This window comes from Aequorivita sp. CIP111184 (assembly GCF_900489465.1).
In the GTDB taxonomy this organism is placed as follows: domain Bacteria; phylum Bacteroidota; class Bacteroidia; order Flavobacteriales; family Flavobacteriaceae; genus Aequorivita.
Window position 1 is genome coordinate 1 of record NZ_UEFQ01000016.1, and the last position, 115,343, is coordinate 115,343.

Genomic DNA, 115,343 nt, shown 5'->3' on the forward strand with positions numbered 1-115,343 from the left:
GTGTGCATCGATTGCCCCATAAGGAGCAGTTGTTTGGGCAAAAGCGCACAGGAAAAGAAGTTCAGCGTTACCTATTACCGTGCAGAATATCAGCGCAACGTTGCTCGGGTTAACAGCCCACAGGGCAAGTATATGAAGGGCAAACGGCAGAGCACGGTGGAACCGGTATTCGGGACACTTACCCAGTTTATGGGGCTTGGCAAGGTAAACACCCTGGGGCTGGCACAGGCAAACAAATGTATGCATCTCTCGGCAATGGCCTACAACCTCAAAAAATACCTAAAGTTTATCCAAAAGCGCACAAAGAGCGGGGCGGAATACCTTATTTTGTTTTTTTCGTCCAAAACGTTGCTCCAGAATGTAGCATGGCTTTTTTTAAAAGCTCCAAATTTGACACATTTTCAAGCCTGATCAAAAAAACAAAGCTGCTTAAAGAGGCTTATATGGGTTGGGTTTTTATAAATTATGGGGTTGTGCAACGGTTACCATTGTTGGCTGCAGTTTTTGTTATTTTTTATTGTTTTCATCTTCATACATTTTGTCAATTTTTTCAATTAAATCATATGACAAATTATATGAAGGTTTGAAAATGCTCAGAAATTTTTTATGAGAAACCCCAAAATACATATTTTCATATGGGTCATAGAAATATTTATGAATTATTTCATTTCTTAGAGAGTTTAGTGAATTTAGCGTATCATATTCTTTTTTAGAAATTAAATGAATTACAAATAAAACATTACTTAAGTTTCTAAAGTCTAATCTTTCGTTAATATCCCAAATATTACTTAATTCAGATTTTTGGTTTATAGAACTAAAAGCTAATAGTAGATTTCGCAATTGAGATTCGATAAAACCGTGTAAAACTCCCACAGCTTCATAATAATATTCGTTTTTGAATGCGTCAAATGCATGGTCAGGAGGAAAGTCCTTAAACCGCTTTATATATTTTTCCCATTCATTTGATTTTTGTTTTTCCACTTTTTTTTTAATTGCAGCCAACATGTGTATAAACACCATATAGTGTTTATTCCCATTATATGTTTATGTTATTTACTTTCAAATATACCACAAACCATCTATTTCCCCACCACCGCCATCAGTGTTTCCACCTTGGCGTGCAGCAGTTTATTTTCTTCTTCCAAAGCTAAAATGCGCTCCTTCAAGGGCAGTGTGGGATCTGGGGCGTTGGTGGTAAAAGTGGGCGGTAGCTGGGCGGCGAGGTCTTGTAAAAAATTGTGCTTCATCGCTATGGAGAGCTCCCAAATAACGCTTAGCTGCAAGCTTTGGTGGCTAAGCCATCTGTGAAGGTTCTGTGGGCTTACATTTGCATTGCGGGCAAGGGCAGCTTTAGATATCCTGCGGGCTTTTATCCTGTCGCGCACTAATTGCCCTATGTGTGGGCAGGTAGTGGCTGGGTTTTCTTCGTTTTTCATTTTTCAAAAAATATTAAGTGCTGCTTACCATCAAAAATGAGTATTGAATTAACTGAAACAGTTATAATTATAAATACAATAGTTATTTATATACTCAATACTGTGATTTTAATCCACTGAAATGAAGATGATTATACTCATTAGTAATAGTATTCATCATTAAAATAGGTATGATTATAAATGAAATAGTTATTTCTACTATCAAAACAGTGATTGGTATAAACAAGACGGTGATTATTATACTCATTTTTGATGATAATCACCCATCCGTTGGGTTCGAAAAAAACGGCTAACGAGAGCCGTTTTCTTTTTTTAGGCGTACTGCCTAAACCCCAGCATCACTGGAGTCTTCCGGTCTGCCAACGCTTGGCCTGTTAAACCGTTCGCGCATCAGCTCATAACCTGGTCGGGCTGCTTCTGCGCCTGCCTTACTCATGGCCTCATACATTGTATAAATGGCCAGCGAATAGGTATAGGCTTCGTGCGCCGCAATACGGGAAAGATCGTCCAGCTTGCGCTGTAGCGCGGCGGTACGTTCGGTTACCATCTTTAACTGTTCAAACAACTGATAGTCATTTTGAAGTGTAGCAAGATCAAAACTTGCGGGTAAAACGCTGGCACCGCTGCCACCCATTACATCTAGCACTGTTTCTACAAACACACGGTTGTCCACATCCATACTGGTGTAACGGCGGCGCTGGTCATCATTCAGGACACCTGCCGGCAGGCTTGCCATAAAATCATTTACTGCCGCGAGAACAGTGTTTAGTACTTCTGGTTCCAAGACTTCATTGAGTCTATTTTCTGATAAATTGGCCATAATACATTTGTTTTAAAGGTTAATACCTTCAAATATAAGTGGTGTAATTCAGAGTTTTTTACGGTTTTCCGTAAAGGAGGAAATTTTTTTAGTAGTTGGAAAAGTGGGTTAGCCGGGAATGCTATAAAGTTTTATTGCTTGTTTTAAAGCTGTAGATTCCTGTAGTTCAAAAAAATAATCAAGCTGCCACTGCTGCGTTTTTTCAGCTTGTTTGCTGGTTGGGGTATCCCAAACAGGGTAAACGCGGAAACCTCTTTTGCCGTCCTTTTTTTGGGTGGAAACAATTCCTTTAGCTATTAAAATTGATTTTGGGAAAACAAATTGCCCCTGGCGGTTTTCCTTCTTTACGTTAATAGTGTAAAAATAAAAGTTGTCTGCTTCAGAAAATGGCTCTGTGATTCCTTGTGTGTTTCGTTTCCAAAAGGTGACGAACTGCCCCATTTTCTTTGGGGTTATTTTTGCAGTTCTGCTTATAGCAAGACGCCCATCAATGTTAAATTGACAGGCGTTGTATTCTTTGCTTTCGGGTTCGGTTATGAAGTTAGAAATGTTTAGGCCGCAGTTGCGGTACATTTCTGTATTGATTTCATTCATTACCTTAAAGTGACTGTTTTATATTTCACTATTACTATTAAATTGGCTTATTCACCTCAAACTTCAACCCACTTTCACTGTCGGTGAAAAAGATTTTATCGCCGCTTTTGGAAATTTTAAACGTCATTTTGGTACGGGTAGTGTTGATGGTTTGGGTGCTAGCGTTAAAGCTCCACGTTGCGTTTTTATTTGATGTGGTGTTGTAAACATAAGCGGTGCCATTTTCCTGTTTTTCTTTTACTTCAAAACTATTGTCAGCATACAAATTAATAACAGCATTGGTCATTGCCGCTGCCATTTTCGGGTTGCTGTTACTATTTTCAACATTTACAACAAGCCATGTGCCGGTAACATCTTTTTGTGTTAGCGATTGGCTTTGTGCTGTTGCTGCAATAATAACGAAGGCGAAGAGAGCGATTAAATTTTTCATCGGTATATTTATTAAGTAATTGATTTATTGTTTTTAAACTTTTGTGAAAGATAGCAAATTTTATGCTTTTTTGAATCACGATGAAGTTTAAGAACAAAAGTTATTGACGATAAGAGAATAGCTACTTAGGAAAAGCGAAGAGGGAATAAAAAGCGATGCGGTTTATTTTTTGTATTCGAAATAAAAAAATCTCCTTTTTACAGGAGGTTTTTTAGGTGACTATTTGAAAACATAAAAATTACAGTTTCATTATTTTTAGAGTTGCTTGTTTTCCTTCGAGGGTTTTTACGTTTGCTAGATATATTCCAGCTGCACCGTTTATTTCTACATTAATGGTTTGGAAGTTTTTGTAGTTTGAAGTAGAAACAGCTTGCCCTAGCATATTGAAAATGGTAACACTGGTTTCTGAAAAACTTTCACCTAAATCTATAGTGAACGCACCATTTGTAGGGTTGGGAAATGCACTGAGGCTAGATTCGAAAGTATTTTGTGAAACTCCAAGAATTGCTGGAGTGGTTTTAAACATCCAATAATCATCCAGACCTCTATTGTTTTCGGCTTTATCACCAGAGATATTTGAGTCTGATGAACAGAATATAATAAAATTGCCATCAGCCGTTGGTAGGAGGTATGGACCACTTTCATCTGCGGAACCTCCTATTGAATTTTGGGAAATTATACTTCCCGAAGTATTCAGTTTTACCAACCAATAATCATAACCGCCGTTGCTGTTTTCGGTCTTATCGCCAGAAATATTGCTATTGCTGTATCCCGAAATCATATAGGTATTATCTGCAAGTTGTTTCAAGTCTCGCAAATAATCTATACCACTACCGCCAATGGTGTTTTGCCAAACCAAGTTGCCGCTGCCGTCCAATTTCAATATCCAGTAATCATAATCGCCTTGGGAGTTTTCTGTCTTTTCACCAGAAATGTTGGACTTTGAATAACCGCCCACTAGGTAGCCTCCATCTGTTGTTTGAATCATATTTCTGAAGGAGTCATTGTCATTTCCTCCAATTGTGTTTTGCCATTGAATGGTGCCATCGGGATTCAGTTTAACTATCCAGTAATCGCTTCCTCCTTGATTTGCTTCGGTTTTATCACCAGAAATACCAGAAGTAGAAAAACCGCCAATTATAAATCCGCTGTCAGAAGTTTGGAAAGCCGCCTGAGGCCGATCAATTAAACTACCGCCAATTGCGTTTTGCCAAATGATGGCACCGTTGCTGTCCAATTTTAAAGCCCAATAATCGCGCTGGCCGTTGCTAGGTTCGGTTTTGTCGCCAGAAATGTCAGAATCAGAATAGCCGCCCACAAAGTAACCACCATCTGCAGTTTCAACCACATAAGTGTCAAATTCGGGTTGGGCGCCGCCGTAAGTTTTTTGCCAAACGATAGCTCCTGAACTATTTAATTTTATAATCCAGTAATCCAAACCACCGCGGGAATTCTCTGTTTTGTCTCCAGAAATATTCGAGTCCGAACCAGCGCCTAAAATATAACCGCCGTCTGAAGTTTGTTTTAATGAGATGAGAAAATCATCGCCACTTCCGCCAATTGTATTTTGCCACATAATGGTTCCAGAGCCGTCAGTCTTTACAATCCAGATGTCAGTTCCTCCGTTGCTGTTTTCGGTTTTTTCTCCTGAAATATTACTAGTGGAATAGCCTCCCATTATAAAACCTCCATCGGAAGTTGTTTCAAAAGCAGTTGAAAAATCAGTACCGCTACCACCGATGGTTTTTTGCCAAATAATGGCTGGATCTTGTGAAAAGGCATTAAAAATGCCCAATATTAATACGAATAGGGTAATTGGTGTTTTCATAATATGGTTGTTTAAGGATTATATAAGTACATCGTGATGGATTGTGGAATGTCATCACTTTTTTTTGTGAAAAGTGAAAAGCTAAAAAGGATTTGTTTTTTATAAAAAAAAATGCCTCCATATTTCAGGAGGCATTCCGGTTGTTGTTCAACCTCACAAGCTATTGAATGATCATTGTTTTATAATCCTTAAAGTGTTTGATCCTTCTTTAGCAGTACTCACTTTCACAAAATAAATTCCCGCGGAAGCATTTATTTCCTTTTCAATAATTTTTGCCGAAGCGTATTTTTCCGAAGAGATAATTTGTCCCAGCATATTATAAATCTGTAGCGTTACATCATTATATTCCCTGCCCAAATCAATCGTGAATTGACCGTTTGATGGGTTTGGATAAATTGAAAGATTGCTCAAGGTATTTTCTTCTGTTCCCAAAACGATGTTGCTTACTTTAAGGGTGACGTTATCAGGATTGCAGATTACATCAAACGTATATCTGGTGCCATCATTATTAGCAGAAACCGTTGCGGGTAGGTTGCAACTGGTTATACTGTTTGCGGTAACTACTACAAATTCATCGTCCAAATTAATTTCGTTGTATACAGCTACCACTATATTACCATCCATAATTGCGTTGCCCTGTACGGCCAGCAGATCATACTCAGATCCTTGGGTAGTGCCATAAATTTCTATTTGAAGTTCGGAAGTTGAAGATGATTTAAAATCACTTATTACCGTAAGAGTTCCGGGATAACCGCCTGGAGAGAAAATACCGTTGTTGGTAAAGTTGGCTGCGGCAGGTACATCTATTGTTGCGGTACCCATAACCTTTCCGCCAGTCATATTTGTAAAGTTCCTTCCATCCATAAACTCCAATTCTCCAGACATAACATCAATAATTCCCGAATTATTCGTATTCACGTTTATATAAGCAACACCCGTTCCGCTGGTTTTTTCGATAAGCCCCGCATTGTTTATGACTCCATTTTGGTCAGACCCAATAGAGGCTTCTATTTGAAAATCAATGACGCCAGAGACCTTGTTGTAAAGGACTGAATCATTAGAAACAAACAAAGTAAATCCAGTGGTAATATTGATAGTGCCCTGATTTGCCAATGATGTAGTTCCTTCCATATATCTATTGGCATTTGAGGAAAAATTAAAAATACCATTGTTTGTTAGCACGCCGTTCCCTACTAAATGTCCGTTATCCCAACTAAAACCATTGCCATTAAAATTCAATGTTGCCGCATCTGCTACGGTAATATAATTACCGTAACTTCCGCATTTCATTTCACCATCCAGTTGACCTGTTAGAGTGCCGCTCATATTAATATTGCCTGCAGAAACCCTCAATTCACTTCCAGAATTCACATTATATATTCCGCCATCCAATGTTTTTTCCTGATAGCTAAGATCCAACATTCCGGTTTCCACACTTATAGTTCCAGTATTTATCATTGCAGCAGATATGGATGATATAGTTCCCACGGTTTTTTTAATCAGCCCGGCATTGTTGAAAATATGAGTACCACTACCTCCATAGTCAATAATAGCATCCGATTGAAAATCTATAACTCCTGAAGGAGCGTTGTAAAAGATGGAATTATCTTGAGTGCGCACATCGCAACCAACTACAAAATTGATAATCCCCAGATTATTCAATGTAGTAGCTCCGTCAATATATCTATTGGCATTTGATGAAAAATTAAAAATACCATTGTTCGTTAGAACTCCGTCCCCTACCAAATGACCAGTATCCCATTTAAAACCACTTCCGCTAAAATCCACAGTCGCCGCATTAGTTACTGTAATATTACCACCATAACTTCCGCATTTCAATTCGCCATCTAGTTGTCCTGTAAGGGTGCCACTCATATTAATATTGCCTGCTGAAATACTCAATAAATTGCCAGAGGTCACATTATATATTCCTCCGTCCAATGTTTTCTGCTCTATGCCCAGGTTTAGCGTACCACTTTCTGCACTTATGGTACCTGTATTTATCATTTTTATGTCTATGGTTGAGTAAGTTCCGCCAGTTTTTTTAATTAGTCCTGCATTGTTTAACATACGGCTCGCTGAGCCGCCTGCAATTATATTGGCGTCCGATTGAAAATCGATAATACCAGAAACTGTATTATTAATAACAGCATCTTCCGTAAGCCACAAATAGAATCCATCTGGGAAATTTATAGTTCCGGCATTTGTAAATATAAAAGACTCTTGCATATATTTATTTGAATTGCCTTGAACAGTAAAGCTTCCATTATTGTTCAAGATTCCCATGCCCTGTAAGTAGCCACCCGACCAAGTAAACGAGGAATTTGCCGCAATGGATGAGGCATTTGTAAAATATACTGTATTTGTCATGTTAACCTGGGAATTGCCCTGAATGTCAAAGGATTTTACGTTCGCGCCATCCATATATAGATTACTTCCCGTTGGAATGATAACGTCATTACCTGATCCAGGAACTCCAGCAGGGTTCCAGTTAGCGGCAGTGCTAAAATAGCCACCCGACGGCCCAATCCAAGTTTTGGTCTGTGCTGAAATGGTTAAGCAAAAAATGCTTAAAATCGAAAAAAATAAAAATCGTTTCATAATAGTTAGTTTTAGGATTATTGATAATTTGTTTATACTGGCTTAACGGCGTAATTGAAAAAGGTCATCACTGTTTTTAGAGAAAAGATGAAAGAATAAAGAAAAAAGAGGAATGCTGAATGCTAGAACTTTGAAAATGAATATTATAAAATAAATGTAGAAAGCTAGTAGCTCCAGAATAGGCCGAAGAATTTTGAAAACTAAAATAGAATGTTGGCTTTTATATCTTTTTGATTTTCTTTCTTTTAAGAAGAAAAATTACGAGAACCGTTATCAGAAGAAGACCTCCAATCCACCACCAAAATGTATTCGAGCTGTGTTGTAATTGAATGGGAGCGGTATCGCCAATCAATACCAAACCTGCCCAATATTGTGGCGATGCAGCACGACCATCAGCAGTGGATAGATATTTTAATTTAGCTTTTTTAAGAGCTTCATCCTTTGGGAGCCCTTCGGAAAGAAAATCATAAAAATAGCCAACTATCTGTGAGCTTGAGATTTCATCGATTGCCCAGAGGCTTGTCAAGATGCTTTCGCTACCTGCATAATTGAAGGCGTGCGCAAGGGAAATCATTCCTTCGCCAGGTTGATAGGTAGGTTTTCCAGTTTCACAAGCCGTTAGAATGGCGAGGTTAGAGGAAAGGTCTGTATTGTAAATTTCATAACTATACAAGGAGTTTTCATCATAATCCTCTGGTCCATCCAGGGTCTTTGCGAAAATTAGCCGGGAAAATTCAGGACTTATATTGTTGCTTTCGCCATGGGTGCCAATGTGGATTATTTTGTGCTCCCCGGCCTTATTCTGAAAAACGGTTTTGGAAGCGTTTTCATTTAAAAAAGAAGTGCCATCAAAAATCTTGGAATATTTCTGGGCAAGTTTCACACTGCTGGGTTGCGATAAAAGGGTAAGGTAGGTGGCATCCTTGTTTAGGGAATCTGTGATACTGATTTTATATTCTGTCTTCATCTCTCTACTAAAACCCGGGGCGAAGGCTACAAAATTCTTTGAGAACATTTTGGGCTTTTCAGCTGCATTTAAAAGCAAAAGGCTAAAGTTGTACGAAATGGTATATCGCGCCAAAAGGCTGTTGGTGGCAAGCTCCTTATAATTTTTTATTTTAATAGGTGTTAGGGTCTCAAAGCTTAAATTGAAAAGCGCGCCATCTGGCACAATGATTATCTTTTTTGTATGGATTAAGTTTTCCAAAGGTTTCCAAAGATTTCCATATAACTCGTAAAGCAGATCCGATTCTTCTTCCAAAGAAGGCTGTGGTTTATTTAGGTATTCAATGTGGTTTTTGACTGGCTCGAAATCCAATTTTATGAGGTTGCGATTTTCCTTGTCCAAAACCATGACGTACAAAATTTCGTCAATGAAGAAATAGCGGATAACCGTAGTATTTTCGGGAATGTATTTTTGAAGATTTTGGAGTGAAACGTCTAAAGTGGCAAACTTCATTTTATAATATTTTGGATATGCGGTTTTTAAAGAATCCAAAAAGGAGTTATAAATATCGTTCGCCCCAAGATAGCTTTGAAATGAGGGAGTGGAATCTTCAATGCTGGCTGCAATGCTCACAGCATCTTTTTTTAGTTTGCTTTCTCTTTTTACAATTCTTTCGGGTACATCTGCAAAGTTGATTTCGTCCTGTACCATCAATTTTGATCGAATGCTGTAATAGACACTATTTTCCTGGGTTTCTATAAGTTTGGTAAGATATTTTTTGTTTTTAGTTTGAATGTACAAGTCTGAATAAAGCTGCTTTGTGAAACCATACAGACCTAAAAAATTAGAATACAATACATTAACATTATCATCTTTTGAAATTAAGGCTTTTTGGTCTTCAAGAATTTTAAAAGCATGCTCCATATTCTTCAATAACTCTTTTAAAAATACGGAGTCCTTAACGGTTTGTTGTTTATAGCTAGCTTTTGAATGTTCCAGAATTAAAAGCGGTTTTAGGTAAGTGAGCTTTACAGCATTAAGGCTCGTGGTCTTGTTTTGGGCCAGTTTGTCAATAAAAGAAATTCCCTTTTTACTCCACTCCAAGGATTTTGGATAATCGCTTACGGTGTAATAAACTTTAGCTAAATTCAGCATATGCGAAATTAGGTCGTTATTGTTCTCACCTCCGTTCTTTTTTAAGTAATTATACGCATTTAAAGCAGTGCTAATTGCAGCTTCCGGCTTATTGTTTTTTGCTAGAAACATTGCTTTATCGATGGCAAAATCCAAATAGGTATCATCTAAGTTTTCGCCCAAGGCACTTTTGTATAATTTATCGGCTTCATTATAGGTTTTTTCTGCTAGCGCTATTTCCCCTTTTTTTTCATAGCAAGTTGCAAGGCTTCCTGTGGCGATTGCCTGCCAGAAGATATCTTGGCCAGCATCTGTCTCGTATATTTTTAACACCTTTTGGAAGGACGCAATGGCCTTATCAAATTCCTTTAAAGACATTTGGGTCTGTCCCAACAAAACAATGGAGTGCGATTTTTCAGGATCACTATCTTGATACAATTGATCTCTTTTATGATAGATATAATTTACAAGTTCATAAGCGCGATTTACGTTGCCGATGTTATTGTAAAGTGTTGATAGGTTTGAAATACCTATCCATAGAAGGCGTTTGCTATCCTCAACCGTAGCATCATCCTTAGACTCCTTGATTACAAAAGAACAGTCCTTTATTATTTTTTCGAGCGTTTGTTTCGCTTCGGAAATATTTCCCCGGGCTTCCATTATCTGTGAAATGTTCAACTGAATACCCGCTGCTGAATATATTTTGTACACGGAATCCTTATCTGCTTTTTGAAGACTGCTAATTGATTTTTCAAAATAGTATTGTGCACTGTCCAATTTTTGGGAGCGCCACATCAAAACACCAAAAAAATTATTTACATCCGATAATCTGTTATAGTCTTTTTCGTTTGATTTCAGGAAGTGATTTTGTGATTTTTTGCACTGACGGGTGGCGTCTACATATTTTCCCGAGAAATAATAACTACGCGTTAAGACGTAATATGCCTCACCAATTTCATTTTGTGTTGCATCGTTTACGGAAAGAATAGTTTGCAATGATTCTTGAGATGCCTCAAATGCTTTTTGAGTCTCACCTAAATCTTGATATAGGTAGGATAGATCATGCAAAGCTTTATATTGGGCACGTTTGCTGGCGCCAAGTTTTTTTAAATTTTCTATAAATAGTACTGATTCTTTAAGCGCATTGTCTTTATCACTTTTTAAAAGTGAAATCTGACCTATATACTCTATATATTGGGCGAGGGAATCTATTTCCGCTGCATTTTTAAAAGTTTCTATTTGGGATTGAAGTGCGGAATCGGCCTGCTTAACCTGATTTTTTAAAAGATAAGAGTCTATTATTGCTGTTCCTGTAATTGATTTTTCTTGAGCAATTAAATTTGTTGGGGAGAGCAAAACGAAAAAAGCCAGGAAAAAGCAAATTTTGAATTGTTGCCCCATATTGGATTTTTTCTTAAATATAGAAATAAAATTTTATTCATTAACATTTCATTAAGAATAATAGCATTTTCTTTCCGCTAAAAGATTTATAGTTTAAGAATATCTATAGTAGAATTTTTTTTAAGAATGAAAAACGGTTAGCGACACTATGCAAACTGGAATCGCGTAAACTAATTTTCTAAAGCGGCATTTATTCTTCTTGAAGTAATTTTAGGAGCTTGGTATTTCGATCTGAAGGGTATTTATTCAACAATATTTTGGCTTCCTCGAATTCCCCTTTCTTTATTTTTGCCAATCCGGTATAATAAGCAGCATCTTCTTTAAAGATACCTTGTTGGAAACGTGTTTCATTTTGAAGAAATTTTAATGATTTGTCCGCATTGCCCAATGCCAAATTTGCTACTCCCAAAAAGTAATTTACAGTGTCGTTTTCTGGGTTATCCTTTATTAAAACTTCCCATTTCGCAATGGCTTCATTGTAATTTTCTTGTTTATAATCCAGCATTCCTTCATAAAATTCTAAGTTGTTTGTAGCACCCATTTTTAGGGGCAAACCAATATCTGGCTTAAAGTTTTCAGCAAAGATTTTTTCTGAGGTGGAGTTGCTTTGCATCATCCAAAAAATACCTATTAATGCAACCATTACGGCGGCAATAGAATACCACAAAATCTTGGAATTTGAGTTGTGGGCAGGGAGCGTTCTTACATCCGTACCTCTTTCTGCAACTCGCACTTGACTGTGAAATTCTTTAATTTTTGATTGCCGAATGCTGTCCTCAATTTCTTCCTTTACTTTTTTAATGTGTTCTATTTTTTTCTTTACGTCTGGGATTTGAGTAAGTTTTTCATTCCACATTGTTGCATTATCTGAAGCCTCGTTTTGGTTCAGATAAGTTTCAATTATATCCCATTCTAATGGGTTTATGTCAATTTGGTATTTCATTCTTTAAGTTTACTTTTTTACTAACTACTTTTTTCTAAAGCCAACTCCTTTAATTTTTGAATGCATCTATATTTTTTGTTCTTTGCTGAAGCTTCTTCAATATTCAGTTTTTGGGCGATCTCTCTTACGGACATTTTATGAAAATAAAATTCTGTCAACAGTTCTTTGCACGCTGGGCCCAAGTTTTCAAAAGCGGTTAATGTTATGTTTAATTGTTGTTCCTTTTCGTTACTTTCATGGTTTAAGGCTGTTTCATCTGCTTCCAACTGATACAATCTTTCATCTATTGTTGTTGTTTTTCTTTTTCCAACAGCCCTTGTTTGATCTATCCATTTATTTTTTGCAGTTGTAAACAGATACGCTTCAATTTCAGTTCTGTTATTTGGACAAAAATTACCCGAGCTCAGTTTTTTCCAGCAGGCAAAATAGGCTTCTTGAAAAACATCATTAGCATTGTCTATAGTCCCCCCGTTTTTAAGGATATAATATTTGGTTTTCGGATATTCGGCAATATAAAATTCTTTTACAGGCACTTCTTTATTGTTTAAAAAAGCATCTAGCAATTCAAAAGTTTGTAATGTGGTATTTCCCATAAAAATAAAGGAAATATACAAATTTTAACTTTAAACAAATTTTCATTTTTGGGAAAAAAAGTAAAAATTATAATGAGTTTCCACACTCTTTTAACGGCTGTTTTGAAAAAGGTCATCAACGTTCTAGAAAAAAGATGAATGAAAAAAGAAAAAAGACGGATGACTGATTTTAACTTCACTTTGCTCACAATAAAAAATGCCCCATATTTCAGGGGCATTCTGGTTGGTGTCCAACCTCACAAGCTATTGAAAGATCATTGTTTTATAATCCTTAACGTGTTTGATCCTTCTTTAGCAGTACTAACTTTCACAAAATAGATTCCCGCGGAAGCATTTATTTCCTTTTCAATAATTTTTGCCGAAGCGTATTTTTCCGAAGATATTTGCTGCCCCAACATATTATAAACCTGTACGTTTACATCAGTGTATTCCCTGCCCAAATCTATAGTAAATTGACCGTTTGATGGATTTGGATAGAGAACAAGATTGCTCAATGAATTTTCATCAGTACCCAGCAGAATATTGTTCACTTTAAGGGTGACGTTATCAGGATTGCAGATTACATCAAAAGTATATCTGGTGCCATCATTATTAGCAGAAACCGTTGCGGGTAGGTTGCAACTGGTTATACTGTTTGCGGTAACTACTACAAATTCATCGTCCAAATTAATTTCGTTGTATACAGCTACCACTATATTACCATCCATAATTGCGTTGCCTTGCACGGCAAAAACATCGTATTCCGTTCCAGCGGTTGGTCCATATATTTCACTCAACATAATTGTATTTGAAGAAGAGGTGTAATTGCCAATATAGGTTAACGTTCCGGGGAAACCACCTGGAGAAATAGTGCCATTAAAACTTGTATTACCTACAAGTTGAATATTTCCATTTCCGGTAATTGTACCATCGCCAATAAACGTACCTGTAAGATTTAACAATCCGGTCTCGGCGATAATTTTTCCTGGACTGTTGTTGGTCATATTGCTAGCAATGCTGTAGTTGCCAGTATTTGTTACTTTTTTAATAATACCTGTGTTTACAATATTTCCATTTCCGCTAGCAGCTTGTATGGAACCATCTGAGGTTATATTTAAAATTCCGGAATCTGTATTTAAAAAGGTAGGTGTGCCATAAGCAATAAAGAGTACTCCTGAAGTATTGATGTTAAAATCGCCTTCATTTCTAAAAATTGACTGTCCTCCAATTGCCACGGCACTTGCACTCTCCATATTTATTACTCCTGTATTAGTAAGTGTGCCATCACCATTAAACCCTCCAGAAAGCCATTTTACTCCAGCTGGGCCATGAAAGGCCAATGTTGCATTTGTGCCTTGGGCAACGGTTAGGGTCCCAGTCCATTCTAAGGATCCGTCAATTTGCCCTGTTAAAGTACCTAAACATGTAAAGGTAGCGTTCCAATCTAGCGTGCTTCCCAAGGTTACATTATAGGTTCCATCTGTAAATTCAGTAAGTGTGTTTTGAATTTGTAGTGTTCCGCTTTCTACTGATATGGTTCCGTCATGGTTTTCCAATGGGATGTTTATGCCATAAATACCTGTGCCCTGTTTTCTCTTAATAATCCCTGTGTTAATAATTGTGCCCTGTCCACTTGCCGCTTGAATTGAACCACTACTTGCATTTAAGTTTATAATTCCCGAGGAAGTATTATTTATAGTCGGGCTTCCATAGCCCACAAACTGAATTCCGGTTGAATTAATATTAATAATGCCTTCATTCATAAGTGTTGAAAGACCGCCAATGGCTTTAGATGTGTTGGTTTCATAATTCAATACTCCCATATTTTTAAGCGTCCCGTCACCAGAGAATCCACCAGAGGTCCAATTTATTCCTTGTGGTGTATCAAAATCTAAAATAGCTTGGGTACTTGGGGCTACACTAAGGGTTCCTGTCCAATTTAAATTTCCGTCTAGTTGTCCTGAAAGCGTTCCTGTGCAGGTAAAAGTTGAGTTCCATTCCATTAATTTACCAGAACTTACATTATAGGTTCCTCCATTAAATTGTGTAAGTGTATTTTGAATTTGCAGTGTTCCACTTTCTACAGAAATAGTTCCGTTATTATTAATAAGCGGAATGTTTATGCCGTAAATACCTGCGCCTTGGGCCCGTCTAATAAGACCGGTATTTATTATAGTGCCTTGTCCGCTTGCAGCCTGTATAGAACCACTAGGGGCATTAAGATTTATAACTCCCGATGCAGTATTGTTAAAAGTTGGACTGCCATACCCAATTAAGTGAATACCTTCAAAGTTTATATTGTAAGTTCCATTATTTATAAGAGTTACCTAATTTGCAATTACAGTTCCCCCATCATTTAAATTCATCGTGCCATTGTTCGTTAATGTTCCAGAACCGGAAAAAGTTCCAAATGTCCAATTAATTGTAGCATTTGTAGCTATACTGGAGGCATTGGTAAAAGTGAGATGGTTGGTCATTGTTGCCACTGAATTACCCTGTAATGCTATAGATTTAATGGATGGAGCACCATTAATAATCAAATTACTTTCTGAGGGAATAATAACATCATTAGTTGTTCCTGGAATTCCAGCTGGATTCCAATTGGCAGCCACATTAAAACTACCACCCACTGGCCCAACCCAAGTTTTGGTCTGTGCTGAAATTGTTAAGCAAAAAATGCTCAGTACGGAGAAAAATAATAATCGTTTCATAATATTTGGTTTTAGGATTACAACTCTACATCGAATCGTTTTCAGAATGTCATCACTTAAACCGAAAAGAATTTTACTTTTGTAATACTATTATTAAGATATGCCTGAACATCGTTTTATTGTCTGTAACTATTCCCACAATTTATCTGCTGGAACTATTTCTTGGCAATCTCCCAGCAATATCGCTTTAGTAAAATACTGGGGGAAATACGGTGAGCAACTGCCAATGAATGCATCAGTAAGTTTTACCTTGAGCAACTGTCATACAAATACCAAGTTGTCTTTTGAAAAATCTTCTTCTCAGCAATTTAATTTTGAAGTATATCTCGACGGAAAAAGAGAAGAAAGCTTTGAACCGAAAATTCAGAAATTCTTTGAAAGAGTGGAAATGTATTTGCCTTTTCTTAAAGACTTCAGATTTAAGATTGAAACATCCAATAGTTTTCCGCACAGCAGTGGTATAGCTTCCTCAGCCAGTGGCATGAGTGCTTTGGCGCTTTGTTTAATGGATATGGAGCGGCAAATGCAACCTAATATTACCCAAGAATATTTTAATGAAAAAGCATCTTTTCTTGCTCGTTTGGGTTCTGGTAGTGCCTGTAGAAGTATAGAAGGTCCGTTAATTGTTTGGGGCGAACACCCAGAAATTGAAGGTAGCACCAATTGCTTTGGAACAAAATATCCATTTGAGGTTCACAAGAATTTTGAAAACTATCAAGATATCATTTTGCTTGTTGATAAAGGAGAAAAACAAGTGAGCAGTACGGTAGGTCACGATTTAATGATAGATCATGCTTTTGCTGAACAGCGCTTTCGGCAGGCAAAGGATAATCTTTCAAAGTTGATACCTGTTTTTAAAAATGGGGATCTCTCCGAGTTTATAAAAATAGTGGAAAGCGAAGCATTATCACTGCACGCCATGATGATGACCTCGATGCCCTATTTCATACTGATGAAACCAAACACCTTGGAAATAATTAACCACATTTGGAGATTCAGAGAAGAAACAGGGAGTAACATCTGTTTTACGCTAGATGCGGGTGCCAATGTTCACGTGCTTTACCCAACAAGTGAAAAGGAAATAGTATTGCAATTTATAAAAAACAAGCTTTCACAGTTTTGTAAAAACGGGGAGTTTATTATTGATGAGGTAGGTTTAGGTGCAAAAAAGCTTTAAACGCTTACTTGCTCTTTATTTTTAAGAATTGTTATTATGAGTAAAACAGTAACAATTCCTGCCAGCAAATACCACCACCAAGCCACACCAGTATTTAAATCTATGGGAGTAATATCGCCAATTAAGACCAATCCAGCCCAATATTGTGGAGCAGCTGTTCTTCCTTCTGCATTGGCAATGTAGCTTATTTTCGCTTTACGCAAGGCTTCGTCTTTAGGCATGCCTTCGGAAAGGTTGTCATAAAAAAGCTTAACAATTTTTGCGCTAGATTCTTCGTCAATTTCCCAAAGACTGGTCAAAATGCTTTCGCTACCTGCATAATTAAAAGCGTGTGCCAAAGAAATCATTCCTTCCCCAGCTTGGTAGGTGGGCTTTCCAGTTTCGCAAGCGGTGAGAATGGCGAGATTGGAAGATAGGTCTATATTATAGATTTCATAGGAATACAATGAGTTTTCATCATAATTCTCTTTATTGTCAGTTTTTTTTGCAAAAATAAGTCGGCTCAATTCAGGACTTATATTGTTGCTTTCAGCATGTGTCCCTATGTGAATTATTTTATGCTCCTTTGCCTTATTTATGAATAGATTCTTGTTGGCGTTTTCATTTATAAAATAATCGCCATCAAAAGTTTTGGCGTATTGCTTCACCAAATCTTCGCTAAATGGCTGTGGCAAGAGTGTTAAATATGTTTTGTCCAATTTCACGGAATCTTTGATAGTTAACTTGTATTCTTCCTTCATTTCCTTGTTGAAACCAGGTGCAAAAGCAATAAATTCAGAAGAATAATCTGCAACTTTGCCTTTGTCTTTATAAAGCAAAAGGCTGAAATTATAGGAAATGTCATAATTTGCCAACAAACTATTGGTCGCCATTTCCTGAAAAGAGCGCATCGGTTTTGGGGTAAGCGTTTCAAAACTGAGGTTGAAAAGTTCGCGATCAGGAACGATCACAACTTTTTGGGTGTGAATATATTTTTCCAACGGAAACCATAAGGCGCTGTAAAGTTCATAGAGCAACGGACGCATTTTTTCGACTGAAAACTCATCGTTTTCCAGTTTTGGGATATGGTTTTTTACAGACGTATAGTTCAGCTTTATCAATTTTTTTAAGGATGCTGAAACTACAAAAGCGTGAAGCTCCTCTTCAATAAAAATGTAGCGTACAATCGTGGTGTTTTCAGGTATTTTTTTCTGAAGATCGTTTAGAGGTTCTTCTAAAGTAGCATATCGCATTTTGTAATATGTAGGGAAATTTTGTTTCAAGGAATCCAAAAAATCGTCCCAGTTTTGGGAAGCTTTAAAATAGGGCTGTATGCTACTGTTTTCTGAATCGTTTAATGAAGAAACCATCTTGGCTTTCAGCTGGTTTTCTCTTGCAACAACTTCTTTTGGAATATGTTTAAAATTCACATTATCGCGAAGGTTTAGCCGCGAGCGAATACGGCTATAGATGCTAGATTCGTGTAGGGCGATCAGTTTATCAAGATATATTTCGTTCTTGGTCATTGTATAAAGCTCCAGTCTAATTTTTTCTGCAAAATTTAAAAGCTCCTCATTTTCGGAAATAAGTAAGGTAACGTCTTCGTGATTGTTTACTACCTTTTTCCGTTGATCCAAAATGGAAATGCCTTCTTCCACTTGCTGCAACAGTTGCTTCAATAGAAAAGGACTTCTGTTTTCCGTAGAATAGTATTTTGATTGGGCATTGATGAGCAACGCCTGTGGTTTTCTGTATTGGCTTAAAATGGAATCTGTGGCGCTAATTTTTTCACCCTTTAAAACGTTGAACTTTAAAGCTTCACTACTATATTTTTCTGCTTCACTGTAATTTTTTAGCAAATAATGAACCTGCGCTAAATTGATGGTGTGATAAAATTCCTGAAGGGTGTTCTTGAAATCGCCGGTATGCGTAAACGCATATGTTTCTTTTGCTAATGCAATTGCTTTTTCCTTTTTTTCGTTTTTTGCTGAAAAGAGCGAATATTCTAAAATGTTGTCCAGAAAATCTTTGGTGTAGGTTCTTCCCATGGATTTTCGATATACAGTTTCAGCTTTTTCATAGAATTTGGCTGCATTTTCAACATCGTCCATAAATTCATAGATGGTGGCGCGAGTTGATAGGGCTGCGGCCTCCCAATATAAATCTGCTCCCGGACTTGTATCTAAAAGTTTTAAGGCTTGATCTGCATTTTTTGAAGCTCCTTCAAAATCACGGCTTGCCGTTTTGGCTTCAGCAAGAATGATGTTTGAAATGATGATGTTAATGTCGTTCATTTCAAAGAGTTTCTTTTTCTGCTCAAAGGAATATTCAATGAGTTCCTGAGATCTGGAATACTCGCCCAATGTGTTATAAAAGGTAGCCATATTATCTATAATTACACATTGGTGGTTTTTCGCTTTTAAAGTCCTTGCTTCATCCGTAGAGCGGTTTATATATTGTTGAAACCCAGAAAGTGCTTCTTCCGAAATAGCAATGGCTTCCTGATTTTTGCCGAGAGCGTTCCATAAAACTGCAAGGTTCATTTTAACTAATGAAGGACGGTAAAAACGGTTCATAATATCGGTTTCATCTGTTTTCTCCAAGACCTTTACTGCTTCCTGAAAGTAGAATTTTGCGCTGTCAAGTTTAGCTTCCTGCCACATCATACCGCCAAGGGCATTATACACTTGGTTGTAGAAAACATAATCCTCTTTTCCAGTTTTTATTAATAAGCGCAATGACTTCTGGTAATGTTTATTTGCTAGAAGAAAATCGCCCATTTTTGAGGCGTAATAACCACGACGATATTCCAAGCCTGCAGTATCGGTATTGTTTTTTTCTTTGTTGCGAAATGCAAAAGGAATGGCAGTTTCCAGTATGGCGTAGGCTTTTTGTTGTTGTCCAGCATCATCATAGATCCAGCCAAGTTCAGTAATAGCTTCTACAACAAAATGAGGGGAGGCTTTACTCGTTATCTCTTGGGTAAGTATTTCTGCTTTTTTTAGAGCCAGCTTTTTGTCGCCGTTGTTTAATTTAGAACTTCCTTCAAACTGGATGTAATTGTAAAGACTGTCGTATATTTTTTCGGCACGATAGAAAGTGAGATTTTTTGACACTTCAGTACGCGCTTTTGCAAGGGAATCTTGCTCAATCAAAGTTTGGATTTCTATAACGGAAGTAATTTTATGCTGGGCATAACCAGCAAAAATTGAAAATATAAAAAAGAACGGGAAGACAAAAAAGAATCTCCGGATTTTAGATACCATAATAGTAACAACTATAAATTAAATTATTTCCCGGGGATAGTGTTAAGAAAGATACAAATTATTTTTGTTCAACCTGTTTCCGTTTCGAAAAGTTGGTTAAGATGTCATCAATAAAGATTATAAAGCTTAAATACAGTTTATTAAAAGCTTTGAGAATAGATTTATTCACAAATCTTTCTGAAAATATCATTGTTAAAATGGTTATCTTTGTGGCAGATTTCAGTTTTAAGAATTTAAATCTGTATTTTTATAGTTACAATAACACAACCTATGCGTGGCCCCCTCTTTTACTCAAAAATTTTACTTTTCGGCGAATATGGAATTATAAAAGATTCCAAAGGACTTTCCATTCCGTATAATTTTTATAATGGTGCGTTGAAAATTGATGTTCACCATACAATTTCCACTCACAAATCAAATGCAAGTCTTAAAAGATTTGCAGAATATTTAGAGACTATTCAAACCGAAAACCCAAAATTGGTTTCTTTTGATATGGATGCCCTTAAAAAAGATGTGGAAAACGGACTTTATTTTGATAGCAGTATTCCACAGGGTTACGGTGTAGGAAGCAGCGGTGCTTTGGTGGCTGCTATTTATGATAAATATGCAAAAGATAAAATTACCGTTCTTGAAAATCTTACCCGTGAAAAATTACTTTCATTAAAGGCTATTTTTGCTGAAATGGAATCTTTTTTCCACGGAAAATCTTCAGGTTTAGATCCTTTGAATAGTTATTTAAGTCTTCCAATTTTAATCAATTCCAAAGACAATATTGAGCCTGCTGGAATCCCTTCCCAAACCGAAAATGGAAAAGGCGCTGTCTTTTTGTTGGACAGTGGTAGCACGGGTGAAACCGCACCAATGGTTCAGATATTTATGGAAAGCATGAAGCAAGAGGGTTTCAGAAATATGCTGAAAGACCAATTCGTAAAACATACCGATGCCTGTGTTGATGATTTTTTAAAGGGAGATGTAAAATCACTTTTTGGAAATATCAAACAACTCTCTAAAGTAGTGCTGGATAATTTTAAACCTATGATTCCCGCACAGTTCCACAAACTTTGGAAGAACGGAATTGATAGTAATGCCTATTATCTAAAACTCTGTGGTTCCGGTGGTGGTGGCTATATGCTTGGCTTCACCGAAGACATTGACAAGGCTCGCACAGCTTTGAAAGACTATAAACTTGAAGTAGTTTACAGTTTTTAGGAATGAATTTTTCTGAAATTTCTTTCAGATTTTTCCAACTTTAAAATTTATGTTGACGCGAAAACAAAAACTCTTCCTTCTAAAGTTTTTTAGCTTGTTTTCTGTGGTTCGCGGCTATAACATACTCATTATTGTAATTGCACAATATCTTACCAGCATTTATATTTTAGCGCCAAACTTGCCGGTACGGCAGGTTTTGTTTGATGTGAATTTGCTTATGTTGGTGCTCGCATCATCTTCAGCAATTGCCAGTGGTTACATTATAAATAGTTTTTACGATAGTGAAAAGGATTTAATAAATAGACCTCGGAAAACAATGCTCGACAAACTTGTGAGTCAGCGCACCAAACTTTCCGCTTATTTTGTACTCAACTTTTTGTCTGTCATTTTTGCGAGCTATGTTTCATTTAGAGCGGTGCTATTTTTCTCTATTTATATTTTTTTCCTTTGGTTCTATTCTCACAAGCTCAAGAAATATCCTTTTATAGGAAACATCACCGCAGCAGTTCTTGCAGTAATACCATTCTTTGCGATTTTTGTGCATTACGGCAACTTTGATGTTGTGATTTTCGTGCACGCTACTTTTCTGTTTTTGCTAATCTCCATGCGCGAGTTGGTGAAAGATCTCGAAAATATAAAGGGCGATTTAACCCATGGTTATAAAACCATTCCCGTGGTTTATGGCGAAAAAACTTCAAAAAGAATGCTTACAGTTTTAAGTATTTTAACGCTTGTCCCAATCTTTCTGCTAATTACAAAATTTAAGGAAGAGATAGGGTATATGGATTACTATTTTTATGCAAGTATCGTTGGCTTAGCTGTGTTTCTTGCGGTTTTATGGTATTCAAAAAATAAAATACATTACATTATTCTACACAATATTCTAAAATTTGCCATAGTTCTCGGCGTGTTCAGTATTGTGCTAATTCATGTAAATTTATTGCTTCACCGCTTTTTTTAAAGTGATTATTCTTTTAAGTTTTTCAACTTCACAAAAAGATCCCAAATTACAACCCCAACGCTTACCGAAATATTTAACGAATGCTTGGTTCCAAACTGTGGAATTTCAATCACAGCATCACTCGCAGTAACAACTTTTTGCTGCACGCCTTTCACTTCGTTTCCAAAAATTACTGCATAGGTCAATTCTTTTTGAACTGAAAAATCATCGAGATTTATAGCAAGTTCGGCTTGCTCAATGGAAGCTACAAAAACACCTTCTTTTTGTAGTTTCGAAACTACGTCCATAACATTTTCGGCATATTCCCATTCCACACTATCTGTCGCGCCCAAAGCGGTTTTTTGAATGTCCTTGTGCGGCGGCTGCGCGGTAATGCCACAGAGGTAAATTTTCTTCACCAAAAAAGCATCAGCCGTCCGAAACACGGAGCCAATATTGTTCAAACTTCTAATGTTGTCAAGAATAATTATCAAAGGCGTTTTTTCAGCAGCTTTGTACTCTTCGGCATTGATGCGATCCAGTTCGCTGTTTTTTAGCTTGCGGTTTTTCATAGACGGCAAAGTTAATAGTTAGCGGGCTAAAATTGAAGCCAATTGTTGATAAAACAGCATAATTCATAACCACTTCATTTTAAATAAAAGAGCATTTTCGTTACATTTATCGATTAAAGATTTTTGAATTATGGCGACGAAGGAAACCCCATTGATGAAACAGTACAATACTATCAAAGCAAAGTATCCCGATGCTTTGCTGTTGTTTCGTGTGGGTGATTTTTACGAGACTTTTGGGGGAGATGCAGTGCGAGCCGCAGGAATTTTAAATATAACGCTTACAGCAAGGAATAACGGCGGTGATAATGTGGAGCTCGCTGGTTTTCCACATCATTCCTTAAATACGTATTTGCCAAAACTGGTAATGGCTGGCTGCCGTGTTGCAATCTGCGACCAATTGGAAGATCCAAAAATGACCAAAACCATAGTAAAGCGCGGCGTTACTGAATTGGTTACACCAGGTGTGGCATTTAATGACGATATTCTACAATCAAAGTCTAACAATTTCTTGGCAGCCGTTCACTTCGGTTCAAAGAATTTGGGCGTTTCTTTTTTAGATGTTTCCACAGGTGAGTTTTTGGTTTCCGAAGGTTCTGCGGAATACATTGATAAACTGCTTCAGAATTTCAGTCCTTCGGAAGTACTTTTTTCAAAGCAGAAACGAAAGCTTTTCTCCGAAACGTTTGGCAGTCAATATCACGTATTTCATTTGGAAGATTGGATTTTTCAAACCGATTATTCTTTTGAAACACTCACGAAGCATTTCAACACAAAAAATCTGAAAGGTTTTGGCGTGGATCATTTGGAAGACGGAATTATCGCTGCCGGTGCGGCACTTCATTATTTAAGTGAAACTAGACATACAAAACTCCAGCATATTTCCCGTTTGTCGCGAATTGCGGAAGACGAATACGTTTGGATGGACCGTTTTACCATTCGTAATTTGGAGCTGTACCATTCCAATCAGCAGAATGCGGTTACGCTTATGGATGTGATTGATAAAACCATTTCGCCTATGGGCGGAAGGCTTTTAAAACGCTGGATGGCGCTCCCGCTTAAAAATGCTGAAAAGATAAATAGACGTCACGAAGTAGTCAGTTTTTTGCTCGACAATATAGTTACTTTGGAAAAAATACAGCAATACACCAAACGCATCGGTGATTTGGAGCGATTGATTTCAAAAGTTGCAACCGGAAAAGTGAATCCACGCGAGGTTATTCAGCTTAAAAATTCATTGGAAGCCGTAGTTCCTATAAAAGCACTGGCATTGAATTCTAAGAATGAATCACTGAAAATTATTGGCGAACAATTACACGATTGTGAATTGCTTCGGAGCAAAATAAAGGAAACACTTTTTGAGGAAGCTCCAGTAAACATCTTGAAAGGAAGCACAATAGCTGAAGGTTTTTCGGAAACCCTTGATGAGCTCCGTAATATTTCAGCAAACGGTAAAGAATATTTGGATGAAATGCTGGAACGCGAAACCAAACGCACGGGCATTTCTTCACTTAAGATTGCTTCCAACAACGTTTTCGGATATTACATTGAAGTACGAAACACCCACAAAGACAAGGTTCCGCCAGAATGGATTCGCAAACAAACCCTTGTAAGCGCTGAACGATATATAACTGAAGAACTAAAAGAATACGAAACAAAAATTCTTGGTGCCGAAGAAAAGATACTCGCTTTAGAGCAGGAGATCTTTGCAAAACTAGTGGATTGGATGCTTCAATTTATTGGTTCGGTTCAGCAAAACGCAGCTTTGATTGCACAAATGGACTGTTTGTGTTCTTTTGCAACGCAGGCCAAAGAAGCAAATTACACACGTCCGCTTTTAGATGAAACTTTCGATTTGGATATAAAGGAAGGTCGCCATCCGGTTATTGAAAAACAACTTCCTCCAGATGCACCTTATATTGCAAACGATGTTTTTCTAGATCGAGAAAACCAGCAAATTATTATGATTACTGGGCCAAACATGAGTGGTAAATCGGCTATTCTTCGTCAGACTGCTTTGATTGTTTTGTTAGCACAGATGGGTAGTTTTGTTCCCGCTTCTGCTGTGCGAATGGGTTGTGTGGATAAAATTTTCACTAGGGTAGGTGCCAGCGATAATATTTCGATGGGTGAATCTACTTTTATGGTTGAAATGAACGAAACGGCGAACATTCTGAACAACCTTTCAGAGCGGAGTTTGATTCTTTTGGATGAAATAGGTCGTGGAACCAGCACCTATGACGGAATTTCAATTGCTTGGGCAATTAGCGAATATTTGCATGAACATCCTTCGCGTGGTAAAACACTTTTTGCGACTCATTATCACGAATTGAATGAGATGACCGAAACTTTTCCGCGAGTAAAAAACTATAATGTTTCCGTGAAGGAATTGAAGGATAATGTTCTTTTCCTTCGGAAATTGGTTCCCGGTGGAAGTCACCACAGTTTTGGAATTCACGTTGCAAAAATGGCCGGAATGCCACAAGCTGTTCTTCAAAGAGCAAATAAAATTCTGAAAAGGCTTGAAAAAAGTCACGCTTCCGAAGAATTGACCGAAGAAATGAAGGCAGTTTCAAAAGAGGAGATGCAATTGAGCTTTTTTAAACTAGACGATCCGCTGCTGGAAGAACTGCGCGAAGAGATATTAGATATTGATATTGATACACTTACGCCTGTTGAGGCTTTAATGAAGCTGAATGAGATTCGGCGTATGTTACAGCGAAACGCATCGGTTAAATTGAAAAAGTAAAATTCGATAATAATTTATCGAAAAACACTTTGCGTTTGAAGTAAAATTTTTAAATTTGCTCCCGCTTTGATAAGCAAGCAACGTTCATATAATATTCTGCGAAAATAGCTCAGTTGGTAGAGCGCCACCTTGCCAAGGTGGAGGTCGCGGGTTCGAATCCCGTTTTTCGCTCAGATTGCGAGAACCTCTTTAGGTCGCGGGTTCCCCCGAAGCGTCGGGGCCGTTTTTCGCTCAGATTGCGAGAACCTTTTAGGTCGCGGGTTCCCCCGAAACGTCGGGGACGTTTTTCGCTCAATCCTGATGCCGATAAAGTTCGGCATTTTTTGTAAAGTCCCGGTTGCAACTGGCAACCGAATTAAGCTGATGTGGTGGAATTGGTAGACACGCCGGACTTAAAATCCTGTGACCATTAGGTCGTGCGGGTTCAAGTCCCGCCATCAGTACGTAAATGCCTCGTAATTATATAATTACGAGGCATTTTTTTTACTTCAACTATTTCCTGAAATGTATATTAGTATAAAGTCTAGATATAAAAAAAGCCCTTTCATATTTGAAAGAGCTTTTTGTTTTTTAGCAAAAGAATTGCTTATTGACCGTCAGTAGCGTCTTTTACAGCGTCTTTAGTGTCGTCAGCAGCGTTCTCAACAGCATCGCCTGCATCTTCCATAGCATCTTCAGTAGCGTCAGCAGCGTTGTCAATTGCATCGCCAGCTTCGTCCATTGCGTTTTCGGTTTGCATTTCAGCAGACTCTTCCATTTTTTCTTCTTTAGTATCTCTGCAAGAGTAAACTGAAGCAACTAAAGCAAGAGCGGCAAGTGATAAAAATACTTTTTTCATTGTTGAATATATTAGTGATTAATAGTGCGCAAAAGTAATTAAATTTTTGATTCAACAATTTTTTTCCGATAAATATTTCCAGTACCTTTTTGGAATGTGCTTTACGTGTAATTCCATATTTTTTCGAGAGACTATATTGCTGCTTTTAAAGTAATTGCCCCACAGTTGTTGAAATTGTATCTCTTCTATTGTAAAGTATTGTGAAGCTTGCGATTTTTGATTAATAGTGGAAGAAATTTCCAAAGTAACCATTTCTACATTTTCTAGGTTGTAATAAATGCCATATTTCCTTTTTAAGTCATAGATAATCCATTTTTGGTCTGCGTATCTTTTTTTGAAATGATCTGCATTTAGAGGCAAAACATTAAAATCTGGTTCAACTGTAGCAAAATAAATTCCATCCTGTGTAAGTCGAAACCGAACAAAAGCGTCCATTCTATGTTTTTCGCGACTTACTTTTTTTGCAATCTTATCAATTGTAAGCACATTATAATCGGTAAAATCGGTTTCAATATTTTTTTCAGATGATAAAGCGCGCTTAATGTACCCCAGCATTATATTTTCAACTTCTATGACTTCGCTTAAAAAAGATTTGTAAAGTTTTTTCTTCCCCTCTGCTGATATTTTTTTTGAAATCCCTTTCCAAACTCTTTTGGCTTTTAGTGGATTTGTAATGATTTCTTCTTCGGTATCAAAAAAAGTTGAGGCTGAATAGACTTTTTTTAAGATGGAAGCATCATCTATTTTATTTTCATAACAATGGAAAACTGCGGATAAAAACCCTTCAAAAGTGCCGTCGTATTTTAAAATTGTCATTACGCTGAATTTATAGTTTGCGACTCAAAAAGATTTAGCTGTGCGCTTAGTGTTGAAGAGAATTTACTAGTAGCGTTGTTCAGTATAAGTCCTTTTAGCTGCGCTGCCGTTCTATCTTTTGTTTCAAAAATTCTAGAGTCACAAGTAATAAAGTACTTTGCTCTATTTAGTGAAGCGCCAATTGATTTAAGATTTTCCCAGTTTAAATTTCTGTATCGTCTTGCTTGGATTATTTTGTGTACAGACTTAGTTCCCAAACCTGGGACGCGTAACAACATTCGGGTATCCGCCTTGTTTATATCAATTGGAAACTGATCCAAATTTCGAAGTGCCCAGCTCAATTTTGGATCAATATCTGATTCTAAATTGGGAAAATCACTATTCAGCAATTCACGAATATCAAAACCATAAAAGCGAAGGAGCCAATCTGTTTGGTACAATCTATTTTCGCGCAATAATGGTACAGCGGTGCCTATTGATGGTAAGCGATGGTCGTGGCTAATTGGAATATATCCCGAGTAATAAACCCTTTTCAAATTAAAGGATTTGTAGAAATAGGCAGAAGTATACATTATTTCGGCATCTGTTTCGCCACTGGCTCCCACTATCATTTGGGTACTTTGCCCGGCTGGTGCGTAAATAGGGACTTTTTTTAAAAGTTTTCTTTCACTTTTATATTGAATTATTTCGTTCTTTACCTTTTCCATAGGCTTTATGAAATCTTTTCGGTCTTTATCTGGAGCTAGTAGTTTTAGCCCTTTTTCTGTTGGAATTTCTATATTCACTGAAAGCCTATCAGCATAAAGTCCAGCCTCGCGCATCAATTCATCGCTTGCTCCGGGAATTGATTTTAAATGAATATAACCATTAAAATTTTCCTCTTCGCGCAATTTTTTGGCTACCGCAACAAGGCGTTCCATTGTGTAATCTGCATTCTTAAAAATCCCACTACTCAGGAAAAGTCCTTCAATATAATTTCTTCTGTAGAAATTAATTGTAAGATCTACAACTTCCTGAATTTGAAAAGCCGCCCTTTTTATATCGTTACTTTTTCGGGTGACGCAATAAGCGCAATCAAAAATGCAATGGTTGGTCAATAAAATTTTTAAGAGCGACACGCATCTTCCATCTTCTGTATAACTGTGGCATATTCCCATTCCGCTGCTATTTCCCAAGCCTTTATTGTTGTTTTTCCTATTACTTCCGCTGGAAGAACAGGAAACATCATATTTAGCGGCATCTGCAAGAATGCTTAATTTTTCTTTTATTCTTTCAAAATCCATAGTCCTAATTTGGAGTATCGCCAAAATTAAGGAAATATTCCTAATTCATTGGATATGCTCCACATTTAATTTGGATATTTTCCAAAATATTCTATATTTGTTTTATGGGAATACAAATATCTATTGAGGCACAACGGTTTAAAAAACTTCGGGAAGAGCTTAGACACACACAACAGTCTTTTGCAGAATTATTAGATATAGGTTTTACAACTGCAGATATTGAAAGGGGAAAAACCAAGATTACGGGTAAGATTGTAATGGAACTTATGGCTCAATTTAATATAAACCCTTTGTGGCTTTATGGTAAAAGTTTTGAAAAGCACATTGATACTTCGCGGGGTGATGTTAGCCCAAAGGTTATAACAATAGATTCTTCGGGGGAGGATAGTATCTTATTGGTAAACCAAAAAGCGGCAGCGGGTTACCCTAACAATATTCACGACATGGGTTGGTATCAAACCTTGCCAGCTTTTAATATTCCTTTGCCAGAATATCGTAATGCTTCCTATCGTGGCTTTCAGGTTGATGGCGATAGTATGTTGCCAAATATTAAACCAAATGAGTGGGTATTGGGTCGAGCAGTGCCAAGTATAAATGAAGCGACTGATAGTAAGATTTACATAGTGGTTTTAAGAGATTCGGTTTTGGTTAAGAAACTTCAAAAAATTCCTAATAATCCGCAGAGCATAAGGCTTATTTCTCTTAATGTTGAATATTTGCCCATTGATGTAAAAGTGAAGGATATTCAAGAGCTATGGCTAGTGAACAGTAAATTGAGTTTTGGGGTAGATGAACCTTCTGAAAGTAATTTGCTTCGCCAACTTCAACAATCCATGGATGAGTTGAAAGGTCAGATAAGTGGTTTAAAATAAAATAAAGGGATATTCCCTTATGGAACATCCCTTTAGTATTGGAATAAAAGATAAAAACTAGTCTTTATCTTTTTCTTTTATTTTAACATTACCGTCATCGTCAGTTTTTATTTTAACCTTTTCGTCTTCGGTTTCCATTTTTATTTTGTCACCATCATCTTTTACTTGAATATCTGCGCCTTTGTCCTGCATTTCTTCAATTATTTCTTCTTTTTCGGTTTTTTGATCTCTACAAGAAGAAAGGGAAATTGTTAAAAACCCTGCAAATAAGGCAATCATTGTTAGCTTTTTCATGTTTTAAAGTTTAAGTTAGAGTTATTAATTTATTTATCATTTCCGATTTCATCAATTTTTTTATCAATTTCTTGATTGACTTCCTTGTCCACTTCTTTAGCCGTTCTTTCAAGAATACCTTCTTTATCTTTAGGTGTTTCTGCTTCAACCTGAACTTCTCTTATAACTTCTTTAGTTTCGGTTTTTTTTTCACGACAAGACCCAAATGCCAATGTAGTAATTGAAATTAGTAAAAATAATTTCTTCATAATTAGATTGTTTTAATTGTTTGAACAAATCTACCTTTTTATAAATGCGAATTTTATAATTAAATACTAAAAAATGTAAAAAGTTTACTAATTTATAATCAATATTTTAAAAATTTAATTATTTCATTGATATTTTAACTTCTTTTTAGTTGTAATTTTCTATAATGTAATTTATTATTTTTTTAGTTGCTCCAATATTTTTATTTACAAAGTGACCTGAAATCATCCCGGTTTTATTTCTGAAATCGGCATTATTAATAAATTTAGATAAAATTTCACTGCATTCATCAGCGTTTTCTACGGAAAATAAACCTGCCAAATCACGAAGACGGAGAGCTTCGGGGAAATTTTCATAATTTTTTCCAATAATGATTGGTACTCCAAAAGTTGCAGGTTCCAAAATATTGTGTAGCCCAGTTTTGCCCATTGCCCCGCCAACATATGCAATATCAGCATAACTGTACAATTTGCTCAACAGGCCTATGCAATCAATTATCAACACGGCATATTCAGAAATATTTACTTCATCAATTTTAGAATGTAAAACAGTTTTCTTGAGAATATTTTTAGTAAAAGCTTCAATTTTATCCGGTTCAATTTTGTGAGGGGCAATAATGAATTTTACATTTTCAGGAGCCGAATTTATATAATCCAGCAGTATTGCCTCATCCTCTTGCCAGATACTTCCGCAAACAATACATATGGAATTTCCTTTAAATTCATCAGCAAATTTTAAAGTGTTGTCCATTTGAATTTGATGCGAAACCCTGTCAAACCGAGTGTCGCCGCTAACTTTTATGTTTTTGAAACCGATACTTTGTAAAAGCCTTTCGGAATTTTCATCTTGTACAAAAAAGTGTTCAAAAGTAGCGAGAGCTTTTCTCATAAAGCCACCGAAAGGTTTAAAGAAAATTTGTTTTTCTCTAAAAACTCCTGAAACCAAAAGTGTGGGAATATTTTTTTTCTGAAGTTCAAAAAGATAGTTGGGCCAAAATTCATATTTTACAAATAGCGCCATTGAGGGGTGAATTGTCGCAATGAACTTTTTTGCATTTAATTGGGTGTCCATTGGCAAATAAACTACTGCGTCAGCTAAGGGAGTATTTTTCTTAATTTCGAAACCTGAAGGAGAAAAAAAGCTGACCACAATTTTATGGTCGGGTTTTAGTTTTTTTAATGCCTCCATTATGGGCACACCCTGTTCAAACTCACCCAATGAAGCGCAATGGAACCAAATGGTTTTATCTTCTGAGGAAATTTGTTGTTGAAGGATTTCAAAAACGTCTTTTCTACCATTGACAAAAAGTTTCATTTTCTTATTGAAACGCGCCACAATACTCAAACCAAAGGATGCCAAATAAATTAATAAATTATAGACTGTGTGCATACCGCTAAAATACCAAATTTCACGCACCAATTTCCAAATGTAAACCTCAATAACTAAATAACCCATTAACTCATTAACTCTATCTGAAACAAATATCATTTTCGTAATTTTACCAAATTCAATATTTAGTTTAATTAAAGCCACTTCTGCCTGCGCAGGGGAATCATATGAAAAAAATACAAATGGTTGACCTTAAGGGTCAGTATGAAAATATAAAGGAACGCGTGGACAGTTCAATAATGAACGTGATTGAAACCACGGCTTTTGTAAATGGCCCTGAAGTTCACGAATTTCAAAAGGAGCTTGAGCACTATTTAGATGTAAAACATGTAATTCCCTGTGCAAACGGAACCGATGCTTTGCAAATTGCAATGATGGGGCTCGGTTTAAAGCCAGGCGATGAGGTTATAACGGCAGACTTTACCTTTGCCGCTACTGTTGAAGTTATTGCCCTTTTGCAACTCACTCCTGTATTGGTAGATGTTGACCCGATCAACTTTAATATAGATGTTGAAGCCATTAAAAAAGCAATTACCCCGAAAACGAAAGCAATAGTTCCCGTACACCTTTTTGGCCTTGCAGCAAATATGGACGAGATTATGGCAATAGCGAAAGAACATAATCTTTATGTAATAGAAGATAACGCCCAAGGTATTGGAGCAAATTATACTTCAAAAGATGGTTCAAAGAAAAAAACAGGAACCATTGGCCATGTAGCTTCTACTTCGTTTTTCCCGTCAAAGAATTTAGGATGTTACGGTGATGGTGGTGCCATTTTTACTAATGATGATGATTTGGCACACATTATTCGAGGCATTGTAAATCACGGAATGTACGTGCGTTACCATCACGATGTAGTGGGTGTGAACAGTAGATTAGATTCTATTCAAGCTGCAGTGCTCCGAGTAAAATTGCCGCATTTGGACGAATATAACGCTGCGCGTAGAAATGCCGCCCGAAAATACAGTAAGGCTTTTGCGGAAGTTGAAAACATAATAACCCCAACCGGATTTTGTGCTAATGGCAATACTATTTGTGATGTTTGTGACTGCCACGTCTTTCACCAATACACTTTAAAAATCGTAAATTCAGATCGCGATGCTTTGGTGAATCACTTAAATGAAAAAGGAATTCCTTGTGGGGTTTATTATCCTATTCCGTTACACCTTCAAAAAGCTTATAAAGACGAACGCTATAAAGAGGAAGATTTTGTGGTTACAAATCAATTGATAAAAGAAGTGATTTCGTTGCCGATGCATACAGAGTTGGATGATGAGCAGATTAAATATATCACCGACACTATTATAAATTTCGTTACCAAATAATGAAAAAAATCCTTGTTACAGGCGGTTTGGGTTATATAGGTTCCCATACTGTCGTTGAACTTCAAAATTCAGGTTATAATGTTATCATTATTGATAACCTTTCAAATTCATCTTTGGATGTTTTGGAAGGAATAACTAATATTTCTAAAACCCCACCAGCTTTTGAAAGGCTTGATCTTCGTATAAAAGCAGATGTTTCAGATTTTTTCAAAAGAAATCAAGATATCGAGGGAATCATTCATTTTGCTGCCAGCAAAGCTGTAGGTGAAAGCGTTGTAAATCCATTGCTTTATTACGAAAATAATCTAAACACATTAATTTATTTGCTACAGGAATGTAATGGGTACGGAATTGAAAACTTTATTTTCAGTTCCTCGTGCACGGTTTATGGGGAGCCTGATTCACTTCCGATTACTGAAGATGCGCCAGTTAAACCTGCAACTTCACCATACGGTAACACAAAACAGATAAGTGAAGAAATATTAAAAGATACGTGCTCCATTTCTACTTTAAAAGCTATTGCGCTGCGCTATTTTAATCCAATTGGCGCGCACGAAACAGCTGAAATTGGAGAGCTTCCCGCAGGCGTACCGCAAAATCTTGTTCCTTTTATAACGCAGACTGCCGCTGGATTAAGAAAAGAACTATCCGTTTTTGGAGATGATTACCCTACAGAAGATGGAAGTTGCGTCCGCGATTATATTCATGTCGTGGATTTGGCAAAAGCGCATGTTATTGCTTTGCAAAGATTGCTTTCAGCTAAAAATGAAACTCAGTTCGAGGTTTTTAATTTGGGTACAGGTAGGGGGAGTTCTGTTTTAGAAGTTGTGAATTCATTCGAAAAAACAACTGGTGAAAAATTGAATTATAAAATAGTACCACGTCGCCCCGGTGATGTGATTTCTGTTTATGCAAATACCAAAAAAGCAAATGATATTTTAGGCTGGAAATCGGAAAAAACAATGGAAGATGCTTTAGAATCGGCTTGGAAATGGGAGAAAAAAATCAGAAACATCTCATAAACAGTATTTTAATTAAGGTTTAACGCTAATAATTTGGAATTGGAGCCTAGCATTTGTTTCTTTGCACTTCAATAGTACTCTGGACTTTTACTTTTTAGACAATGTCTTGTAGGTTAAAGGGGGTCAAAAAGATAAAAATGAAGTTAGTTTCAGTGAAACGACAAACAAAATCAGAAAAACGATTTACCGAGAAAATGGGAATGTTCACCACAAGTGTGGTTTACATCAAAAAAACATTTTTAAAAGTACCTTTTCGTACAGTCCACAAATATCGTGAAACCTATTATGGCAAAGTGAAAGATTGTGTAGATTGTAAGATAAGTTCATAAGAATTTTTAATATAATTGAAAAAAACGCCAAAGGGTAATTTCTCTTTGGCGTTTTTTTATAATCTTGAACTCGAAATCTTCAATTATATTTCAGCTTTTTCAGTTTCAGATGAAGCATCAATCTTTTTTACCAATCCTTGCAAAACATTTCCAGGTCCAACTTCTATAAATTTTGTGGCGCCATCTTTTATCATATTTTGAATACTCTGTGTCCATTTAACAGGAGCGGTAAGTTGGAAGATGAGGTTTTCTTTAATTTCTGAAGGGTCTGTAACCGCAAACGTTGAAACGTTTTGATAGATTGGGCAAGCAGGTTCAGTAAATTGGGTAGCTTCAATTGCAGCTGCCAATTCTTCGCGAGCAGGTTCCATCAATGGACTGTGGAAGGCACCGCCAACAGGTAAAATTAAAGCTCTTCGCGCCCCCGCTTCTTTTAAACTCTCACAGGCTTTACCCACTGCATTCACATCGCCAGAAATTACTAATTGACCGGGACAGTTGTAATTTGCGGCAACCACAATACCAGGTGTATTTGCACAGATTTCTTCAACTAAATGGTCTTCCAGTCCTAAAACTGCAGCCATTGTTGATGGTGTCAATTCGCAAGCGTGCTGCATTGCCAACGCGCGTTTGTAAACTAACTTCAAGCCGTCACTAAAAGCAAGCGTTCTATTTGCAACCAGCGCAGAAATTTCGCCTAAGGAATGTCCGGCAACCATATCGGGCTGAAATTTGCTTCCCATCACTTCCGCCAAAATTGTGGAATGAAGAAAAATTGCGGGTTGGGTAACCTTTGTTTCTTTCAGCTCATCAGCAGTGCCTTCAAACATTATTTTGGTGATATCGAAGCCCAAAATTTCATTGGCTTGTTGGAAAAGTTCTTTTGCTTTTGAAGAATTATCGTATAGGTCTTTGCCCATTCCGGTGAACTGGGCGCCTTGTCCGGGAAATATATATGCTTTCATTTTCTAATTTTTGTAAAAACAAAAATAGGATTAATTCTATAAAAATCGCTTGATAATTCCTTTCACTTGCTGCAAGTAACCACTTCCAAATATATTGAGATGGACTAATAAATAATACAATTGCCAAAGTGGAACACGTTCTTTCCATCCATCAGTTAAAGGAAAAATAGCATTGTAATTTGAAAAAACCTCTTCTGAAAAGCCTCCAAATAATTTCATCATAGCTAAATCCATTTCGCGTGGGGCAAAAGCTACAGCTGGATCTATTAAAACAGGATTTCCATTTTCTGAAACCATATAATTGCCATTCCAAAGATCTCCGTGTATTAACGATGGTGGTTCACTTGGGATTTCCCCCGAAATGTTTTTATAAAATTCCTCTAGATTTTTGAAATTGAAACCGTTTTCCGAAGCCATTTTAAACTGTGGGTCTAAACGTTGTGATATGTAAAATTCCGATACTGCACTTCGGTATTCGTTTTTCTGAGGTAGACTACCTATATAGTTATTATGATTCAGGCCAAATTGTTCACTGGAGGTTTTATGGAGTTTTGCCAAGTTTTCAGCAAATGATTCCCAAAAAATATTCAATTTATTGCCTGGTGAAATATATTCCAATAGTAAGTAAGAAGATTTTTGAAATTCTCCTTCGGCAATAACATTTGGGATTTTAAAACTATGGGATTGTTTCAGCAATTGCAGCCCTTTAGCTTCAGCATCAAATATTCTGGGGAATTTTAAGGCATCATTTAATTTTATAACAAAAATTCCTTCGTGACATTTTAAATGATAAACATCATTAATATCTCCGCCCGTCAGTGATTTGTATTCAAGTAATTGAAGGTTATTTTGGGATGCTATTTGTGATAATAACTGTTTCAAAATAAGAAGCAGATTTCAATGGTTTCAATAATAAATTAAGTCTTACTATTATTTGCGTACCCAAGTTTGATAATCAAACGAATATGTATGTCTTTCATCTTTTTGATGTTTCAAATCAGAAGTTAGTTGCCATTCATCAGCTGAAAATTCTGGAAAAAATGTATCGGCCTCTGTAAAACTTCCGTGTACGCGGGTCAGTTCAATTTTATCTGCAACGGGTAATCCCACTTTATATATTTCACCTCCGCCAATTATAAAAGGCTGATCATCATCTTTGGCGATTTTTAAAGCTTCCTGCATGTCGTGAACTACTACGGCACCTTCTTTTTTGTAGCTTTTGTTTCTAGTAATTACAACGTGAATTCTATTTGGTAAAAGCTTTGGAAAAGTTTCAAAAGTCTTTCGTCCCATAATAATATGATGACCCGTGGTGAGTTGTTTAAAGCGCTTAAAATCATCGGGTAGATGCCAAAGAAGATCATTGTCTTTGCCCAATTCATTGTTTTCGCCAGCAGCGGCAATCATTGTAATCATTCTACGTCTGGAGGTAAAGGGTTGTTCAGTTCGTTTTTTTTTATTTGTTCGGAAGTCTTTGTGGGCAGTTGCAGTTCGGTATCCACTTTATTCTGAAGTTCTGCCATACGCTCAGCTTGGCGGGCTTTCAGTTTTTCAAGTTGGCGGTCTTCCCACTCTGTGCCCATAAACTTATTCATCACAAAAACGTTGAAAAGATGTATTAAAAAGATAAATGTCCAAATTAAAATCGCCCAGATAAACCAATCTTTTATAAAGAAATTTTCACCGTAACCCAAAAGAGGATTTATAATAATCAACAAAACGGAACCTACCAAAAAAACAATAAAATGGCGCATTAAATTTTTTTTCTGCTTGATGCGATGGCGCGCATACTCATATTGCTCGCGTTGTTCGGAATCAATTCTTTCAGTTTTTTTAGTTTTTGAGAACATAGTTAAGTATTTTCGTTGAAAGTAAACTGAACATTTCAGTGATGTAAAAATACCCTTTTTTCGTCTTTTAGACTATTCAATTATGGAAGAAATACGCAAACATTTCCCAGCTTTATCATCTTGTACTTACTTAAACACAGCTTCAAACGGAGTGATACCCAAGCCCGTAGTGGAATGGCGGAGAATACACGATATGGACTTGATGAATCACGCTAGTGTTTTTCGGGACCAGCATAAAAAGCACATTGAACAAATTCGAAAAACGGTTGCTGATTTTTTTAATGCTTCGAAAGAAGAAATAGCTTTGGTGCCCAATTTTTCGTTTGGAATAAATACCGTTTTAGAAGGACTTCCCAAGGAACAAAAAATCCTTCTTTTAAAAAACGATTATCCTTCAATACTTTGGCCAGTAGAAATACGCGATTTCAACATCTGCTATGCTGAAATTGATGAACATTTGGAACGAAATATCGCTGCGGCAGTAGAAAAACATAAACCAGATATATTTATGTTTAGCATTGTTCAATGGTTGAATGGCGTTCAAATTGACTTGGATTTCTTAAAGCAATTAAAAAGCAATCATCCCAATTTATTGCTTATTGCAGACGGTACCCAATATTTAGGAACCGAGATATTCGATTTTAAAGAAAACGCAATTGATGTTTTAGGAGCCAGTGCTTATAAATGGCTAACGGCCGGATACGGCAATGGGTTTGTAATGGTGAAAGAAACTGCCCGTGAACGTATTTTTCCAAAGACCTTAGGTTTTAATAGTGCAGAACGGTTTGAAAGCAAAGCAGAAGAAACAACATTTATGAAGCATTTTGAACCAGGTCATCAAGATACTTTGAATTATGGAAGTTTGGAGCAAGCATTACTTTTTGCAAAAGGACTGGGAAGGGAAAGATTGTATGATCATATTGTTTCGCTTTCGAGTAAGGCAAAGGAAGGCTTTTCTGAACTTGGTTTGTTGAATAGTACAACGCTATTGCGGAAGCGACATTCATCTATATTTAATTTGAAAGGAGATGCGGCGTTATTTGAAAAATTGAAAAATAATGGTATTATTTGTTCGCCGCGCGGAGGCGGTATTCGGGTGAGTTTCCATTATTATAATACGGAAGAAGAGATTGAGAATTTATTGAAATTATTAAAATAATTACTCTTTTACTTCCACACCTTTCCAAAAAGCCACGTGATTTTTAATCGCATCGGCCGCTGGTTTTGGATTAGGGTAATACCAAGCTGCGTCTTTGTTTTGTTTTCCATCAACTTCAATTGTAAAATAGGAAGCCTCCCCTTTCCACGGGCAGTGGGTGTGCGTATTGCTAGGTTTGAAAAATTCTTTTTTTATTGCATCGGAGGGAAAGTAATGATTGTTTTCAATTTTTACGGTTTCCTTTGTTTCTGCAATTGTTTTGTTGTTCCAAATAGCTTTCATGGTTGATTTTAAGTGTTTAAAAATAGGATGGTTAAGATAATTTGCTTGGGCATCCAGGATCCGTAAAAATAGCGCGTTTTAGGCTTTTCTGAAAACGTAATTTTTATAATATCCTTTATCGTCCGCGAAGAAGGTTTCAATTTCTAGACCAGCTTCTTCTGCTAGCCAACTAACAATTTTGTCGTCATATTTTTGTGAAATTTCTGTGTGTATTGTTTCCCACTGATCAAAATTCAATTTAAGTTGAAGCTTTTCAATTGTCACTTTCATTTCTTTTGTAGCAACTAAAAAGCTTTTTGCCGTTCCGGTTTCTGGATCATAGACTTCCCAATGCTTGAAGTTTTCAATTTCAAAATTTCCGTCGAATTCTCTGTTAATTCGCGTTAGGATATTTTTGTTGAAAGCTTCGGTAATTCCACTTTCATCATTATAAGCTTCAAGGATGGTTTGAGGATTTTTCTTTTGATCAAAGCCCATAAAGAGTAAATCATCGGGAAGCATTGTATCTTTCAGTTTTGTGAGAAAATCAATAGCTTTTGGATGTGGAAGGTTGCCGATGTTACTTCCCAAAACCATAATTACTTTTTTCCGTTTGTTGAAACCTTTCAACCTTTCCAAAACTTCAAAATATTCGCCTACTTCAGCATCTACGTTTAGTGTGGGCATTTCTTGCGCTAAGTTATTGGAAAGCAACTCCACGGCATTTTCGCTGATATCAATAGGTTTATAGACAAAGTTGAAATCGTTCTCGTCCATATATTTTAAAAGCACCTTTGTTTTTTTACCATCGCCAGCTCCCAATTCTATAAGGTCTAAGCCATTTTTTCTATCTCGAATTAATTCCCCAATCACGGAAGTATTATTTAAAATTATTTCAAATTCACAGCCTGTCAGGTAATAGCTGGGCATATCCATAATATCCTGAAAAAGCTTATCGCCCTTTTTATCGTAAAAATATTTTGAGGAAAGATATTTTGGAAAGCTGGTAAGGCCTTCGGTTACTTCTTTTTTGAACATAGTGTTCTGCTGCGGTTTTATTTTTGTTGTCATAGAAATATAGTCGTGTTTATTTTGCCAACCTTAAACCAGTAAACTGCCACCTTGAATTGGTTTGAAAAAAATTGCGATATGTTGCTCGTGTGTGTTTATTTGATGTTGCTACAGAACCGCCACGAAGCACTTTTTGGTTTACCATAAATTTGCCGTTGTACTCCCCAATTGCGCCAGGAGCTTTGGCATAGCCAGGGTACGGTAAATAAGCACTTTCGGTCCATTCCCATCGGCTGCCCCATTTAAAATTGTGCTGTGCTGCTTCCCATTCAAACTCGGTGGGAAGACGGCAATTTTTCCATTGGGCAAAAGCAAAAGCTTCAAAATAGGAAATGTGTGAAACGGGCGCTTCCAAATTTATTTTTTGAAGTCCTTTCATTGTATATTGGTGCCAATCTCCATCAATATTGTGCCAATACATAGGTGAAGCAATATTGTTTTTCTGCACCCAGTCCCAACCTTCAGCGTGCCAAAGGTTAAAATCTTTGTAACCATTTGCATTTATAAATTCGAGGTATTCATTATTGGTAATGAGTTTGTTAGATATTTTATAATCTTGAAGATACACCTTGTGGCGACCCAGTTCATTATCGTAACAGAACTCTTCTTCATTATTATAACCTATTTCATAGATGCCTTCCTCCGTTTCAATCCAATCCTGTTGAAAATTTTGGATTGGGTTTTCTGAAAATGAATCGCTGTATTTTGGGAGTAAGGGGTTATTGCCGAGAATGTATTTAATATCTGTAGTAAGAAGTTCTTGATGTTGTTTTTCGTGATGGATCCCTATTAAAAGCAGTTCCTCAATTTCCATTGAAATTTCTTCGGAAAGGAATTCCTTCATTTCGTGTGTAACATAATGGCGATAATCATAAACCTTTGCTACACTTGGTCGGGAAAGGTTTCCTCTGTCATTTCTAATTACGCGCTTGCCCACATTTTCATAGTAACTATTAAAAACAAAAGCGAAGTCTTCGTGAAACAAACGGTAGTTGGGTTTATGAGGCTTTAATATAAATTCTTCAAAAAACCAAGTGGTGTGGCCAAGGTGCCATTTTGGAGGTGAAACATCTACAATAGGCTGAACAACGTAGTCTTCAATTTCCAAAGGTTTGCAAATATTTTCGGTATGTTGGCGAGTTTCGAGAAAGAAGGAAGCTAGTGTATCGGTTGCAATCATAAAAAAAAGCGCCGCATTTTTTTTCACGACACTTTAAATATAAAAATTAAAATTGTTCAATACTATTTAACAGACGTTAAACAGTTGTTAAACTAGTTTCTATCAACGTTAGGATTTTCTTTTATTTTTTCTGACATTAATCTTTTTGGGAGGCTCTATTTTGAAAATAATTGGCAGCGAATATAAAACTCCAACCGCCTCACCCCTTTGTTTCCCTGGTTTCATTTGAGGAAGATTGCTAACCACTCGGACTGCCTCTTTTTCAATTTCAGGATATTCTGCACGTGCGCGTACACCTACAACTTTTCCTTGTTTGTCAATTTTAAATTGAACTGCCGTTCTATAGGTATTTGGAGGTAAATTCAGTGCTTCAATTTTTTTCATTCTAAAATTGCTGTTGATAAACTCAGAAATTTTTGTTGACATGCAGTCTCTAAGTTCTGTATTACTGTTTCCTTCACAACCAGGATAAACAGGGACATTCTCAATTACTGCGTAGGGTATATCTTCTTTTGCAATTTCAGATTCTGAAACTTCGGTCACACCTCCTTCCTGAGCAAAAGCTGAAAAAGAAAAAATGATGGCTGTGAATATTAAGAATTTATTCAGCATATTATTTCTCATTTAAAAACTAAATGGAACTGCCATTTTGATTGCTCTCGGTTTTCCGCCCATCATTCCGGGTTTTGCCATTTTTGGGATTGCCAGAATGTTTCTTTTTGCTTCATCCTGCAATTCCTTTGTTCCGCCTGAAACGCTATTTACTTCAACCAATCCTTTTTCATTGATGGTAAAATTTACAATAACCTTTATTTTTTCTTTTTTCTGGTAACCTTCGGGAAATTTAAAGTTTTTTGAAATATGTGTAGCTAGTTTTTGATTGAAACAAGCGTCTCTTTTTGCAGCGTCACCAGATTCGCAGCCAGGCCAAATGGGAGCGATTTCTTTTAAGGTTACTGTATTTTTATTGACATTGCCCCATTCTTCTTGGGCAAAAATTGTAGTTGAAAAAAGAATGCAGATTACAAAAAGTAGGTTTTTCATTGGGACATATAGGTTAAAATTAAATAGCAACAGCACCTTTGATGTGTGCATGTGGGTTATAGTCAACCAGTGTAAAATCATCAAAAGTGAAGCCAAATATATCTTTTACATCTGGATTGAGCAACATTTTTGGTAATGGACGCGGTTCACGTGAAAGCTGAAGTTCTACTTGTTCAAAATGATTACTGTAAATATGGGCATCGCCAAAGGTATGAACAAAATCGCCAGGCTGGTATCCACAAACCTGAGCAACCATCATTGTCAATAATGCGTATGAAGCAATATTAAAAGGAACGCCCAAGAATATATCTGCACTTCTTTGATAGAGTTGGCAGGATAATTTTCCGTCCGCAACATAAAATTGAAAAAAAGCATGGCAGGGCGGAAGCGCCGCTTTTCCATTCGCCACATTTTCGGAAAATGGTTTTGAAGTATTTGGCATCACACTTGGGTTCCAAGCGCTAACAAGCATTCGGCGGCTGTCTGGATTTGTTTTAAGTGTTTGTATTATTTCTGAAATCTGATCAATTTCCTCACTGTTCCAATTTCTCCATTGATGCCCATATACGGGGCCAAGATCGCCATTCTCATCTGCCCATTCGTTCCAAATACGCACGCCGTTTTCCTGAAGGTATTTTATGTTTGTGTCCCCATTCAAAAACCATAAAAGTTCATAAATTATGGATTTTAAGTGAAGTTTTTTGGTAGTTACCATTGGGAAACCTTCGCTAAGATCAAAACGCATTTGGTAGCCAAAAACGCTTTTGGTGCCCGTGCCTGTTCGGTCCTTCTTTTCGGTGCCATGTTCAATAACGTGTTTTAGTAGGTCGTGGTATTGTTTCATTTTAAGGTAATCTAAATTGTTGGCTTAAAAATACTAATAGCGAAGTTGATGCTCAAATTATTTAAGAATTGCTTTTAAATAAGTTATTAACGATTTAACATTTATTTTAGAAATTGTTTATTTTTGTCAGATATTCGTTAAACAATGAAAAAAACGTATAACACTCCACATGGTCCTATGGATTGCTATGAAAACTATTTGGTATTTCATTTGTCTTCTGATGGAATAACCGGGGAAGCAGCAAAAGAGATTCTTTCATTTGCTGGAGCTCATTATAAGAATAAAAAATATGTTTTTATTGCCAGTCGCAAATTCGCCTCGCCTATTTCACCAGCTGCTTATAGAGCCATAAATCCAAAATATATGGTTGGACTTGCCATTGTTTCCGGAAGTGATGTCGTTAAAGAAGAAGCGTACAATGAGCAGGGCCTCTTTAAAGGAGCCTTTAGTTATTTTAAAACAATAGCTGAAGCTGAAGATTGGGCAAATACTGTCGTTCGAAAATCTTAGCCAATTATCATTCCCGCAATTGTCGCTGAAATTAGCGATGCAATAGTACCCCCAATTAATGCCTTCATTCCAAATTTAGAAAGTGTTTTGCGCTGGCCTGGTGCTAATGAGCCTATTCCTCCAATTTGAATCCCAATGGATGCAAAATTCGCAAAACCGCAAAGCATATATGTTGCCATAATGATACTTTTCTCATAATTGAGATGTAGTTCGTTTGACACGTTTTTAAGCTCCGCCAATTGTATATAACCTACAAATTCACTTGCAGCGAGTTTAATTCCCAGAAGTTGGCCCATCATCATCATATCATCCGTGGCAACACCAATTAGCCACATTAAGGGAGCGAAAACGGTTCCTAAAACGGCTTCCAAAGAGAGGCTTTTATACGCAGAATTTGCAGCAACCCATTGGTTAATAGTGGTAACATCGCCAACCCAACCAAGAATTCCGTTAAGCATTGCAATAAATGCAACAAAAACCAAAAGCATAGCACCAACATTTACAGCAAGTCGCAAACCTTCAGTTGTTCCATTAGCAATGGCATCTAAAAAGTTCGAGCCAATTTTTTCGGACGAAACGTGTACGTCAGTATCTATAGGTTCAGTTTGTGGGTATAATATTTTTGATATAACGATTGCGCCCGGCGCAGCCATTACAGAAGCTGCCAAAAGGTGTTTTGCAAACGTCAATCGTAATTCCGGATCATCCCCGCCCAAAAAACCAATGTAGGCCGCAAGTACGTCACCGGCGACAGTAGCCATCCCGCCTATCATTACCAAAAGCATTTCGCTCTTGTTCATTTTTTCCAAATAAGCTTTTATAAGAAGCGGTGCTTCGGTCTGTCCCAAAAAGATGTTTCCTGCAACGCTTAAGCTTTCAGCTCCAGAAATGTGCAATAATTTTGTAAGTAGCCAGCCCATTCCTTTAACAATAACTTGAATAATACCAAAGTAAAAAAGAACTGAGGTTAAAGCGGAGAAGAAGATAATGGTCGGCAAAACCTGAAAAGCAAAAATAAAACCAAAGGAATTTATATCCAGCATTCCACCAAAGAGGAATTCGCTTCCCGCTTTTGTATATTCCAAAACATTTACAAAAAGTTGGCCAACTGCTTCAAAACCACTTTTTATAAAACCCACTTTCAGCACACCAATAGCTATCAAAAGCTGAAATGCGAGGCCGATGCCAACCGTTTTCCAGTTTATAGCTTTTCTGTTTGCGCTGAAAAGAAATGCAATTAATAGTAGAGAAACCATTCCTAAGATTCCTCGCCAGAAACTCTGCATTGTAAAACCTTCACTTGGAATAATATCTGAAGAATTTGCAGCGGTGGCCAAGACAGACGCTACTTCTGTTTTGGGAGCCTTCAGTTGGTATTTATAATTATTTTCAGAAAGGGCAAGTGTGGTATCGGTTACATTCTCCACCCGAAATCTTCTAATACTATCATTGGGTTTATTGAAGAAAAGCACCAATAAATTATTTTGAAAAATATAATCACCACTAGATATTAGACTGTCTTTGGGTGAAAGTTGGTATTCAAACGAACCGTTTTCAAGTATTAAATAATCATTTTCAGAATTAATTTTGAGGATTGAAAGACCATTTTCGTCTTTTACTTCAGAAAACTGCCAAGTTTTTTCAATACTTTGTCCAAAAACAGTTCCAAAGCATAAAATGGCGAGCGTTGCAATTAAAAATTTCTGCATAAATTTTCTATAACTTCCGGTTATTGCCTTTTTGAAATTTCATCCCGGACTCTTGCTGCTTTTTCATAATTTTCATTATTAACAGCTTCATCTAGTATTTTGTTGAGTTCGCTAAGACTAAGTTTACTGTAATCTTCCCCGGTAGGCTTTATGGATTCTTTGTCTTCACCCAAAAGCAAATTTTCAATAACAGTTTCTTCTTCCTTTGAGATTGTTTTTTTACTCGTTGGGGTTTTTAAAAATATACCTGCTTTGTCCAAGATGTTTTTATAGGTGAATATGGGAGCCTTAAAGCGAAGTGCTAAAGCAATAGCATCACTGGTTCGGGCATCTATTATCTCTTCAATTTTATCGCGCTCGCAAATAATACTGGAGTAGAAAACGCCGTCAACCAATTTGTGAATTATCACCTGTTTTACCACAATATCAAAACGGTCGGCAAAGTTTTTAAAAAGGTCGTGCGTAAGTGGTCTGGGTGGGGTAATATCTTTTTCTAAAGCAATGGCAATGGATTGGGCTTCAAACGCACCAATAACGATTGGCAATTTCCGCTCGCCATCAACTTCGTTTAGAATAAGGGCATAGGCGCCATTTTGGGTTTGGCTGTAAGATATTCCTTTTATATTAAGTTTTACTAAACTCATTCTTCAGTGGTCAGTATTAAGTACGCAGTGTTCAGTTCAACAATGGATTATAAAAATAGCGAATAATAAAACAATAAAAAAAGGCTGTTTAAATTTGGATGTTTCCTTATTTAAACAGCCTTTTTTCGAGGCACAAATTAATAAAAAATTATGCGTTCTGCGCTTTAAATTCTTTTAATTTTTCGGTGAGTTTTGGTACAATTTCAAAAGCATCCCCAACTATACCGTAGTCTGCAGCCTTAAAGAAAGGTGCTTCGGGATCATTATTTATTACTACTTTCACTTTTGAAGCGTTGATACCAGCCAAATGCTGAATAGCTCCAGAGATGCCAATTGCAATATAAAGGTTTGAAGCAACAGGTTTTCCTGTTTGTCCAACGTGCTCGCTGTGCGGTCTCCAGCCCATGTCACTAACAGGTTTAGAGCAAGCAGTGGCTGCGCCTAATGTTTTTGCAAGGTCTTCAATCATTCCCCAGTTTTCAGGACCTTTAAGTCCGCGGCCTGCAGATACAACTATTTCTGCATCAGCTATAGTTACTTTATCTGTAGCTTTATCTACGGAAACAATTTCCATATCAAAATCGTGGGCGTCCAAGTTTGGCGAAAAAGCTTCGTTTGTAGCTGAAGTTTCTTTTTCCTTAAGTCCAAATGAGTTTTTGCCTAAACCAATAATTTTGATGTTGGTTGTAATTTCTGTAGTTGCAAAAGCTTTGTTAGTGAAAACGCTATGCTTCACTTTAAATGGTGAGGTGCTTTCAGGAAGTGAAATTACATTTGCTACGTAACCGGCTTCTAGATTAACAGCTAATGTTGGAGCTAAAAATTTGCTATTCGCACTAGATGTTAGCACAATTACTTCTGCTCCTTCATTTTTTAAGGCTTGACCTATTACATCAGCATAAGCTTCGCCATTAAATTTGTTCAATTTTTCATTGGAAACCTCTAAAACTTTTGAAGCCCCATATTTGCCCAATTCTGAAGTGTCATTAGCATTAATGCTAACCGCAGTAACGGAAGTTCCCATTTGGTCTGCAAGTGCTTTTGCATATGAAACTGCTTCCAATGCAATTTTTTTGATTTTTCCTTCTTCTGATTCTGTATATACTAAAACTGACATGTTTTCTTTTTTTTGATTCTTAAATTACCTTCGCTTCGTTGTGCAAAAGATTTACCAACTCGTCCACGCTGTCCACTAATTTTACAGCTCCTTTTGGTGCTGGTTTTTCAAAAGAAATTGTATTAGTTTCCGCATTTGAAGCTATTGGTTCCTTTACGTTTAAAGGTTTTGTTCGGGCTTGCATAATGCCGCGCATGTTTGGAATACGAAGATCACTTTCCTGTACCAAACCCTTTTGACATCCAATTACCAATGGAAGTGAAGTTTTTAAGGTTTCTTTCCCCCCGTCTATCTCACGAATTGCTGTAGCTTTATCTCCTTCAATTTCAAGACCTATACAAGTGTTTACAAAATTTGCACCTATAAGTTTTGCAAGCATTCCAGGAACCATTCCGCCGTTATAATCTATTGATTCTCTTCCCCCGATTACCAAATCGTAACCACCTTCTTTGGCAACGTTTGCGAGTTGTTTTGCTACTGAAAAACCGTCGGTTGCTGCTGTGTTTACGCGTATTGCTTCATCAGCGCCAATGGCCAAGGCTTTACGAAGGGTAGGTTCTGTTTCTGGACCGCCTACGTTCACAACGTGAACGGTAGCACTTTGTTTTTCCTTAAACCACATAGCGCGGGTAAGGCCAAATTCATCATTTGGGTTGATTACAAATTGTACTCCGTTGGTGTCAAATTTGGTATCACCGTCGGTAAAATTGATTTTTGAAGTAGTGTCCGGTACGTGACTTATACAGACTAATATTTTCATTTTTGAAGTGTTTTTGGATTGTAAAATATTGGCAAATTTTACGTTGAATTACAAACAAATTTGCTCGTGTGCGAAGTTAAGAATATATTTCCTTTTTTTGTTATGCACGCATAATAAAATTTGGTTAAAAATGAGGAAATATTACTTAAACAGATTGGAATTATAGTATTTTTGCTATCCCTGAAAAATTTCAGTTATTTACATTTCAATTTTAGCAGATGAAAACATTACAATTCAGAGAAGCCATACAGGAAGCGATGAGCGAAGAAATGCGTCGTGACGACACTATATATTTAATGGGCGAGGAAGTTGCCGAATACAACGGCGCCTACAAAGCCAGTAAAGGAATGTTGGATGAGTTTGGCGCAAAACGCGTTATTGACACTCCTATTTCAGAAAATGGTTTTACTGGAATAGCTATAGGTTCTTCAATGAACGGAAATAGACCAATAGTAGAGTATATGACTTTTAACTTTTCACTGGTTGCGATAGATCAAATAATAAACAATGCTGCCAAAATGCGCCAAATGAGCGGTGGGCAGTTTAATATTCCAATTGTTTTTCGTGGACCAACGGCTTCTGCGGGTCAACTTGCTGCAACACACAGTCAGGCTTTTGAGAGCTGGTATGCAAATTGTCCAGGTTTAAAAGTAGTAGTGCCGAGCAATCCAGCTGATGCAAAAGGATTGTTGAAGAGTGCTATTCGCGATAATGATCCTGTGATTTTCATGGAGAGTGAGCAAATGTACGGTGACAAAGGGGAAGTGCCGGAAGGGGAATATTTAATTCCACTTGGAGTTGGCGATATCAAAAGAAAAGGGAAGGACGTAACTATAGTTTCCTTCGGAAAAATTATAAAGGAAGCTTATAAAGCTGCTGAAGCACTTGCGGAAGAAGGAATTGAGTGTGAAATAATTGATTTACGCACCATACGACCAATGGATGAGGAAATGATACTTGAATCAGTAAAAAAAACAAACCGTTTGGTTATTCTTGAAGAAGCATGGCCTTTTGGGAATATAGCTACTGAAATAACTTATATGGTGCAAAATAAGGCTTTTGATTATTTGGATGCGCCCATTGTAAAGATAAATACAGCTGATACACCTGCTCCATATTCGCCAGTTTTATTGGAAGAATGGTTGCCAAATAGTGAAGATGTAATTAAGGCTGTAAAGAAAGTTCTTTATAGAGACTAAGTTTAAATATTCTAAAGAAATATCAGTTCCCCTAAATTTATGAAGTACCTTCTATTGTCATTTTTTATTGTTTTTGGTGCTTCGGTATATGGCCAAACCAAAGTTAGTGGTGTTATTAAAGACGCTACAGATTATCCGGTTGCCTTTGCCAATGTAATTTTTAAAGATTCGCAAGAGGGTACAATTTCAGATGAAAACGGACGGTTCTATTTGGAGAGTGACAAAACCTATAAAACGGTTATATTTTCATTTATTGGCTATACCACCAAAGAAGTGGAACTCACCTCACGGACCACCTACAATATGGAAGTGGTTATGGAAGAAAGCGCTGACGCATTGGATGAGGTAGTTGTGTATGCAGGAAAAACTTCAAAAAAGAACAATCCCGCCCTTGATATTCTTAGAAAGATTTGGGAAAACCGAAGGGAAAATGGCGTAAAAAAATTCAAACAGTATCAGTACGACAAATACGAAAAACTTGAATTTGATTTAAACACTATTGACAGTGCCCTTATTAAAAGCAAAGTTTTTAAGGGAATGGAATTTATCTTTGACCAGACCGATACTTCAAACATAACGGGCAATACCTATCTGCCAATTTTTATTAATGAAGCTTCTTCCAAGGTCTACGGGGATAATAATATAAAGGAAGAAAAAGAAGTTTTACAAGGAAACAAAAATTCAGGTTTTGACAATAACCAAACACTCATTGCCTTTGTAAAGGATCTTTACAGCGAATATGATGTATATGACAATTATTTAAAATTTTTCGACAAAGCTTTTACAAGTCCGCTCTCGCGAACAGGAATTGATGTTTATAACTATGTACTTCAAGACAGCGCCTATCGCGATAACAAATGGTGCTACAATATTGTATATTATCCACGCCGTAAGAACGAATTAACCTTTAAAGGAGATTTTTGGGTAAACGATACCACTTGGGCCATTAAGGAAATTAACTTACAAGCATCTAAAAGCGCCAATTTAAATTGGGTGCGTGATGTATATATAGAGCAGGAATTTGAAGTTTTAAATGATTCTACCTTCCTTATTACTCGTGATTATTTTATGAGTGATTTTAGCTTTAGAAAAAAAGAAGAGGCAAAAGGAGTTTATGGAAAGCGAACAACCTTATATGACAACTATGTTTTCGATATCCCGAAAGACAAAAAGTTTTATGCCCAGCAAGTAGATCCATACAATTATGAGGTTTACAACCGACCCGATGAGTTTTGGGATAAAAACCGAATGGAAAAGTTGAGCAAGGATGAAACTGGGGTTTATAAAATGCTTGACACGCTAAAAACTGTCCCGCGATTTAAAGCATTGTATAATGTTGGTGCTACATTAGCTAGCGGATATTATGAAGTAAAAAACTTTGATATTGGCCCCGTATTTTCAATTTTTGGATTTAATGAAGCCGAAGGAATGCGCATACGTTTGGGCGGAAGAACCTATTTCAGTCAAAATGATCAGTGGCGCTTAGAAGGTTTTGGAGCTTATGGTTTTAAGGATGATCGATTTAAATATGGCATTAGCGCGAAGTGGCTTTTGGATAGAAAGTCGCGATTAACCATTTTTGGCGGTAACCGTCGTGATGTAGAACAAACGGGTGCCAGTTTAACCAATAGCAATGACGTTTTAGGGCGTAGCCTTGCATCTTCTTCATTGTTGTCAGTTGGAGCCAATGACAGGCTTTCAAGAATAAACCTTAGTACTATTGGATTTGATATTGAACCCTTAAAGAATTTTATATTCCGTATTACCGGATCTTATAGAACTTTGGAATCTGCAACCGAAACATTTAGTATTGATTACAATATTATGGAGGATGGTATTTTTACTGGCGAAGTGAAAAGCGAACTGAAACAGGCCGAAATACAATTTGGCTTCTTATATACTCCCGGTAGAAAAACCTCTGGTTATGGTGTGGAGCGGACGGTTATAAATGAAGGGGATTTCCCTTCTTTCTACGCAGGCTATAGCTATGGTTTAAAAGACGTTTTAGGGGGTGATTTTGAATACAAAAAAATACAAGCGCTTTACACCCAGCCTTGGAATATAGGAGGAATTGGAAGACTGCTGTCTACAGTTGAAGTAGGTACAACCATTGGAGCGGTTCCGTTAAGTCTGTTGAATCCTATTCCTGGAAACCAAACATATTTTAGCCTTTATAATACTTTTACCCAATTGGATTACTACGAATTTGTAAGTGACACTTATGCTTCTTTGCACTTGCAGCATAATTTTGGTGGTCGCATTTTTTCACGTATCCCTTTAATTCGAAAACTTGATTTGAGGGAAGTGGTTGGCTTTAGGGCTGTTTATGGTTCAATATCTCAAGAAAATAAGGATCTTAATGCCTCCAATATTGTTTACCAAGCTCCAGAAGATATCTATTGGGAATGGAGTGTAGGTGTGGGTAATATTTTCCGTGTTTTTAGATTGGACTTCAATTTCCGTGGGAATTATTTTGACAATCCTGATGCCCGTAGCTTTGGAGTGACTGGGGTCTTTGGGTTTACTTTCTAATTATTTTTTATATGAATTGTAAACTTCTCCTTTTTTAAAGTATAATAACTATTTCTCTTTTCTAAAAACTTTATTGGTTTTGGTTAGCATTAATTTTCCATCCCTTAGACCTACTTTTTAGTATTGTTTGTGACCTATATACGCAGCCAAAGAGATTACTTTGTACTAACTATAAAGCTTTAATTCTTAAATAACAAAAAATCCCTTACGGAACCCCGTAAGGGACTGATTTTAGCCACTTTTTTCTCCCCAGAAATAAGTTGCGGCTAAATCGATACCAAAATAGGGATCCTTAATACCATTTCGTTGCGGTTTTCCGTAATTGAGGCTTTTTTTTTCTGGTTTACTAAAAATAAAACTATTTAGTTAGGAAAAGATAGCATTTACAAGGAGTTCTAGCTGTATGATAGGTTAAATTAGCCCTAAATCTTTTGCGATAGATATAAGCTGTGTAGCATTTTTTGCATTAAAATTCGCGCGAAGTTTTACAATTCGTTTTTCAATGGCGCTCAAGCTACTTGGGATGATATCCCGACTCTTGAAGTTTTGGCTTATTTCATCTTGAGATAATCCGTTAGCGAGGAGTTTCATCAATTCAATATCAAAATCGTCAATTTCAGATGTTGATGTTTTCCGTAACGCATTGCTAATTTGTGGTGAAAGGTAGGTTTGACCTTTGTATACTTTAAAGATCGCCTCTTCTAATTGTTTTAGGCCGTTTCTGCCTTTACAGACATAGGCATCCGCCTTACTGTCCAGCATTACGGATCGCACTTTTTGTGCACGATCTTCTACTGAATAGGTTATTATTTTAATAGTGGGATGTTCCTGTTTAAGCGCTTTTATAAGAATTTCTCCTGAAGCGTATTTTTGCTTACGATGATCTGCTATGAAGGAAAGATCTGTAATCAACAAATCGAAGGGTTGTTCACTTTGGGCTGCCTTTTTGATTTTTAAAAAAGCATCATCGCAATATTGTACTTGATGAAAATTGTCTATATGAAGGGCCTCTAAAATGGAAACAATACCATTGCTTATGCTGCCTAGATCTTCCGAAATTAAAACTTTCTTGAACATAACTTACAAAGTGATTTTTGCCTTAAACCCCTCATTGGGTTTTGATTCAAAAATAATAGTTCCGTTTAAGGTTTGAATACGGTTTTCCGCATTCAGCAGACCATTTTTATTTTTTATTTGGCAACCAACCCCATTATCTGAATAGGTAATATTTATTTTACTGTTAGTTTGGCTGAAGGATAAAGCTACCAACGAAGCTTGACTGTGTTTTGACATATTGGTCATTAGCTCTTTCAGAATTCTATAAACCGTAATTTTTTTTATATCGGAAACCGCTTTCCAATTCATTTTGGAAATGTTTTGGGTAATTACTGTAGTTTGTTGATTTTTATAACTCAGGAGGAGGTCTGATAATTGCTCGGTAAAATCTTCGCTAAGTTCTACTGCGCTGTTTTCTTTTGAAATGTCGCGGGTTTTGTTATATATATTTTCGATGTCATCTAGTACTTCATCATTGGCTGAGGTGTTGCCCTGTATTTTAACCATTACGTGATATAAGTCGTTCGCAACCTCATCATGTACTTTTTTTGAAATGCGCGCCTCGGTATTATACACTTGACGGATTTTTTCTTTTTTGTGCTTTGTTCTTAAAAGTAAAATAATAAAAATAGCCATAATCAATGTGAATATTCCGAGTATCATATATAATACTTTTTGCCCTTTTTCCTTTTCTTGAAGAAGTTGTGCTGCCATTGTATTTTTTCGCTCATTCTCCACATTATATTTTATAAAGGCATTTTTGTTTTCCGCCAATTGTTTTGCTTTTGCAATGCTGTCGGTAATTTTTTTGAATTGAACAATTTTAGGATCTGCATTCATGCTGACAAAAAGGGATAGCGCATCTTGTAGGTATGTAATGCTATTTAGCTTTGTGGCTGCTTGGTATGCCTTATTGGCAAATAGCTGTGCTTGCTTCTCATTATTAATATCAAAAAAATAAAGCGCAAGGTTTTTATAGCTGGAATAGGTTTTTGAAAGATCGTTTTTGCTTTCACGAATTTGAAGGGCTCTGTTTAAATTAGAAAGCGCATTGGGGTTTCCCAATTTGGATTGGACAATACCCAAGTTATCAAGCACCATCGCAAGTTTTAAGGAATCGGCGCTGACCTCTATCTTCTTATATGCTAAGGCAAGGTTTTCTGCCGCCTTTTCATAGTTGCCTAAATCCTTATATACATTAGCTTTGTTGTTGATAATTGTAATACTATCAGATAAACTTCTAGAGTACTCAAGTGAAAGGTTGTAGGTTTCCAGGGCTTTATCATAATTATTAGATTCCCTGTAGATTTGTCCCAATTGGTTATAAAGCGCTTTTCTGCCCTCTATTACGGTGTCTTTTTGAGGATAACTTTCTATTAGGCTCAGGGCCTCCACCACTGCATTTTCACTGTCATATATATTGCCGATTTTAAACTGCCCCATTGCTATAAGCCGTAAATCCATGACGGCAGCTAAGGTATCTTTCCGTTTTAGATCCACATCCTTTTTTAGGGTATAGAAATTTATTCCTTGGGGAATGTTGGAAGTACTATTCGGACTTACAATTGCCTGGTAAAGCCGATGGATGGAATCTTTTGATTTTTGGGAATATGCCGAAGAGGGAAATAAAAATACCGCCAAAATGAAAAAAAAGAGGAATGAAAGCTGGTTGTTTTTCATTCCTCTAAAGTACTAACAAATTGGCAGATATTTATCCGCCGCCAGTACCACCAATAGGAGGTGGGGGTGGAGGAAAATCACCGTCATCGCCACAACAGGCTTGTGCACTTTTCACTTCCTCTGACATTGTTTGTGGGGTACAGGAAGAAAGACCCATATTGAGGAAAACCGTAAATAAAATTAAAGCTATTTTCTTCATTTTGTATAGTTTAAAAATTGATATTGGTGATGCCTTCCGGGTTTTTCCCAGTAGTTTTTTATGACAACACGTGAAATTGGAAGGGGGAACCCTTCTGATTTTGAGAAGTGTGGAGCGCAGAAGTAAGGCAAGGGGTTACTTCTCAACATGGCCAATCACTTTACGCTGCGGCTCCATTAGTAGTATTGAAATGTTTCGGAAACCTTATTACACCTAAGGCGGCATTGCAATACTGAAGCAAATGAAGAAAGAAAGGATTGGAAAGTGTGGAAAGGAAATGGAAAGGAAATGGAAACGTTATGGAGAAGAATTTCCAAGTATTTTCCATCTGGTTTTTGTAGTTTTAAATCATTGAAAAATAGGGTATATGCATAAAGAATTACTTTTGAAAGCTTTTACGAAAGTGCGTGAGGAACTAGTTAGTGAGGGGATAAACTCACCATCAAATAACCAATGCGCAAAAGAACTTTCATCTATTATTTCTAAAAGTTTTAGTTATGGTGACCGTAGGCTGAGAGATTATTATAAGAAAGCAAAAAGTAGAACCGATGGAGATATTGATATTCCACAACAACAAGTTATTTTAGCTTTAGCTCAATATTTAGGGTATAAGGATTATGTTGATTTTCAAAATCAAAGTTGTTTAAAAAAAGATACTAAAGAAATAACTGCTGAGACAGACTTCAATAATAGACAGGAAAAGGAAGTTATGACGGATGGTGGTAGCAATAATCAAAGGCGAAATAACAGGTATTTTTGGATTACTATTTCAATATCTTTTTTATTGATTATTTCTTTTTTCGGATACGCTTTTTTTACCAAGCAAAAATGGATGGAATGGGAGGAAACTCATTATGTTGAGGCTTCCTATGACTCAGAAAAGCTTAGGGAGGGAAACCTTAAAGTTTATAAAGAGGAACGAATAGCGGGTTTTAAAAAGGTGACACCTAATTGTGATTCCAAATTTTTTAATGATGATGGCTCTGTTCGCATTTGGTATGGAAAAAACAAGGATGGGGATCTTGAGTATTTTACTAGTTATGAGCTGCATCCATTGACTGGGAAGACATTGAAGCCTATTACGCGGTATATGATAGGGAAGTATATATGTAAATAGTGGCCCTTCAAATTTTAAATGTGATTTTCTGCCAAATAAAAAGACCGCTATTAAGCGGTCATTTTTAGGTTAAGCGAATAATGTATTGTGGGGATTTATTGTTTAATTATCTGTTTAGTAACAGAACCCTTATCGGTACTTATTTTTACAAAATAAATAGCGCTTTGAAGGTTGTTCATATCAACTTCATAATGTGTTGCAGTAGAAAGATCCATATTTTTTAGTCTTCTTCCGCTTACGTCAAAAATCTCTAAGGTGGAAATTTTTGCTTCTGGTGAAACCACGTTGAGTATGCTAGTTGTTGGGTTGGGGTAAACGCTTACTTTTTCAAGAGCAGTGGCAGTATCTCCCAAAACTTCATTGCTTCTAAATTGTAAGGTAAAGCGACTATTGTAAGTTCCTTTTTCTGCTTTGAAGGTGTAGCTTTCCTGAGATAAATTGGTGCTTATATTTAATTCATTATCTATAAGAAAAACGGTGGCATTATCGAAACCTGGGCCTTGTATGTCTTTTATTGAAATGTTGTATTCAAGGTTTTCGTCCAACAAACTTGAAAAGCCCATAAGTACTTTAGCGCCATCTTCAAAGATTTCACGGCTTTGTATCCCAAACTCTTCACTTCCATTCTCCAAATGTGTATATAGGGAAAGTACATTTGCCAATCTTCGGCTATCATATCCTTGATCAATACCAGAAGTTGTTAAATTAGAGAAGCCAATTAGTGTATTATTTTGCATTTGGAACTGCTCGTTTTTAACCTGTATCCATATACGGTCATTGCCATCTGCTAATGGTCGGGGAGCAACGTTATTATTTCCTGTAACTCGCATAGCGTTTGTGAAAGTAGCAACACCTGCTGCTGTTGCTTTAATGCCGAAGCCTTGTCCAGTAGAAATATAACCACTTGGATCGGTTTGTGTTGGGTCTGATGGAGCTGGTGTACCTCCCATAAGATTATACATTGAAATATCTTCCATGTTAAAATTCATAGTATATGCACCAGGCAATAATGGACTTGGTGGCGTATTTGGATTCCAGAAATAGACTTCGTTAATCATAGAATTGGCGTTTATAAAATCTATGGCACTTATCGCCGATGGATATGGATTGGCCAATACATTGGGGCTACTGTTACTGTCTCCGTTATAAATTACATTGAAATCAATATGCCCACTATTTAGGGTGCCTTGTTCAAAGGTGATATCATAGGTTTTATTACCATCAGTTCCATTTAATTGTGGAAATGCTAAATAGCCTTCCCCCGGATTTATTGCACCAGAATAATTCACCCAATCATCTCTATTATCGTCGGCAAAGTTTTCTGCGCCTGGAAACTGTAAAGCAACCTCTGGATTTGGCACAAAATTTTCGGTTAAATGGTTTTTAACCTGATAAGAACTGGCAAAGGCTCCTTCGCGGGTTTCTAGCGTCATCGGACTTCCTGTTGCTAAAAAGGTTTTGGGAAGCATAAAAGGAGTTGTGTATTCAACATTTATTAAGCCGTTGTTAGCAACTGTAGCATCATCTTCAAATTGAACTACGCTACCTTGATGTTGTACAATAAGATTGCCATTAACAGTTATATCTTTTGTTACATTCAGATAATCATACGCTGCAACGGTAAGGGTTTTATTTGCATCTATCTCACAGGTACAGGCATCAACACTGCCTTTTATTGAAGTGTCATAATTGCTGCTAATTTTTGCGTTGGAACCGGGACCTGGGGTGCCGTTATTCCAAGAATTTCCAGAATAGGTTGTTGTTGGGGCCACTACGGTAACTGTGGCAGTACATGTTGATTTATTGCCATAGTCGTCTTCTACTGTAAAATCAACAAGGTTGGGACCTAGGTCTTTGCAAGTAAAAGTGTTTTTGCTGATGGTCTTTTTTACAATCGCTTTATTATCAGTAGAACCCCCATCAAGCATATTTGCGTTAATAGTAACCGAACCCGAATTTGTTAGCGTAGCATTAATATTTTGACATACTGCATTTGGATCAGTATTATCGTAATTTGGGTCTTTCAGAAGAAAAAATCCGCGGGTGTAGTCGCTTACTAATAGGTTTCCACTGTTGAAATAGGGATAAATGTTCCAGACACCGTGAAAGTTTGCACTGTTTGCTTCAGGGTAAGTGTCAAATGAGTTTATCTCTGTCATAACGCCATTAGCTATATCTGAAATTTTTATTATACGGACGCCGGCTTCGTAATTCGCAAGATAAAATCTGTTTTTACGTACATAACCATTATGGTCTATAGCAGCTGTTGGGCCATAATAGGTAAATTTTAAAGTTGGGGCGTCTAAATCGTTGAAATCGAAAATAAGCGTGCGCGTATTAAAGCCCTCATGAACTTCATCCTCTTCATCTCCAAGAATAAAATAACGCTCATCTTCGGTGAACCACCCTTGGTGTGTATAATTATAATTACTATAGGAAAGAGATGAAATTTTTATCGGATTGGCTTTATCTGTAATATCCACAATAACCACTTTTGATTCATTGCTTCCTATAAGTATTTCCCTTCCTTGATAGTCAGGGTCTGGACCATGGTAAACAATAACTTGAGCATCGTGTGTATAGCTATCTCCTGAATATCCCCCAGCATTTATGGGATTGGTTGGATTTTGAATATTAATGAAGTGAGGACCTCCGCCGTATAGTCCGGAACCCACTATATATGCATAACCTGATTCTTCATTAATCACGATGTTGTGAGATTTACCGAAAGCGCCGTAATGGGCATCTTCTGTGAACGTACGTCCGGAATTGGCAGTTAATCCTCTTAAGCGTGTTAAGTCAAAAACCTGCATACCGTGTCCGCTTGCTTCACTTACTATGAAGGCGTGGTTGTTGTAGGTTTTGATGTCGCGCCATAAACTGTTGACGTTATTATGCGATTTTAATTTACCTAGATTTTGTGGACTTGTTGGGTTTGTGATGTCTATAAAAACTGTACCATTATTCACTCCCATTAATGCGTATTCTTTGCCTGTTTGTGGGTCGGTCCAGCCCCAGGAATCGTTTCCGCTGGTGGCGCCCATGGATGCAAGGGAAATAAAAGATTGTAATGTAAGTCCATTGCATGGATATCCACCTGCATTACCGCCAGAACAAGGCGTTTGAGCTATTGTGAAGGTAAAGTTCATTAAAACAGCTAAGAGTAATATTTTTTTCATAATTGGAGTTATTATTGATTTAATGGAAATTGGTGTCAAGTTTATTCTAAAAAAGTGAATTCTACTGAGCAAGGTTTGTCAACGCCTATATAACCACGTCCTGGCCCTGTTTCAGGATCGTCAAATTCATCCCCAACCACCATGTCAAATTCCATTGTGAAAGGATAGGGAACGCCGGCTGTAAGACTTAGATATAATGTTAGTTGTGTATCGTGTGGAAATTGTTCGGTGTAAGTACCTCCGTTTATAGCGGCGTTGTACATTGAGTAAGAATGACTATAAGTTAAATAATTAGTGCCATTAAAGTTGAATCTAAACAACCCTTCTTGAGTAGCCATCATAATTTTATTGGGAGCAACAGGAAGCTTTACCTTACCAGCCCCCAATTGTTGGTTTACTTTTACTTTATACATGCCCGTATAAATTGGAGTAAAAGAATTAACTCCAGGTTCAAAATTATTAATATATACCCAATTTGAAGTAGGTTTATTATAGTCTTTACTACCCAAAGTTACTCTTTGTTGCAATGGGGTTTGTTCATAAATTTTATAATCTTCCCGCATATATTGCGGAATCCATCGGGTTCCATCCCAAACATATATGCCTGGGGACACATCATTTACTGTATTAGTATTAAAAATGGCTGTCCCAGCTACCAATGGTCCGCCATTGGGGTTAATTACTGGAGTTCCGAGGCTTGTAGCGGTAAGTGCTGCCTTGGGAAAAACTAAGCCGGTGGAATTGCTATTCTGCAAATCTAACATTCCTTTTGGAGTCAATGTGCCAATGCCCACTTGTGAACTAGCCCAGCACCAAGCTAATAAAAACACTAAGTATATTCCTAATTTATAAATTCGTTCCATGGTTTGCATTTTTTGGATTATTCTTTTAAATAGGTAAATTCAATAATACAAGGGATATCCTTACCTACATAGCCACGACCATCAATAACTCCGCTATTATTTCCATTATTCAGAAAGCCAATATTTAGAGCTGGGTCTGGGTCTGCAAACTGATCAAATTCTAATGAAAATGTATAGATTGTGCTAGCAACCAAATTAACGTAGATAGTCTTGAACACTTGGGAAGAAATATTGCTAAATTGAGTACCCGGAGCAGTACCTATATATTTATTGAATGTAGAGTAAGATTTTGCACGAATGAGATAGGGGGTTCCTTCAAAAGTAAACCTAAAATCACCCTCAAATAATGCCACATTTACATCGGCATTATCAATAATAGCTCCCCCACCATAGTCCAGTTTTAATTCAATTTTATATTGACCGGTATATTTAGAAAAAAAAGTTTTGGGAGAGGTTATTGGGAAACCTGTCACAACTTCCCAGCCTCCATTTGAGCTGCTGCGAAGAACAGCAGTTTGTTTAAACCCTTCAACCTGTCTTTTATAATAATGACGCACCCATAAGCTACCATTCCAAGAGTAAATACCAGGTTCCACATCAAAGGAGCCGTTACTTGTTGTATTAGTGTTATAGACGGTAGTGCCTACTTCTAATGGGTCGGTAGTTGGGTTTAATACGGGTAATTCTGCATTTGTTGCTGTAAGCGCTACACTTGGGTAAACAACACCGTATTGTGTGCTTTCAATATCCAATGCACCTTTCGGGGTGGTGGTACCAATGCCAACCTGGGCAACTGCCGGACTGGTGGTTAGTAAAAGTAAGAGACATATTTTAAAAAATATTAAGTAGTTTTTTTCCATCTTCTATTCTTTTAGTTTCCTATATAAGTAAATTCAACTGAACATGGCACGTGATCTGGGACACCAATATAACCAAGACCATTTCCTGAATTTCCACTGTTTTCAAAACCTGGAGCTGGATCCATATCAAATGTTAAATTAAATGGATAGGCCGTATTTGCATTGAGATTAAGGTATTCAATGATGAAAGTTTGTTGCCAAATTGCGTAATATCGTGTGCCGAAAAGCGTACAATTTGTTTTTGCGGGAACGCTGTAAGGAGTGCCATTAATTGTAAAAACAAAAATTCCCGTTTGTGGAACTATATCCATTTGAGGAGAAGCATCAGCAACATAGCCTCCGCCGAAATTGACACTAACCTCCATTTTATATGGACCACTATATTTTGGTGTAAATGTTTGACCCATGCCAGGAACATTTTGAACTCCGCCATTTGACGCAGGCTGAAGTAAAGTGGTTTGTTTATAAATTTTCGTTTCTTTTTTTGTGAACTTGTTCTGCCATTCTGTACCTGTCCAAACATAAATACCTGGAAACACAGCATTAATTCCAGAAGTTATTGCGGTATTGTAAACCACAGTGCCAGGTACAATATTTCCCCCTTGCGGGTTTAGAACAGGAGCTTGTATTGTTTTGGATGTTAGGGCTATTCTTGGAAGAACAATCCCTTGATTGTTTCCATTTACCTCAAGAATACCATGTGGTGTTGTCGTATTTATCCCTACTTGAGCGTAGGAAATACTATTAGTCAAGAAAAGAATGGTCGCAAAAGCTGACCACAGTGTAGGTAGTTTTATCTTCATAATTTGGGGTTATGTTGAAAATATTAGTACAATAGTATAATATTAATTCGATAAAGTGCAAATTTTTGGGTTAAAAGTTAAAGAAATTATGAAATAACCTATTAATTATCAGCTATTTCCTACATAATTCATTTTTTTGTTATTTATATGTAGGATTTTTTGTAAGAGTAATAAGGTTGTCTTTTTTATAAATCGAGATTTCAATATGTATCTTTGCATTTATGGAACACTTTTCTATTTATAATAACTCACCTATTGCCAAAATAGATCTTTCCGTTTTTAATATTTTGGGTAATTCTTTGTCTATTAAAAGGGAAGATATGTTGCATCCCTTCGTTTCAGGCAATAAATTTCGAAAACTCAAATACAATATTCAAGCTGCCCAAGAACAAGGGCAAAAAACGTTACTCACATTTGGCGGGGCCTTCTCAAATCATATTGCAGCAGTGGCTGCTGCGGGAAAAGAATTTGGTTTTGAAACCATAGGAGTGATTCGGGGTGAAGAGCTGGAAGTGAAAATTTCGGAAAACGCAACCCTTTCTTTTGCAAAGAGCTGTGGTATGCGGCTTTATTTTATTTCGCGGGAAGCATATAGGGATAAAGACAATCCTGAATTCATAATTAACTTGAAAAATCAATTTGGCGATTTCTATTTGTTACCAGAAGGGGGTTCCAATGCATTGGCTGTTAAAGGATGTGAGGAAATTTTATCTAATGAAACAGCTTCCTTTAACTATATATGTGTGCCTGTAGGAACTGGGGGCACTATGGCGGGATTGGTGAAAGCATCAAATAAAGAACAACAAATTTTAGGTTTTTCTGCTTTAAAAGGAACATTCCAAGCTGCAGAAATAGCAAAATATACTCCCAAAACAAACTTTGAAATCACCGACGATTATTGTTTTGGTGGTTATGGTAAAATAGATATTGATTTAATTCGTTTTATAAATGAGTTTAGAGAAAAGACCAAAATCTCTTTAGATCCTGTTTACACTGGAAAAATGATTTACGGCATTATGGATCTTTTAAAAAAGGGACATTTCAAAGAAAATAGCCGTATTTTTGCAGTCCATACGGGCGGCCTACAAGGTATTGCAGGTATGAACCAAAAATTGAAAAATAAAAACCTTCCTATAATTGAATAAAATGATTGGCAGAATAATTACCCTTCTTCTTATATGTAGTATTTGTTTTAGCAGTTGTAAATCGAAAAAAGTCGCTGTAAATCACAGAAAAAAGCATACAACTGAAAGAGTAGTGCGGGTGAAGCAGCCTATTAAAGAAAAGGAAACAAAAGCCGAAGAACCTAAGGTTGTTAAAATTCCTGTAAATGTTCCATACAGCGAACGAGTGGCCAATTATATAAATGAATTTAGCGGGATTGCTAAAGAAGAAATGCTTCAGTATGGAATTCCAGCGAGTATTACCCTTGCACAAGGTATATTGGAAAGTGGTGCTGGTGCGGGAGAACTTACTTTAAAAGCGAACAATCACTTCGGCATAAAATGCCACACCGGTTGGGAAGGCGATAGTGTATATCACGATGATGATGAACGCGGGGAATGCTTCCGAAAGTATAATGATCCAAAGTATTCTTATAGAGATCATTCGCTTTTTTTAACACAGCGTAGTCGCTATCAAGATTTATTCAAGCTTAGGAAAGACGATTACAAAGGTTGGGCAAAAGGCCTACGGAAGGCTGGGTATGCAACAGATCCAAAATATCCTGATAAGCTAATTGGTATTATTGAAAGGTATAACCTTGAAGCTTATGACAACGAAGTACTGGGTAGAAAAGTTAGCAACATAGATCCCGACGATTCTAAAATAGGCACCTATTCCGTGCAGGCTGGCGATACACTCTACAGCATTTCAAAGCGTTTTAACGTTACCGTGGAAACATTAAAAGGATACAACGGACTTCGAAATAATGACATTTCCATTGGTCAGGTTTTATACCTTCATCCAGTGAAAAACCAATAGTTATTGAAAAAAATTCGAACGACGTGCGAAGAATAAAATGTACAGAGCCAAGAATAAAGAGATAAGTAACGTGAAAGTTTTCCTTAGCATTGGTTATTTTTAAAATTTTCCTTCAAAAGCAATTAAAGTAAAAATAGCATCATTACAAACCCCTCAAACATTAGCATGAATTACAAAAGAAGCAGCGCACTATTTACTGAAGCGCAAAAAGTTATTCCAGGCGGCGTAAATTCTCCAGTTCGAGCATTTAAAGCAGTTGGCGGCACCCCTATTTTTGTTGAAAAAGCCGAAGGTGCTTATTTGTATGATGTTGATGGTAACAAAATGATTGACTATATAAATTCTTGGGGACCCATGATTCTTGGTCATGCGTATGAGCCTGTAGTAAATGCGGTAATTGATAAAGCAAAAAAAGGAACTTCTTTCGGGATGCCCACAGAAATTGAAACGGAAATTGCTGCACTTGCAGTTTCAATGGTTCCGAATATTGATAAAATTCGTTTTGTGAATAGTGGTACCGAAGCTTGCATGAGTGCAGTACGGTTGGCACGTGGTTTTAGTGGGAAAGATAAAATTATAAAATTTGCAGGCTGTTATCACGGGCATAGCGATTCCTTTCTCATCCAAGCCGGAAGTGGCGCTATTACTTTCGGCACTCCTAATAGTCCGGGTGTTACCGAAGGAACTGCAAAAGATACATTGCTGGCAAACTATAATGATTTAAAAAATGTAGAAGATGTAATTGCAGCCAATAAAGACGAAATTGCCTGTATTATTATTGAACCTGTGGCAGGAAATATGGGGTGTATTCCTCCTGCAAAAGGATTTTTGGAGGGCTTGCGAAATCTTTGTGACCAAAACAATATTCTTTTAATTTTTGATGAAGTAATGACTGGTTTTAGGCTTGCCGCTGGAGGTGTACAGGAGCTGTTTGGTGTGAAAGCTGATATTGTGACTTTTGGAAAAGTGATTGGTGGCGGACTGCCTGTAGGCGCCTTTGCCGCTAGAGAAGAAATAATGAACTATTTGGCGCCAATTGGCCCAGTTTATCAGGCGGGAACCTTAAGTGGGAATCCGCTGGCAATGGCGGCTGGCTTGGCGATGTTGAAAGAATTAAATGAGAACAGGGAAGTTTTCAAGTCAATAAATGAAAAGACAGCATATTTACATAAAGGAATTGACGAAGCGCTCGCTTCAGAAAATATAAAATTTACAATTAATCGCGTTGGTTCTATGATTTCGGTTCATTTTTCCGAAAAGCCCGTGATAGATTTTGCATCTGCAGCAGAAGCTAATAATGAAAATTTCAAAAAGTTTTTCCACGGCTTGCTGAATGAAGGAGTCTATATTGCACCCAGTGCTTTTGAAACTTGGTTTATATGTGATGCTTTAAGCTATGAAGATTTAGATGCAACCATTGCAGCGTGTAAAAAAGTTGCTAAGCAGCTTAAATAAAAAAACCCTTTCTAAAAATTAGAAAGGGTTTTGGTTAAATATAATTATAATCACTAATTATTCACTTTCAGCCATTTGGTATATTGATCTGCAGTTAAGGTTTTCTTCATTGCCTCCTTTAACTGATCGTCCAATTTTTTCTTTTCAGCAACAACAGAAGAATTTTTTAGGTCTTTACCATCAACATTTTTTTGGTATCCTACCTCTTTGGCTACAAGTGCTCTAAAAATAGTTCGGCCTTGGTCTCCGTTTAGGTTTAATGTTTCTGTAAGCTTTGCAGTTTCAGCTTTAGCAATTACCTCTGGTCTTCCTTTATCTTGAGATAAAGACTGTGCTGAGGTGGTTTGTATTCCTAATAGCATTGTTGTTGCAAAGGCAACTACTGTAAGTATCTTTTTCATTGTTTTAAATTTTAAAGTTACTAATGTAACTATTTTGAAAATAACTAAGACAATAACTGCGCCAAAAAAATGATTTTATTATTAATTTATTTTCTGCGTGATTTTTTTGAGCTGTTTTTGCCTTTCATTTGGTGGCGTTTATTTTGATGAGTCTTTTCCCATTTTGCAAATTGCTCTTCCGAAAGAATTTCTTTTAGCTTTTTCTTCATTTCAATTTGTCTGTCCAGCCTTGCGCTTTTTGCTTCAAATTTTTGAGCATCGGTCATTTCGCTTCTATTTTCTGAACGCGCTGGTTTGTTTTTCCCCATTTCAATATAGATTTGTTTCACTTTATTTTGTTGTGAATCATTCAAACCTAAATCGAGTGTCATCTTTTTTGTGCGTAATTCAGCTTTTTGTTCTGGCGTGAAATTTTCTTTCATTTCCTTGCGGTGCTCCTTTCTTTCAGAATTTTTGTTCTGTGCGGTTATGGCGAAAGTTGAAAATACCATTAAAATTATCATTGCTTTTTTCATCGTGTATGTTTTTATTGTTTAACATAACTATGACGCTGAAATATTGAATAAGTTTAATCAGCTCTATTTTTTAGTATAAAAAGAGCCGCAATTAGCGGCCCTAAGTATCAATTTTTTAGAGTAAAAATTTTAAAGTGAATCTATATATTCATTGAGCATTTGCAATGCTTCACCGTGAATAACTGTTCTTCCCAATTGCGGCATTCTGTAGGTTGGCAAGGTGCTTTGAAAACGTGCAATTATTTCGCCCCTGTTTGCGTAGATTCCTGTATCAGGAAAAGCTGTTTCCAGTCTAAAATCCAGCATGAACCCTGGCGGAACACTTCCTCTCGGTTGGTGGCAATGCGCGCAATTTACATCCATATAGGCGCGAGCACGATCTTCAATCAATAAATTTTCGTCTTCCCAATTTGGCAAAACACTTGTATTCCCAGAGTTTACACCTTGCAAAAGCCCAAGGCCCCCAAAATAATTTAATTGGTTTTGATTGGTATAGGAAGGAATGAAATTCAAATTGCGCAATTTTAAGCCAATTGGTGAGGTTGTTGTGTTGTTATTATGGCAAGTAAAACAGTCCTGTTTTGAAGGAATTTGGTAGTTTACATTTTGAGTGTTTCCATTTGCGTCTATAAAGCTAATGGCTTCTGTACTACCCGTTTCGCGTAAAGTGGCTTCGGTTTGGGAGGCATTCCAAATGTAATCGCCTACAATCCATTCTCCATTTACTTTCAATTGAATTCGGGTTTCAATTATTTTATTGCCTAAAGATGGGTCGCGTTCGTCAAGATTATAATAAAATGTTTTTGAAATTAGAGTATTGTCTGGAAACGCAGGCAATAAATCGGTGTTGTTGTAGCGCATGCTTTTTCCGTTTGGAAGGCGAATGAGTCTTTGTTTATGTGCGTAATCTGTAAATAGTGTGCTGTGAATTTCGTAAAGTTGCACGCCATCGGAAGGATTCAAATCGGAAAGATTACCATCAAAAACACCCATTTCTGAAAGTAATGGTAAAAATGACAAGGGTTGCTCAATAGTAAAAGCTTCGAGTGTATTGCTTTTAGCAGATTCGTTTTCTTCAGCATCAAATGCAGTAATATAGAAACTATATAACGAGCCTGAGGTAAGACTTTCTATGGTAAAAGTGGTTTCGGTAATTAACCCCGTAATTGCTGTTTCGTCTTGATAAATTTTGTACCCAGTAACGCCAATGTTATCGGTTGACGCTTCCCAAGTAAGTTTTATGGAAGTTTCGGTTTGCTCCGAGGCGTCTAGGTTTAGTGGTTTTGAAGGAGCTTGCGTATCAACTTCCTCAACTTCCATAGGGTCATAACTATCATCCTTTCCGCAAGCGGTAATCATTAAACCGATAAGGGTCAAAAAAAGTAATTTCTTCATTTTACTAAAAATTAAGTAACTAAAAATATAAAAATTGGATGAATGAGTAGATTTTTGGCTGTTAAATTAAAAATCATATAAAAGTAGTGCTCCCTCATCCAAAATTGGGTTGTTTCAAAATTGGTTTAAGATTATTATGAAAGTTGGTAGTACCAGTAGTAGTTCATTAATTACTATCGCTCAAGTTTCTAGCAGGTATGCTAGAACCCTTTTACAAATCCCGATGTATAGAGGGGAAGATTAGGGGTTGGTTTTTTATGAATAAAAAAAGGAGCCACATTTAATGTGGCTCCTTTCATAAATTAAAATAATTTACAATTATTTCACAACAAAACGTAATACTTTGTTGTAGTCTTCAAATTTCAAGATGTAAACACCCAAAGAAAGATTAGAGATATTGATGCTGCTGTTGCTTGCATCAACATGTTGTTCTTTTACTTTTTGGCCAAGCATGTTATAGATGGCAACGTTGTAATTTTCTTTTAAATTTGATAAAGCAATTGTAGCATCTGCCGGGTTTGGATAGATGGAAACACCAAGTAAAGCTTCATTATCATTAACTCCTGCAGTAATACAAGGAGCTGGTGCAGTTCCTGCGTTAAGAACGTTTAAATTACAAGTTCCTTCAGCTGAAAAAGTTGCAGTAACATTAATTGGCCCACCATCTGAAGGCATTTGTACACCCACAAAAGTATGAGGAGAAACCAAACCTGCCACAGCAGTTGAAGCTGTTCCATCACCTGTTAGATCTAACGTTCCGGTTGTTGGAGCATTTATAAAGGTAACTGTAACATCTGCTGTAAAGAAATCGTCACTGCCGTCTCCCGGTGTTCCGTTATCATTACAAGGAGAAATGTTTGAAGTTTCGATTTCAGAAATATCACAAGCATTTGGATTACAAATATAAACAGGCAATGTATACCCTCTTGCTTCAAACCTGTCAGTGAAAGTATCTATTTCTGCACAGCTGTAGCCCATATCAATAGCTGCTTGTCTTACCGCGATTGCTGCATTTTGTTGGTTTGTATTGCTATTGGTCATACCAAGCCCTTCCCAAACTGCGGCGTCCATTTTTTCTCTTCCAACAATCTCCCAAATTTCAAGGAGCACTGAAGCCCAGATTTGTCCATCTGTATGGATTTGACCGCTTAGTCCACCTGGGTACATAGCGCCATAATTGGTAACTCGACCTCCCCAAAATGGGTTGTGTCCGTCCCAGCCAAAAACCCAGAAATATTGTGTGTCTGAACTGTCCCAAAAGCCTGTGCTTCTCTTATAAGAGTTTGCCCAATAGTCACCAGTTCCCTCACTTAAACCATTTACTTGGCTAAGGTTTCCGTTAGTGATAAAATCGTGAAGACCATGGCCCAATTCGTGAAGCACTACGTCCATATCTTCTGCATCATCCACGCCGCCTTCACCAAACTGAAGACTTCCTGCACTATAAAAAGAGTTATCAGCACCATTGGCACCATGTGGATCGTAACGAATCACGCCGCCATTGTAAATTGAAACTAATGGAATTCCTAAAACATCATTGATATAACGGAAACTTTTATCGATGTGGTGATAGCAGTTTGCAGCTTCAAAACCTTGTTCGTCACGTGTGAAGTCAAAATCTGGCGATGGTTGAAGAAAAAGCCCTGTAGAAGGAGATCCTAATTCAGCTATTTCTGTATAGGGGCCTCTTAATCTATAGTTTGTACCATCAAAATCAATATCAAAAAGTGTAACTGCTGTTCTTGCAGCATCAAGTTGGGCGTTAGTTTGGTCGTTATTATCTACATAATTTCCGTCATACATACTACCTGTTTTGGTAAGCGGGTCTGGATCAAAAACCATTGCAGTACCAGTTGCCATTGTTGTAGGAGCATTTGGGTTTTTTATACCTTTAGGATTACCCTCTCCGTTTTTTTTGTGGTAAATGGCAATATCTTGGGTGCTTAAAACAGTTCCTGTTTTTGCATCAACGATTGTTTCCCAGTTTCCCATTCTGAATTCAGACATAGTGGTTACTCTGTAAACCAATTTACTGTTTCCTAATTTATTATAAACATAGAGACCTATTTCTTTTTGGGAAATATAACCTTCAATGTTCAAAGCAGTTTTTGCAGCATTCAATGCATCGTCTTGAGAGATTGAAGGGTTTGTGTCTATAGTTTCAACAGCGCTGTCAAAAGTGCTGGCATGGTAAGTTACCTGGTTTTTGTTAGAAACGTGAACTGCCACGGAAGAATCAAAAACTTCCACACCGTTTACAGTATGTTGGTAACGAAATGTTTCGCCTGAAGGGCCAGCGTGGCTGTTATTCATTGTAAAACTTTGGTTTGTTTTATTAATCGGCATATTGTTATCCATCCAAGATTGGGCAACACTTTCTTTGCTGCTCTGCGCAAAGAAAACCTGGGTTAAGCACACTAAAAGTGCAGTGAGTAAAACTCTTGTTTTCATAGAAATATGGTTTAGAATTTGTGAATTGTTTTCCAAATGTAATGTTAATGAATTGTAATTCAAAGTCTTCTGTGTAAAGTAAATTGAATTTAGTTCATTCAAATGTCTCTCTATTCCATAAAAAAAGGAAACCATATTGCTATGATTTCCTTTTTAATTAATAGCGAAGGACTATTATAAAATTGATACTGTCAAATTATCATCTGTCTTTTCAACTTTTGCAACTTTTGAAGCGGTCAATCCTTTTATGGCTTTGTCCCACTTTTTGTTGCTCAGTCCGCTTTGAGCTTTTAGTTCTTCCAAAGCAATAGGTGAGTTAGTCTTTAAGAGTGTGTACACTGCTTTTTCATCTTCGGTCATTTCTACCTTTTTCTTTTCGGGACGCATTTGAGGGAAGAAAAGTACTTCCTGTATGGAGGCATTATTAGTCAAGAACATAACTAAACGGTCCATTCCGATACCCATACCGCTTGTGGGGGGCATACCATACTCTAAAGCTCTAAGAAAGTCGAAGTCTATAAAAGCTGTTGCTTCATCATCACCTCTGTCTGCCAATTTTAATTGGGCTTCAAAACGCTCACGCTGATCTATGGGGTCATTTAATTCGCTGTATGCATTTGCAACTTCCTTGCCGCAAACCATCAATTCAAAGCGTTCCGTTAGTTCGGGATTATCGCGGTGCTCTTTACAGAGTGGGCTCATTTCCTTTGGATAGTCTGTGATAAAGGTTGGCTGAATGTAATTGCCTTCACACTTTTCGCCGAAAATTTCATCAATCAACTTTCCTTTACCCATAGTTTCATCTACAGGAATTTTCATCTCTAAAGCAGCCTTTCGGATTTCATCTTCAGTCTTTCCGGTAATATCAAAACCTGTGAAGTTTTTGATTGCTTCGGCCATTGTAACTCTTGGGTAAGGCGCCTTGAAATCAATTTCGTGTTTTCCGAAGGTCGCTTTTGTAGTTCCGTTTACTTCCGTGGCGCAGAATTCCAGCAATTGTTCGCAGAAATCCATCATCCAGTTATAATCTTTATAGGAAACATAAATTTCCATAGCGGTAAACTCTGGGTTGTGTGTGCGGTCCATTCCTTCATTTCGGAAGTTTTTGGAGAATTCGTACACCCCGTCAAAACCACCCACTATTAGTCTTTTTAGGTACAATTCATTTGCAATTCGCATATATAATGGAATGTCTAAAGAATTGTGGTGCGTGATAAAAGGTCTTGCTGCAGCACCGCCCGGAATGGGTTGTAGCACGGGCGTTTCCACTTCAAAATAACCGCGATCGTTAAAGAAAGAACGCATGGCGTTGAAAAGCTTGGTTCGCTTTACAAAAATTTCCTTTACGTGTGGATTTACCACCAAATCTGCATAGCGTTGGCGATAGCGTTGTTCCGGGTCGGTAAAAGCATCGTGTACTTTTCCATCTGCGTCTACACGTGGTTGTGGTAAGGGTTTTAAGGCCTTACTCAGCAGTGTGAATTTTTTTACCATGATGGTTTTTTCACCAACTTGGGTGTTAAAAAGCTCACCCTCAATACCGATGAAATCACCAATATCAAGCAATTTTTTATAAACATCGTTATAATGACTTTTATCTTCACCAGGGCATATTTCATCGCGGTTAAAATAAACCTGAATACGTCCTTCGGCATCCTGAAGTTCTGCGAAAGAAGCAGAGCCTTGTATTCTTCGTGACATTAATCTTCCGGCAACCACGACCTTTTTCCCCTCTTCAAAATTTTCCTTTATCTTTTTTGAAGTATTGTTTACAGGATATAAATCTGCGGGATATGGATTTATTCCACGGTCGCGTAGCTGTTGTAATTTTTCTCTTCGGATGATTTCCAGTTCAGACAGTTGCATAAAGTATGTATAAAATAAGTTTGCAAAGATAGGGAAATGAAGTGCTAATTGCGAAGCGCCTTTATTAGAAAAAAAGAATAGATAAAATAGAACAAAGGTTGAGGGTGATTGTTGAAGAGTATAGAATTAATGAAATCAGAATACTTTGTTGATCAATTTTTTAAAACAATATCTTGTAACAAAAGGAAAAATGGCTTGACACATAGCTTAAATATTAATTGTAAATTTGTTTCTATGAGTATATGGAGAGTCCTTTTAGCAATTCTTTTTCCGCCACTTGCTGTTATTGGCAAGGGTTGCGGTTCCGTAATAATCGTTTTTATACTTACCGTTTGTGGCTGGATTCCGGGTGTGATTGCAGCACTAATAATTCTAAATAATCCTAAACAATAATTATTATGCAAAAATTACTATTTCTTGTCGCCTTGGCATTTAGTGCAAGCAGTTGCCAATTTACCGAAACCATGGTTATGAATGATGATGGCAGCGGAACCATGACTGTAGAGGCAAACCTGAACGAAATGATGGCTTTTGGGGGTGCAGCCGTTACTGATTCTATGAAAGTGAAGATGGACACCATTATTTATATGAAACAGTTTCTGGAAGAAAAAAAAGATAGTATTTCCCAGCTTTCCGCCATAGAACAGGCGAAATTAAAGAAGCTCGAAAATTTCAACATTCACATAAATATGAATTCTGAAACCTCTGAAATGGTTTATGATATTTCAACAAAATTTAAAAACATAACTGAGGCGAACGATATTTTGAACGGATTGGAACAAGCAAGCAATTTGATGCCAAACGCAGATTCCAATACTGAAATTAAGAAAGAGGAAGATTCTCCCGAAATTATTGGTGTAAATTACTCGTTTAAGAAAGGTGTTTTTAAGCGTGATGCCTATATAAAGGATAAAATAGCGCATCAACAACAAATTGACAGTATGAAGCAGGCCGAAGCTTTTATGGGAGGCTCCAACTATACTTTAAATTATACCTTCCCAAAGAAAATAAAGACAATTTCAAATCCTGAAGCAACATTTTCCGAAGACAAAAAAACTGTTATTGTCCAAGCACCTTTTATGGAATATTTCAAAAACCCAGACTTACTTGATCTAGAGGTAGAATTGGAAAATTAGTGCATTTCTGCACTATATTATGTAGCTTATGAATTACTAACACTAAACCTAAAAATATGAAAGCATTACTTTTTTTAATTCCACTCTTTTTTGTCAATGCCTGTAAAACGCAGACGGGAACAGTAATTTCATCAGAAAACACCAAAATGGAACAAGTAGAAAATGGAGATACAGGCTGCCCAAAAGAGGGAACTTGCAGCGTAGTAGTACACAAAAACAAGCATCTGGTTATAAAGGAAGACGGTACTGGGGCTCTATACCCTGAAATGGTTGCTGGAGAAAATATGGTGGTGGAATATACATATTCTAAAGAAGGGCCGGAAGGTACTGCAGATGGTAACTATTCTGAAACTATTCATTTTGAAATCCCTGCTACTACTGAAAATTTGAGCAAAGAAAACGCTAAGCTTGCAGAGGTGAATTTATTGTACGGGAAACAATGTTTTTGTAGAGGAGAAGCAGGTTTTTATCCCATTACCAATGGAAAGCTTTTAGTTGAAAAAAGCAATACGGCTTTAATGTTCGATCTCAAATTTAAAGTTGAAAAAACTTCACAAGTTGTTTCACATATTACAGAAACTGTGAAACTTTAATAAGAAATATTATAAATAAAAAGAGGCGTTCAAATTTTGAACGCCTCTTTTTTTATGTGCTATGTTATGTAAAAATTAATTTTTAACAAGCTTTTTGGTGGTCACTTTGTCGCCATTTTTAACAACAAGAAAATACACACCGCTTTCAATATATCCGTAGTCTAATTGTTTGCTGAAAGTATTAGCAGCAGAAACATCATCATATGTAAATGTATTGATTGATCTTCCTCTTAAGTCATAAAGTGCAACTTCAATATTATCATTTGAAGCAGGCTTAAATGTAAGGTTGAAAGTTCCAGTAGATGGGTTTGGATAAACCGCAAAATTATCAAAGGTGAAATCGTCAAAACCTACTAAGCCATCTACCGTGATAGTTGCATTATTGAGGTCGTAAAAGATATTGTTTGATGACATAACCATCAATCTACCAGTAGTTGTGTTAACGCTTGGTACATTAATTAATGCACTACCATTGTTTGGTACATTTAGAGCTATACTAATAGGATATGTTAAACCGCCATCAGTAGAAAACCAGATATCAACAGTGGGGCTATTCACAGGAGCTACGTCAGTTCCAGCAACATCCCAAGTGATTGTTTCAGTTGTTTGTGTGGTCCAAGTTGTAGGAGTAGCTTGTGAGGTTACCACAAACGGTCCTGAGTTTCCATCAGTTGTTAAAGTCATGTTATCACTAGCAGAAGAAGCACCACCAGCTACATTGTCTCGAACGGTATATCTAAAGTTCATAATTCTTCCCACTGAAGGAACAACTTCCCAAGTACTTTGAGTTTGGTTGTTCAATACGGTTGGTAAAGCTGGCATATATCTATCTGGAGATGCAAGTGGGTCTATAGTTCTAAACATCGGTCCAAATACTGAAGTGTTTTGGGGAGGCATGGCCCCAGATTGTGGATTCATTTGTTCCCAGCAATGTGTTAAAGCGTCACCATCAGGATCTGTAGCAATACCTTTCAATACAAAAGGAGTTGATTTTGGAATAGTATAATCTGGTCCTGCATCAGCCGTTGGAGCTAGATTATTTGTAGCAGTCTGGGCACCACACTGGCTATTTCCATTGGTAATGTTTTGCCACATTTCCTGAATGCTTATTGCGGTAAAATAATCATCACTGTGTTGTTGAACATTTGGTGGGCAAATACCTGCATATGCCATAATAGAAGATCCACTTCCAGGTTCTACAGCTGTGCTTCCGTTTCTGTTGTTTCCACAAGAATTGTTGAAAGTATGGTTTCCGCCAAATTGGTGGCCCATTTCATGAGCAACATAATCGATGTCATAATTGTCTCCAAGTGGAAAACTTGTACCAGTAACTCCACGTGCTTTAGAAGAAGTACAAGGAACTCTCAATTGTGCCAAACCACCTGCTCCAGTACTAAAGGTATGTCCAATATCATAATTTGCAGAACCTATCTGGGCGTCAATAACAACTTGACTTTCGTTAATAAGAGCGCTTGCGCTGTTATTAGTAAATGGATCTGATCCAGCAACTAAATAAATAATATCTGTATTGTTTGCTACCAAAACCATAGTAACGGAAAGGTCTTTTTCATAAACACCATTTACTCTTGTCATAGTTGCGTTCATCGCCATCAAAACTGCAGCTTTTTTAACCGCATCAGGCTCGCCATTTCCAACTCCTTGTTGGTTAAGCTGAAACTGAGCATATTCCCCAGTACATGCAATAGCTGCACGGAAAGTTCTTAGTGTACCATCATCTGCATTTCTGTTTTCGCCAAGAGGAGAAGGACCTTCAGCGTCTTCTACCATACATTCAAATGCATTAGGATCTGCGGGAAGTTTATTAATGTTGTAAGAAATATAATAATTCTTGTCTTGGGTGTAAGGATCAATGTATATAGTGCTATAATTTGCAGAAGAGATCATCACATTTACCCCAATATCAGCAACGCTAAAGCGCGCAATGGCAGAAGGGTCTTCAATACCTTGAGCGGCATAAGATCTGGTGTTTGGGTGTTGCGCCTGTAAAGCAGGTTCCATAACGGAAGCTTCATAAACACGAAAATGTTGAATTTCGCCATTGTTGGTAGGTAATTCTATAATTACGTTTGAGCGTACACTGTTTCTTGCAGGAGCCTGAGCCAAAAGACTTTTTAACGCTGAAGTGTTTAGCGTAAAAAGGTTGTATTCCTGCGGCATTGTTTTCCTGAAAGTTTTTTGTCGGTTTTGCGTTTCATTAGACGAAGCTTTCGTCCAAAACGCTGTGTTCTGTGCGTTTAATCCAAAGCAAAATAATGCAAAGGATAAAACGAGAATGTGTTTAAAAGTACTTTTTTTCATTTTAGATGTTATTAGTATGAATGTTTAGAATTGTAAATATAAGACCCTTTGAGGAATTTAGGGAATTTTTAAGAAATTAACTTTAGATTTCAGTCTTAAAATTTTACAATATAAATCATGCAAATACAATTAATTGGTAGTTTTGCCTACTTATTGATAAAATTAGCGGGAAATGGGCAAACACCTACAGATAGAAGATTTAGGATTAAGAGACTACAAAGAAACCTGGGATTATCAAGAATTTCTTTTTCAGGAAATACTTCAGATAAAAAGCAAAAACAGAAATGAAGATCTAAAACTTGATACTCCCAATTATTTTTTATTCGTGGAGCATCCACATGTTTATACCTTAGGAAAGAGCGGACATATTGAAAACCTGCTCATTTCCGAAGAAAAACTGGAATCCATTAATGCAAAATTTTACAAAATAAATCGTGGTGGCGATATTACTTATCACGGGCCGGGGCAAATCGTGGGTTACCCAATTTTAGACCTAGAAAATTTCTTTACAGATATCCATAAATACATGCGCTTTTTGGAAGAAATGATAATTTTAACCTTGGCTGAATACAACATAAAAGCTGAACGAAGCAAAGGCGAAACAGGTGTTTGGCTTGATGTGGGAACGCCTTTTGCAAGAAAAATATGCGCTATGGGCGTTCGTGCCAGCCGCTGGATTACTATGCACGGTTTTGCATTAAATGTAAATACAGATTTGGGATATTTTGACAATATGATTCCCTGTGGTATAAAAGGCAAGGCAGTTACCTCAATGAATGTAGAATTGGGAAAGGCTGAAATTTCTATTGAAGAAGTAAAGGACAAATTATTGAAACATTTTCTGGTGCTTTTTGAAGCGGAAATAAATGAAAAGACCGAAGCTTAAAGCTCCGGTCTTAAAATCTAATTTGGTTATTGGTTATTTTTCAAATTTTGTAAGTAAACTACTGGAAGTTACCTTTCCTTTTTGATAGTCTTCTTGTTTTACCATTCCTACGCCTTCGGCAATCCATTGTTTAGAATTGCTTGTTTGTGACACTCCCATTTTGGTAGTCATTTCAGATGTTAATATATAACAGTCAAAAGTCCCCGCAGGCGTTGTAACGTTTTCCTTTCCAATAACTTTTCTGCTGGTTATATTCAATTCCATTTTCATATTTATACCACCCATACTTATGTTCATAATCATCTGCGCATCTGGTAGTGTTTCGCCTACAGTAAGATTGTTTGGAATTTCCAGATCGGTGCCGCTAATGTCATAATCCATATTTTTAAACTGCTCCATCATCATTGGGCTAATCATGGATTCATAATCAATAGCAATTTTATTGCCATCGCAGGTTACATTATATTCTGTTTCGGCTATCAGTTTTCCCTTTTCATCCTTAACGGAAGATTTCATAGCTGCTACCTCTCCTTCAGAAGTTTGGGTTTTATTTAAAACTGTATAATCTATAACAGCGGCTTTCTTTCCTTTTTTGTCGTATGTAGTTATTTCTGCCTTGGTTCCTTCTTTAAAGGGGTAGAATTTACTACAACTAGTTTGTGCTTTAACGGTTGACATTAAGCCTAAAAGGGCAATTGAGAAAATTAATATTCTATTCATAATATTTGAAGTTTAAATGAATTAAAGTTTAATAAATTCTACACGTCTGTTTTGTTCCTTTCCTACAGGAGAATTATTATCCGCTACAGGGCTCGACTCTCCTTTGCCATCTGTAGAAAAACGGTTTGCATCAATTCCATGGTTTTGAACAAGAAAGTTACGCACGCTGTTGGCACGTTCTTTTGAAAGTTCAATGTTAGCTTCTTCACCCCCGTCCGCATCAGTATGTCCCACTATTTTCAATTTTAAAACAGGCGTGCTTTTCAACGCTGCTGCTATATCGGCTAAAATTAAGTCTGAACCACTTTTTATTGTAGCAGAGCCTGAATTAAATAGTATAGCATTTGTTGAAAAACTTCCTTTTTCCATCAAATCTTTCATTACTTGACTGCGTTCATCACCAGCAGTTTCTGCAATCACTAGATTTGAAATGTAGAAATAGGCATTTGCGGTTTCAGTCCATCCACTCGTTATAGAGGTAAAGAATAGCGATTTTCTATATTCTGGTTTGAATTGTGTTGGCAGATCTACCATCTTTTTTCTATCTATAAACAAGCGGATTCGTTTTCCGTTCACTTCAAAGGCCATTTTTATTGCAGTATTTAAGGGAGCTTTGTAGGCTATTTTTTGTTTTTCGTATCCCAATTCCTTTTCGGCATAACTTAGCTCATAATAGCCGTTTCCAACTTCTGCAGACATAATGTCAAAAGTCATGGAGTTAGGATTGGCAATCAAATTATTCATGCCTTCTGGTTTTGGTCCAAAACCAATTCCAGGTCTGCGGTAGGGGTGGTCAGCTGGGAGGATCAAATCAAACTCAACGGTGAAATTTTCAGGTAAAGGTTTAGTCAATTCGATGTTGGTGATACTTCCTGCCGTTACTTTTAAAAACTTACTGTCAAAACCTTTCAGTTTTTTCACTTCCCCACCTTTTGTTGTATTCCATTTTGCGGGAAAATCACCAATGGCGTCTTTTTCAAAATTGTCATTAAAAATGATTCGGTTTCCTCGCTTAAAATACACTTGGTTTTCGCTCTCTTCCTCAAGGCTTCCTATAGTCTTTTTTGAGCTAGAGGATTTTGGATTATTTTCTACAGGATCTCCGCCAATAATATTACCGTTAGCGGTTTTTTTCTTCTTTTTCTTCTTCTCTTTTTTATTAGTTTTGGGGGCATCCACTATAGTGTCTAAAACTCTATCGGTACTTTTTGTGGTTTCTTTTTCTACACGTCTTTCTACCGTACGTTCTACTGCATTGGCGGCTCTGTCACCAAGTTTGTCCAAAAATTGGGCATTGGATAAACTAGTAATGCAAATAAAAAAAAGGATTAAAACTGTTTTCATAGTAATTGTTTTTGAAGGTTACTTCTTTTATCACTTTGTTATTGAGCATTATTTTTAATGTATAAATTCCTGTTGCCAGATTATTTATGTTTAAAAAAATCTGTTTTCCCTGTACAATTTCCAGGCTGCCGGAATATTGTTTGTTTTTTTTCATAATGGGGGAAAAGGAAAAATAAAAGTAAAGGGAAGCAGCTAAGGAGCGTATAAATTTTGTAACCAATGCTATAACAGATGTAACAGCCCTTTGTTTGCAGGGCTTTTTAGATGGGTGGAGAATATTTATTTAGAGATATATTCCGAAGGAGAACAGCCAAATTCTTGTTTAAAACATTTTGTAAAATAAGATGGGTCGTTAAAACCAACTGTATACCCTACCTCTGAAATGGAAATCTTTTTTTCCTGTAATAGCTTAATGGCCAATTTTAGCCGTTGTGTTCGTAAAAATTCTGAAGCCGATTGGCCCGTAAGTGCTTTTAGTTTTCTGTGAAGTTGCATCCGGCTAACACCCATTTCGCTTCCAAAGTCTTCAATGTTGAAATTAGAATTAGTAATGTTTGCGTCCAACACTTTTTGAAGGCGTTCCAGAAATTGCTCTTCAGCAGAAGAAATCGAAATATCCTTTGGCATTAAAACTACTTCTTGCGCAAAACGTTGTTGGAGTTTTCTTCGGTTTTCGATGAGGTTTTCTGCTGTCGCTTTCAGCAACTGACTATTAAAAGGTTTGGTTACATAGGCATCTGCGCCTATTCCCATCCCTTCTAGTTTAGAGGTAATCTGCGTTCTTGCAGTTAGTAAAACCACAGGAATGTGGGAGGTAAGTTGGTGTTCTTTTAAATGTTTGGTGAAAGTAAAGCCATCTTCTTCAGGCATCATCACATCACTAATAACAATGTCTGGTATATGTTCTATTGCCATTTCAAAACCTTCCTTTCCATTGGTTGCGGTATAAACGGAATAGGTATTTTCAAAAATGGAACGTACATATTCCCGAATGTCTTTATTGTCGTCCACAACTAAAATTACAGGCGCATCCTCGGGCAGGACAATTTCTTTTTCAATAAACTTTTCAATATAAGAATGCGTCTCCATACTTTTCTTTTCGGAGCTGTTGTGAAATATTTGGCTTTCTTCAAAAGCATTTTTATTTATAGGTAGTGTTACTGTAAATTCTGATGTGCCATTTTTTCCGCTTTTTACTGAAATATCGCCTTTGTGGATTTCAGTTAGATCTTTGGTCAATGCCAGGCCTATACCAGTTCCCGGGTTTTTGGTGTCGGTTTGGTAAAATCGGAAGAAGATTTTTTGTTGTTGATCTAAAGAAATATAATTTCCGGAATTACTTACTGAAATTTCAAATTTTTCGCCCTGTCTTTTTCCTTTCAGTTTTATAAAACCACTTTCAGGCGTGTATTTTATGGCGTTGCCCATTAGGTTATAAATTATATTTTCCAAAACATCTTGGTCAAACCAATCTTCTTTTTTGTCTTTTCCAACTTCAATACTAAAAGCTATGTTCTTTTCATCACAGCTAAAGGCAAAAGCTTCTGCTTGAGCAATTATAAACTTAGGCATGTTGGCTTGCTGAATATTCAGCTTCAAGTTTCCGCTTTCCAGCCTGGCCAAAGCCAAGAGTTGATCCACCAAATCTTTTAATCTTTGGGTATTCCTTAATGCTGATTTAAGGTTTTTACGTTCGGTTGGCGAAAGCTTGTCTGATGCTAGGTGGTCTTCAATAGGACCATTTATCAAAGTTAACGGAGTCCTGAATTCGTGTGAAATATTTGCGAAGAATGTAGATTTTGCAGTATCTAGCTCCCGCAGTTTCTTCGTAGTTTTCTGTCGGTTTCTAAACTGAAAAAATATAAAAATACTCGCAATAACAATGATTGTTATAATACCCCAAAGCAAATTGCGCTGGTTTTTCTTTTGCTGTTCCACCAAATCATTTTTTGTAGTTAACAGTGAAATTTCCTTATCGCGACTTTCGGTTTGGTAAATACCTTCTATTTCTTTTATTTTTTCAGCACTTTGAGCTTGTTGGATGGAATCTTTTATTTTTGTAGCAATCTGTAAGTTGGTGAATGCAATTTTATAATTTCCTTGCAGGGCGTTGGCTTCCGAAAGCAGGAAATATGCTTTTTGGTTTAGGGCTCCATTTTTTACTTCGCGGTTATACTCCAGCGCACTTTGGAGGAAATTAATTGCTTGAGCTGCTTTTCCTCTTTGAATATTTAATTTACCAAGTTCAATGGCTGATTGTGCCGCTTCAAGAATATAATCGTTTTCTTTTTGAAAATTCAATGAATTCTGAAAATAGCTTTCTGCTTTTTCAAGATTTCCTTTTTCAAAATTTACAAGTCCTAAATAATTATTTATCTCAGCAACAGTGCGTCCATCCTCAATTTGTTGAAAGAAAGAGAGTGTTTTTGTCAAAAGAGTGTCTGCTTTTTCAAGTTGCCCTTTGTGATAGTATACTTGTCCCAAAAAAACATTTGTAGTGTTGAAATAAAAAGTTCCAGCACCCGGAATTTTTTCGAATTCTTTGTTCGCTTTTAAGTAATATGCTTCTGCGGAATCATATTCTTTTAGTTCTAAATAAATATTGCCCAAACTTTGATAGGCCGCAGCAATAATATCTTCCCGAAGTGGTTCCTTTTTTTGGATGGAATCTACAACTAGAAGATGCGAAATGGCTTCTTTCATTTTGTTTTGACGGGAAAAGGCTATAGCCAAAGCGTTTTGTGTGTCTGCCAAAACTATGTTTCCCGTATCTTCAAAATTCGTTGTATAGTCAAGCCCTTTATTGCAGGCTTCGATAGACTTATCAATTTCGCCAATTAAATAATAGGTTCTGCAAAGGCCGTTGTAGCCTAATGCCAACCCACGATAATAGTTGGTTTTGGTAGATTTGGTTATCATCTTTTTGAAGTAAAGCAGCGCAGAATCTGGTTTTTGAACTCTCCTGAAATATTGCGCATATAGATAATCTGCATCTGCCAAACTGTTGGCATAATTTCCCTTAGCGCTAAAAGCTTCAAGCTTTTTGATAACTACAAAAGCACTATCTGGAAACGCATTGATGGTTTGGGTAATTTTTAATCGATAGTTGGAAAGTATAACCGAATCTTTGTCTACAGGTATCTTTGACTGTAGGTCATTTTGGCCAAAAGCTATTAAAGCCATTAGGAAAAGGAGTATAGAGAGGAGCGCTCTCATGGTTTTTTTAAAAAGTTGGTTTGCGTTTTAAAGTTAATTAAAATACTTTAACTCCCGACTTTTTAACTCGTAAGCCTTTAGTTTTTAATTGCTTGAATACAGAATTAAGCTATTGGCATCTCCTTTGGTTGCTATCATTAAATTGTTTTTACCACTTCCGCTGTCAATAAATGCCGCAGCAGTTCCGTAAACTGGGAAACCATTTAAAAGTTTTCCGTTTTGGTCAAAAACGTATACTTTTTTCTCCTGCGTTTCGGTTATGGTTACGAATGTATTTCTATGTACATTGAAGAGGCGTGGGTTTGTATAGACGCCCAACGGCAATTCAGCCAATTTACCGTTGATGCGAAGCAGGTTGTCATCAAGCGTTACTTTAACAGTGCCATTTATTGCAAACCAATAGTTTCTACCAACATCCAACTTTTGAGAAGAAATTTTTCCGTTTTGCGAAATTCGTTCCTTGGTGTTTTCTTTTGTTATTACAACAAAAGTATTGTCTTCCTCAGCAATTGGAATTTCAGTAAAATTAAAGTTTTTTGAAACCGAAACACGCGGTTTTCCAACGCGGCTTAAGATATTTAGTTTTCCACTTTCTTCCGCAATTGCTATATAGTCTTTATTGCCCATTCTAATGTGGACGGGAGATTGCGCGATGTTGCTTTTCGCTTTGTTAAAACCGAAGCCTTTTACCGTTTTTCCAGTTTTATCATACATTAGCACTTCTTTGCCCTGTACAATTACGAAACGATAATTACCATTGTTGTCATAGTCAAAAACAGAAAGAGGCTGCGTAACGTTATCTTTAAATTTTACGGGAAATCCTTTTGCATCCTTCCCGTTTCTGTCAAAAATATAGAACGCGTCTTTTGTGGCAAACGCCAAGTGTTTGTTACCCGATATGGTTACAGTTTCAATTGCTCCTAAAATGGGGGAACCAAGATTTTTGGACCAAAGTATTTTTCCGCTTTCAGAAATAAAATAAAGTTTATTGGCAATATCCTGGACTACCACATTGCTGCCATTATTTTGGTTGCTGAAAATCTGCGGACTACCCAATACCGCGTTTTCTAGTTTTAAATTGAATTTTTCCGAAACGCTTCCTGATATACTTTTCGCAGCCGCTCCAGCTTCTTTGCAGCTTAGCGTTACATGTGCAAAATTTCGGTCAAAGCTAAATTGGAGCGCTGCCAGCGGAAATTCATCAAAAGAAATATCTTTAATATTTTCGCTGCTTTTCGCATTAAAAAAACCTGAAACCGCTTCAGAAAATTCACCTTTCATTTTGAAAATTAAAAGTGAAGAACTCGTGCTTAAATCTGTTGCCGTATTTTGAAAATAGGAAGTGTTCTTTAGTGTGTTGTTGTTTTGAAAATCACTGATTATTTGCTGCGCGGTGATTTCACTTTCCGTGAAAACAAAGAAATTTTCCATTTGAAAAACATAGTTTGCCTTTTTAGAATTTATAAAAGGCGAAAACGTTTTTTGAAACAATTCCGGCTCGCTGAAACTGCTTATTTCGATTTCCCGAAATTCACTTTTTGCAGAAACATAACGCGCCAAAGCATCACTCGTTAAAGTGGCATCGATGCTTTTTATAAAAATCGCCGTTTCGGTTTTAAACTGAATTGTTCCTGCTTCACTAACAGAGCCAAAAATTCCGGTAGTTTGTACAACATCTTTCTCGCCACGGAAATTCCGAAGATTTTTTTGAAATTTTTCGGCATCGTTAAACGTAAAACTCAGCGCACCTAAAGCATCTGTTGGCACCAAAGCGGATGCATCATTTTGTTGCGGTATTTGATCTTCAAAAACATTCAGCAATTGCGGAATACTATCTGTTGCTAGCGTGATTCCCGTTGCAGTAAAGGATTCTGGCGTGATTGCAACATCTAATGCGCTCCACGAAGTGAATGCTACTTTTGTGGAATCGTTGAGCGCAATTTTATTTCCGCGGATTAAAGCAGTGAATTTATTGGAAGACGGCAGATTGAAAACTTTTTTAAACGTGTCTTCACGCTCGGTTTTTCCTTTTAAAATGTCTAGTAAAATTTGCTGCGAAGAAGTAACAACAAACACACTGTCTATAATTGCTGAATAAGCTATTTGTTTGTCAGTCGTGATTCTTTGAAACGATTGCTCGTCCAATTTCAAGGTTTCGATAGTCTTGTTTTTAAGGGAATCTGGCTGAAAAAGATTCTTCGTCTGTTTCGAAATAAACGTATATGCAGAAACGGAATCATTCACTTTGTTTATACAGAAAAGGCTCTGGGTGGTGGGATGCAGGTTTTTTAACAGCTCTGCATTTTCTGAAAAAAATAAATAAGGAACTGTTTTTTCAAATTTTGAAAGCAGTGAATTGTTTTCAATATCTGCCTGCAAGTTTTCAAAATCTGAGATTTTAAAAACCACAGAAGTATTCTCTGGAACAAAATCCATTAAAGTCCCTGTTTTTGAAGGTGTTTTGTCACAGCTTCCAAAAATTCCCAAAAGCATTGGAATGAAAAGTAAAAACGCTATTGATTTGCCCAAATATTTTCCCATAATACAAAAATAGTAATGAATAGTGATGGTTGAGTGTATAATTGAATTAGTTTATTGACGGGTTTTCAACAGCCCCCTCCGCCTTGGGCACCTCCCCCTGAAAAAGGAGGAGGAGCTATTTTAGAGTTTCAATCCTAGCTGATCCGGTAAAAGTTTAAAACTTTTCCTATGAAAAATATTGCTACCGTGGTTGCGTATGGCTTCACGATGCTCTTTTGTTGGGTAGCCTTTATTTTGTTTCCAGTTGTATTGCGGATATTTTTCATGGAGGGCAGTCATATATTCGTCCCGATACGTTTTGGCCAAAATTGAAGCTGCGGCAATATGCAAAAATTTTCCATCACCTTTTACTACACATTCAAAAGGAGTTTTCCCGAAAGGCTTAAAACGGTTACCGTCAATGGCAATAAACTCGGGAGCGTGGGACAGGCCTTCTATGCAGCGGTGCATGCCTAAAATAGAGGCATTGAGGATATTTATTTTATCTATTTCGTCCATCATTACGTGAACAACTTTAAAACAAATGGCTTCCCGCTCAATAATTTCTTTCAACTGCAATCGTTTTTTTTCTGAAAGCTGTTTGCTGTCCGTCAAAAAAGGATGCTGAAAATTATCTGGAAGTATAACTGCTGCGGCGGTGACGGGCCCGGCTAAACAGCCACGGCCAGCTTCGTCTGTGCCACATTCCAATAAATGGGGATTGATTTTAAGTTTCAACATAGAAAATTAAAAATAAGTATTTCCGTTTAAAAATTTACCTTTGCGATGAAAGTTTACAACAGATGAAAAAAACACTTTTGCTATTTCTTTTTATATGTGCCTCGGCAACTGTGTTTTCACAAAATCCCACAGAAAAAAAGGTAAAACCTCCAATCGATTATTACAAAATAATTTCTGCAAGCCGGGACACTACCTTCGTTGATACAACACTTTCAATTAAAAAAAAGTATAAATTCAACTATTTAAGAAGGGACAATTTTGAACTCCTCCAATTTTCAAATGTTGGGCAGACCTATAATTCGTTGGCGTATTCCTTTGATAGATTGAATTTAATGCCGCTTTTTGTTGCGCAGTCGCATCACTTCAATTACAAGGAAATTGAAGATGTAAATTATTTCAACGTGCCTACGCCTTTAACAGAGCTTTATTTTAAAACTGCATATGAGCAAGGGCAGCAATTAGATGCTTTTTTCACGATAAATACTTCGCCCCAATTCAACTTTTCGATTGGTTATAAAGGCGTTCGTTCCCTCGGGAAATACCAACACATTTTAACAAGTACGGGAAATTTTTTATTCACTTCAAATTATCATACCAAAAACCAACGCTATAAAGTCCGTTTTCATGTGGCTGCACAGGATATTATGAATGAGGAAAATGGAGGTTTAACGGACAATTCCTTGGCGCTTTTTATAAATAATGATCCCGAATTCAGTGATCGCGGAAGGTTGGATGTGAAATTTGAAAATGCCGATAATAAGCTGGAAGGGCTTCGGTTTTATGGAGACCACACGTATGAACTTATTTCACAGCGTGACAGTTTGAGCCATACAGTATTAACACTGGGGAATATTTTAAGTTATGAAGAAAAATCTTTTAAATATGGGCAGGATGCACCATTTGCAGGATTTGGATCTTCCTATGAGACCGCAGATTTGTTTACTGGCACTTATCTTGAGGATTTCAATGCCAAGGGATATGTAGATTTTGACAATTCTGTTTTGGGAAAAATTACTGCATGGGCAGGCTATACGGATTTTAACTACGGTTATAATTCTGTTTTAATACTTGATGAAGAGCGAATACCCAATAGAATTAAAGGAAACCTCATTGAAGCCGGAGCGGCTTATGAAAAAGAATATCGCGGTTTTAAACTAAGCGGAAAGGGAGCCATAAATGTAGCGGGAGATTTTGACGGAAATTATATTCAAGGTGCCGCATCCTATGATTTGAATGAAGATTATAATGCGAAAGCTTCCCTAACAATCCATTCGGTAGCGCCTAATTTCAACTTTTTGTTGTACCAAAGCGATTACAAAAACTACAATTGGAAAACCGAGCTGAACAACGTAAAAACCCAGGAACTGAAATTTGAAATCAACACCAAAAAATTTGGGAATGCTTCTGTAAGCTATACCGGGATTGATGATTATGCTTACTTCGGAATAAAAGCCAATGATAGCACCCCTTCGCCTCTGCAAGCTTCCGAGCGCGTGGATTATTTAAAAATAAAGGCTGAAAAGGAATTTAAGTTTGGGAAATTTGGACTCGATAATACGGTAATGTATCAACAGGTGTTAAGTGGCGAAACGGTTTTTAATGTGCCGCAAATAATTACAAGAAACTCACTTTATTACGAAGACAATTGGTTTAAACGTGCGCTTTTTATGCAAACAGGTGTCACTTTTAAATATTTCACCCAATATAATATGAATGCTTATGATCCGGTTCTTGCCGAGTTTTACGTTCAGAATGATCAGGAATTAGGCGGTTTTCCGTTGGTAGATATTTTCTTTAATGCGAAAATACGGCAGACTCGTATTTTCTTTGTGTATGAAAACTTCACTTCCCTCTTTGGCGGAAAGAACGAATATTTTGCGGCGCCTGGCCAACCGTATCGCGATAATGTGTTGCGGTTTGGATTGGTTTGGAATTTCTTCCTATAAAAAACCCGCCACTTTGGACGGGTTTATTTATCTATTATATTTTCAATAATTGCTCCACCCAGCATTCGGGAAGGCATTCAAATATTAATCTCTCAAAAGGCCTCTAGAAATTACAATTTTCTGTATTTCTGAAGTACCTTCATAAATCTGAGTAATTTTTGCGTCACGCATCAAACGTTCTACGTGATATTCTTTTACGTATCCATTTCCACCGTGAACTTGAACTGCTTCTATAGAAACATCCATTGCCACTTGGCTGGCATATAATTTTGCCATTGCACCGCTCATATCATAGTCATTACCTTGGTCTTTATCCCAAGCAGCTTTATAAACCAGGTTTCGTGCAGCTTCGATGCTTGTGTGCATATCGGCAAGTTTAAAGGCGATAGCTTGGTGGTTACATATTTCGGTTCCGAAAGCTTTTCGTACTTTGGAATATTCTCGTGCCATATCATAAGCTCCTGCCGCAATTCCCAATGCTTGTGCAGCAATACCAATGCGTCCGCCGGCAAGTGTTTTCATTGCAAAAGAAAATCCAAAACCGTCTTCTCCAATTCTGTTTTCCTTTGGAACTCTTACGTCGTTAAAGATTAACGAATGGGTGTCGCTTCCGCGGATTCCGAGTTTGTCTTCTTTTGGGCCGATTTCAAAACCTTCCCAGCCTTTTTCAACGATAAAAGCGTTGATACCTTTATGTTTTTTTTCTTTATGGGTTTGTGCGATAACCAAATAATAATCTGCAGAACCACCGTTGGTAATCCAGTTTTTGGTTCCGTTCAAAATATAATGATCGCCATCTTCAATTGCTGTGGTTTTTTGAGAAGTAGCATCGCTACCAGCTTCTGGTTCACTTAGGCAGAAAGCTCCAAGTTTTTCACCGGTAGTAAGCTTGGTAAGATATTTTTGTTTTTGTTCCTCTGAACCGTATTTTTCAAGTCCGTAACAAACAAGCGAATTGTTCACAGAAACGATCACAGAGCAGGAAGCGTCAATCTTGCTCAATTCTTCCATTACCAAAACATAGCTCTGGGTGTCCATTCCGCCACCGCCGTATTTAGGGTCTACCATCATCCCCAAAAAGCCGAGCTCGCCCATTTTTTTGACTTGTTCGGTCGGAAATTTTTGAAGGTTATCCCTTTCAATTACGCCCGGAAGTAATTCGGTACGTGCAAAATCGCGAGCAGCGTCGCGGATCATTAACTGTTCTTCTGATAGACTGAAGTCCATAAGCTATATTTTAAAAAAATTGATTTTAAGATTTGCAAATGTACTTTAAAAATAGAGCAAAAGCCAAATTCCAATTTCCAAATAACAAAAAAGTAAAATTTGAAATTTGTGTGAATAAAATTAAAACTTTGAAGAAGGCTACGAAGATGTTTTATTTACTTTTATAATATGGATAAAACCAATTATCATATTATTGGCGTAATGAGCGGAACTTCGCTGGACGGGATTGATTTGGCGGAAGTCACTTTTAATTATTCTGAAAAAAAATGGAGTTTTCAAATTCTCGCTGCCGAAACTATTCCATATTCCTCATTTTGGAAAAAAGAACTGCGGAAAGCTATCCACTATTCCCAAGAAAAATTAGAGCGGATAGATTTTAAATACACTGAAAAACTTTCCGAAGAAATTTCTAAATTTATCAAAAAGCACAATATTCTTGAAATTGACGCAGTCTGTAGTCACGGTCATACTATCTTGCACCGTCCCGATAAAGGGTTGACCTATCAAATAGGAAATTTACCGCGTATTTCAAAAATGCTCGAACAAACGGTGGTTTGTGATTTTAGAGTGCAAGATGTAGAATTTGGAGGGCAAGGCGCACCCCTTGTGCCAATTGGTGATCGCTTGCTTTTTTCAGAATATGATTATTGTTTGAATTTGGGTGGTTTCGCGAATTGCTCCTTTGAAAAAAATGGCGAACGGATCGCATATGATATTTGTCCGGTAAACATCGTTTTAAATAAATATGCCGAAAAGCTTGGGCAAGATTTTGACGAAGGCGGCAAATTAGCAGCTTCGGGAAATGTGAATAACCACTTGCTTCAAAAATTAAATTTACTTTCTTTTTATGCAGAAAAACCTCCAAAATCTTTGGGATTGGAATGGGTTCAGTCAACTATTTTTCCACTTTTGGAGGCGTCTAAAATTTCTTCCGAAGACATTTTAAGAACATTTACGGAGCACATTGCTGTACAATTAGCCAATCAGTTTTCTAAAAATACTTTGGTTTACATAACCGGCGGCGGGGTCTATAATTCTTTTCTGATTGAAAGACTTAAGGATCTTGCCTCGGTTGAGATTATTATTCCTTCTCCAGAAATTATAGAATACAAAGAAGCGTTGATTTTTGGGCTTCTAGGTGTTTTGAAACTACGCGGAGAAGTTAACTGTTTGGCGAGTGTTACCGGAGCTTCGAAAGATCATTCTTCGGGAAAAATCTTCTTTGCATAAATTTTACCTAAAATAAATACAAACCCTAACAAGTTTTTTATATTTGTCATCACTATCCGAAGCCTTAGCGAAGGACAGCCATTTCACTCTGAAGCTATAGCGAAAGAGTTATATAATCTTACCTGAATGAAGGAATTACTTAAAAAGTACGAAGACAAAGAACCTGAAATTGTTTTTCATTGGAATGACCCCGAAACTGAAGCCGAAGGCTGGACAGTCATTAATTCATTACGAGGTGGTGCTGCCGGCGGCGGAACCCGTATGCGTAAAGGACTTGATATGAATGAAGTTCTTTCTTTGGCCAAAACAATGGAAGTGAAATTTACAGTTTCTGGTCCGGCTATTGGCGGCGCAAAATCTGGAATCAATTTTGATCCGGCAGATCCTGGAAAAAAAGGAGTTTTAGAACGTTGGTACAAGGCTGTTTCCCCATTGCTGAAAGCATATTACGGTACTGGAGGCGATTTGAATGTAGATGAGATACATGAAGTAATTCCAATCACTGAACAAAGTGGTGTTTGGCATCCGCAGGAAGGGGTTTTTAATGGCCATTTTTCGCCTACGGAAGCTGACAAAATCAACCGTATTGGGCAATTGCGCCAAGGCGTAATAAAGGTGCTGGAGAACGTAAATTTTTCGCCAGATGTATCCCGAAAATACACAGTGGCCGATATGATTACGGGCTACGGAGTTGCTGAGGCTGTTCGTCATTATTATGATATTTATGGCGGAAGCGTACAAGGAAAACGTGCTATAGTTCAAGGTTTTGGAAATGTTGGTGCAGCTGCTGCATACTATCTTTCGCAAATGGGAGCTAAAATAGTCGGGATTATTGACCGCGATGGGGGAATAATTAATAAGGATGGTTTTTCTTTTGAAGAAATAAAGCAACTCTTTCTTAACAAGAATGGTAACACTTTGGTGTCCGAGAATATGATTTCTTTTGAAGAAATAAATGATAAAATCTGGAAACTGGAAACTGAGATTTTTGCACCCTGTGCTGCTTCGCGATTGATAACAAAAGAGCAGATTTCACAAATGATTGAAACAGGGCTGGAAGTAATTAGTTGTGGAGCAAATGTTCCTTTTGCAGACAAAGAAATTTTCTTCGGATCTATTATGGAGTTTACCGATGAACGGGTAAGTTTAATACCCGATTTCATCAGTAACTGTGGTATGGCAAGAGTTTTCGCCTATTTTATGGAACGCAAAGTGCAAATGACGGATGAGGCAATTTTTAACGATACCTCTATTACTATTAAAAACGCTATCCAAAACACATTCGATAATAATAGCACCAAAACAAATATCAGCAAAACTGCTTTTGAAATTGCATTGAAGCAGTTATTATAATTCACAATAACCAACAGTATTATGGCATCAATAATAATTTTAATTTTCGTAATAGGATACCTTTCCATCACTTTGGAACACCCTTTAAAACTGGATAAAACTGTTCCGGCACTTATAATGGCCTCACTTATTTGGGCTGTTCTCGCCATAGGTTTTACCAGCGGATGGTTTGATGTTATAAATAGTGAAGAACAAGCTTTTAATTTTCTTTCCGGCGGAGAATCTGCGATGGAAGGTTTTGAGGGTACATTGCTTCACCATTTAGGAAAAACTGCAGAGATCCTTATTTTCCTTATAGGGGCAATGACGATTGTTGAAATTATTGACCTTCACCGTGGCTTTGAAATATTAAAAAGCGCAGTACGCACAAAAAGCAAAAGAAAACTACTTTGGATAATTGGTATTCTTGCTTTTTTCCTTTCAGCAATAATAGATAATCTTACCGCAACAATTGTATTGATTACACTTTTAAGAAAATTGATTCATAGAAGGGAAGATAGACTTTGGTATGCTGCATTGGTGGTTATTGCTGCTAACGCGGGTGGGGCATGGTCTCCAATTGGAGATGTTACCACAACAATGCTCTGGATTGCAAAACTTGTATCTGCCGGTGGCTTGATAGAATTCGTGGTCTTACCCGCTATTGTTTGTTTTGTAGTGCCATTCGCTATTGCTAGTTATATGCCTGCTTTTCGAGGTACTATTGATGTAGATGCACGTGAAGACAAAGCAGAAGAAGCTCTTTTAAGCAGCAAAACCATGTTGTTCTTAGGTCTGGGAATGATAGTTTCTGTACCCGTGTTTAAAACATTAACACATTTACCTCCTTATATGGGGATGATGCTTGCGCTAGGTGTAGTTTGGCTTGTTTCAGAATACATTCACCCGGAAGAGGATTTCAGTAAAGAAAGAAGGCATTTGTATTCTGCACATAAAGCACTTTCTCGGATTGAAATTTCCAGTATCCTTTTCTTCCTTGGAATATTGATGGCGGTTGCAGGGCTTGAAAGCCTTGTTTACGGAGTTGTAAATGGAGAAGAGGTTGGAACACTTCGTTATGTGGCAGAAGTGTTACAACAAGCCATACCGAATCAAGATATTGTTATTTTGTTATTGGGTGTACTTTCTGCAATTATTGACAACGTGCCGCTGGTTGCAGCTTCAATGGGAATGTATGACATGCCAATGGATTCCGTGCTTTGGCACTTTATTGCATACTCAGCCGGAACAGGTGGAAGTATGTTGATTATTGGTTCTGCTGCAGGAGTTGCCGCTATGGGAATGGAGCGTATAGACTTTATATGGTATCTCAAGAAAATATCCTGGCTTGCCTTTATTGGCTTCATTGCTGGAGCAGGAGTATTCCTTTTATTTGAAAGAGTCTTATTTCACCATACCTAACAATTTCTGAAATCTAATTTCGTTATCCACTAAAACAAAACCTTTTTTATGCTAAACTCCTTTATTCAAGAAGGTGCTGATGTTGCCCAAGATCTTGAGCCAGTTGCACAAGAGAAAACCCTATCCATAATGGATCTATTATTAACGGGAGGTATCGCCGGGCAAATAATTATCGCAGTGCTTTTTGTGCTTCTTTTCGTAGCAGTTTATATTTATTTTGAAAGACTTTTCGCAATTAAAGCGGCGTCAAAAATGGACGGTAATTTTATGAATCAAATCCGTGATCATGTTGCCAAGGGAAATATTCAAGCTGCAAAAATGCTTTGCGCCCAAAATAATACCCCAGTTTCACATTTAACTGAAAAAGGAATTTCCAGAATTGGAAGTCCTTTGGAAGACATAAATACAGCAATCGAAAACGCGGGGCGACTTGAAGTTTACAAACTAGAAAAAAATGTGAGTGTTTTGGCCACCATTGCCGGGGCTGCACCAATGATTGGTTTCTTAGGGACTGTAATCGGGATGGTTTTGGCGTTTCACGAACTAGCTACAAGTAGTGGTCAAGCCGAAATGGGGAGCCTTGCTGAAGGTATTTATACAGCAATGACTACTACCGTGGCAGGATTGATAGTTGGTATTATTGCTTATATGGGTTACAATCATCTGGTCGTTAAAACAGATAAAGTAGTCCATCAAATGGAAGCTACTGCTGTTGATTTCCTTGATATTTTAAATGAGCCAGTTTAATGAATTTAAGAGGAAGAAATAAAGTAAGTGCTGAGTTTAGCATGAGTTCCATGACAGACATTGTGTTTCTGTTATTGGTATTCTTTTTGCTTACTTCGCCTGCAATAACGCCAGATGCCTTAGATTTAATTCTTCCAAAGGCAAAAGGAAAAACTTCAAACGTACAGAAAGCGTCCGTTAGCATTACAAAAGACGGTGCTTATTATGTGGACAAAGAACGGGTAAGTGAATACAGCATTGAAAGTGAGCTGAAAAAAACGCTCGCCGGACAGGATGAACCTACCATAATTCTTCGCGCAGAGGAAGGCGTGCCAATAGAAGATGCAGTATTCGTTATGGATATTGCAAATAGAAACAACTTCAAAGTTGTACTTGCCGTACGGCCAAATTAGGCCATTACTTCCATAAGATATTTTTTGAAAAAGTAAAGTTAACTACTGACCATGAAGATGCTCGATACAGAACATAAAAGAAAAAGTATGGCCATCACGGTAATCGTGCATGTTATCATTCTTATTTTATTGTTTTATGTGGGAATGAAATATCTGGACCCACCTTTGGAGCAGGGCATAGCTATTAATTTTGGTACTACCGAAACTGGCAGTGGAAACATTCAACCTGTCGAAAAAATACAATCCGCACCGCAAAAAACTATTCCCGAACCAGTTTCACAACCCAAAGCTGAAATTAAGGAAGAAGTAGTTACGCAGGACAATGAAGAAGCGCCTGTAATCAAAAAAGAAAAACCTAAAAAGGAACAAACAGAAACTCCCGTAAAAGAACAGCCTAAGAAAGAAGTAAAAAAGCCAGACCCAAAACCTGATAAATCTACAACAGATGCGCTTTCCAGCATTTTGAACGGTCCAAAAAGTGATGGTACCGCAAAAGGGGGGGAAGGAAATGACAACAAGCCAGGCGATAAGGGAAGTCCTGATGGCGATCCAAATGCTAGCAGCTATTATGGAACTGGGAAAGGATTGGATGGTGACGGTAACTATTTACTCGGCGGAAGAAAAGCACTGAACAAAGAAAAGTTCGTGCAGGATTGCAACGAAGCCGGAACTGTGGTAGTAAGTATAGAAGTGGATAGAAATGGAAAAGTAATTAGTGCAACGCCTGGAGTGCGTGGAACTACAAATAATTCCCGATGCCTTACCGAGCCCGCAAGACGAGCTGCTTTGGCCACAAAATTTAATTCAGACGATAATGCTCCTGCTAAGCAGATTGGAAAAATTATATACAAATTCAGTCTTTCTGAATAGCCATTCCTGATAATAAATCCGTAATTTTTTTTAGTATCTTTAAACTTCAAAAAAAGGTGCTATGCTTCGTATTTCTACTATACTCTTTATTGTAATCTGTTTTGTGGGATGTAAAAATTCTTCTGAAAAATCCATTTCAAAGATTCCCGAAAAAGAAAAAAACGAAAAATACCCTTTTGATCTACTATTTATGCAGCGCGCTTATCCTAGTGGCGAAATAAATACTTCTGCCTATTCCGAAGCAATTCAATGGAAAAGACAAGCGGTAAATAGAAGCATGGCCAATGAAATATGGCAGTTCAGCGGACCGCTAAATGTTGGCGGACGGATTACCGATATTGAAATCCCTACAACCCAGCCGGATGTTTACTATGTGGGTGCAGCATCTGGAGGAATTTTTAAAACCGTAAATGGCGGAGATGATTGGACGCCAATTTTTGACGAACAGCAAATGCTCTCCATTGGCGATATTGAAATTTCCAAAAACAACAACAATTTAATTTATGTAGGTACAGGTGAAGTCAATGCTGGCGGAGGCTCTTTGGTTTACGATGGCGATGGAATATACAAAAGCACTGACGGCGGAGCTACTTGGCAATCTAAAGGTTTGCCAGATATTGGCAGTGTTGGCAAAATTGTTTTGGATCCAAATAACGATAACACAGCCTTTGTGGGTGCAATGGGGCCATTGTTCAGAAATAGCACTAATCGTGGAGTTTATAAAACTACAAACGGCGGCGATAGTTGGCAGCAGGTTTTAGCCGTGAGCGATTCCACGGGAGTTGTAGATATGGCTATAAACCCTACAAACGGAAATATTGTTTATGCAGCTAGTTGGGAACGAATTCGAAGACCAAACCGAAGACAATACGGCGGTATTACTTCTGGAATTTATAGAACAACGGATGGAGGTTCCAATTGGAATGAGCTCACTAATGGTTTACCCAGCATCGCTTCTCAAAAAGGGCGAATTAGTATAGATATTTCGCAATCAAACCCAAATGTGCTTTATGCGCGTTACGCAGATGCCTTGGGCAATATTCAAGGAGTTTACAAAACCAACAATGGTGGGGATTCATGGACCGCTGTGAATTCAAGTCAATTGACGGATGTTGGATTTCATTGGTGGTTCGGTGGAATTTTTATTGATCCAACCGATGAAAATGTGCTTTACAATGTAGATTTTGAAGTACAGAAATCTACTAATGGCGGTAACAGTTGGAGCAGTGTTTTCACAAGCGCACATGTGGACCAGCACGCAATGGCTTTTAACGCATCCGTTTCTGGCGAAGTATTGTTAGGAAATGATGGCGGTCTTTATTACAGTACCAACGGAGGTGCTTCTGCAGTAAAAGATTTAAAACTGCCTATTACGCAATTCAACAGAATGTATGTTGATGCACAGGACGAAAACAAAATTTACGGAGGCGCACAAGATAATAGCACGAGCCGAACCCAAACAGGAGGGCTTAGTGATTGGAATATTATTTATGGTGGTGACGGTTTTCAGCCTTTGGTGGACCCTACAAACACAAATGTTATTTACGCACTTTATCAGTACGGTTCTTTAGGAAAATCAACTAATAACGGCGCAACCTTCTTCAATGCTACAAATGGAATATCCAGTGGCGATAGGAATAATTGGGATACCCAGATAATTTTTGATCCCAATAATTCACAAATACTTTATTTCGGTACAAATAAACTTTATAAAACAACAAACGCTGCTGGCAATTGGAGCGCCATCAGCCCCGATTTAACAAATGGACCCCATACAGGAAATCTCACTTTCGGAACCATCACAACTATTAGCGTTTCCAACTTTGATAGTGACGTTATTTACGTAGGAACTGATGACGGAAAAGCATGGATTACCCAAGATGGTGGCGCAAATTGGACAGATATTTCGGCAGGAGTTCCGAACCGATGGGTTACTAAGATTCTTTCTTCAAAAGCGAATCCGAATACAGTCTATTTAACGCTTTCCGGTTATCGCTTTGGGGAAGATATAGGGCACGTTTATAAAAGTATTGACTTCGGAAACAGCTGGGTTGATATTTCAACCAGCTTGCCAGATATTCCTGTAAACGACATTGAACAAGACAATTTTGGAAACTTGTTTATAGGAACGGATGTAGGGGTTTTGGCTTCAAAAAATGAAGGGGTCAACTGGAACGTTTTGGGAGAAAATATGCCGTCTGCAGTGGTTTCAGATTTGTTTATTCACGAGGGTTCAGAATTTTTATATGCTGCCACTTTTGGCCGTTCAACTTATAAAATTGATATTTCAGAAAACATTTTAAATTTTGATGAAAATTCTTTTGCTACCGAAGTGAAAGTATTTCCAAATCCCACTTCGGAAATGGTGACTGTTTCCCTTAAAAACTCTTTCGGAAAAACTTCTTTAATAGTCTATGATGCTATGGGAAGATCAGTAAAACAGTTCAATTTTGAAAATAAAAGGGAAATTCAATTTTCAGTTGAAAATTTTCAGCCCGGAATTTATTATTTAAAAATTTCCGACGGAAAAATGCAGACCACAAAAAAACTGATTATAAAATAAAACCGTTCAGCCATCAATTATTCCGAAACCATAGCCTGGCTTTTCGCCCAACTTCCAATGTATCAAAGGGTGGGGCAGTCTGCTTATAAAGCAGATTTGACTGCAACCATTAATCTCGCAAACTATTTAAATAATCCTGAAAAAAGCTTCAAGAGTATCCACGTTGCAGGCACCAATGGCAAGGGAAGTACAAGCCATATGCTGGCTTCAGTCTTTCAGGAAGCGGGCTATAAAACTGGATTATACACTTCGCCACATTTGAAAGATTTTCGTGAGCGGATAAAAATTAATGGCGAAATGATTCCGGAGCAATATGTTTCGGAATTTGTGAAAAACCACAAACTGTATTTCGAAAAAAATCAGTTGTCTTTCTTTGAAATGACTGTAGGTTTGGCGTTTGATTATTTCAGAAAAGAAAAAATAGATATCGCCATTGTTGAAGTGGGAATGGGCGGGAGGCTGGATAGCACAAATATTATAACGCCCGAAGTGTCCACAATTACAAATATTGGTTTGGACCACACCCAGTTTTTAGGAAATACTTTAGAAAAAGTTGCTGCTGAAAAAGCTGGGATTATCAAGGAAATGATACCTGTTGTTATTGGCGAAACGCTTTCGGAAACAAAAACAGTTTTTGAAAGAATTGCTATAGAAAAAAATGCGCCAATCACTTATGCTGAAACTTTAGCTACTTCAGATTATATTTCAGATTTAAAAGGAAGCTATCAGCAAAAAAACATTAAAACAGTTTTGGCAACATTGCACGTTTTGCAAGCAAAAGGGTGGAATATTTCAGAAGAAAATATAGTAAACGGTTTGTTGAATACTATAAGAAATACTGGATTGATGGGACGTTGGCAAGTTTTAAGCGAAACTCCAAAAGTGATATCCGATACGGGCCATAATAAAGAAGGATTGAAGTTGGTAATGGAACAACTTGCATTGGAGACCTATAATAATTTACATATTGTTTTGGGCGTGGTTATGGACAAAGATTTAGCGTCTGTATTACCTTTGTTTCCAAAGGATGCGACATATTATTTTTGTAAACCCAACATCCCACGCGGTTTAGACGCCTCTTTGTTGCTCTCACAAGCAAGGGGTTTCGGATTAGTTGGAGAGGAATATATTTCTGTACAAAGGGCGTATTTAGCGGCTTTAGCAGCAGCTTCTACCGCCGATGTGGTATTTGTTGGAGGAAGTACTTTTGTGGTCGCAGAAGTTTTGTGATTTTTTTCAAATAAATCTTTGCTGAAAATAAAAAGTAACTTATATTTGCAACCTCAAAACAATGAGGGCGATTAGCTCAGCTGGTTCAGAGCACCTCGTTTACACCGAGGGGGTCGGGGGTTCGAACCCCTCATCGCCCACCAGATTTTAAAAAACCGAAGTGAAAGCTTCGGTTTTTTTTATTGTATTTTTTTCCATTCTATATTCCAAGGAATAAGTTTAACTTTGACTTCTTCATCACTTAAAACCAAAGCAAAGTTGAATCCATTTTTTAAAAATATAATAGTAAATGTTGTAAAGAACCGGCAAAAAAATCGCAAGCCATCGCCGCTTGCTGAGCCTTTTGATAAACGTGTGAAAAATCTTGAAGTTGAGGTTTCACATGAAATTGGCGATTTTTTCTACTTGCTTTTGGGAGTGGTTTCTGCTTCTTTCGGTTTAAGAGGATTTTTGATGCCAAGTAGTTTTATTGATGGCGGTGTTACGGGAATTTCGTTAATGGTTAATGAACTGGCCGGTATTTCCTTTCCGCTTTTACTGGTGTGTTTCAACCTTCCCTTTTTAGCATTAGCTTATTTTTCTGTTGGAAAAAGATTTGCGATTAAAAGCGTTTTGGGTATTTTTCTTTTGGCAATAGCAGTAGCACTAATACCTTATCCGTCCATAACTGATGACAAAATTTTAGTAGCTGCTTTTGGAGGGTTTTTCTTAGGATTGGGAATTGGATTGGCCATACGTGGTGGAGCCATTATTGACGGAACAGAAGTTTTGGCCATATTTATTAGTAGGAAAACGAGCCTAACAGTGGGGAATGTAATTATGATATTTAATGTAATTATATTTATAACGGCAGCGTATTTTCTTTCTACGGAAATAGCCCTTTATGCAATTCTCACATATTTCGCAGCTTCTAAAACAGTAGATTTTGTGATAGATGGTATTGAGGAATTTATGGGAATTACTATTATTTCAGAAGAAAATGAAAAAATTCGTTTGGCAATCATAGAAAAAATGGGTCGCGGTTGTACTATTTTTAAAGCTGAAAACGGATTTTCAAAGAATGGCGAAACTAGAAGACCAGTGGATGTTGTTTATACGGTAATAACCCGTTTGGAAATGAGCAAACTCAAGACAGAAATTGATAAAATTGACAAACAAGCTTTTATAATAATGACTTCTGTGAAAGATGCGAAAGGTGGGATGATTAAAAAGAAACCAATCAAAAAATTTGACAAGTAACTTCCAGAGTATTATTTTTTCTGGATTTTGTATTTTCCATCCTTGAAATATTGGGCCATTAACTCAGTTGGTTTAGAGTGTCACGTCGACAACGTGGAAGTCGTTGGTTCGAATCCAACATGGCCCACAAATATTTTTTATAATAAGTTCAATATACGCTCCAAAGCCATTCCACGAGATGCCTTTATCAAGATTGTAGCTTTTGATGGAGAATAATTTTTAAGCGCTTCTTTTAAATCATCAAAAGTTTCAAATTGCTTTAAATGGGACGTTCTATTTGTTGTTTTGAAAAAATTCTTTCCTACTAAAAAGGCTTTTCCAAATGGATTTTCGGTTAAAAAATCAACAATGTTTTGATGCTCTTCATCAGAATCTTTCCCCAGTTCAAACATATCGCCTAGAAACATAATTTTAGTATCGCCTTTGGCTTGTTTAAAGTTTTCCAAAGCGGCGAGCATGCTTGTAGGGTTAGCGTTATAGGCATCCATCAAAATAGTGTTAGTGCCTTGGGTTATCAATTGTGAGCGATTATTTGATGGAATATACCCTTCAATTCCAGCCTTTATTTTTTCAGAAGAAATCTTAAAATAGGCCCCTATGGCGATTGCAGCAGAAAGATTTGCAAAATTGTAATCTCCCACTAAATTGCTCTGTATTTGGATGCCTTCAAATTCCACCAAAAGATGGTGTGAGCTATCTAATAATTTAATGTGTAAATCACTTTGCTGTGTTCCAAAAGTTATTCGTTCAATTCCCTCCGAATTATCCATTTGTTTCGGATCATTTGTATTTACAAAGATTTTTTTATTGTGTTTCTTCAGAAATTGATAAAGTTCGGTTTTGCCCTGAATAACACCTTCAATACTTCCAAAACCTTCTAAATGTGCCTTTCCGAAATTGGTAATATATCCATAATCTGGCTCTGTAATTTCGCTCAACATTTTAATCTCACCCAAGTGGTTAGCGCCCATTTCCACAATTCCCAGTTCTGTTTCCTTGCTCATGGTGAGTAAAGTCAATGGAACGCCAATATGGTTATTTAAATTACCCTGTGTGGCTATGGTTTTAAATTTTTGAGAAAGTACTGCATTTATAAGTTCTTTGGAAGTAGTTTTCCCGTTGCTTCCTGTTAGGGATATTATTGGAAGTCCTAAAAATTTTCTGTGAAAAGTTGCCAATTCTTGAAGCGTTAATAAAACATTTTTCACAAGAATAGTTTCACCAGAACTTTTATGAAAATCTTTTTCGTCAACAATTACCTTGAAGGCACCTTTGTCCAAAGCTTCCTGTGCAAACAAGTTTCCGTTGAAATTTTCGCCTTTCAAAGCAAAAAAGATACAGTTTTTGAATATTTTACGAGAGTCTGTACTAAAGCCGCTACTCTTTAAAAAAAGCTGATGGATAGATTTTGTATTCATAAAATAAATATACTAAAAAACCCTCCGAAGCTTAGTGCAAGGGAGGGTAGTTTTTTATAGATTTTTATCGTTTAATTTCTCGGGGTTTTTCCTTTTTTAGATTTTGAACCTACACGACTCATCGCGCATCTAAAGCCGATGTAATCAGTAGCCATATCTTGTGGAAAGTAACGTCTTTGAGCGGGATCTAACCAATAGTCACGATCTCTCCAAGAGCCTCCTTTGTATACACGAACTTCATTATCAACTAATGTGGTTCTACTTGAGGATTTGTCATATTCGCGATCAAGAGAGCCTGTGCTGTCAGCATATACATTTTGGACTGGTGAATTGTACATACGGTGTGAACCGTCGCCACTTTCAGTTTCATCGTCTGCAAAAGATTGATAATAGCGAGATGAACGTTTGTCACCATCTCTATAATCGCGGTTGTCGCTTTTTGAGAAGTTGGTTCGTAAATAAGTTTCGTTTTCGTCAACGGGCACCTGAAGTATCTCGCCTGGAAGGTTTCGTGCAATAATTTTTCCGTTGCTTAAGGTATCATAGATTATGGAATCCATAGTAACTAATTTTACTTTGCCATCTTCGCCAATAGCGTTTTTGGTGTAAACATTTCCGCGGTAATAATTGAAATCGTTAAAATCATCATCAACAATTGGGCGATAGACATCTGCTACCCATTCAGCCACGTTTCCAGCCATATCATATAAACCGAAATCATTTGGTTCGTATGATTTTACTTGTGCAGTAATATCGGCACCGTCATCACTCCATCCAGCAATTCCACCGTAATCACCATCACCTTGCTTAAAGTTGGCCATTTGGTCCCCACGAGATCTTCTTTTTCCAGAACGTGTATATTGACCTTCCCAAGGATATTTTTTCTTTCCTCTATAAACATTATAATTACGAAGACCAACTAATCCAAGTGCTGCGTATTCCCACTCAGTTTCGGTAGGAAGGCGATATGCAGGCAATAGCAACCCATCTTCGCGCCCTATGTATAAATTTGTACTGTCCTTGCTTCTTTTGGCAATGGATTCCGATTTCTTCCCGCCACGGGTAATGGAGTCATTACCGCCGTAAGTCATTGATGGAGCGTTTAAGTATGTTTCTGTATTGAAAGTTTCTCCTGCTTCAGCGTCATAACGTGCGTTACGGGATGTAATTCCATTTGTCTCCAAGACCATTTCGTTAACACGGTCTGTTCTCCAGTTGCTAAACTCAACAGCTTGGATCCAGCTAACACCTACCACTGGATATTCTGCATAGGCAGGGTGGCGAAGGTAGTTGTTGGTCATTACTTCATTAAAGCCCAAACGGTTTCTCCAAACAAGTGTATCTGGTACAGCACCTTCATATATTCTTCTGTAATTTTCATCAGATGGGGGAAATACTTTCTTTAACCAATCTAAATATTCAAGATACATAAGGTTGGTTACTTCGGTTTCATCCATATAGAATGACTGAACGTGTTGTTGGTTTGGGGAGTTGTTCCAATCGTGCATTGGGTCATCCTGAACCCTTCCCATGGTAAAAGTACCACCCTCAACAAACACCAGGCCTGGGCCTGTTTCTTGTTCTTTAGATTTTGGATTGTATTGAAAGCCACCTTCTTTGGCGTTCATCTTCCATCCAGTAGCTCTGGAACTGTCTTTGTAGTCTCTAGTTTTGTTGCAACCTACAAAAAGAGAGGCCGCTATTACAGTAATAAATAGCTTAAATGCTAGGTTTTTTCTTAACATCATAGATTCAAATATGATAAAATTGGGTTCGCAATATAGTAATTAACGACAAAAACACAATAATATTTTGTTATTATTGCGCTGGGGGTTTTGAAAGGTTTTACTACCAATCCCGAATGCAAACGTATTAGTTTTAAAATTATTATCCTAATACTGTATTATACAAAAAGTTTAAAAAGTTCCCTTATACTAAGTGTATATTTGGAGCGTTATTGGTACTAATGAGAAAAGCGATACTTCTTTTTATTTTAATTGTGATGCCTTTGTTGGGAAAGGCACAGTCAAAAAGTATAACCATAGATTGGGGAGATAGCGGTATATCCTCCAATAACTTTGGAGTTAAGAAACAAGCTGTTTTTTCAAAGGAAAAGGCGATTGAAGCACTGAAGCTTCAAATGAATAAAGAAGTTGTTAGTTACACCACTCAGTGGGATGATAGTGGTTTCTCCGATAAAAATTCCGTAGTGGTTTCAAACGTTCAATATGGTTCGATTTCTTCGGCTGAACTGAAAAAGATCAATCCTGATATAGTGCCGAGCAAACTAAAATATAACATTGGGAGTACAAAATCCAGAGATAGGCTTTTAACTATTTTTAATATTACGCCTATTATTAAAACCAATGGAAGTTACCTAAAAGTGATTTCATTTGATATTAATTATCAATACGGGCCACAAAGTCGCAATGCGCCTCCTGGAATTACAAATTCTGTACTTGCCAGCGGACAATGGTTTAAATTTAAGATTGACCAAACTGGAATTTATAAAATAGATAAATCTTTTTTGAACAATCTGGGCATGAATACCGATGGTATTAATCCTAGAAATCTAAAAGTATACGGTGATGGTGGAAAGACTTTACCATTGCTGAATGTTCAAAATAAATTTTTTGATCTTCCGGAAAATGCGATACAAGTAGTGGGGGAAGAGGATGGGAATTTTGACGGCGGCGATTATATATTGTTTTATGGTATAGGGACAGAGGGCTATGTTGATGAAAATGACTCTCACATAAATCCGTATAGCGACGAATCTTATTATTACATTACTGCCGATGGTGGTGCTGGAAAACGTGTTAGAGCCATGACAGAGCCAACAGGCGCTGTTGAATTTACAATCAATCAATTTGACGATTATAAGTTTCACGAGAAAGACGAGGAGAGCCCTACAAAAGTGGGTAGGGTGTGGTACGGAAACCGTTTTGATATTGAAAGTGAACAAAGTTATAGTTTCGAGTTTCCAAATATGGTCTCGGGAAAACCCATGGAGCTTGTTATTAAGGCTGGTGCGGCTTCAGAAAGTGGCACCTCTATGGCAGTATCAATAAATAGTACAAGCTTGGATCCTTTAGTTTTTTCTGCATTGGGTGATAGGTTGTTAAGCTTGGCGAGCTTAAGGGAAGAAATTCCAGCGAGTAGTGCGACCGTTACAGTAGACCTTGCCTATAATAATGCGGGAAACCCATCAAGTATAGCTTATTTGGACTACATTGGAATTTGGGCAGTTCGCCAATTGAGCGGTGTAGATGGACAGTTGTCTTTTAGGTTTAAAGATGCTGCTACCTTGGCTGGTGTTGGAGAGTATCAAATTAGCAATGCAAACCAATTTTCGCAAGTTTGGGATGTAACAGATTTTCAATTTATTACTTCAAAGCAAAATGAAGGGAATGCATCATCTTTTAGCTTTAAACAAACTCTTGGTGAAGTACGCGAATATGTAGCAGTAAACCCTAATAATTATTTTCTTCCTATAAAAATAGCAAAGTCTACTGTTCCCAATCAAAATTTAAAAGGAACCATATTTAATGATGAATCCGGAAATTTTAAAGATGTAGATTACATAATTATTACTGCTCCATTTTTGATTCAGCCAGCATTAAGATTGGCTACATATCATAAAAACTTAGAAGGACTGAATGTAAAAGTGGTAACTACCGATAAAATTTATGAGGAATTCAGTTCTGGCAAACAAGATATTAGTGCCATCCGAAATTTTATTCGGTACGTGTATTACAACGCTTCTTCAGAATCCAAAAAGATTAAATATGTTGGTATCATGGGAGATGCTTCCATTGATTATAAAAACCGGATTGCCAACAATAATAATATAGTGCCAACCTTTCAAACTGTTTCGGGAATCGATATCGCCCAATCTTTTATGTCTGATGATTTCTATGGAAATATGGATGAAAACGAGGGTACCATTGGTAGAGGCTCCGAGGATATGGACAGGCTAGATATTGCAATGGGAAGAATACTTGTAGATAATGTTTCTTTAGCCAACGCAATGGTTGATAAGATTATAAATTACACTTCAGAAACTTCCTATGGTAATTGGAGAACGAACTTTGTTCTTGTGTCTGATGATGTTGATGAGGCTGGTGAAGATATTTTAGAAACACGGCTCGATGCATTGGGAGACCGAATATCCCAAGAAAAGCCATATATAAACGTAAAGAAAATACATTCAGATGCCTATCAACAGGAAGCTTCCGCAGGAGGAAATAGATATCCGGAGGTTAATGAAGCTATTAAAAGTGCAATAGAGGTGGGCGCTATAGTTTTGGATTATTTTGGGCATGGAGGTGAAGATGGCATGGCTAAAGAATTTATTTATACAAAGGAAGCAGCACAAGAACTTAATAATAAAAATAATCTTCCGTGTATAATTACAGTTACCTGTGAGTTTACAAAATTTGATAATCCGTTGCGCATTACTGCTGGAGAACTAACCTATCAAAATAAAAATGGCGGTGCCATTTCTTTGGTAACAACTACCCGGGCTATCTTCATTAACACGGGAGTTAATTTTAATGACGCACTTGCAGGTGAACTTTTTGGTTATAATGTTGACGTTCCTAGTCCACCGGCTGAAGCCTTTAGGCGCGCAAAAGAAGATAATATAAATAGCCCTTTAAGACGTGTTGTATTTTATATTGGAGACCCAGCAATGCGTCTTGCATTTCCAAAAAAGAGTATTCGGCTAACTAAACTAAATGGTGTTCCAGTTGCCCAAGCTACAGATACACTTAAAGCTTTAAGCAAAATAAAACTTGAAGGCGAAGTAATTAATGAAGCTGGAATGCTAATGACAGATTATAATGGGGTGCTTGAGGCGAAGGTTTTTGACAAAAATGTAATGCGCCAAACACTGGATAATGATGGCGTTGGTTTCATTATGGATTTCATCACTTTGGGTGAAGGTCTCTTCAATGGCCAGGCGTCAGTTTCAAACGGTCTTTTTGAATTTGAGTTTGTTGTGCCGCGCGATATTCAAATCCCAGTGGGAAAGGGGAGAGTAAGTCTTTATTCTAAACGAGACAATGTGCTGGAAGATCAGGCAGGTGTAAACCTGGGTTTGAACGTAGGTGGCCTTAATGAAAATGCGCCAGAAGATAACGAAGGGCCATTGATTCGTCTATATATGAACGATGAGAGTTTTGTTTTTGGAGGAATAACAGACGATTCACCAATTTTATTGGCAAAATTGGAAGACCCCAACGGTATCAATACCGCAAGCGGAATAGGTCATGATATTGTTGCAATTCTAGACGGCGATGAATCCAATCCATTTATTTTAAATGAATTTTATCAAGCAGAAGTTGACGATTATACAAAGGGTGTAACCAACTTTAAATTTCGAGATTTGGAAGATGGGCTACATACATTAACCTTGAAAGCTTGGGATGTTTACAATAATTCATCTACCGCAGAAATTCAATTCATCGTTGCTGGAAACGATAAACTAGAAATTAAGCGCGTACTCAATTATCCAAACCCGTTTGTTAATTACACTGAATTTTGGTTCAACCATAATAGACCAGATGAAACGTTGGACGTGCAGGTGCAGGTATTCACTGTTACCGGAAAAGTGGTTTGGACAAAAAATGCTTCCTTGCCACCCTCTGGTAGTTATTTGTGCCGAGAAATTACTTGGGACGGTCGCGATGATTTTGGCGATCGCATCGGAAAAGGTGTTTACATTTATAAGATAACTGTTAAATCTACGTTAACCAATCAGCGAGTTGAAAAATTCGAGAAACTCGTCATCCTTTAAAAATTAAAATTATATTTGTCCAAAATTAATTAATATGAAGAAATTATTTATTCCAATTTTGTTAGGCCTTGTGGCGTTTAAGTCGATTGCTCAGGATAATACAGGTATTGAAAATCGCGTAATTACCACGGGTGTTCCATTTATATTAATAGCTGCAGATCCACGTTCTGGTGGTATGGGTGATATAGGTGTTGTAACTTCTGCTGATGCTTTTTCGCAACAATGGAACCCTGCAAAATATGCCTTTTCACTTTCAAAACAAGGTGTTGGTGTAACTTACACTCCATACCTAAATAAATTGGTTAACGATATATTTTTAGGTAATGTTACCTATTATAACCGTCTTACTGAGAAAAGTGCAGTTGGCGCAAGTTTCCGTTATTTCAGTCAAGGAGAAATAGAGCTTCGTCAAACTCCTGACGAAACTCCATTAATAGTTAAGCCAAACGAACTTCTTTTTGATGTTTCCTATTCACTTCGCCTTAGCGAACGTTTTGCTATGGCTGTTGCCGGTAGATATATTCGCTCTGATTTAAAATTACAAACTTCTGTTGCAGATGCTTCTGCCGCAAGTTCATTTGCAGTAGATGTAGCTGGTTATTACCAAAGTGAAGAAATTCCTTATGATGACTTTGATGGTCGTTGGAGATTGGGTTTCAATATCTCAAACATTGGTCCGAAACTTAAGTATGACGAAGTAGGTTCAGAAAGTAACCTTCCAACAAACCTTGCTTTAGGTGGTGGTTTTGATTTTATTCTTGATGAATATAACAAGGTTGGAGTTTCTGCACAGGTTAACAAACTTTTGGTGCCAACGCCAAGTGATTCAAACGATGATGGTCTTATAAACAGTGAAGATGATTATTACACTGAAAGTTTTGTAAGCGGTATGTTTTCTTCATTCGGTGATGCGCCTGATGGTTTCAGCGAAGAGTTAAAAGAATTTACTTGGGCTTTGGGTGCTGAATACTGGTATCAAGATGTATTTGCTTTCCGTACAGGTTATTTCAACGAAAGTGACGTAAAAGGAAGTAGAAAATTTCTCTCTTTTGGTGCAGGTTTCCGTTATACCGCTATCAATATTGATGTTTCCTATTTGTTTTCTACATCTAAATTGGCAAACAGTCCTCTGGATGGAACCCTTCGTTTTGGTTTAACATTCAACTTTGGCGATACGTACGACGAATATTAGTAGTTTGAAAAAAATAAAAATTGAAACCTATTTAGAAGTTTTTGAAACCATTTCAGAACTTCCAAAAGATATTCAAGAATTGATGAATAAGGCGCAGCAAGCACGTGAAAACGCTTATGCGCCTTACTCACATTTTAGGGTTGGAGCAGCAATACGGCTTACTTCAAACCAAATTACAATAGGCAGCAACCAAGAGAATGCAGCCTATCCTTCGGGTCTATGTGCTGAGCGTGTTGCAATTTTTCATACGGGAGCACTTTACCCAAACCAAGAAATTAAAGCAATTGCTATATCTGCTAGCTCATCAAGCCAAGTTCTTGATGAACCAATCGGTCCATGTGGCGCTTGCCGCCAATCTATGGCAGAGTACGAACAGAAACAAAAAAGCCCTATAGCTATCTACTTTATGGGTGAAACAGGAAAAATAGTTAAAGTTGCTTCAGTACTAGATTTGTTGCCACTCGGCTTTGATGCGAAATATCTTTAAAAGTTCAAAGTTTACAGCTTAAAGCACATACTCCATATTCACACACTCACATATTCACAAATACACGATTTGTAATTTGTGATTTAACGGTATAAAGTGCTACTTTTGTTATCCGTTTAATAAATTTTCCAATAGGAAAACCTTATAGCCGATAGATGAAGAAAATCACCAAAAAAACGTACCTGGATTGGTACGAGAACATGCTATTTTGGCGCAAGTTTGAAGATAAACTGGCGCAAGTATATATCAACCAAAAAGTAAGGGGTTTTCTACACCTTTACAACGGTCAGGAAGCTGTTTTAGCAGGCGCATTGCATGCAATGGACCTTACAAAAGACCGAATGATTACTGCTTACCGAAACCACGTACAACCCATTGGGATGGGCGTAGATCCAAAAAGAGTGATGGCCGAACTTTTTGGAAAAGGCACTGGAACTTCTCAAGGTTTGGGAGGTTCAATGCACATTTTTTCCAAAGAACACCGTTTTTATGGGGGTCACGGTATTGTTGGTGGACAAATCCCTCTAGGGGCTGGTTTGGCTTTTGCCGATAAGTATTTTGAAAGAGATGCAGTCACCCTTACCTATATGGGCGATGGCGCAACGCGTCAAGGTTCACTTCACGAAACATTCAACCTTGCGATGCTTTGGAAACTTCCAGTGGTATTCTGTGTAGAAAATAATGGTTACGCCATGGGAACTTCCGTAGCACGTACCGCAAATCACACAGACATTTGGAAGCTTGGTTTAGGTTATGAAATGCCTTGCAAACCGGTAGATGCAATGAAACCAGAAGTAGTTGCAAAAGAAATGGACGAAGCTATACAACGCGCCCGTCGCGGTGATGGCCCAACATTTTTGGAATTGCGAACCTATCGTTATCGTGGACACTCCATGAGTGATGCCCAACATTACAGAACGAAGGAAGAGGTTGCAAAAAAACAGGAAGAGGACCCAATTACGTATGTGCTTCATCAGATTTACGAAAACAAATGGGCAACCGAGGCCGATATAAAAAAGATTGATAAAAGAGTGAAGGATTTAGTTGAAGAATGTGAAAAATTTGCCGACGAATCTCCATATCCAGAAAAGAATGTAATGTTCGATGCGGTTTACGAACAGGAAGATTACCCGTTTTTATCAGATAAATTATAGAAGATGGCAGAAGTAATAAACATGCCGCGATTAAGCGACACGATGGAAGAAGGAACGGTAGCAACCTGGCTTAAAAAAGTGGGCGACACCGTAAAAGAAGGCGATATTCTTGCCGAAATTGAAACTGACAAAGCCACGATGGAGTTTGAATCTTTCTACGAAGGAACATTGCTTTACATCGGGATAAAGGAAGGTGAAACCGCGCCAGTAGATTCACTTTTGGCAATTATCGGAAAAAAAGATGAAGATATTTCAGATTTGATTGATGGAAAATCTTCAGATTCGAAACCGAAAGAAGACAACTCCAAACAAGAAAATAAATCATCTGATAAAAAGGAGGATAAAACCAAAGCTGAGAACGGGGATGGCGATGACGCTTCCAAAAAAAATTCTGAAGAAAAATCTGAAAGCTCTTCAGATTCAGCTGAACTGCCGGAAGGCGTTGAGGTTATAACTATGCCGCGTTTAAGTGATACCATGACCGACGGAACGGTAGCAACTTGGCTTAAAAAAGAAGGAGACAAAGTAGAGGAAGGCGATATTCTTGCAGAGATTGAAACCGACAAAGCCACCATGGAATTTGAATCGTTCTATTCTGGAACGCTCTTGAAAATTGGAATAGGCGAGGGCGAATCTGCTCCTGTTGATGCCTTACTTGCAATAGTAGGTCCAAAAGGAACAGATATTTCTGGGGTTGCTGAAAATTTTAAAAACGCAGGAAAGTCTTCAGAAAAAAAAGAAAATACTTCTGAAGAAAATACTTCCGAAAAAAATAGAAAGGAAGAAAGCGGAACTTCAAATAAATCTTCTGAAAAAGAAGCACCCAAAAAAGAAATTTCTTCAGATAATAAATCTGAAGGTCAGCAAACTTTAAACGAAGGTCGAATTTTCGCATCTCCATTGGCGAAAAAATTGGCTGAAGATAAAGGGATTAATTTGCGCCAAGTTCACGGAAGTGGGGAAAATGGACGCATCGTAAAAAATGATGTTGAAAATTACCAACCTGCAGCTGGCGGCGGACAAGCATACACTCCCGTAGGAACCGAAAGTTTTGAGGAAGTGAAAAACTCCCAAATGCGTAAAACCATTGCAAAACGTTTGGGCGAATCCAAATTTTCTGCTCCAGAATATTATTTAACTATCGAGTTGGATATGGATCACGCAATCGCAGCTCGTGAAGCGATAAATGCAGATCCGGATGTTAAAATTTCCTTCAATGATATGGTTATAAAAGCTTGTGCTATGGCTTTAAGAAAACATCCACAAGTAAACAGTCAATGGACACCGGAAGCTACAAGAATCGCTAAACATATTCACATCGGGGTCGCGGTTGCCGTTGACGAAGGCTTATTGGTTCCCGTTTTGAAATTTGCAGACCAAATGACCTTTTCACAAATAGGCGGGCAGGTAAAAGAACTTGCGGGCAAAGCCAGAAATAAAAAGATAACTCCACAGGAAATGGAAGGCAGTACATTTACGGTTTCCAATCTTGGAATGTTTGGAATCAAGGAATTTACTTCTATCATAAACCAACCAAATTCCGCAATTTTATCCGTTGGGGCAATCGTTCAAAAACCAGTGGTTAAAAATGGACAAATTGCAGTTGGAAATACAATGACGGTAACTTTGGCTTGCGATCACCGAACAGTTGATGGGGCAACCGGAGCAAAATTCCTGCAAACATTGCGACAGTATATTGAGAATCCTGTGACGATGTTTGTTTAACAAAAATCAATTATTAATTAAAATCCCGATAGCTTCATTTTTGGTGAAACTATCGGGATTTATGTATATTTAAATTATGAAAAACATAATTATTACAGGAACTTCCCGAGGCATCGGTTACGAAATGGCAAAACTTTTTTTCGAAGCAGGGCATAATGTATTAGCGCTTTCTCGGAATTCAAAACCCATTTCAGATTTAAAGCTGAAAAATGTAACGGCTCTCGAATTTGACATTGCAGATGAATCTGAAATCGTTAAACTTTCAGCCTATCTGCAAACATCCATGAAATCTGTAGACGTATTGATAAACAATGCAGGATTCTTGGTCAATAAACCCTTTGCTGAAATCACTGCTGAAGAATTTAAAAGGTCTTATGATGTAAATGTTTTTGGGGTGGCGTCTTTAATGAAAGCGGTGCTTCCCTTAATGGATAAAAGTGGTCATGTAATTAATATCAGCAGTATGGGCGGGGTGCAGGGCAGTGTAAAATTTCCAGGACTGAGCGCTTACAGCAGCAGTAAAGGTGCAATTATCACTTTAACCGAGATACTAGCCGAAGAATACAAGGAAACCGGTCCTTCATTTAACGTTTTGGCTTTGGGCTCTGTGCAAACCGAAATGCTTGAAGAAGCCTTCCCAGGTTTTAAGGCACCACTTTCTGCAACTGAAATGGCGCACTACATAATGGATTTTTCCCTTAGCGGAAATAAATTTTATAACGGAAAAATATTGCAGGTTTCAAGTACTACACCTTAAGTGGTTTCTTTTTCTTTTTAGGTTTCTTCTTCAATTTGTTAAGCCAGATAATCACACCAGTTATGGGAAGACTTGTGGCAATTAAACAAGAAATGAAGTGAATGGTTTTTGAAAACCAACCAAAAATAGTCCCCATATGCAGGATCTGATAGAATTGGCAAGTTGTACATTAAATGGTTTTTCTGAAAAAATTTCTTTTGAAGTAAGTGTTCCGTCGCGATCGATTTTTAGTTCATCTACTGCTGTTTCAAAAAAATCAGTATCGTGATATTTTCGTATACTGAAAATAGGATCTTTAGCTGAAGGAATTTGAAGAGTGGTGGTTCCTTCAAAAGGCAATTCCACTTCTGTAATTTTTAGAATTTTCATAAAACTTACAGTTTCTGAATTGGCATTTGCTTATGAAATAATTTTAGGTCCGCCGCCGCGACCGCCAAAAACTTCCGTTCCCAACACTCTGCTTCCCGCATCCTTATACCATTCAAAAGACCAAAACAAGCCGGTGAGCGACATAATTAGTAAAAAAATTGCGGTGTAAAATCCTAAGGGACACATCTGCAGAGTTTCGTGGATCAGTTTGATTGATATAACTGGTTCTATACGCATTGTAGCCAATCTTGTTGAATACATTGTTTGCTAAAAATTGAAGGCTCCAGTTTCTGTTGAATTTGTATTCCGCTTGAATATTTACCAATGAATACGCTTCCACATCAAATGGTTTTTGATTTGGCTTAATCCCTTGGTGTGTAACAGGCTCTGACGACCGATCGTTGATAGGGTGTTCACCACTATAATAAGCGCCTGCGCCTACTGAAAGTCTTATAATTCAAAAACTATTCAGAATTGTTTTAAATAGTAATTTGCATTATGCTGGAAGCAAAAGATATGCAGGCAATATTTTTTTTGAAAATCACTCAAATCTCCCTGTTTTGTGCAGTAAATTGATTAAGTCTGGTTATTTTTGAAGCTATAAAAAATAGGTAGAAACCTTCGTTTGGGTATTTATGACAGAGATTCTTGAAAAATATATTCCGCAAGCTTCCGTAGCCTCTGCATTTGAACTGATAAAAAATCACAACGTGCATTTAAAAATCGTTAATGAGCGTGTAACAAGGCACGGCGATTACAGAAAAATGCCCAACGGGCATCATCAAATTACAGTAAATACCTCGCTCAATAAATACCGTTTCTTGATCACCCTTATTCACGAAATTGCCCATTTGGAGGCGTTTACAAAATACGGCCGTTTCATAAAACCACATGGTTTGGAATGGAAACGCACCTTTCAACTTTTGATGTTACCTTTTTTGCGTCCCGAGGTTTTTCCAGATCAACTATTGCCTTTATTAGCCCGGCATTTCAAAAACCCGAAAGCTTCAAGTGATACAGACGCTAGTCTTGCATTGGCGCTAAAGCAATTCGACCCCGCAAACGATAAAAACTATATCTTTGAAATACCCTTTGGGGGACATTTCAGATTATACAATGGGAAAATTTTTAAACGCGGAAAACAGCGTGTAAAACGTTTTGAATGTTTAGAAGTTGCCACTGGAAGAACGTATCTTTTCAATCCAAATGCAGAAGTGGAATTTTTGAAGTGAAATGAATCACAAAATACTATAGGGTAGTAAATCCAGCGAAGGTTTATTGTTAAAAGGGCGAAATAAAATTAATATTAATCTGAAGTTGTCGTGGGTCGTGCGTCCCTTTAGTCTTGTGTCAATAAAATTAAAATATGAACAATAATTATTACGCAGTAATTATGGCCGGTGGTATTGGATCGCGATTTTGGCCAATGAGCACACAAGCTTTTCCCAAGCAGTTTCACGATATGCTTGGTACGGGGCAAACGCTGCTGCAAAAAACTTTTTCAAGGCTCAATAAAATTATTCCTGCAGAAAATATATACATACTTACCAATGAAATATATCTGGAGATTACATTGAAGCAATTACCGGAAATTTCTGAAAAACAAGTGGTTTTAGAACCAGCAATGCGCAATACCGCCCCCTGTATTTTACTTTCAGCTTTAAAAATTAAAAAAGAAAACCCGAATGCCCTAATGCTCGTAGCGCCGAGCGACCATTGGATTGAAGATGAAACGGCTTTCGCAAATGATATCCAAGCTTGTTTTGAGGCTGCTCAGAATGAAGATATTTTATTGACATTGGGCATTGAGCCAACATTTCCAAACACAGGATATGGTTATATTGAAAGTGATAAAAACAATATTTCGGAAATTGTAAAGGTGAAACAGTTTCGCGAAAAACCTGATTATGAAACCGCCAAAAAATTTCTTGCCGAAGGAAATTTCCTATGGAATGCGGGAATCTTTATTTGGAGTGCGAAAAGTATCGTCGCTTCGTTTGAAAAATATTTGACTGAAATGAATTCGCTGTTTTCGAAAGGAATGGACGTTTTGAATACTTCCGAAGAAAAATCTTTTATTGAAAAAAATTATATCGATGCAGAGAATATTTCTATAGATTACGGAATTCTTGAGAAAGCCCAGAATGTTTATATAAAAAAGGCCACTTTTGATTGGAACGATTTGGGAACTTGGGGTGCCCTCTACGACAAAATGAATACTGACGACGCTGGCAATTCCATTGTAAATGCAGAAACACTTTTAAAGGATTCAAAAAACAATATGATTTTTACCGCTTCAAAAAAATTGGTTGTTTTGGACGGAATTGAAGATTACATTGTTGTGGATAAGGAAGAGGTTCTGTTATTGTTTCCAAAGAAAAAAGAACAGGAAATAAAAGAACTTTTGAAGGAGGTTTCGGATAAATTTGGAAAAAAATATTTATAGATGGAGAGCACAGAAAATAATAAGGATATAAAGATAACTCCGAATGATGAGGAGTTTGAAAATGTAAAGCTCAACACTTGGGAAAGTATCAAAAAATTCTTCATTGAGCTGTTTGATATTCGAACGGATTCTGATCGTGACGCTACGATTGAAGCCGTTAAAAAAGATATTCCTTTTAAAGGCCACACAGCTTGGATTCTTATTTTCTCCATATTTGTTGCTTCCATCGGACTTAATGTAAGTAGCACAGCGGTAGTTATTGGTGCGATGCTTATTTCTCCATTAATGGGGCCAATAGTGGGTATTGGTTTGTCTGTAGCAATTAATGATGTTGAAACATTACGACGTTCTCTTGTAAACCTCGGGGTGATGGTTTTTTTGAGCGTACTTACCGCGTTTCTCTATTTTAAACTTTCCCCACTAACAGAGGAAACTCCAGAGTTAATCGCTAGAACATATCCAACAATTTTAGATGTTCTGATTGCTATTTTTGGTGGTTTGGGATTAATTGTTGCTAAAACCAAAAGCGGCACTATTGCCAGTGTTATTTTCGGTGTTGCAATTGCAACTGCGTTGATGCCTCCTTTATGTACAGTGGGTTATGGTCTGGCTATTGGAAATGCATCGTATGCTGGTGGTGCGCTTTATCTGTTTTCTATAAATGCAGTTTTCATTGCACTTTCCACTTTTATTGTTTCGAAAATTTTGCAGTTTCCTTTGGTGCGTTATGTCAACAGTAAAAGGCGTAAAAGAACTGCTCAAATAGCTTCCTTAATTGCCATAGCAGTTATGGTGCCGAGTGTTTGGTTGTTTATAAAACTATTGGACCAACAAGTTTTCGAAAATAAAACAAAGGAATTTGTAAATACCGTTATAAAATATGATGGTGCTGAAGTTGTAAAATTTACACAGGATTATAAATCGAGAGATATTGATGTGTATTTAATTGGTCGTCCTGTTCCTCAGGATAAAATAAACGAATGGCTGGACAAACTGGAAAAAACCGACAAGCTTGAAGAAACCCATTTGCGAATCTATCAAGGGGCGGATCAAAGCGGGGAAATATCGGCAAAACTTTCCAGTGAAATAAAAGCGGGAATACTGGAGGATTTATACGTTAAAAACGAACAGCTCATTCAAGATAAAGACGAAAAAATTCGCTTTTTGGAAAATCAGATTGCACTCATAAAGGTTCAAAATGTACCTTTTAAAGAGTTGAGTGAAGAACTGAAGATTAATTACGAAGGCGTTGAGACTTTCAGTTATTCAAACAAGATAACTACAAACTTTCAAAAAACCGATACTTTGCCTGTTATCAATATTCGCTGGAAAAAAGATGTTTCTTCAAAAGAAAAAAGGGACGATCTGAAAAAAATACAGCAATGGCTTAAGTTTAAATTGAAGTTGGACACCCTGCAAGTTTCAGAATATCCATAAAAAAATCCCAGTAGTTTTACTGGGATATACAGTTTTATATTCACCGCGAATTCACAAATAATAAATAATTATTTGTGAATTCTTGGTTTTATAGAGTATCAATTCTTAATAAATTTATAACTGACGGTTTTCTTTTCTACCTGAAGCATTGCTAAATAAGTACCTGTTTTCAAGGAAGAAACGTTTACGGCTCCTTGGTTTGATACTTTTGTACTCAAAACTACTTTTCCGTTAATGTCTATAATTTGTACGGTAGTATTCTCAAGTCCTTTCATTTTAAAATTTAGTATGTCTGAAGTTGGATTTGGATATAATTTTAATTCATCTTTTATATAGTCTGTGATAGCCAATGGATAACTTCCTTCTACGATGATATGGGTCATATTCATATCTGGGTTTTGAATTACATCTACGGTTCCTGAAGGCCATTCAACTATTAAGGTTTGAATAGCTGTACTCGTGCCAATCCCAAAATGGGCCAATAACGAATTCATATGA

100 protein-coding genes and 4 tRNA genes (1 of these 104 running past the window's edge) are annotated in these 115,343 nt (G+C 37.2%); 44 read left to right on the forward strand and 60 right to left on the reverse strand.

The genetic code is table 11. From position 1 onward, the window contains the following. A partial coding sequence (locus tag AEQU1_RS05860) for a transposase (protein WP_220092311.1) occupies nt 1-411 on the forward strand: 411 nt, incomplete at its 5' end. A 96-nt stretch (nt 412-507) separates the two neighbouring features. Here the strand turns inward: AEQU1_RS05860 and AEQU1_RS05865 are convergent. The 12 genes from AEQU1_RS05865 to AEQU1_RS05920 all read right to left on the reverse strand — a co-directional run bounded on the left by AEQU1_RS05865 (nt 508) and on the right by AEQU1_RS05920 (nt 15,416). Beyond that, on the reverse strand, nt 508-981 hold the full coding sequence (locus tag AEQU1_RS05865) for a hypothetical protein (protein ID WP_146743719.1): 474 nt from the start codon (nt 979-981) through the stop codon (nt 508-510). A gap of 98 nt (nt 982-1,079) precedes the next feature. Further along, nucleotides 1,080-1,436, reverse strand: coding sequence for a hypothetical protein (locus AEQU1_RS05870; RefSeq protein WP_111879579.1), 357 nt, complete (start codon nt 1,434-1,436; stop codon nt 1,080-1,082). 325 nt (nt 1,437-1,761) lie between these two features. Further along, on the reverse strand, nt 1,762-2,109 hold the full coding sequence (locus AEQU1_RS05875; protein WP_146743720.1) for a hypothetical protein: 348 nt from the start codon (nt 2,107-2,109) through the stop codon (nt 1,762-1,764). A gap of 255 nt (nt 2,110-2,364) precedes the next feature. Then, on the reverse strand, nt 2,365-2,850 hold the full coding sequence (locus AEQU1_RS05880; RefSeq protein WP_111879582.1) for a MepB family protein: 486 nt from the start codon (nt 2,848-2,850) through the stop codon (nt 2,365-2,367). Between the two features lie 37 nt (nt 2,851-2,887). Then, on the reverse strand, nt 2,888-3,280 hold the full coding sequence (locus AEQU1_RS05885; RefSeq protein ID WP_111879583.1) for a hypothetical protein: 393 nt from the start codon (nt 3,278-3,280) through the stop codon (nt 2,888-2,890). A gap of 238 nt (nt 3,281-3,518) precedes the next feature. Then, a complete protein-coding gene (locus AEQU1_RS05890; protein WP_111879585.1) occupies nt 3,519-5,108 on the reverse strand; it encodes a T9SS type A sorting domain-containing protein in 1,590 nt (529 codons plus the stop codon). A gap of 171 nt (nt 5,109-5,279) precedes the next feature. Beyond that, nucleotides 5,280-7,709, reverse strand: a complete 2,430-nt coding sequence (locus AEQU1_RS05895; RefSeq protein ID WP_111879586.1) for a T9SS type A sorting domain-containing protein — start codon at nt 7,707-7,709, stop codon at nt 5,280-5,282. Between the two features lie 220 nt (nt 7,710-7,929). Then, entirely contained in the window at nt 7,930-11,190 is a 3,261-nt protein-coding gene (locus tag AEQU1_RS05900) for a CHAT domain-containing protein (protein ID WP_111879588.1), read from the reverse strand. 190 nt (nt 11,191-11,380) lie between these two features. Further along, nucleotides 11,381-12,133: a tol-pal system YbgF family protein gene (locus AEQU1_RS05905; protein ID WP_111879589.1), complete on the reverse strand. Its 753-nt coding sequence runs from the start codon at nt 12,131-12,133 to the stop codon at nt 11,381-11,383. A 20-nt stretch (nt 12,134-12,153) separates the two neighbouring features. Then, nucleotides 12,154-12,747 (reverse strand): RNA polymerase sigma factor, encoded by a 594-nt coding sequence (locus tag AEQU1_RS05910; protein WP_146743721.1) that lies wholly within the window; start codon nt 12,745-12,747, stop codon nt 12,154-12,156. 233 nt (nt 12,748-12,980) lie between these two features. Further along, the gene (locus tag AEQU1_RS05915; RefSeq protein WP_258455160.1) at nt 12,981-14,708 is read right to left on the reverse strand and encodes a T9SS type A sorting domain-containing protein; all 1,728 of its coding nucleotides are present in this window, start codon (nt 14,706-14,708) and stop codon (nt 12,981-12,983) included. A gap of 324 nt (nt 14,709-15,032) precedes the next feature. Then, nucleotides 15,033-15,416 (reverse strand): hypothetical protein, encoded by a 384-nt coding sequence (locus AEQU1_RS05920; protein ID WP_111879593.1) that lies wholly within the window; start codon nt 15,414-15,416, stop codon nt 15,033-15,035. A 100-nt stretch (nt 15,417-15,516) separates the two neighbouring features. Here AEQU1_RS05920 and AEQU1_RS05925 point away from each other — a divergent pair, with 100 nt between their 5' ends. Continuing rightward, nucleotides 15,517-16,593 (forward strand): diphosphomevalonate/mevalonate 3,5-bisphosphate decarboxylase family protein, encoded by a 1,077-nt coding sequence (locus tag AEQU1_RS05925; RefSeq protein WP_111879594.1) that lies wholly within the window; start codon nt 15,517-15,519, stop codon nt 16,591-16,593. On the opposite strand, the gene AEQU1_RS05930 is transcribed toward AEQU1_RS05925, so the two are convergent. After that, nucleotides 16,590-19,727 carry a CHAT domain-containing protein gene (locus AEQU1_RS05930; RefSeq protein ID WP_258455161.1) on the reverse strand — a complete coding sequence of 1,046 codons (3,138 nt, stop codon included), beginning with the start codon at nt 19,725-19,727 and terminating at the stop codon, nt 16,590-16,592. The two genes, AEQU1_RS05925 and AEQU1_RS05930, sit on opposite strands and share 4 nt — an antisense overlap. 381 nt (nt 19,728-20,108) lie before the next feature. Between AEQU1_RS05930 and AEQU1_RS05935 the strand changes: the two genes are divergently transcribed. Beyond that, complete coding sequence (locus tag AEQU1_RS05935) at nt 20,109-21,047, forward strand: mevalonate kinase (RefSeq protein ID WP_111879598.1); 939 nt, start codon at nt 20,109-20,111, stop codon at nt 21,045-21,047. A 49-nt stretch (nt 21,048-21,096) separates the two neighbouring features. Further along, nucleotides 21,097-22,008, forward strand: a complete 912-nt coding sequence (locus tag AEQU1_RS05940; RefSeq protein ID WP_111879599.1) for a geranylgeranylglycerol-phosphate geranylgeranyltransferase — start codon at nt 21,097-21,099, stop codon at nt 22,006-22,008. A 5-nt stretch (nt 22,009-22,013) separates the two neighbouring features. Here AEQU1_RS05940 and AEQU1_RS05945 read toward each other — a convergent pair whose 3' ends face one another. Next, nucleotides 22,014-22,559, reverse strand: a complete 546-nt coding sequence (locus AEQU1_RS05945; protein ID WP_111879601.1) for a TrmH family RNA methyltransferase — start codon at nt 22,557-22,559, stop codon at nt 22,014-22,016. A 130-nt stretch (nt 22,560-22,689) separates the two neighbouring features. On the opposite strand from AEQU1_RS05945, the gene mutS reads away from it, so the two are divergent. The 3 genes from mutS (at nt 22,690) to AEQU1_RS05960 (ending at nt 25,748) form a co-directional block, all read left to right on the forward strand. Continuing rightward, the gene (gene mutS, locus AEQU1_RS05950; protein WP_111879602.1) at nt 22,690-25,305 is read left to right on the forward strand and encodes a DNA mismatch repair protein MutS; all 2,616 of its coding nucleotides are present in this window, start codon (nt 22,690-22,692) and stop codon (nt 25,303-25,305) included. 98 nt (nt 25,306-25,403) lie between these two features. Next, nucleotides 25,404-25,476: transfer RNA gene (locus AEQU1_RS05955), tRNA-Gly, on the forward strand. A 188-nt stretch (nt 25,477-25,664) separates the two neighbouring features. Beyond that, nucleotides 25,665-25,748: transfer RNA gene (locus tag AEQU1_RS05960), tRNA-Leu, on the forward strand. 143 nt (nt 25,749-25,891) lie between these two features. On the opposite strand, the gene AEQU1_RS05965 is transcribed toward AEQU1_RS05960, so the two are convergent. The 3 genes from AEQU1_RS05965 to AEQU1_RS05975 are packed head-to-tail and all read right to left on the reverse strand — an operon-like array spanning nt 25,892 to nt 28,242. Continuing rightward, a complete protein-coding gene (locus tag AEQU1_RS05965) occupies nt 25,892-26,143 on the reverse strand; it encodes a hypothetical protein (RefSeq protein WP_111879604.1) in 252 nt (83 codons plus the stop codon). Between the two features lie 51 nt (nt 26,144-26,194). Continuing rightward, the gene (locus AEQU1_RS05970; protein WP_111879606.1) at nt 26,195-26,959 is read right to left on the reverse strand and encodes a TIGR03915 family putative DNA repair protein; all 765 of its coding nucleotides are present in this window, start codon (nt 26,957-26,959) and stop codon (nt 26,195-26,197) included. Then, entirely contained in the window at nt 26,959-28,242 is a 1,284-nt protein-coding gene (locus tag AEQU1_RS05975) for a putative DNA modification/repair radical SAM protein (RefSeq protein ID WP_111879608.1), read from the reverse strand. Before AEQU1_RS05975 ends, AEQU1_RS05970 begins: the two co-directional genes overlap by 1 nt. A 104-nt stretch (nt 28,243-28,346) precedes the next feature. Between AEQU1_RS05975 and AEQU1_RS05980 the strand changes: the two genes are divergently transcribed. Next, the gene (locus AEQU1_RS05980) at nt 28,347-29,114 is read left to right on the forward strand and encodes a LexA family transcriptional regulator (protein ID WP_111879609.1); all 768 of its coding nucleotides are present in this window, start codon (nt 28,347-28,349) and stop codon (nt 29,112-29,114) included. Between the two features lie 57 nt (nt 29,115-29,171). On the opposite strand, the gene AEQU1_RS05985 is transcribed toward AEQU1_RS05980, so the two are convergent. From AEQU1_RS05985 to AEQU1_RS05995, 3 genes are all read right to left on the reverse strand, one after another. Beyond that, nucleotides 29,172-29,408 carry a hypothetical protein gene (locus tag AEQU1_RS05985; protein WP_111879611.1) on the reverse strand — a complete coding sequence of 79 codons (237 nt, stop codon included), beginning with the start codon at nt 29,406-29,408 and terminating at the stop codon, nt 29,172-29,174. A 29-nt stretch (nt 29,409-29,437) separates the two neighbouring features. Then, on the reverse strand, nt 29,438-29,656 hold the full coding sequence (locus AEQU1_RS05990; RefSeq protein ID WP_111879612.1) for a hypothetical protein: 219 nt from the start codon (nt 29,654-29,656) through the stop codon (nt 29,438-29,440). A 145-nt stretch (nt 29,657-29,801) separates the two neighbouring features. Beyond that, nucleotides 29,802-31,043 (reverse strand): glycosyltransferase N-terminal domain-containing protein, encoded by a 1,242-nt coding sequence (locus tag AEQU1_RS05995; RefSeq protein WP_111880003.1) that lies wholly within the window; start codon nt 31,041-31,043, stop codon nt 29,802-29,804. A gap of 167 nt (nt 31,044-31,210) precedes the next feature. Between AEQU1_RS05995 and AEQU1_RS06000 the strand changes: the two genes are divergently transcribed. The 3 genes from AEQU1_RS06000 (at nt 31,211) to AEQU1_RS06010 (ending at nt 33,719) form a co-directional block, all read left to right on the forward strand. Further along, a complete protein-coding gene (locus AEQU1_RS06000) occupies nt 31,211-32,368 on the forward strand; it encodes a DegT/DnrJ/EryC1/StrS aminotransferase family protein (protein ID WP_111879614.1) in 1,158 nt (385 codons plus the stop codon). Next, entirely contained in the window at nt 32,368-33,390 is a 1,023-nt protein-coding gene (gene galE / locus AEQU1_RS06005) for a UDP-glucose 4-epimerase GalE (RefSeq protein ID WP_111879616.1), read from the forward strand. Before AEQU1_RS06000 ends, galE begins: the two co-directional genes overlap by 1 nt. A 137-nt stretch (nt 33,391-33,527) precedes the next feature. Next, on the forward strand, nt 33,528-33,719 hold the full coding sequence (locus AEQU1_RS06010) for a hypothetical protein (protein WP_111879617.1): 192 nt from the start codon (nt 33,528-33,530) through the stop codon (nt 33,717-33,719). A gap of 83 nt (nt 33,720-33,802) precedes the next feature. On the opposite strand, the gene fabD is transcribed toward AEQU1_RS06010, so the two are convergent. From fabD to AEQU1_RS06030, 4 genes are read right to left on the reverse strand one after another with little or no spacing between them, the layout of a single operon-like run. Next, on the reverse strand, nt 33,803-34,684 hold the full coding sequence (gene fabD / locus AEQU1_RS06015) for an ACP S-malonyltransferase (RefSeq protein ID WP_111879619.1): 882 nt from the start codon (nt 34,682-34,684) through the stop codon (nt 33,803-33,805). Between the two features lie 36 nt (nt 34,685-34,720). Beyond that, nucleotides 34,721-35,566: a fructosamine kinase family protein gene (locus AEQU1_RS06020; RefSeq protein ID WP_258455162.1), complete on the reverse strand. Its 846-nt coding sequence runs from the start codon at nt 35,564-35,566 to the stop codon at nt 34,721-34,723. A 48-nt stretch (nt 35,567-35,614) separates the two neighbouring features. Beyond that, on the reverse strand, nt 35,615-36,100 hold the full coding sequence (locus AEQU1_RS06025) for a dihydrofolate reductase (RefSeq protein ID WP_111879622.1): 486 nt from the start codon (nt 36,098-36,100) through the stop codon (nt 35,615-35,617). Further along, nucleotides 36,097-36,534 (reverse strand): 2TM domain-containing protein, encoded by a 438-nt coding sequence (locus AEQU1_RS06030; protein WP_111879624.1) that lies wholly within the window; start codon nt 36,532-36,534, stop codon nt 36,097-36,099. Before AEQU1_RS06030 ends, AEQU1_RS06025 begins: the two co-directional genes overlap by 4 nt. Nucleotides 36,535-36,616: 82 nt before the next feature. Here AEQU1_RS06030 and AEQU1_RS06035 point away from each other — a divergent pair, with 82 nt between their 5' ends. After that, a complete protein-coding gene (locus AEQU1_RS06035; RefSeq protein ID WP_111879625.1) occupies nt 36,617-37,693 on the forward strand; it encodes an aminotransferase class V-fold PLP-dependent enzyme in 1,077 nt (358 codons plus the stop codon). Here the strand turns inward: AEQU1_RS06035 and AEQU1_RS06040 are convergent, their stop codons facing one another. From AEQU1_RS06040 to AEQU1_RS06065, 6 genes are all read right to left on the reverse strand, one after another. Further along, nucleotides 37,694-37,975: a DUF427 domain-containing protein gene (locus AEQU1_RS06040; RefSeq protein WP_111879627.1), complete on the reverse strand. Its 282-nt coding sequence runs from the start codon at nt 37,973-37,975 to the stop codon at nt 37,694-37,696. 78 nt (nt 37,976-38,053) lie between these two features. Next, complete coding sequence (locus AEQU1_RS06045; RefSeq protein WP_111879629.1) at nt 38,054-39,025, reverse strand: L-histidine N(alpha)-methyltransferase; 972 nt, start codon at nt 39,023-39,025, stop codon at nt 38,054-38,056. Nucleotides 39,026-39,041: 16 nt separating this feature from the next. Beyond that, complete coding sequence (gene egtB, locus AEQU1_RS06050) at nt 39,042-40,205, reverse strand: ergothioneine biosynthesis protein EgtB (protein WP_111880005.1); 1,164 nt, start codon at nt 40,203-40,205, stop codon at nt 39,042-39,044. A 108-nt stretch (nt 40,206-40,313) separates the two neighbouring features. After that, nucleotides 40,314-40,817, reverse strand: a complete 504-nt coding sequence (locus tag AEQU1_RS06055) for an energy transducer TonB (protein ID WP_258455163.1) — start codon at nt 40,815-40,817, stop codon at nt 40,314-40,316. Between the two features lie 12 nt (nt 40,818-40,829). Then, nucleotides 40,830-41,249 (reverse strand): energy transducer TonB, encoded by a 420-nt coding sequence (locus tag AEQU1_RS06060; protein ID WP_111879632.1) that lies wholly within the window; start codon nt 41,247-41,249, stop codon nt 40,830-40,832. Nucleotides 41,250-41,268: 19 nt separating this feature from the next. After that, entirely contained in the window at nt 41,269-42,093 is an 825-nt protein-coding gene (locus AEQU1_RS06065) for a thymidylate synthase (RefSeq protein ID WP_111879633.1), read from the reverse strand. Nucleotides 42,094-42,237: 144 nt separating this feature from the next. Here AEQU1_RS06065 and AEQU1_RS06070 point away from each other — a divergent pair, with 144 nt between their 5' ends. Continuing rightward, nucleotides 42,238-42,603 carry a hypothetical protein gene (locus AEQU1_RS06070; RefSeq protein WP_111879635.1) on the forward strand — a complete coding sequence of 122 codons (366 nt, stop codon included), beginning with the start codon at nt 42,238-42,240 and terminating at the stop codon, nt 42,601-42,603. Here the strand turns inward: AEQU1_RS06070 and AEQU1_RS06075 are convergent. From AEQU1_RS06075 to AEQU1_RS06090, 4 genes are all read right to left on the reverse strand, one after another. Further along, the gene (locus AEQU1_RS06075) at nt 42,600-44,312 is read right to left on the reverse strand and encodes a NupC/NupG family nucleoside CNT transporter (RefSeq protein WP_111879636.1); all 1,713 of its coding nucleotides are present in this window, start codon (nt 44,310-44,312) and stop codon (nt 42,600-42,602) included. The genes AEQU1_RS06070 and AEQU1_RS06075 overlap by 4 nt on opposite strands. Before the next feature lie 20 nt (nt 44,313-44,332). Continuing rightward, on the reverse strand, nt 44,333-44,956 hold the full coding sequence (locus AEQU1_RS06080) for a bifunctional nuclease family protein (RefSeq protein ID WP_111879638.1): 624 nt from the start codon (nt 44,954-44,956) through the stop codon (nt 44,333-44,335). A 148-nt stretch (nt 44,957-45,104) separates the two neighbouring features. After that, on the reverse strand, nt 45,105-46,073 hold the full coding sequence (locus tag AEQU1_RS06085; protein WP_111879639.1) for an electron transfer flavoprotein subunit alpha/FixB family protein: 969 nt from the start codon (nt 46,071-46,073) through the stop codon (nt 45,105-45,107). A gap of 19 nt (nt 46,074-46,092) precedes the next feature. Beyond that, nucleotides 46,093-46,833 (reverse strand): electron transfer flavoprotein subunit beta/FixA family protein, encoded by a 741-nt coding sequence (locus AEQU1_RS06090; RefSeq protein ID WP_111879641.1) that lies wholly within the window; start codon nt 46,831-46,833, stop codon nt 46,093-46,095. A gap of 218 nt (nt 46,834-47,051) precedes the next feature. Here AEQU1_RS06090 and AEQU1_RS06095 point away from each other — a divergent pair, with 218 nt between their 5' ends. Next, nucleotides 47,052-48,032 carry a pyruvate dehydrogenase complex E1 component subunit beta gene (locus tag AEQU1_RS06095; protein WP_111879642.1) on the forward strand — a complete coding sequence of 327 codons (981 nt, stop codon included), beginning with the start codon at nt 47,052-47,054 and terminating at the stop codon, nt 48,030-48,032. 39 nt (nt 48,033-48,071) lie between these two features. Next, on the forward strand, nt 48,072-50,564 hold the full coding sequence (locus tag AEQU1_RS06100; protein ID WP_111879644.1) for a DUF5686 family protein: 2,493 nt from the start codon (nt 48,072-48,074) through the stop codon (nt 50,562-50,564). A gap of 411 nt (nt 50,565-50,975) precedes the next feature. Here AEQU1_RS06100 and AEQU1_RS06105 read toward each other — a convergent pair whose 3' ends face one another. From AEQU1_RS06105 to AEQU1_RS06120, 4 genes are all read right to left on the reverse strand, one after another. Next, the gene (locus tag AEQU1_RS06105) at nt 50,976-51,641 is read right to left on the reverse strand and encodes a response regulator transcription factor (RefSeq protein WP_111879645.1); all 666 of its coding nucleotides are present in this window, start codon (nt 51,639-51,641) and stop codon (nt 50,976-50,978) included. A gap of 3 nt (nt 51,642-51,644) precedes the next feature. After that, entirely contained in the window at nt 51,645-53,300 is a 1,656-nt protein-coding gene (locus tag AEQU1_RS06110) for a tetratricopeptide repeat-containing sensor histidine kinase (protein ID WP_111879647.1), read from the reverse strand. A gap of 31 nt (nt 53,301-53,331) precedes the next feature. Further along, complete coding sequence (locus tag AEQU1_RS06115; RefSeq protein ID WP_181566719.1) at nt 53,332-53,499, reverse strand: hypothetical protein; 168 nt, start codon at nt 53,497-53,499, stop codon at nt 53,332-53,334. Between the two features lie 160 nt (nt 53,500-53,659). After that, on the reverse strand, nt 53,660-53,827 hold the full coding sequence (locus tag AEQU1_RS06120; RefSeq protein ID WP_181566720.1) for a hypothetical protein: 168 nt from the start codon (nt 53,825-53,827) through the stop codon (nt 53,660-53,662). Nucleotides 53,828-53,866: 39 nt separating this feature from the next. Between AEQU1_RS06120 and AEQU1_RS06125 the strand changes: the two genes are divergently transcribed. Further along, nucleotides 53,867-54,616 carry a hypothetical protein gene (locus tag AEQU1_RS06125; RefSeq protein WP_111879649.1) on the forward strand — a complete coding sequence of 250 codons (750 nt, stop codon included), beginning with the start codon at nt 53,867-53,869 and terminating at the stop codon, nt 54,614-54,616. 95 nt (nt 54,617-54,711) lie between these two features. On the opposite strand, the gene AEQU1_RS06130 is transcribed toward AEQU1_RS06125, so the two are convergent. From AEQU1_RS06130 to AEQU1_RS06145, 4 genes are read right to left on the reverse strand one after another with little or no spacing between them, the layout of a single operon-like run. Continuing rightward, on the reverse strand, nt 54,712-57,795 hold the full coding sequence (locus tag AEQU1_RS06130) for a choice-of-anchor B family protein (RefSeq protein ID WP_146743722.1): 3,084 nt from the start codon (nt 57,793-57,795) through the stop codon (nt 54,712-54,714). A gap of 41 nt (nt 57,796-57,836) precedes the next feature. Beyond that, nucleotides 57,837-58,658, reverse strand: a complete 822-nt coding sequence (locus AEQU1_RS06135) for a hypothetical protein (RefSeq protein WP_146743723.1) — start codon at nt 58,656-58,658, stop codon at nt 57,837-57,839. 17 nt (nt 58,659-58,675) lie between these two features. Beyond that, nucleotides 58,676-59,518 carry a hypothetical protein gene (locus tag AEQU1_RS06140; RefSeq protein WP_111879654.1) on the reverse strand — a complete coding sequence of 281 codons (843 nt, stop codon included), beginning with the start codon at nt 59,516-59,518 and terminating at the stop codon, nt 58,676-58,678. An 11-nt stretch (nt 59,519-59,529) separates the two neighbouring features. Next, a complete protein-coding gene (locus tag AEQU1_RS06145) occupies nt 59,530-60,321 on the reverse strand; it encodes a hypothetical protein (protein WP_111879655.1) in 792 nt (263 codons plus the stop codon). Nucleotides 60,322-60,542: 221 nt separating this feature from the next. On the opposite strand from AEQU1_RS06145, the gene AEQU1_RS06150 reads away from it, so the two are divergent. The 3 genes from AEQU1_RS06150 (at nt 60,543) to hemL (ending at nt 63,759) form a co-directional block, all read left to right on the forward strand. Continuing rightward, nucleotides 60,543-61,466 carry a 1-aminocyclopropane-1-carboxylate deaminase/D-cysteine desulfhydrase gene (locus AEQU1_RS06150; protein WP_111879657.1) on the forward strand — a complete coding sequence of 308 codons (924 nt, stop codon included), beginning with the start codon at nt 60,543-60,545 and terminating at the stop codon, nt 61,464-61,466. Between the two features lies 1 nt (nt 61,467). Beyond that, complete coding sequence (locus tag AEQU1_RS06155; protein WP_111879659.1) at nt 61,468-62,304, forward strand: glucosaminidase domain-containing protein; 837 nt, start codon at nt 61,468-61,470, stop codon at nt 62,302-62,304. A 165-nt stretch (nt 62,305-62,469) separates the two neighbouring features. After that, complete coding sequence (gene hemL, locus AEQU1_RS06160) at nt 62,470-63,759, forward strand: glutamate-1-semialdehyde 2,1-aminomutase (protein WP_111879660.1); 1,290 nt, start codon at nt 62,470-62,472, stop codon at nt 63,757-63,759. A 53-nt stretch (nt 63,760-63,812) separates the two neighbouring features. On the opposite strand, the gene AEQU1_RS06165 is transcribed toward hemL, so the two are convergent. The 5 genes from AEQU1_RS06165 to lysS all read right to left on the reverse strand — a co-directional run bounded on the left by AEQU1_RS06165 (nt 63,813) and on the right by lysS (nt 70,387). Next, nucleotides 63,813-64,160 (reverse strand): hypothetical protein, encoded by a 348-nt coding sequence (locus tag AEQU1_RS06165; protein WP_111879661.1) that lies wholly within the window; start codon nt 64,158-64,160, stop codon nt 63,813-63,815. A gap of 86 nt (nt 64,161-64,246) precedes the next feature. Beyond that, a complete protein-coding gene (locus AEQU1_RS06170; protein WP_111879663.1) occupies nt 64,247-64,675 on the reverse strand; it encodes a hypothetical protein in 429 nt (142 codons plus the stop codon). Nucleotides 64,676-64,804: 129 nt separating this feature from the next. Continuing rightward, entirely contained in the window at nt 64,805-66,070 is a 1,266-nt protein-coding gene (locus AEQU1_RS06175; protein WP_111879664.1) for a fibronectin type III domain-containing protein, read from the reverse strand. A 318-nt stretch (nt 66,071-66,388) separates the two neighbouring features. Beyond that, nucleotides 66,389-68,521, reverse strand: coding sequence for a T9SS type A sorting domain-containing protein (locus tag AEQU1_RS06180; RefSeq protein WP_181566721.1), 2,133 nt, complete (start codon nt 68,519-68,521; stop codon nt 66,389-66,391). 174 nt (nt 68,522-68,695) lie between these two features. Next, nucleotides 68,696-70,387, reverse strand: coding sequence for a lysine--tRNA ligase (lysS, locus tag AEQU1_RS06185; protein WP_111879668.1), 1,692 nt, complete (start codon nt 70,385-70,387; stop codon nt 68,696-68,698). A 234-nt stretch (nt 70,388-70,621) separates the two neighbouring features. Here lysS and AEQU1_RS06190 point away from each other — a divergent pair, with 234 nt between their 5' ends. Genes AEQU1_RS06190 through AEQU1_RS06200 form a run of 3 tightly spaced genes read left to right on the forward strand, consistent with a single transcriptional unit; the run spans nt 70,622 to nt 72,116 of the window. After that, the gene (locus AEQU1_RS06190; RefSeq protein WP_111880007.1) at nt 70,622-70,780 is read left to right on the forward strand and encodes a YqaE/Pmp3 family membrane protein; all 159 of its coding nucleotides are present in this window, start codon (nt 70,622-70,624) and stop codon (nt 70,778-70,780) included. Between the two features lie 5 nt (nt 70,781-70,785). Next, nucleotides 70,786-71,523 (forward strand): hypothetical protein, encoded by a 738-nt coding sequence (locus AEQU1_RS06195; protein WP_111879669.1) that lies wholly within the window; start codon nt 70,786-70,788, stop codon nt 71,521-71,523. 56 nt (nt 71,524-71,579) lie between these two features. Further along, on the forward strand, nt 71,580-72,116 hold the full coding sequence (locus AEQU1_RS06200; protein ID WP_111879671.1) for a hypothetical protein: 537 nt from the start codon (nt 71,580-71,582) through the stop codon (nt 72,114-72,116). 75 nt (nt 72,117-72,191) lie between these two features. Here AEQU1_RS06200 and AEQU1_RS06205 read toward each other — a convergent pair whose 3' ends face one another. Continuing rightward, nucleotides 72,192-74,435: a reprolysin-like metallopeptidase gene (locus AEQU1_RS06205; protein WP_111879672.1), complete on the reverse strand. Its 2,244-nt coding sequence runs from the start codon at nt 74,433-74,435 to the stop codon at nt 72,192-72,194. A 172-nt stretch (nt 74,436-74,607) separates the two neighbouring features. Here AEQU1_RS06205 and lipB point away from each other — a divergent pair, with 172 nt between their 5' ends. Beyond that, nucleotides 74,608-75,321, forward strand: coding sequence for a lipoyl(octanoyl) transferase LipB (gene lipB / locus AEQU1_RS06210; protein ID WP_111879674.1), 714 nt, complete (start codon nt 74,608-74,610; stop codon nt 75,319-75,321). Between the two features lie 33 nt (nt 75,322-75,354). Here lipB and AEQU1_RS06215 read toward each other — a convergent pair whose 3' ends face one another. The 5 genes from AEQU1_RS06215 to AEQU1_RS06235 all read right to left on the reverse strand — a co-directional run bounded on the left by AEQU1_RS06215 (nt 75,355) and on the right by AEQU1_RS06235 (nt 83,862). Beyond that, nucleotides 75,355-76,041, reverse strand: a complete 687-nt coding sequence (locus tag AEQU1_RS06215) for a hypothetical protein (protein ID WP_111879676.1) — start codon at nt 76,039-76,041, stop codon at nt 75,355-75,357. Nucleotides 76,042-76,062: 21 nt separating this feature from the next. Next, the gene (locus tag AEQU1_RS06220) at nt 76,063-77,385 is read right to left on the reverse strand and encodes an OmpA family protein (protein WP_111879677.1); all 1,323 of its coding nucleotides are present in this window, start codon (nt 77,383-77,385) and stop codon (nt 76,063-76,065) included. Between the two features lie 279 nt (nt 77,386-77,664). Beyond that, nucleotides 77,665-80,601, reverse strand: coding sequence for a response regulator (locus AEQU1_RS06225; RefSeq protein WP_111879681.1), 2,937 nt, complete (start codon nt 80,599-80,601; stop codon nt 77,665-77,667). An 84-nt stretch (nt 80,602-80,685) separates the two neighbouring features. Beyond that, nucleotides 80,686-83,142 (reverse strand): hypothetical protein, encoded by a 2,457-nt coding sequence (locus AEQU1_RS06230; protein ID WP_111879682.1) that lies wholly within the window; start codon nt 83,140-83,142, stop codon nt 80,686-80,688. A gap of 120 nt (nt 83,143-83,262) precedes the next feature. After that, nucleotides 83,263-83,862, reverse strand: coding sequence for a ribonuclease HII (locus AEQU1_RS06235; RefSeq protein ID WP_111879684.1), 600 nt, complete (start codon nt 83,860-83,862; stop codon nt 83,263-83,265). A gap of 62 nt (nt 83,863-83,924) precedes the next feature. On the opposite strand from AEQU1_RS06235, the gene AEQU1_RS06240 reads away from it, so the two are divergent. Beyond that, nucleotides 83,925-85,808 (forward strand): putative porin, encoded by a 1,884-nt coding sequence (locus tag AEQU1_RS06240; RefSeq protein ID WP_111879685.1) that lies wholly within the window; start codon nt 83,925-83,927, stop codon nt 85,806-85,808. An 84-nt stretch (nt 85,809-85,892) separates the two neighbouring features. Here the strand turns inward: AEQU1_RS06240 and AEQU1_RS06245 are convergent, their stop codons facing one another. Further along, nucleotides 85,893-87,035 carry an acyl-CoA dehydrogenase gene (locus AEQU1_RS06245; RefSeq protein ID WP_111879687.1) on the reverse strand — a complete coding sequence of 381 codons (1,143 nt, stop codon included), beginning with the start codon at nt 87,033-87,035 and terminating at the stop codon, nt 85,893-85,895. A gap of 168 nt (nt 87,036-87,203) precedes the next feature. On the opposite strand from AEQU1_RS06245, the gene AEQU1_RS06250 reads away from it, so the two are divergent. From AEQU1_RS06250 to AEQU1_RS06300, 11 genes are all read left to right on the forward strand, one after another. Next, complete coding sequence (locus tag AEQU1_RS06250) at nt 87,204-88,265, forward strand: anhydro-N-acetylmuramic acid kinase (protein WP_111879689.1); 1,062 nt, start codon at nt 87,204-87,206, stop codon at nt 88,263-88,265. 126 nt (nt 88,266-88,391) lie between these two features. Beyond that, nucleotides 88,392-89,618 carry a Glu/Leu/Phe/Val dehydrogenase dimerization domain-containing protein gene (locus tag AEQU1_RS06255; protein ID WP_111879691.1) on the forward strand — a complete coding sequence of 409 codons (1,227 nt, stop codon included), beginning with the start codon at nt 88,392-88,394 and terminating at the stop codon, nt 89,616-89,618. A gap of 21 nt (nt 89,619-89,639) precedes the next feature. Continuing rightward, on the forward strand, nt 89,640-91,019 hold the full coding sequence (nhaD, locus tag AEQU1_RS06260; RefSeq protein ID WP_111879692.1) for a sodium:proton antiporter NhaD: 1,380 nt from the start codon (nt 89,640-89,642) through the stop codon (nt 91,017-91,019). Between the two features lie 48 nt (nt 91,020-91,067). Continuing rightward, nucleotides 91,068-91,766, forward strand: a complete 699-nt coding sequence (locus tag AEQU1_RS06265; RefSeq protein ID WP_111879694.1) for a MotA/TolQ/ExbB proton channel family protein — start codon at nt 91,068-91,070, stop codon at nt 91,764-91,766. Continuing rightward, nucleotides 91,766-92,158: a biopolymer transporter ExbD gene (locus tag AEQU1_RS06270; RefSeq protein ID WP_111879696.1), complete on the forward strand. Its 393-nt coding sequence runs from the start codon at nt 91,766-91,768 to the stop codon at nt 92,156-92,158. Before AEQU1_RS06265 ends, AEQU1_RS06270 begins: the two co-directional genes overlap by 1 nt. Before the next feature lie 51 nt (nt 92,159-92,209). Beyond that, the gene (locus AEQU1_RS06275; protein WP_111879698.1) at nt 92,210-93,028 is read left to right on the forward strand and encodes an energy transducer TonB; all 819 of its coding nucleotides are present in this window, start codon (nt 92,210-92,212) and stop codon (nt 93,026-93,028) included. Nucleotides 93,029-93,089: 61 nt separating this feature from the next. Then, nucleotides 93,090-95,591: a VPS10 domain-containing protein gene (locus tag AEQU1_RS06280; RefSeq protein ID WP_111879699.1), complete on the forward strand. Its 2,502-nt coding sequence runs from the start codon at nt 93,090-93,092 to the stop codon at nt 95,589-95,591. 12 nt (nt 95,592-95,603) lie between these two features. After that, complete coding sequence (locus AEQU1_RS06285) at nt 95,604-96,821, forward strand: folylpolyglutamate synthase/dihydrofolate synthase family protein (RefSeq protein WP_111879701.1); 1,218 nt, start codon at nt 95,604-95,606, stop codon at nt 96,819-96,821. A 65-nt stretch (nt 96,822-96,886) separates the two neighbouring features. Beyond that, nucleotides 96,887-96,964: transfer RNA gene (locus AEQU1_RS06290), tRNA-Val, on the forward strand. 82 nt (nt 96,965-97,046) lie between these two features. After that, nucleotides 97,047-98,060: a YitT family protein gene (locus AEQU1_RS06295; protein ID WP_258455170.1), complete on the forward strand. Its 1,014-nt coding sequence runs from the start codon at nt 97,047-97,049 to the stop codon at nt 98,058-98,060. A 52-nt stretch (nt 98,061-98,112) separates the two neighbouring features. Further along, a tRNA-Val gene (locus tag AEQU1_RS06300) sits at nt 98,113-98,187 on the forward strand. 10 nt (nt 98,188-98,197) lie between these two features. On the opposite strand, the gene murF is transcribed toward AEQU1_RS06300, so the two are convergent. Together murF and gldJ are read right to left on the reverse strand one after the other, a co-directional pair. Beyond that, nucleotides 98,198-99,478, reverse strand: a complete 1,281-nt coding sequence (gene murF, locus AEQU1_RS06305) for a UDP-N-acetylmuramoyl-tripeptide--D-alanyl-D-alanine ligase (protein WP_111879703.1) — start codon at nt 99,476-99,478, stop codon at nt 98,198-98,200. A 71-nt stretch (nt 99,479-99,549) separates the two neighbouring features. Continuing rightward, nucleotides 99,550-101,223 (reverse strand): gliding motility lipoprotein GldJ, encoded by a 1,674-nt coding sequence (gene gldJ / locus AEQU1_RS06310; protein ID WP_111879704.1) that lies wholly within the window; start codon nt 101,221-101,223, stop codon nt 99,550-99,552. A gap of 221 nt (nt 101,224-101,444) precedes the next feature. On the opposite strand from gldJ, the gene porU reads away from it, so the two are divergent. The 6 genes from porU (at nt 101,445) to AEQU1_RS06340 (ending at nt 110,593) form a co-directional block, all read left to right on the forward strand. Continuing rightward, entirely contained in the window at nt 101,445-105,278 is a 3,834-nt protein-coding gene (gene porU, locus AEQU1_RS06315) for a type IX secretion system sortase PorU (protein WP_111879706.1), read from the forward strand. 34 nt (nt 105,279-105,312) lie between these two features. Continuing rightward, nucleotides 105,313-106,470 (forward strand): type IX secretion system outer membrane channel protein PorV, encoded by a 1,158-nt coding sequence (gene porV / locus AEQU1_RS06320; RefSeq protein ID WP_111879707.1) that lies wholly within the window; start codon nt 105,313-105,315, stop codon nt 106,468-106,470. Between the two features lie 4 nt (nt 106,471-106,474). Next, nucleotides 106,475-106,957, forward strand: coding sequence for a cytidine deaminase (cdd, locus tag AEQU1_RS06325; protein ID WP_111879709.1), 483 nt, complete (start codon nt 106,475-106,477; stop codon nt 106,955-106,957). Nucleotides 106,958-107,112: 155 nt separating this feature from the next. Then, complete coding sequence (gene pdhA / locus AEQU1_RS06330; protein WP_111879711.1) at nt 107,113-108,111, forward strand: pyruvate dehydrogenase (acetyl-transferring) E1 component subunit alpha; 999 nt, start codon at nt 107,113-107,115, stop codon at nt 108,109-108,111. Nucleotides 108,112-108,114: 3 nt separating this feature from the next. Then, nucleotides 108,115-109,836, forward strand: coding sequence for a pyruvate dehydrogenase complex dihydrolipoamide acetyltransferase (locus tag AEQU1_RS06335; RefSeq protein ID WP_111879712.1), 1,722 nt, complete (start codon nt 108,115-108,117; stop codon nt 109,834-109,836). 76 nt (nt 109,837-109,912) lie between these two features. Then, nucleotides 109,913-110,593 (forward strand): SDR family oxidoreductase, encoded by a 681-nt coding sequence (locus tag AEQU1_RS06340; RefSeq protein WP_111879714.1) that lies wholly within the window; start codon nt 109,913-109,915, stop codon nt 110,591-110,593. Here AEQU1_RS06340 and AEQU1_RS06345 read toward each other — a convergent pair. The 3 genes from AEQU1_RS06345 to AEQU1_RS16430 are packed head-to-tail and all read right to left on the reverse strand — an operon-like array spanning nt 110,583 to nt 111,223. After that, entirely contained in the window at nt 110,583-110,729 is a 147-nt protein-coding gene (locus AEQU1_RS06345) for a PepSY domain-containing protein (RefSeq protein ID WP_111879715.1), read from the reverse strand. The genes AEQU1_RS06340 and AEQU1_RS06345 overlap by 11 nt on opposite strands. Then, the gene (locus AEQU1_RS06350) at nt 110,675-110,962 is read right to left on the reverse strand and encodes a hypothetical protein (protein ID WP_111879717.1); all 288 of its coding nucleotides are present in this window, start codon (nt 110,960-110,962) and stop codon (nt 110,675-110,677) included. The genes AEQU1_RS06345 and AEQU1_RS06350 overlap by 55 nt, the downstream gene beginning before the upstream one ends. 30 nt (nt 110,963-110,992) lie before the next feature. Then, complete coding sequence (locus AEQU1_RS16430; RefSeq protein WP_146743724.1) at nt 110,993-111,223, reverse strand: PepSY domain-containing protein; 231 nt, start codon at nt 111,221-111,223, stop codon at nt 110,993-110,995. A 374-nt stretch (nt 111,224-111,597) separates the two neighbouring features. Between AEQU1_RS16430 and AEQU1_RS06360 the strand changes: the two genes are divergently transcribed. The 3 genes from AEQU1_RS06360 to AEQU1_RS06370 all read left to right on the forward strand — a co-directional run bounded on the left by AEQU1_RS06360 (nt 111,598) and on the right by AEQU1_RS06370 (nt 114,845). Next, complete coding sequence (locus AEQU1_RS06360) at nt 111,598-112,194, forward strand: SprT-like domain-containing protein (RefSeq protein ID WP_111879719.1); 597 nt, start codon at nt 111,598-111,600, stop codon at nt 112,192-112,194. A 134-nt stretch (nt 112,195-112,328) separates the two neighbouring features. Beyond that, a complete protein-coding gene (locus AEQU1_RS06365; protein WP_111879720.1) occupies nt 112,329-113,408 on the forward strand; it encodes a mannose-1-phosphate guanylyltransferase in 1,080 nt (359 codons plus the stop codon). Further along, a complete protein-coding gene (locus AEQU1_RS06370; RefSeq protein ID WP_111879722.1) occupies nt 113,409-114,845 on the forward strand; it encodes a DUF389 domain-containing protein in 1,437 nt (478 codons plus the stop codon). 98 nt (nt 114,846-114,943) lie between these two features. Here AEQU1_RS06370 and AEQU1_RS06375 read toward each other — a convergent pair whose 3' ends face one another. Continuing rightward, nucleotides 114,944-115,343 carry the 3' portion of an FG-GAP-like repeat-containing protein gene (locus AEQU1_RS06375; RefSeq protein WP_111879723.1) on the reverse strand. Its footprint extends 1,214 nt past the window's final position, so the window shows 400 of its 1,614 coding nt (coding positions 1,215-1,614); the start codon falls outside the window, past its right edge; the stop codon is at nt 114,944-114,946.

Excerpts from the sequence above, each read along its gene's own strand:
- AEQU1_RS06055 (WP_258455163.1), bottom strand. The coding sequence starts at position 40,817 with ATGCTGAATAAATTCTTAATATTCACAGCCATCATTTTTTCTTTTTCA.
- AEQU1_RS06095 (WP_111879642.1), top strand. The coding sequence starts at position 47,052 with ATGAAAACATTACAATTCAGAGAAGCCATACAGGAAGCGATGAGCGAA.
- AEQU1_RS06075 (WP_111879636.1), bottom strand. The coding sequence starts at position 44,312 with ATGCAGAAATTTTTAATTGCAACGCTCGCCATTTTATGCTTTGGAACT.
- AEQU1_RS06350 (WP_111879717.1), bottom strand. The coding sequence starts at position 110,962 with ATGAAAATTCTAAAAATTACAGAAGTGGAATTGCCTTTTGAAGGAACC.
- AEQU1_RS06115 (WP_181566719.1), bottom strand. The coding sequence starts at position 53,499 with ATGAAGAAAATAGCTTTAATTTTATTTACGGTTTTCCTCAATATGGGT.
- lysS (WP_111879668.1), bottom strand. The coding sequence starts at position 70,387 with ATGCAACTGTCTGAACTGGAAATCATCCGAAGAGAAAAATTACAACAG.
- AEQU1_RS05995 (WP_111880003.1), bottom strand. The coding sequence starts at position 31,043 with ATGCACACAGTCTATAATTTATTAATTTATTTGGCATCCTTTGGTTTG.
- AEQU1_RS05880 (WP_111879582.1), bottom strand. The coding sequence starts at position 2,850 with ATGAATGAAATCAATACAGAAATGTACCGCAACTGCGGCCTAAACATT.
- AEQU1_RS06240 (WP_111879685.1), top strand. The coding sequence starts at position 83,925 with ATGAAAAAAACACTTTTGCTATTTCTTTTTATATGTGCCTCGGCAACT.
- AEQU1_RS06090 (WP_111879641.1), bottom strand. The coding sequence starts at position 46,833 with ATGAAAATATTAGTCTGTATAAGTCACGTACCGGACACTACTTCAAAA.
- AEQU1_RS05870 (WP_111879579.1), bottom strand. The coding sequence starts at position 1,436 with ATGAAAAACGAAGAAAACCCAGCCACTACCTGCCCACACATAGGGCAA.
- AEQU1_RS05890 (WP_111879585.1), bottom strand. The coding sequence starts at position 5,108 with ATGAAAACACCAATTACCCTATTCGTATTAATATTGGGCATTTTTAAT.
- AEQU1_RS06045 (WP_111879629.1), bottom strand. The coding sequence starts at position 39,025 with ATGACAACAAAAATAAAACCGCAGCAGAACACTATGTTCAAAAAAGAA.
- AEQU1_RS06130 (WP_146743722.1), bottom strand. The coding sequence starts at position 57,795 with ATGAAAAAAATATTACTCTTAGCTGTTTTAATGAACTTTACCTTCACA.
- AEQU1_RS06070 (WP_111879635.1), top strand. The coding sequence starts at position 42,238 with ATGAAAAAAACGTATAACACTCCACATGGTCCTATGGATTGCTATGAA.
- mutS (WP_111879602.1), top strand. The coding sequence starts at position 22,690 with ATGGCGACGAAGGAAACCCCATTGATGAAACAGTACAATACTATCAAA.
- AEQU1_RS06190 (WP_111880007.1), top strand. The coding sequence starts at position 70,622 with ATGAGTATATGGAGAGTCCTTTTAGCAATTCTTTTTCCGCCACTTGCT.
- AEQU1_RS06105 (WP_111879645.1), bottom strand. The coding sequence starts at position 51,641 with ATGTTCAAGAAAGTTTTAATTTCGGAAGATCTAGGCAGCATAAGCAAT.
- murF (WP_111879703.1), bottom strand. The coding sequence starts at position 99,478 with ATGAATACAAAATCTATCCATCAGCTTTTTTTAAAGAGTAGCGGCTTT.
- AEQU1_RS06280 (WP_111879699.1), top strand. The coding sequence starts at position 93,090 with ATGCTTCGTATTTCTACTATACTCTTTATTGTAATCTGTTTTGTGGGA.
- fabD (WP_111879619.1), bottom strand. The coding sequence starts at position 34,684 with ATGAAAGCATATATATTTCCCGGACAAGGCGCCCAGTTCACCGGAATG.
- AEQU1_RS06200 (WP_111879671.1), top strand. The coding sequence starts at position 71,580 with ATGAAAGCATTACTTTTTTTAATTCCACTCTTTTTTGTCAATGCCTGT.
- AEQU1_RS06060 (WP_111879632.1), bottom strand. The coding sequence starts at position 41,249 with ATGAAAAACCTACTTTTTGTAATCTGCATTCTTTTTTCAACTACAATT.
- AEQU1_RS05945 (WP_111879601.1), bottom strand. The coding sequence starts at position 22,559 with ATGAAAAACCGCAAGCTAAAAAACAGCGAACTGGATCGCATCAATGCC.
- AEQU1_RS06135 (WP_146743723.1), bottom strand. The coding sequence starts at position 58,658 with ATGGAACGAATTTATAAATTAGGAATATACTTAGTGTTTTTATTAGCT.
- galE (WP_111879616.1), top strand. The coding sequence starts at position 32,368 with ATGAAAAAAATCCTTGTTACAGGCGGTTTGGGTTATATAGGTTCCCAT.
- AEQU1_RS05980 (WP_111879609.1), top strand. The coding sequence starts at position 28,347 with ATGGGAATACAAATATCTATTGAGGCACAACGGTTTAAAAAACTTCGG.
- AEQU1_RS06205 (WP_111879672.1), bottom strand. The coding sequence starts at position 74,435 with ATGAAAAAAAGTACTTTTAAACACATTCTCGTTTTATCCTTTGCATTA.
- AEQU1_RS05885 (WP_111879583.1), bottom strand. The coding sequence starts at position 3,280 with ATGAAAAATTTAATCGCTCTCTTCGCCTTCGTTATTATTGCAGCAACA.
- lipB (WP_111879674.1), top strand. The coding sequence starts at position 74,608 with ATGGGCAAACACCTACAGATAGAAGATTTAGGATTAAGAGACTACAAA.
- AEQU1_RS05970 (WP_111879606.1), bottom strand. The coding sequence starts at position 26,959 with ATGACAATTTTAAAATACGACGGCACTTTTGAAGGGTTTTTATCCGCA.
- AEQU1_RS06035 (WP_111879625.1), top strand. The coding sequence starts at position 36,617 with ATGGAAGAAATACGCAAACATTTCCCAGCTTTATCATCTTGTACTTAC.
- AEQU1_RS06270 (WP_111879696.1), top strand. The coding sequence starts at position 91,766 with ATGAATTTAAGAGGAAGAAATAAAGTAAGTGCTGAGTTTAGCATGAGT.
- AEQU1_RS06225 (WP_111879681.1), bottom strand. The coding sequence starts at position 80,601 with ATGAGAGCGCTCCTCTCTATACTCCTTTTCCTAATGGCTTTAATAGCT.
- AEQU1_RS05895 (WP_111879586.1), bottom strand. The coding sequence starts at position 7,709 with ATGAAACGATTTTTATTTTTTTCGATTTTAAGCATTTTTTGCTTAACC.
- AEQU1_RS05990 (WP_111879612.1), bottom strand. The coding sequence starts at position 29,656 with ATGAAGAAATTATTTTTACTAATTTCAATTACTACATTGGCATTTGGG.
- AEQU1_RS06250 (WP_111879689.1), top strand. The coding sequence starts at position 87,204 with ATGGATAAAACCAATTATCATATTATTGGCGTAATGAGCGGAACTTCG.
- AEQU1_RS06030 (WP_111879624.1), bottom strand. The coding sequence starts at position 36,534 with ATGTTCTCAAAAACTAAAAAAACTGAAAGAATTGATTCCGAACAACGC.
- AEQU1_RS06370 (WP_111879722.1), top strand. The coding sequence starts at position 113,409 with ATGGAGAGCACAGAAAATAATAAGGATATAAAGATAACTCCGAATGAT.
- AEQU1_RS06150 (WP_111879657.1), top strand. The coding sequence starts at position 60,543 with ATGGAACACTTTTCTATTTATAATAACTCACCTATTGCCAAAATAGAT.
- AEQU1_RS05925 (WP_111879594.1), top strand. The coding sequence starts at position 15,517 with ATGCCTGAACATCGTTTTATTGTCTGTAACTATTCCCACAATTTATCT.
- AEQU1_RS05940 (WP_111879599.1), top strand. The coding sequence starts at position 21,097 with ATGTTGACGCGAAAACAAAAACTCTTCCTTCTAAAGTTTTTTAGCTTG.
- AEQU1_RS06125 (WP_111879649.1), top strand. The coding sequence starts at position 53,867 with ATGCATAAAGAATTACTTTTGAAAGCTTTTACGAAAGTGCGTGAGGAA.
- AEQU1_RS06360 (WP_111879719.1), top strand. The coding sequence starts at position 111,598 with ATGACAGAGATTCTTGAAAAATATATTCCGCAAGCTTCCGTAGCCTCT.
- AEQU1_RS06195 (WP_111879669.1), top strand. The coding sequence starts at position 70,786 with ATGCAAAAATTACTATTTCTTGTCGCCTTGGCATTTAGTGCAAGCAGT.
- hemL (WP_111879660.1), top strand. The coding sequence starts at position 62,470 with ATGAATTACAAAAGAAGCAGCGCACTATTTACTGAAGCGCAAAAAGTT.
- AEQU1_RS06165 (WP_111879661.1), bottom strand. The coding sequence starts at position 64,160 with ATGAAAAAGATACTTACAGTAGTTGCCTTTGCAACAACAATGCTATTA.
- AEQU1_RS06025 (WP_111879622.1), bottom strand. The coding sequence starts at position 36,100 with ATGATTACAATGATTGCCGCTGCTGGCGAAAACAATGAATTGGGCAAA.
- AEQU1_RS06065 (WP_111879633.1), bottom strand. The coding sequence starts at position 42,093 with ATGAAACAATACCACGACCTACTAAAACACGTTATTGAACATGGCACC.
- nhaD (WP_111879692.1), top strand. The coding sequence starts at position 89,640 with ATGGCATCAATAATAATTTTAATTTTCGTAATAGGATACCTTTCCATC.
- gldJ (WP_111879704.1), bottom strand. The coding sequence starts at position 101,223 with ATGTTAAGAAAAAACCTAGCATTTAAGCTATTTATTACTGTAATAGCG.
- AEQU1_RS06155 (WP_111879659.1), top strand. The coding sequence starts at position 61,468 with ATGATTGGCAGAATAATTACCCTTCTTCTTATATGTAGTATTTGTTTT.
- AEQU1_RS06120 (WP_181566720.1), bottom strand. The coding sequence starts at position 53,827 with ATGGAAAATACTTGGAAATTCTTCTCCATAACGTTTCCATTTCCTTTC.
- AEQU1_RS06230 (WP_111879682.1), bottom strand. The coding sequence starts at position 83,142 with ATGGGAAAATATTTGGGCAAATCAATAGCGTTTTTACTTTTCATTCCA.
- AEQU1_RS06085 (WP_111879639.1), bottom strand. The coding sequence starts at position 46,073 with ATGTCAGTTTTAGTATATACAGAATCAGAAGAAGGAAAAATCAAAAAA.
- AEQU1_RS06275 (WP_111879698.1), top strand. The coding sequence starts at position 92,210 with ATGAAGATGCTCGATACAGAACATAAAAGAAAAAGTATGGCCATCACG.
- AEQU1_RS06010 (WP_111879617.1), top strand. The coding sequence starts at position 33,528 with ATGAAGTTAGTTTCAGTGAAACGACAAACAAAATCAGAAAAACGATTT.
- AEQU1_RS05965 (WP_111879604.1), bottom strand. The coding sequence starts at position 26,143 with ATGAAAAAAGTATTTTTATCACTTGCCGCTCTTGCTTTAGTTGCTTCA.
- AEQU1_RS06080 (WP_111879638.1), bottom strand. The coding sequence starts at position 44,956 with ATGAGTTTAGTAAAACTTAATATAAAAGGAATATCTTACAGCCAAACC.
- AEQU1_RS06100 (WP_111879644.1), top strand. The coding sequence starts at position 48,072 with ATGAAGTACCTTCTATTGTCATTTTTTATTGTTTTTGGTGCTTCGGTA.
- AEQU1_RS16430 (WP_146743724.1), bottom strand. The coding sequence starts at position 111,223 with ATGTATTCAACAAGATTGGCTACAATGCGTATAGAACCAGTTATATCA.
- AEQU1_RS06215 (WP_111879676.1), bottom strand. The coding sequence starts at position 76,041 with ATGAATAGAATATTAATTTTCTCAATTGCCCTTTTAGGCTTAATGTCA.
- AEQU1_RS05920 (WP_111879593.1), bottom strand. The coding sequence starts at position 15,416 with ATGAAACGATTATTATTTTTCTCCGTACTGAGCATTTTTTGCTTAACA.
- AEQU1_RS06365 (WP_111879720.1), top strand. The coding sequence starts at position 112,329 with ATGAACAATAATTATTACGCAGTAATTATGGCCGGTGGTATTGGATCG.
- AEQU1_RS06140 (WP_111879654.1), bottom strand. The coding sequence starts at position 59,518 with ATGGAAAAAAACTACTTAATATTTTTTAAAATATGTCTCTTACTTTTA.
- AEQU1_RS06110 (WP_111879647.1), bottom strand. The coding sequence starts at position 53,300 with ATGAAAAACAACCAGCTTTCATTCCTCTTTTTTTTCATTTTGGCGGTA.
- AEQU1_RS06220 (WP_111879677.1), bottom strand. The coding sequence starts at position 77,385 with ATGAAAACAGTTTTAATCCTTTTTTTTATTTGCATTACTAGTTTATCC.
- AEQU1_RS06170 (WP_111879663.1), bottom strand. The coding sequence starts at position 64,675 with ATGAAAAAAGCAATGATAATTTTAATGGTATTTTCAACTTTCGCCATA.
- AEQU1_RS05975 (WP_111879608.1), bottom strand. The coding sequence starts at position 28,242 with ATGGATTTTGAAAGAATAAAAGAAAAATTAAGCATTCTTGCAGATGCC.
- porV (WP_111879707.1), top strand. The coding sequence starts at position 105,313 with ATGAAGAAATTATTTATTCCAATTTTGTTAGGCCTTGTGGCGTTTAAG.
- AEQU1_RS05985 (WP_111879611.1), bottom strand. The coding sequence starts at position 29,408 with ATGAAAAAGCTAACAATGATTGCCTTATTTGCAGGGTTTTTAACAATT.
- AEQU1_RS06345 (WP_111879715.1), bottom strand. The coding sequence starts at position 110,729 with ATGGGGACTATTTTTGGTTGGTTTTCAAAAACCATTCACTTCATTTCT.
- AEQU1_RS06180 (WP_181566721.1), bottom strand. The coding sequence starts at position 68,521 with ATGAAAACAAGAGTTTTACTCACTGCACTTTTAGTGTGCTTAACCCAG.
- AEQU1_RS06175 (WP_111879664.1), bottom strand. The coding sequence starts at position 66,070 with ATGAAGAAATTACTTTTTTTGACCCTTATCGGTTTAATGATTACCGCT.
- AEQU1_RS06000 (WP_111879614.1), top strand. The coding sequence starts at position 31,211 with ATGAAAAAAATACAAATGGTTGACCTTAAGGGTCAGTATGAAAATATA.
- AEQU1_RS05905 (WP_111879589.1), bottom strand. The coding sequence starts at position 12,133 with ATGAAATACCAAATTGACATAAACCCATTAGAATGGGATATAATTGAA.
- AEQU1_RS06335 (WP_111879712.1), top strand. The coding sequence starts at position 108,115 with ATGGCAGAAGTAATAAACATGCCGCGATTAAGCGACACGATGGAAGAA.
- AEQU1_RS06245 (WP_111879687.1), bottom strand. The coding sequence starts at position 87,035 with ATGGACTTCAGTCTATCAGAAGAACAGTTAATGATCCGCGACGCTGCT.
- AEQU1_RS06340 (WP_111879714.1), top strand. The coding sequence starts at position 109,913 with ATGAAAAACATAATTATTACAGGAACTTCCCGAGGCATCGGTTACGAA.
- AEQU1_RS05935 (WP_111879598.1), top strand. The coding sequence starts at position 20,109 with ATGCGTGGCCCCCTCTTTTACTCAAAAATTTTACTTTTCGGCGAATAT.
- AEQU1_RS06145 (WP_111879655.1), bottom strand. The coding sequence starts at position 60,321 with ATGAAGATAAAACTACCTACACTGTGGTCAGCTTTTGCGACCATTCTT.
- AEQU1_RS06235 (WP_111879684.1), bottom strand. The coding sequence starts at position 83,862 with ATGTTGAAACTTAAAATCAATCCCCATTTATTGGAATGTGGCACAGAC.
- porU (WP_111879706.1), top strand. The coding sequence starts at position 101,445 with ATGAGAAAAGCGATACTTCTTTTTATTTTAATTGTGATGCCTTTGTTG.
- AEQU1_RS05915 (WP_258455160.1), bottom strand. The coding sequence starts at position 14,708 with ATGGAATGGAACTCAACTTTTACCTGCACAGGAACGCTTTCAGGACAA.
- AEQU1_RS06255 (WP_111879691.1), top strand. The coding sequence starts at position 88,392 with ATGAAGGAATTACTTAAAAAGTACGAAGACAAAGAACCTGAAATTGTT.
- pdhA (WP_111879711.1), top strand. The coding sequence starts at position 107,113 with ATGAAGAAAATCACCAAAAAAACGTACCTGGATTGGTACGAGAACATG.
- egtB (WP_111880005.1), bottom strand. The coding sequence starts at position 40,205 with ATGATTGCAACCGATACACTAGCTTCCTTCTTTCTCGAAACTCGCCAA.
- AEQU1_RS06265 (WP_111879694.1), top strand. The coding sequence starts at position 91,068 with ATGCTAAACTCCTTTATTCAAGAAGGTGCTGATGTTGCCCAAGATCTT.
- AEQU1_RS06040 (WP_111879627.1), bottom strand. The coding sequence starts at position 37,975 with ATGAAAGCTATTTGGAACAACAAAACAATTGCAGAAACAAAGGAAACC.
- AEQU1_RS05900 (WP_111879588.1), bottom strand. The coding sequence starts at position 11,190 with ATGGGGCAACAATTCAAAATTTGCTTTTTCCTGGCTTTTTTCGTTTTG.